Origin of the sequence: Methylophilus sp. 5, assembly GCF_000515275.1 — a bacterium.
Classification (GTDB): domain Bacteria; phylum Pseudomonadota; class Gammaproteobacteria; order Burkholderiales; family Methylophilaceae; genus Methylophilus.
This window is the reverse complement of the sequence record NZ_KI911560.1, coordinates 919,851-1,031,770: the sequence shown is the minus strand read 5'-3', so window position 1 is coordinate 1,031,770 and position 111,920 is coordinate 919,851. Positions and strand designations below refer to the sequence as shown.

The following is a 111,920-nucleotide window of genomic DNA, read 5'->3' as shown; positions in this document are numbered from 1 at the left end:
GCACCGCGGTGCGTCAGGTTGTCTAGCAGCTGCAGGCCTTTAGCGACGATATCATGGCTTTTCTGGCCTTTAATATGGGCAACAAAGCCCACGCCACAGCTATCCTTTTCGTGGCGTCTGTCGTATAAACCCTGAGATTGGGGAGCTAAACCAAACTGGTCGTCCAGAGCGGTTGCGGTATCTTGAGAAGCACTCATCACGTTGTTGTCAGACTGCATGTCCATTGCCAGATTCTTCACTTACAAAACATTTGGAGGAACCTTCAATGATACCGTTAAAGTTTAGCAATTTCAATTGTTTAGCCTGCGTTAAATAACGGATAAATCTATTTTTTTATCTTAATTGAGAATGGTTTTTATTTACCGATAAAAAATAGCAATTAAGGCTGTTTATCAGAGCATTATGCGGGGAACGGTGGCAACAAGTGTCTGTGATGGCGATGCTGTTTTGATTGGGGAAAATGCAGTTTTTGGATGCGCGCCTTGCAGGCTGCATACCATGGCTGTGTGGGGTGAAGAGATGCAATTTAGTGCGCAGTTTGCGCGGCAGGGTGAGGGCTGAGTTGTTGGCTTGGGCCAGTGCCCCTTGCGTCTTTTGTGTGATCAGGCGCAGGGGCGGTGAGTCAATTACAGGCTGGCAAATGCAGTGGCTGCCGCTTGTACGGTTTGTGCAATGTCTGCGTCAGTATGTGCTGCTGAGACAAACCCTGCTTCAAACGCTGATGGGCCAAGATAAATGCCGCTATCGAGCATACTGTGAAAGAATTTGTTAAAAGCGTTTTTGTCTGCCTGCATCATCTCTGCGTAGCTGCTTGGGTTGCTAGCGCTAAAGTAGAGGCCAAACATGCCGCCTACGTGTTGGGCACTAAAGGTGACGCCTGCGCTTTGAGCCGCTTGTGTCAGGCCGTGGGTGAGCTTGGCTGTTTGTGCAGTGAGTTTTTCATAAAAGCCAGGTGCTTGCACTAGCTTTAAGGTGGTGAGGCCCGCTGTGACTGCGACCGGGTTGCCAGAAAGCGTGCCTGCCTGGTAGACCGGGCCTAGTGGCGCCAATACGCTCATAATGTCTTTGCGGCCGCCAAATGCGCCCACCGGCAAACCGCCGCCAATGACTTTGCCCAATGTGGTCATGTCTGGCTTGATGCCATACAAGGCTTGTGCGCCGCCTAGTGCCACGCGAAAGCCAGTCATCACTTCATCAAAAATCAGCACAATGCCGTGCTGGGTACAGAGTTCGCGCAAGGTTTGTAAAAACTCCTGCTGCGGCACAATCAGGTTCATATTGCCAACGACCGGCTCCAGAATCACGCAGGCGATTTCATCGCCAATGCTGGCAAAGGTATCTTTGAGCATTTGTGTGTTGTTGTAGTCCAGCGTCAAGGTGTGTGCGGCCACTTCTGCGGGTACACCGGCAGAGCTTGGCTCGCCAAAGGTTAGTAAGCCTGAACCGGCTTTCACCAGTAAGGCGTCGGCGTGGCCATGGTAGCAACCTTCAAACTTGACGATTTTGCTGCGTTTGGTAAAGCCGCGCGCCACGCGAATGGCGCTCATGGTGGCTTCGGTGCCGCTACTGACCAGGCGTACTTGTTCCATGCTGGGCACCAGCGTGTTAATCAGTTCGGCCATTTCCAGCTCGAGGCCGGTAGGCGCACCAAAACTCAGGCTGTTAGCCGCTGCTTGCTGCACCGCTGCGATCACTTCAGGGTGTGCATGCCCCAGAATCATTGGCCCCCAGGAGTTGATATAGTCGATATATTCCTTGCCATCGACATCCCACAGTTTTGACCCCAGCCCTTTTTTGAAGAAGATAGGCGTGCCGCCCACGCTACGAAACGCGCGTACTGGCGAGTTGACGCCACCTGGGATCAGTTGCTGGGATTTTTCAAACAGTTGCTGGTTGCGAGAGGTCATAGGTATGCAATCGGGTAAACATCAAAAAAACGTATTCTATCAGAGCAGGCACGCTTGTTCATGCTAGTGCGCCTGGCCATCTAACTGCTGGATATGTTGCTCGGCGTTGTTGAGCAGCACCGACTGTTGCGTTTGTTGTGCCAAGGTGGCGAGCCCACGCCAGGCATCAATATGGGCGGGCTGTAACCTGACTGCGCGTTCATATGATTGTTGCGCGGGGCTAAGCTGCCCTTGGCCATGCAAGGCGCTGGCCAGGTAGAAGTTGGCCTCTGCCGAGTCGGGTTGTTGTAAAAGCCAGGCGCGTGCAATGCCTTCTAATGCTGACCAGTCGCCAGTTTGATAAGGCTGCACGACTTGCATCCAGGGCGGGCGCGCCTCTGGTGGCAAGTCCCAAAAAGCGGTGGTCGTTGGGTTGGTGCTGGTGGTGGCGTCGTGTTGCATTAAGGTGACTATCCACTCGACCGGCACACTGTAAAAATAAGCCTGCTTACCCGGACTTTTAAAGGTGCTGAGTGACACCAGCTCGCCCGATTGATTAAATGTCGGGCTGCCGCTGGCGCCCATGATAAAGGCTGCGTCTGTGCGCACAATCATGCTGCCATCATAAGCATATAAGGCGCGCACCTTGCCCGCGATGGTTTGTGGCTTGGGCGGCCCGCCAGGAAAGCCAATCGAAAACACTTCGTCGCCATAATGTAACGAGGCGGCTGAGGCTAGAGTGACGGCAGGAAGTTCCAGATACTTGAATTTAAGCAAACAAATATCGTGTTGCCAGTCTGCAATCATTTCAACTGGGCTGATGCTCTCACCAAACTTTGAAATGCTGATGCCGGCACTGTTTGCGACAACGTGGCAGTTGGTGGCGACCGTGTCTTTATCGACAACCACGCCACTGCCGACTCCATGACCACCGCTGGCGGTGATGGCATGCACTTTCACTACTGACGCTTTGAGGCGGTAAACCAGTTCACGGTCAGGTTCGGCCTGTGCGGCCTGCATGAATAGCCAGCATGCAGCGAAAATCAATAGATGAGGCAATAAGCGCATATCAACTCCCATTTAGGATTGCAGGCGTATGCGTGCAATCTGTTTTCGACTTAAAATGCAAAAAATTCTCATTTCGGCCTATAAACCCAGTGAAAAGCCGTGCAAACAGCGCTAGAATAGCCGATATTTTTGATTGTCTTAAGGATTTACCATGCTGATTACAAGCGAAATCGTCGATTTAAACACTCCAACCGGAGTGATGCGTACTTATGTGCATCGTCCAAAACACGATGGCAAGGTGCCTGCGGTTTTGTTTTACTCCGAAATCTTTCAGCAGACCGGCCCGATTGAGCGTGCTGCACGTCTGTTGGCAGGTTATGGCTACGCGGTGCTCGTGCCGGAAGTGTTTCATGAATTAAACCCGATTGGCACGGTATTAGGCTATGACGACGCTGGCCGTGACAAAGGTAACGCCGACAAAATGGCCAAAGACGTGCAGGCCTACGACACTGACAACCGCGCCATGATTGATTACCTGAATGCACAGCCTTGGTATGACGGTAACCTGGGCGCTGCAGGCTTCTGCATTGGCGGCCATCTGGCTTTTAGAGCCGCGTTGCAGCCAGAAGTGAAAGCGACCGCCTGTTTTTATGCCACCGATTTGCATACCAATATTATTCCAAACCAGCCAGGCCAGCACAGCATGGAGCGCGTCAATGAGATCAAAGGCGAGCTGCTGATGATCTGGGGCAAGCAAGACCCGCATATCCCAGCTGACAAGCGTGCCGAGCTCTATAACCGCTTTGCGGCTTTGCCCGGCTTGCACTACACCTGGCACGAATTTAATGGGCAGCATGCCTTTATGCGCGATGAAGGTGAACGTTACGATGCGCAGTTGGTCAACCTCGGGTATCAGTTGACCTTGCAAATGTTCGGTAACGTACTTAAGTAAACGTGTACAAAAACCGAGGATAGAAAACTATGGTGCTGAATGTGTTATGCCTGTTGAGATTTTTAAAACAACTTGCATGCCATGTTCAACACATACCTTAGTTCAAGCACAGGCCAAAAGCCTGTGCTTTTTTTTCAACTAAATTAACCATTTATTTAGAGATAACTATGACTACAAAAAATGCGGATATTGGATTGGTGGGATTGGCAGTGATGGGCCAAAACCTGGCGCTTAACATTGCGGATCACGGCTATACCATTGCGGTGTATAACCGTGACCCGAAAAAAATGCTGAACTTCATTGAAGAATGCAAAAAGAATGAGCCTTCGCACGAGCGCGTGGTTGGCCATGCCGATTTGGCTTCTTTTGTATTAAGCATCAAACGTCCTCGTAAAATCGTATTGCTGGTTAAAGCTGGTAGCGCAACCGATGTGACCATTAATGCCTTGCTACCGTTTTTGGAGCAAGGCGACATTATTATTGATGGCGGTAATGCATTGTGGACTGACACCATCCGCCGTGAAAAAGAGCTGGCTGCCAAAGGTATCGAGTTTATTGGCTCGGGTGTCTCTGGTGGTGAAACCGGTGCCCGTTTTGGTCCTTCATTAATGCCGTCTGGTACCCGTAAGGCTTGGTCTAGCCTGGAGCCGATCTGGCGCGATATTGCTGCTAAAGTTGACCCGGTGACCGGCACCCCGCTAGAGGGTGGCGCACCTGGCAAGCCGGTTGAGGGTGGCTTCTCTTGTGCCGAATACATTGGCCCTGACGGCGCTGGCCATTATGTAAAAATGGTGCACAACGGTATTGAGTACATTGATATGCAGTTGATCTGCGAAGCCTACTGGTTGATGAAAAACTTGCTGGGCATGCCTGCAGACGAAATCGGTAAAGTATTTGCAGAGTGGAACAAAGGCGAATTATCCAGCTTCCTGATTGAAATCACGGCGGATATCCTGCAACAAAAAGATCCCGCTGGTAAAGGCTTTTTGGTGGACCAGATTCTGGATACGGCTGGTCAAAAAGGCACGGGTCAATGGACCGCGGCCAATGCGCTGGAACTGGGCGCACCGGCTAACGCAATTGCAGCAGCAGTATATGCCCGCGCGTTGTCCAGCTTAAAAGAAGAGCGTGTAGAAGCGAGCAAAATTCTGAAAGGGCCGGTCATCGTTAAAGAGACCGACAAGGCTGCCATTATTGAAGCGATTAAAAACGCCTTGTATTGCTCTAAAATCTGCGCTTACGCACAAGGTTTCCAACTCATTGACAAAGCGCAAGTGGCTTACAACTGGAAGCTCAACTTTGGTGAAATTGCACAGATCTGGCGTGGCGGTTGTATCATCCGTGCGCGTTTCTTGCAGAAAATCACTGATGCGTACGCATTGAATTCACGCCTGAAAAACCTGATGCTGGATCCGTACTTTACCAACGCGATGAATGAAGGCCAGGCTGGCTGGCGCAAGGTGATTGCGCTGGCTGTGACCAACGGTATTCCGGCACAAGGCTTTGCTGCAGCGCTGGCGTATTACGATGGTTACCGCAGTGCCGATTTGCCAGCAAACTTGCTGCAAGGTCAGCGTGACTACTTTGGCGCGCATACTTATGAGCGTAAAGATCAGGCACGTGGTCAGTTCTTCCACCTGGATTGGCCTGAAGCAGGTCGTCCGCAATTGGCGATTGAGTAACTCCTTGCCTGCCTGGGTCCAGTCATGGTGCCTAGGTGTGAGCAAATAAAAAAAGATGGCGCTGGTCGCCATCTTTTTTGTTGATACTGCATCATTTAAGCCAAGGGCCCTGTTTTAGAGGAAACAAGAGCCACGACAGGCTGAATGGTGATCAGTAACTGCTTATCAACGCAGGTGCATGCGTTGATGAAAAATGTGACCCAATAGCGGGTCTTTTGCCAGCGAATGCCGCGTGGTTAAACGCAGTCGCAGCTAGATTCCAGAAAGCGGTGTAACTCGGTAATGGCTTTCGTGTGTTGCTGTGCTTCAATGGCTGCTTTTGCATCTGCCAGGTTGGCGGCAGAAGGATTCAAGCTTGGAGCATAAATTTCGTCCACTAAAAAAAGCTTGGACGGTGCTGCTTGGTGTGACTGTGCTATTTGCATTTCAATATTCCTTTTGGGATTTCCAATATTCGGGGTACAAAACGACGAATTGTGTTCGTCGTGCATGTGGCGCCAAAATTAACAAAAAGTTCCTTGTCCGGCAATGTGTTATCTGTCGTCATGACCAAACTTGTCAATTTCTTACGACATATTTGTATTGCTGCAACATATAAGCAAACATAGTGCCATATATTAAATACCATAACGCATGCCTATCGAGTGCGGATGACAAGCTAGCCAATTGCGCCTTAAAAAAGACCGCGCATGAAAAACTGAAAGCCAAATGCGCTGATTTTTCGTAAAATATCGGCTTGATTAATCAAAAATGAAGAGCAGTATGCAAATTTTCGTCAATGGTAAGGCGACGCCGCTACCGGCAGAAGCCATGAGTGTGCTGGCGCTGGTGGAGTTTATGCAGCTCAGCGGCAAACGCATTGCCATTGAGCGTAATGGTGATATTGTGCCGCGTAGCCAGTTTGCCGAAGTGCACTTGCAGGCGGACGATCAGCTGGAAATTGTCGGTGCTGTGGGCGGCGGTTAGTGACCGGGCGCTGATGTTAAAGATTGAGTTGAACGCATTGAATAGAGAGTTTTGAATATGAATGACGCTTTGGTAATCGCCGGGAAGAGTTATCAGTCCCGCTTGTTGGTGGGCACTGGAAAATACGCCGACTTTACGCAGACGCGCGCAGCGATTGACGCCAGTGGCGCTGAAATTATCACTGTTGCGATTCGCCGGACCAATATTGGCCAAAATGCTAACGAGCCCTCGTTGCTGGATTATTTGCCGCCGAGCGAGTTTACCTATTTGCCCAATACCGCCGGTTGTTATAGCGCAGAAGATGCCGTGCGTACATTGCGTTTGGCGCGTGAGCTGCTGGATGACCACAGGCTGGTCAAGCTGGAGGTGCTGGGCGACCCTAACACCTTGTATCCCAATGTGACGGAGACTATTGCGGCGGCCAAAACCTTGGTGAAAGAGGGCTTTGAGGTCATGGTGTATACCTCGGATGACCCGATTATTGCCAAACAGCTGGAAGACATCGGTTGTGTGGCCGTGATGCCGTTGGCCTCACTGATTGGCTCTGGTATGGGCATTTTAAACCCTTGGAACCTGCAAATCATCATTGAAAGCGCCAAAATTCCGGTGCTGGTCGATGCGGGTGTGGGCTGTGCTTCGGATGCTGCGATTGCCATGGAGTTAGGCTGTGCCGGGGTGCTGATGAATACCGCGATTGCCGCAGCGCGTGATCCGGTGTTGATGGCAAGTGCCATGAAAAAAGCGGTTGAGGCTGGTCGCGAATCATTCTTGGCCGGGCGGATGGCGAAAAAGCTCTATTCTGCCAGCCCTAGTTCACCAACCAGCGGGATGATCGGTTAATGGTGGCGGATAACGGCTTATATGCATGCGAAGTCTCGGTGGTCACCGAGTATTTGCAAGCGCAATCGTCACCTGAGGCTGGGCAGTATGTCTATGCCTATACCATTACTATCCGCAATACTGGCCAGACGCCGGTGCAACTGATTAGCCGCCATTGGGTCATTACTGATGCCATGCAACAAGTGCGCGAAGTGAAGGGCTTGGGGGTGGTGGGTGACCAGCCATTGCTGGCGCCGGATGCCGAGTACAGTTATACCAGCAGTGTCATGTTTAGCACGCCTAGCGGCGAAATGTATGGCACCTATCAAATGGTCGCCGTCGATGGCCACTGGTTCGAGGTGGATATTCCGACGTTTTGGCTGCACCAGGCCGCAGGCCTGCATTGAATATGTGCATAGATAAAATTGCTTTCAAGTTGAAATCACGTGGTCATTAAAACTCTCTTCAATGTTCGCCAATGTTTATTGCTGGCAGCGGCATGTTGGCTGGTAGGCTGTCAAAGCGTGCCGCCAACGCCGCAGCACCCTGCACCAGCCAAACCATTGCCGACCAAGCCGCCTGTGGCTGCGCCAGAAAAGCCATCAGCAACCACGACTACCCCTGCCCAGCCTTATGCCCTGCTTAAGCCAGCCAGTTGGGCTGAGTTGCCAGGCTTGGCAAAAGAAGATTGGGCGGCGAGCTGGCGTGCCTGGTTGCAAGGTTGTCAGGGGCTCAAAAACAAGCCTGACTGGCAAGCTGTGTGTGCGGTGGCTTTGCTGGTCAACGCCGATGACGCCGTGGCTATCCAGGCTTACTGGCGGCAATACTTCAATGTGTATCAAACACAGCAGGCAGAAGGCGCGCAGCAGGGTTTGATGACCGGCTATTACCAGCCGGTGTTAAAAGGCGCCCGCACTGCCAGCGCCCGGTTTCCGATACCTTTATACAAAATACCTGCCGACCTGATTACGGTTAATTTGTCCGGGCTGTTTCCTGAGCTTAAATACAAGCGCGTGCGTGGCCGCTTGCAGGGGCAGTCACTGGTGCCGTATTACACGCGTGCTGACATTGAACAAAACCAGTCACCATTGGCTGGCAGTGAGTTGTTATGGGTCAATGATGCGGTGGAGGCCTTTTTCTTACAGGTGCAAGGCTCAGGTATTGTTGAGCTGGAGAATGGTGAGCGGCTGCCAGTGGGCTACGCCGACCAAAATGGGCACCCTTACCAGTCGATAGGCAAGCTGTTGGTGGAGCGTGGTGAGATGGTGGCGAGTGAGGCGTCCATGCAGGGGATTAAAACCTGGGGTGTGCAACATCCTGATCAATTGCGCGCCTTGCTGGATGCGAACCCTAGCTATGTGTTTTTTAAATTATTACCCGCTGGCTTGTCGGGGCCGCTGGGCGCGTTGGGCGTACCGTTAACGGCCGCCCGCAGTATTGCGGTGGACCCGTTTTATATCCCCCTCGGCGCACCAGTCTACCTGGCTAGCACTTACCCAAACTCGGAGGCGCCTTTGCAGCAGTTAATGCAGGCGCAGGATACCGGTGGCGCGATTAAAGGCGGCGTGCGGGCCGATGTGTATTGGGGTGAGGGCGAGCCCGCCGGTAAGCTGGCCGGGGCGATGCGCCAGCAAGGTCAGCTGTGGGTGTGGTTGCCTAAAACGTTCCCATTGCCGCATTAGCTGGTATGCAGCGCATGCATGACAGGCAAGATTCTGGCTGGCAAGCCCACATTGTTGGTCATACCCCTTTGCGTCCATGGTTGCAGGAGCGTGGCTCGTTAACGGCGCGCTTAAAGCAGCAATATCCCGATTTTTCTGTGCAGGTACTTGCTCAGGGCTGGCACAAGCCTAATGTTGATGAGCAGGCGCTATTGCGATTGCCGCCGTCGACTCGTGCCTGGGTGCGCGAAGTGTTGTTGATGGGCGAGGGGCAGCCGCAAGTATTTGCGCACAGTGTCATTGCCCGCAACGATTTGCGAGGGACATGGTGCCATTTGCGCAAGATTGGCCGTGTGCCGCTGGGGGCGGCGCTGTTTGCCAATGCCAGCGTGCAGCGAGGACGCTTGCACTACCGAAAGTTGCCGTCTACACATCCTTTGCATCAAGCCTTTTGCCGTTATTTTCCTGAGCAGTCGCGGCAAGTGTTATGGGCCAGACGCTCATTGTTTTGCCTGCGGCATTATCGTTTACTGGTCACCGAGGTATTTTTACCTTCATGCGCCCAGCGGCCGGCTCGTTAGTCTTCTTCAGGAATCAATTTTATGCGATCACTGACTCACTGGCATGCCTATTACCGGCTGACGCGGCTGGATAAACCCATTGGCATCTGGCTGCTGTTATGGCCTACCCTGTGGGGGCTGCTGATTGCCGGACAAGGTCAGCCGCGGCCATGGGTGGTGCTGGTGTTTGTGCTGGGGACTATTTTGATGCGCTCGGCAGGCTGTGCACTCAATGATATTGCCGACCGGCATTGGGACGGCGCGGTTGCACGGACAAACAGGCGGCCGTTGGCAACGGGTGAAATCTCGGTCAAAGAAGCTTATCTGGTCGCGTTGGGGTTATCGCTGCTGGCATTTGCGCTGGTGTGCACACTGGGCTGGCCGGTGGTAGTGTGGTCTGTGCCAGCCTTGTTTCTGGCCGTGAGCTATCCTTACACCAAGCGTTTTTTCGCGATTCCGCAAGCCTATCTGGGCATTGCATTCGGCTTTGGCATCCCAATGACGTTTATTGCCTTGCAAGGGCAGGTGCCCGCTGTTGCCTGGTGGTTGTTGCTGGCTAATGTGTGCTGGTCAGTAGCCTATGACACGGCCTACGCCATGGTCGACAGAGCGGATGATCTTAAAATCGGTATTCGTTCTTCGGCGATTACCTTCGGTCGTTTTGATGTGCTGGCCATTATGGGCTGTTTTGCGGCCATGATGCTGATTCTGGCCTTGGTCGCGCAAACGCTAATGTTCACTTGGCCATTCTGGCTGGGCTGGGCGGTAGCCGCGATGCAAATGTGGCGGCAATATCAGTTAGTTCGTACCCGTCAGCCCGACGCATGTTTCAAGGCGTTTTTGGATAATATCTGGATAGGCGCCGCGTTGGCCGTGGGCATGGCGGCAAGCTACTGCTTAGGCGGACTTGCGTAAGGTTGAAGCTTCGTCCAGCTCAAAGGTAAAGTCTGTCCAATATTGAAATGGCACCTGGTCAATCGGGGCCAATATATAAATATCTTCAGACAACTGTTGCAGCTCACGCAGGTTGCCATGAATAGACGCCTCATGGTCACCGGTTTTTGGCGCAGGCGGCACCGCTGGCAGGTTTTGTGTCTGGCAGGCAATTTCCTTCAGTAGCATCAAGTCTTCAAACACGCTACGCTCAAAGCCCATGCGTGGCACCAGGCGCGTGTTGTAAACCAGGTCATCAATCAGCGCAATCACTTGCGGTGTCCCCCAGGCCTGCTGCAAAGCCTTCATCACCCGCGGGAACGACTCAATACCTTGCTGCTTTAAATCTGGTGTGTGCTCGACGTTTAAGTTGAAGTGTTTGCGGCATTCGCCGGCCACAATATCAAACTCTTGCTGCTTGCCTTCTTTTGACAATAGGTCCAGCAGATACAGCCACATCCACGGCGAGGATTTTGGGTGTTTGGCCAAATGTTGCTGCAAATGATCAATCGCCTGGTTGACCCGTCCGTGCGTAAATAGCCGTGACGCATCTTGCATCACCGCTTGCGTGCTTTGCTGTGAGCTGGTTTTCTGCGGCACGCCATGGGGCATCACCACATCATCATTGGCATGCATGGGCACCGACTTTAACCGGCTGCTGTTGGTTTGTGCAGGCAGTTGCGTCGGTGGATTCATGCCCGAACTGTCACTGGCCTGGCTGGCTGGATGCAAGGTGGCCGAAAAAAACTTGCCCGTGAGGGGGCGCGTTGCCGGGCCTGATGCCTCATCGGGTGGTGTGGCTGTCGTTTCATTTTGCCGGGATGAACGGCGTGGCTTCATCACTTTGGGCACGGCGGCGTGACGGCGCAGCCAGTCTGCAAAGAAAAAGCCGCTGGCAATCAGCGCAAGGCCGAGGGCAATCACCAGTGTCCGCAATAAATGATTTTCGTTTTGCAGCTGTGTGAGTTGGGTTTTCAGGGTGGCCAGTATGTCGGCCTGTGCCAGATTACTGGCATAAAGCACATCAGACTTTGTTTGCAGCTGTTTGAAGTTTTGCTGCAAGCCATCAATTTGTGTTTGCAGCGCGGTGTAAGCCTCTACAGGAATCTCTGGTGGCGCGACTGGCAGTGCTTCAACAGCGGCTGGTTGCGTCACAACAGGCTCTGGTGTGGGCTTGCTGGCGGGCGATGCGGCTGTAATGCTGATGGATACGGTATTGTCAGGCTGAATGGTCGCCGTCTGCTGTGTATGCTGGCAGTGGTCGAGCAAAGTCAGTGTCAGAGGGGTGGTAATGGCACTGTCTGACCATAGCATCAGCACGCCCTGCTGGCTGCCCAGCGTGGTGTACTCCAGATGCACAGCGCTTGAGCCTGGTGATTGACTCAGGCTGAAGCAGCTAATATCGGTGTTTGCCTGCACGTGTTTTAGCGGCAACTGGGCCATGAGTGGCTGGCCTGGCGCGGATTCAATGCTCAGCGCTCTGAATTCGGCCGCGTTGATAACGGGCAGGTAGGCAAACAAGCACAAAGCACACAGCCATAGCAGGCCGGTGGCGGCGTGAGAGCGTTGTTGTTTAACCTTGTATAGGCCTAAAAGCATCAAAAATTATTTTTAGTCGCGTGGCTGATGTTTAGTTAAAGTCGTCAGGGCAAGAGTAAATAGATGCGGAAAGTCGAAACTTGAGCTAATATAGCATCCGATTGCAATTATCCTTAAAAAAACAAGGATCATTTGTGATAAAAGCACGTTTTATGTCGGGTAATTTGCAAAATTGATGGCAAAAAAGCCACAAAACTGGTTGCCTCCGTCAGCAACATTATCCATCAAGCTGGTTCCGATTATTTTAGAATATTTCGTTGACAAGCTTTCTCATGCTGGCATATAATCCGCCCTCTTAATTTATACGCTATAACTTGGTAGTTATAAAATGAAAACTTTTTCAGCAAAATCGCATGAAGTACAACGTGACTGGTTCGTGATTGACGCCACCGACTTGGTATTAGGCCGTCTGGCCAGCGCAATCGCCCATCGTCTGCGTGGTAAGCATAAAGCTATTTACACACCACACGTAGACACCGGTGATTACATTGTTGTAGTCAATGCAGACAAGATTAAAGTCACAGGTAACAAGGCGGGTGGCAAGCTGTATCACCGTCACTCCGGTTACCCAGGCGGTATCACTACAACGACATTCTCAAAAATGCAAGACCGTTTCCCAGGTCGTGCGTTAGAGAAAGCTGTGAAAGGCATGTTGCCAAAAGGTCCTTTGGGCTATGCCATGATCAAAAAAATGAAAGTGTATGCGGGCGACAAGCACGAGCACATTGCGCAGCAACCGCAACCATTAACCATCTAATTTAAGACGATTAGGATAAAACATGATCGGTAAATATAACTACGGCACAGGCCGCCGCAAAAGTTCAGTGGCACGTGTGTTTCTGAAGTCCGGCAGTGGCAACATCGTGGTCAACGATAAGCCAGTTGACGTTTATTTTTCACGCGAAACTTCTCGCATGATTTTGCGTCAACCACTTGAATTGACAAGCAACACAGCGAGCTTTGACATTTTGGTCAATGTGCATGGTGGTGGTGAATCCGGTCAAGCGGGTGCAGTGCGTCATGGCATTACCCGTGCGTTGATTGATTACGATGCAGCGTTGAAGAGCGCATTGTCTCACGCAGGTTTCGTGACACGTGATGCACGTGAAGTTGAACGTAAGAAAGTCGGCCTGCGTAAAGCGCGTCGTCGGAAACAGTTCTCCAAACGTTAATTTCCAGCGTTTGTTACAAACCTGTTGTGCAAAAAGGTCGCATTGGCGGCCTTTTTCATTTATATTGTTTTACTTTTTATGCATCGGTCGTCATTGAACGCGCATCTGGTTTAAGGATATGGAAAAAATCAAAGTTGGCATTGTAGGTGGGACGGGTTATACCGGTGTTGAGCTGCTGCGTTTGTTAGCACTGCATCCCAATGTACAATTGCAAGTGATTACTTCCAGAGGCGAAGCCGGATTGCCGGTCGCTGACATGTTTCCTAGCTTGCGTGGCGTGATTGATCTCAGGTTTAGCGACCCGGCGACCGTAGATCTGACGCAATGTGACGTAGTCTTTTTTGCGACGCCGCATGGCGTTGCCATGGCGCAAACGCCCGCGTTGGTGGCGGCCGGGGTCAAAGTGATTGATTTGGCCGCTGACTTCCGTCTGCAAGACGCTGTTGAGTTTGAAAAGTGGTACAAATTGCCGCATAGCTGTACTGACGTGCTGAAAGATGCCGTTTATGGCTTGCCGGAGTTGTATGCTACAGATGTCCAGCAAGCTCAAGTGATCGGCAACCCGGGCTGTTATCCGACCACCGTCTTATTGGGCTTGGCACCGTTGCTAGAGCAAGGCTGGATTGATTTTTCTGTGCCCATTATCGCCGATGCCAAATCTGGCGTCTCCGGTGCCGGTAGAAAAGCCGAAGTGGGCACCTTGTTCTCAGAGTCCAGCGATAACCTGAAAGCCTATGGCGTGGCCGGGCACAGGCACCACCCTGAAATTCTGGCCCAATTGAAGAAACTGTCCGGCAGCGACGCGGTTAAACTCATATTCGTGCCGCACTTGATTCCCATGATCCGTGGCATGCTCAGCACCTTGCATGTCAAACTTAATGCCAAAGGCAAGCAACAATCTTTGCAGCAAGTGTATGAGCAGCGTTACCAGACCTCTACGTTTGTGGATGTCATGCCTGCCGGCTCGCTGCCGGAAACCCGTTCAGTGCGTGGTGCCAACGTTTTACGGATGGCGCTATACCCACAGGCCGATGATTATGTCACAATCATTGTAGTGCAGGATAATCTGGTCAAAGGCGCTTCTGGTCAAGCCGTACAGAACATGAACTTGATGTTTAACCTGGCGCCGGATGCCGGTTTGCAAGTGCTGCCGTTGTTGCCATAATGATCAGGCCGATACGCAGACGACTCAGAAACCATTTTGGCCTCACTGCCAAGCAAGTCGCAGTCCGCTCGCACCGGCCCTGGTATTTTCAAGGCATGCTGGCAGTCGTTTATGTGGTGGTTGGTTTTGCATTGGCCTACTGGGTCGTGCATGATGATGATGGCGAACATATCCGTCAACGCTTGCGCCAAGTCACTACCGAAAACATTGAATTACAAAAAAAACTGATTGCCTCGCAGCGTGAGCTACAGGTTGAATTAGCCACCAGTAACAATCTGGCTAAAACTTTAACCGCGCAGCAGGACGAAAACATCAAGCTGAAAGAAGAATTGGTGTTTTACAAGAATATGACCAAGCGTTAGCTGCATGCATGATATGGCTGATGACGAATCGGAATCGCCATTTAAGTTAATTCGGAACAGGAAGTAGCATGTTTTTCAAAAAAAGTGTTCAAATCGACAGTCACATTGATACCTTGATCGGCCATGAAACTCAAATCACTGGCAATATGCAATTTGCAGGCGGTTTAAGGGTTGATGGTATGATTGCTGGTAATGTGATTGAAAAACGCGAACATCCAAGCACGCTGATTATCAGCGAGAATGGTGCAGTGACCGGCGCCGTAGAAGCTTCTAAAATTGTATTGAATGGCATGATACGCGGCCCGGTAAGGTCCTCGGTGTTTATTGAGTTACAAAGTAAAGCGCGCATTGTGGGTGACTTGTACTATAAATCGCTAGAGATGCACACCGGTGCCGTGATTGAAGGAAAACTGATTTATCTGGGCGAGCAACCTGACGTTGCGCCGCCAGAAGCGACTTGAAATTAAAATTTTCGTCGCCATATTGTTATTGAGAATTTGACAGGAGTCTATGATGACCGCAGAAGCCACCCTTGAAATGCCTATTCCGTTGGTATTTACCGACAATGCCGCCAAAAAAGTGAAAGAGCTGATTGATGAAGAAGGTTCGCCAGACCTCAAGCTGCGTGTTTTTGTCAGCGGCGGCGGTTGTTCAGGCTTTCAGTACGGTTTTACCTTTGAAGAAGAGGTGAATGACGATGACACGCAAGTCGACAAAGACGGCGTGACTTTGCTGATTGACCCGATGAGCCTGCAATATCTGGCCGGTGCCGAGATTGATTACACCGACAGCCTGCAAGGCTCACAGTTCGTGATTCGTAACCCGAATGCAACGACGACTTGCGGTTGCGGTAGTTCGTTCTCGGTATAACGACTGCATTAAGTCATGCGTTTTATGATTGAAAAAAGCCAAGCGGGTGCTTGGCTTTTTTTATGCCGACTGCTGCTTGTCGTCTGCATAGCCGCCTGTAATTGGGGCTGTACCAAGCCTAAAGTAGAGGTACAAGCTATCCCTGCGGGTGTCACTGTGCTCGTGCTGGGGGATAGTATTAGTTATGGTGCAGGTGCTGAGCATGGGACGCAGGATTACCCGACGCTGCTGGCGAGTAAGACAGGCTGGGCGGTCGTCAATGCTGGTATTTCTGGGGATGTTTCCAGTGGCGGTTTATCTCGTTTACCGAGCTTATTAGCGCAGCATAGGCCGCGATTGGTCATTATTGAACTGGGCGGTAATGATTTCTTGCGGCAAATGGCTACAGCGCGTATTGAGGATAACCTGAGAAGCATGGTGCATCTAGTGCAGCAGGCGGATGCCGTTGCGATCTTGATTGCCATGCCAGAAGTGAGTCTGGCAGGGCGGCTGCATGATCACCCGCTCTATGCACGCGTGGCCGAGGAATCCGGCGCTTTGTTAGTGTCCAGCGCGGTGTCTGGAGTTTTGTCGGATGATCGCCTGCGTGCCGATCAAGTGCACCCAAATGCTGAGGGATACAGGCAATTAACTGATGCATTAGTCACACAACTCCGCGGCCTTGGCGTTTTGCGTTAGCGGCGTCGGGGGCATGAGGAACTCTTTGTAGAGATAACCGGGCATTGCCCGGTTTTAGTTTCATGTGATAACTTTGTTGGTTGTAGTCAGACGTCAATTACAATGTTACTCTTGATTTAGGGCTTCTAATTCGTTGAGTTTTTCACATAATTTCTTCATTGGAATTTCAGGATTAAACCACCAGTCTGTAGACCATATTCTATGGATTTTCCACCCTAAGCCCTCAAGAATTAGTTGTCTTAATCTATCTCTGTCTCTTGCGCTTGGCGCAGAGTGATATGTTGCTCCATCGCACTCAATACCTAGCAAAAAACTGCCGGGTTTCTTCTTGTTTTTTACCGCAATATCTATTCGATAACCTGATACGCCAACTTGAGGCACCACATCCCAACCTTTGCTTCTAAGTGCGTTAATTACCGCGACTTCAAAAGGGCTATCAGGCTCTCTTCCTGTAGGAGATGCTTGTTTTGCTAAAACTCTGGTACCGTTTAACGCAAAGTCCAAGTAAGCTTTTAGATCGTTAACCCCCCTAGCATTCGTCCTTGATAAATCAATATCATCAGGCATCAAGCTGCTGAAAACTTTAACTTTATGCCGAGCCCTTGTTGCTGCAACGTTTAACCTTCTATGACCACCTTCTTTGTTCATAGGGCCAAAGTTCATGGATATTTTCCCATTTGCATCTTTTCCAAATGTGATTGAGAAAAAGATAAAGTCTCTTTCATCACCCTGAACATTCTCCAGGTTTTTAATAAAGATTTCTTCTTGGTTACTTTCGCTAATTGCTAAATCAAGAGCACTATTTCTAAGTCTTTTTTCATCTAACAACTTCTCGATTAAGGTTTGTTGTGTTGAGTTAAATGTAATAACTCCGAGAGAGAATTGTTTACCAAGTCCACTAAGATAATGATTTGTTATTTCCTCGACTATCAAGTCTGCTTCATGTCGATTTGTTCTTGATTTACCCAGGTCGTATATACCTTTTGAGTAGACAAACTCAACCGAATTATCAACTTCAACAGGTGATGGAAATGTTGTTAGAGAGTTTTCGTAATATTGATAATTAGAGAAGGATATGAGCCCTTCGTTTCTTGAGCGATAATGCCAACTTAGACGTGATAACGGTAAGCCCACACCTAAGCACTCATCCAGAATACTCTCCATTTCCTGCACCACCTCTTCGTCAACAACCGCATCTGAGTCAGTGGCGCCAAAGAAGTTTGTAGGAGGTAGCTGCTTTGGGTCTCCAACACAAATTAATTGTTTACCCCTGGATATTGCACCAATTGCATCCCATGTCGGAATTTGAGATGCTTCATCAAAAATGACGATATCAAATAGCTGTGAACCTGCCTCTAAGTACTGAGCAACGGACTGAGGTGACATCAGCATGCATGGTTTTAAACGAGGGATTGATGTTGAGGTTGATTTAATCAGGTCGCGAATAGATTTATGCTGGCGTTGTTTCTGAGCTTCTCGGCGCAACAGTGTAATTTCAGCGAGGGTATAAATAATTTTGTGTAAACGGTCATTTTGCAGGAAACTGCGCACGTACTTTTGGAGTAGAAATGACCGTATCAAAACCCCTACCCAACGATCTGATTGATGGATTGTTGGCGAACTATAAAAAGCCCGAAGATTTAATTGGTGAGAATGGCCTGCTCAAGCAGTTAACCAAAGCACTGGTTGAACGTGCCCTTGAAGCAGAGATGGCCGAACACCTTGGCCACGATAAACATGCGCCAGTGAAGAATGCCACTGGCAACACCCGCAACGGTAAAAGCAGCAAGACCCTCAAAGGAGACTTTGGTGAGCTGCCGATTGAAATCCCCCGTGACCGCGCAGGCAGCTTCGAGCCACAACTGATCCCCAAGCATCAAACCCGCTGGTCGGGCTTTGATGAGAAGATTATCTCGCTATACGCCAGAGGCATGACAGTACGTGAGATTCAACAGCACTTGTCAGAGATGTACGGCACAGAGATTTCACCGACGCTGATTTCCAATGTCACTGATGCAGTGATTGATGAGGTTAAGCTGTGGCAATCTCGCCCTCTCGACAGCATTTACCCTATTGTCTATCTGGACTGCATCCATGTCAAAGTCAGAGATACTGGTAGTGTGCGTGCCAAGGCGGTGTATCTCGCCATAGGCGTCAACATGGACGGTCACAAGGAAGTGATGGGCTTATGGATTGCGCAGACTGAAGGCGCCAAGTTCTGGCTGGCGGTCGTGACTGAACTCAAGAACCGTGGCGTACAAGACATCTTCATTGCCTGCGTGGATGGCTTAAAAGGTTTCCCTGAAGCGATCGAGACAGTCTATCCGCAAGCCACGGTGCAGCTTTGCATTGTCCACATGGTGCGCAACAGCCTGAACTATGTGGGCTGGAACAAGCGCAAAGCGGTTGCAGCTGACCTGAAGACGATTTACAGCGCTGCCACACTGGCTGAGGCTGAAAGGGCGCTGATGGACTTTGAGCATCAGTGGAGTGAGGCTTACCCCTTAATTGCCAAATCCTGGCGCAGCAACTGGCAGCGCATCATTCCGTTCTTTGACTATCCGCCTGAAATCAGGCGCGTGATTTACACCACCAACGCCATTGAGTCTGTGAATATGAGTTTGCGGAAAGTCACCAAGAATCGTGGCTCGTTTCCGAATGATGAGTCGTTGATTAAATTGTTCTACCTAGCATTACAAAACGCTAGCAAAAAGTGGTCTATGCCACTGAGAGATTGGAAACCTGCGCTAAACAGGTTTACCATACAGTTCGAGGACAGAGTGCCTAGTCAGTAATCAACCGCCGTTTACACAAAATTCAGGACACCCTCGTATCTCACCTGCCGCAAACTTTTCAAATTTGAATCTTTGGCCCTCTATAAATCCCGGATTTGAACCGATAGATAACTCCAAGTGTTTTATATCTATATCAGAAGTATTTTCTAGCCTGATGTAATGAATAATTGGCACCTTGTTTTGAGTGCCCACATAGTTAACTATTTTGGCAACATCTACTGATAATTGAATAAAATCTAATGCGCTTGTATTGTTAGACATTTTTAAATTGCCAAAATTGGTTTTTATAAGTGGTAAGTTAAATTATCGCTGACAAACTCAACAAATCAAAACAGGTAATTAAATGTGATATTTTTTCTGACTCTTAATGGATATTGAACTCAACTTGTTGAGGAGTTGCTGTCATAAAAAGAAAAACGCCGGTATCTCCGGCGTTTTTTATTGGGTAATACAGTGCTGTTAGCGCTGATGCAGCGGTACAAATTCTCGGCGCTCTGAGCCAACATACAATTGGCGTGGGCGGCCAATTTTTTGCTCAGGGTCGGTGTTCATTTCGCTCCATTGTGAAATCCAGCCTGCAGTGCGTGCCAGTGCAAAAATGGCGGTAAACATCGAGTTGGGGATGCCCATTGCACGCATGACAATGCCGCTATAGAAGTCGACATTTGGATACAGTTTGCGTGAAACGAAATATTCATCTTCCAGTGCGATTTTTTCCAGCTCCATGGCCAGTTTAAACATCGGGTCATCATGCAGTCCGAGTTCGTTCAGCACTTCGTGGCAGGTTTTGCGCATGATGGAGGCGCGTGGGTCCATGTTGCGGTAAACGCGGTGGCCAAAACCCATCAGGCGGAAGCTGTCGGTTTTGTCTTTGGCGCGTTTGATAAATTCACCAATACGGCTGACATCGCCAATTTCTTCCAGCATATTGAGCGTTGCCTCATTGGCGCCGCCGTGGGATGGCCCCCATAACGATGCGATACCCGCTGCAATACAGGCAAACGGGTTGGCGCCGCTAGAGCCAACCAGGCGCACGGTAGAGGTGGAGGCGTTTTGCTCGTGATCTGCGTGCAGAAGCAAAATGCGCTCAAACGCGCGTGCCAAAATCGGGTTGGGCACGTATTCTTCACAGGGCGTTGCGAACATCATGTGCATAAAGTTTTCGGCGTAACCCAAGGTGTTTTTGGGGTACATGAATGGTTCACCTACATTGTACTTATAGCTCCAGGCGGCAATCGTCGGCACCTTGGCTAGCAGGCGTATGGCAGCTACTTTGCGTGACTCAGGGTCTGCGACGTTGTTGTTGTCAGGATAAAACGCAGCCATGGCCCCCACGACTGCGATCATGACCGCCATCGGGTGGGCGTCACGACGAAAGCCGCGAAACACGTTGCTCATTTGGTCATGTAGCATGGTGTGCTGGCGAATGGTGCCGACAAACTCTTCACGCTGTTGCAGGGTTGGCAGCTCGCCATTGAGCAGCAAATGTGAGACTTCCAGAAAGTCACAATTTTCAGCCAGTTGCTCAATCGGGTAACCGCGATAGTACAGCAGGCCTTGTTCGCCATCAATAAAGGTAATGCCTGAGGTACAGGCGGCGGTGGACATAAAGCCGGGGTCAAAGGTGAAGTAGCCATGTTTGCCCAGGTTGCGGATGTCGATGACATCCGTGCCTAAACTGCCCTTTAAAACTGGCAGGTCAATTGCCGTGCTGTCGTTGTCAAATGTAATGGTCGCTTTGGTAGCCATAACGTACTCTGTTTAAGTCAAGGTTGTATAAATTATACGCAAAGGTGTTTGAATATGGGGGCTTGTGCGGCAATGAGCCAGCAAAAGTTAAAAAATCGTGTTTAATCCTGCACCAGTTTAAATCAAACGTTCAGTGCATTCGCACCGCTTTAGTGTCTCTGTGTGTTAATGGGGATAAATCGCGCCTAACACACGCGGGCCTGCCGCGCCGGTGACCGCTGGCATGTTGCCCGGCAGGTGATCCACACAGCGTTGCGCCAGCCAGGCGAAGGCAACCGCCTCCACCCAGTCTACGCCTATGCCCAGGGCGTCTGTGCGTTGTACAGGCAACCCACATAGGGTTTGCAATCTGTCGATTAACGCCAGGTTATGCGCACCGCCACCACACACATACAGTTCTTGGGCACCGCGGCAGTGTTGCTGCAATGCTTGTGCAATGCTTACAGCGCTGAGCTCCAGTAGCGTGCGTGCGACATTTTGCGGTGTGTCAGTGTTAGCTTGCAGATGCAAGTTGAGCCAGGCCTGATTAAACAGGTCACGGCCAGTGCTTTTGGGTGTTGGCAGCGCAAAGTAAGGGGCAGCCAGCATTGCGTGAAGTAACGCCTGATTGACACTGCCACCCGCTGCCCACTGCCCGCCTGCATCATATGTGTTACCTGTGTGCTGCAGCGTCCAGGCGTCCATCAGCAGGTTGCCGGGGCCAGAGTCAAAACCAATCACCTGGCCATTAATGGGCAAATCACTCAGGTTGGCAATGCCGCCGATATTAATCATGACACGGTGTGTATCTGGCGCAGAAAAAACGGCCTGATGAAAGGCTGGCACCAGTGGCGCACCTTGGCCACCAGCGGCAATATCGCGACTACGAAAGTCGCCCACCACGGTGATGCCTGTGCGCTCGGCCAGGCGCGCGTGGTTGCCCAGTTGCAGGGTATATGCCTGTCCATTAGGGAGGTCAGGGCAGTGGCGTATGGTTTGCCCGTGGCAGCCAATGGCGCTTACTGCGCTGGCTGATAATCTGGCGTCTGTCAGCAAGCCTTGCACGGCCTCTGCATACAAGTCAGCGAGCCGGTTAGACACAATGGCGGCAGTATGTAATTCATGCTGTGCGGGGGTGTGTAAATCGAGCAACAATTGCCGGATATCAGCCGGGTAAGGCAGGAAGTATTGGCCTTGTTGTGCCAGGTGTTCACCTTGTTGTGTCACCACTACTGCATCTACGCCGTCTAGACTCGTGCCAGACATCAGGCCGATAAACAGGCGTGCTTGGGGGGGCGTAGCAGAAAAATTCATAAGGCATAAGTGTAACACTGCTCATGCTCGGCTTACAGAAATGCATGGGATTACGTTAAAATAGCGGTTTTACTTTGATGACAAAGTACGCCGCGGCGTAGCTTTAAAAAGAGCCTTTATGACAGACGTAACCCAACCTTCAACCGCTGCTGAAGCTTTGAACCCAGCCATTGCAAATGCACTGGCCATTATCAAGCGTGGTGCCGATGAGCTGTTGATCGAGCAAGAGCTGATTGAAAAGCTGAAAACCGGCAAACCGCTGCGCGTTAAAGCGGGCTTTGACCCAACTGCGCCAGACTTGCACCTGGGCCACACTGTGCTGATTAATAAATTGCGCCAGTTGCAGGATCTGGGTCACCAGATTTTGTTTCTGATTGGTGACTTTACCGGCATGATTGGTGATCCGACCGGTAAGAGTACGACGCGCCCGCCGTTAACGGTTGAGCAGGTGAAAGCCAATGCCGACACTTACTCCGAGCAGGTGTTTAAGATTTTAGACCCGGCCAAAACCGAGATTGTGTTTAACTCGGCATGGTTAAGTGACCTGGGGGCGGCCGGTATGATCAAGTTAGCTGCCAGCCATACAGTGGCGCGCATGCTGGAGCGTGATGACTTCTCCAAGCGCTTTAAAGGCAACCAGCCGATTGCAATTCACGAGTTCTTGTATCCCTTGTTGCAAGGCTATGATTCAGTGGCATTGCGGGCAGATTTGGAATTGGGCGGCACCGACCAGAAATTTAACCTGCTAATGGGCCGTGAGCTGCAAAAACAGGCTGGGCAGTCACAACAATGTGTGTTGATGATGCCGTTGCTGGAGGGCCTGGATGGCGTGAATAAAATGTCCAAGTCGCTGGGTAACTATATTGGTATTAGCGAGGCGCCCGAGACTATTTTTGCCAAAATCATGTCTATTTCTGATGCATTGATGTGGCGTTATATTGATTTGTTGTCGTTCGCTTCATTAGATACTGTTGCCCAGTGGAAAGCGCAAGTGGCGGGGGGTGAAAACCCGCGCGATATCAAAGTCGGGTTTGCGCAAGAAATCGTGGCCCGCTTTCACGGCCAGGCCGCGGCTGAAAAAGCCTGGCAAGATTTTCAAACCCGCGCCAAAGGCGGTATTCCTGATGATGTGCCACAGGTAGAGGTGACGATTGAGGGTGACAGTATTGGCATCAGCCAATTGCTGAAACAGGCTGGCTTGGTAGAAAGCACTAGTGAAGCCATGCGCGCTGTGCAGCAGGGCGGGGTAAAGCTGGATAGCGTGAAGGTGGATGATAAAAATCTGCCAGTGGCAAAAGGCGTGACCGTGGTCGCCCAGGTGGGTAAGCGCAAGTTTGCTAAAATCACAATTAAATAACAAACTCGTAACCAACAAAAAGGCCGCAGATGCGGCCTTTTTGTTTTACAGCGACTTGCGTAAATTTGCGGGCGGAATACTCAGCGACTCGCGATATTTTGCAATGGTGCGGCGGGCGACCACAATGCCTTGTTGCGCCAGCGTATCGGTAATTTGGTTATCCGATAATGGTTTTTTCTGATTTTCTTCGGCCACCATTTGCTTGATTAAGGCGCGAATAGCGGTCGCTGAGCAGGAGCCGCCAGCATCGGTTGCGACTGAGCTACCAAAAAAGTATTTAAGCTCCAGCACCCCGCGCGGTGTGAGCATATACTTATGCGTCGTCACGCGTGAAATGGTGCTTTCGTGCAAGTCTAGCTCTTCGGCAATTTCACGTAATACCAAGGGGCGCATGGCAATTTCGCCATGCTCAAAAAAGTTGCGTTGACGGTCTACAATCGCTTGCGATACACGCAAGATCGTAGAAAAACGCTGCTGGATATTTTTAATCATCCATTTGGCTTCTTGCATCTGGCTTTGCAGATATTGGCCGGAACTATCGCGGTTGCGCTTAAGGATGTCCGCATACAATTGATTGATCCGCAGCTTGGGGATCACGCCATCATTGAGTGACGCCATCCAGATGCCTTTGATTTTTTTGACTACCACATCGTGCTGGATAAAGTGGTCATGACTAAAGGTAGCGAATTCGTTGCCAGGCTTGGGGTTCTGCTGGCGGATGAGTTGTTGCGCACCTTTAAGGGCGGTTTCATCGCAACTGAGCAGTTTGCGCAGTTTGACAAAGTCTTTGTTGGCCAGCAGCGCTAAGTGATCTTTGGCAATCGCCATAGCGATGCGCAAATAAGGCGTGTCTGCTGGGAGCGCTTGTAATTGCAGGCGCAGGCATTCGCACAGGTCGCGCGCGCCAACCCCAATCGGATCCAGGTTCTGGATCAATTTAAGGGCGGTTTCCAGCTCTAACAACTCAACTTCCAGCTCTGGGGGCAGCAGGTCGACAATTTCTTGTAAGTCCTGTTCCAGGTAACCATTATCATTAATACCGTCGAGTAAAAACTTCACCAGGTCCATGTCACGTTTGGACAAATGCGCCAGTTGTATCTGGTTCATCAAGTGTTCGCGCAAGCTGGTATTGCTGGCATCCTGACGCGAAAAATCACCGTCTTCATCGTCCATATTGTTGCGACCGGCTTCGTCCCAATTGCTGGTGCTGCCAAACTCCTCGTAGTCGTCTTCAAACTCGGGCGGTGAAAATTCTTCATTCAGATTGGCTTGTTCGCCTTCGTTGCCGCCAAGTTGGTCGTGCAACTCTTCGCGCAAGGTTTCTGCGGGTGCGGTGATTTCCGCCTGTGTGGCAACATCAAACGAGCTTGCATCAGGTAGCTCTTGCTCGGCCGCGGCGGTCGCGGTAGGGCTATTGTCTTCAAACTCGCCTTCTTCACCGTCGGCCATTTCCAGCAGCGGATTTTCCTGCAGGATGGTTTCCAGCTCTTGGCTCAACTCAAGTGTTGAGAGCTGCAACAGGCGGATAGACTGTTGCAGCTGCGGGGTGAGCGCCAGGTTTTGCGAAATACGTAGTTGCAGATTTTGCTTCATAACGGGTTACAGCCTAAAATTCTTGCCCAGATACACTTCACGTACGCCTTCGTTTTGAATGATTTCGTCGGGCGTGCCCGCGGCAAACACGGCGCCTTCATTCACGATATAAGCCCGGTCACAAATATCCAGGGTTTCGCGTACGTTGTGGTCTGTAATTAAAATACCGATATTCTGGCTGCTCAGGTAGCGGATAATTTTTTGAATCTCAATCACCGCAATCGGGTCAATCCCGGCAAACGGCTCATCCAGCAAAATGAATTTTGGGTCGGTCGCCAGGCAACGGGCGATTTCGACGCGGCGACGTTCACCGCCGGACAAACTCACTGCCTGACTATTGCGAATATGCTGGATATGCAACTGATCCAGCAAGGACTCCAGCCGCGCTTCACGCTCTTCTTCTGTATGGGGGCGGGTTTCGAGAATGGACAAAATGTTGTCAGTGACCGTCATTTTGCGAAAAATAGAGGCTTCTTGTGGCAGATAGGCCAAGCCCATGCGTGCGCGCTCATGCATGGGTGCGTGGCTCACGTCTGCCCCGTTGAGCGTAATGCTGCCATCATCCAGCGCGACTAAGCCCACAATCATATAAAAGCTGGTGGTTTTGCCGGCGCCATTTGGGCCCAGTAAGCCAATCACTTCGCCGCTGCGCAGCTCAAGCGTGGTGTTTTTAACCACGGTGCGCCCCTGATAGGCTTTTTTCAGGTGGCTAACACGCAAATGGTTCTGATCTGGTGAAACGGATGTCTGCATAAGGCCGGTGTCTTTAAGGTTGCGCTTTCGCGGGCTCGCTGCTGGTGTCGTTAGGCGCCGGTTCTACTTTAATTTGCAGAGAACGGTTCATGCGCAGCCCTTGCTGTGTTGTTGGTTTGTTATCAATCACCGGCGGTGTGGTTTTATTTTTTGGCTGAATGGTCGCTTTTACACGACTGCCAGCGGTGCCGTTGGGATTGGCTTTGGTGCCGCCAATGACTTCGGCATATTCTGCATTGGCGTCATAGCTAATGTAGTCGCCAGTGACCAGATCTTCGCCACGTTTGACCCATGCGTTAGTATAGAGTTGTACTTTGTCCATGCGGGCATTGTATTCAATGCGCTGGCCACTGCCTTGCATCCATTCGTTTTTGCCGGTGCGTTTTTGCTTGAAGGTGGTCGGGTTGCCAGTACACGTACTGTGCTGAAAGCCATCCTGATCTTCACGCACAATCATTTTGTCTGCTTTAATTTGCAGTGAGCCTTGGTTGAGAATCACATTGCCGGTGTAAATGCTGATTTTTTTGGCATCGTTCACCGTCACCGTGTCTGCTTCCAGCTCTATTGGCTGGTCGCGGTCGGACTCTTCAGCCAGCGCGCTGCTTGACCACTGTAATAGCGCCAGTAAGGTCAAGCAGGTGGCATAAAATAATGGCTTGTGCGTGTTCAACTCATTTCTCCAGAATCAACGACCCTTGTGATTGCCTGCTTTGGCAGGCGCTGCCGGGCTTGCAGCTTTGGTGACGACAGGTGCGCGTACATAATGTACGTGTACCCGGTTAAATAATTGCATGGTGCCCGCCTTGTTATCAAAACGCATGCCGGTGCCGGTAATCACGGTGGCCGGTTGTTGGCGGATGGTGACCGGCAAGTCGGTATGGGCAACGTCTGTATCCGGCTCCAGCATCAAACGCTCGGTTTGTAACTGCATTTCACCCTTGACTGCCGTCGCCTGGCGGACCACTTTTACCTGTTTACTAAACTCGACCAGTTTACCATTGGCAGATACTTTGCCATGCTGGCCATAAATTTGTGTGTATGGTTTTCCCTGGCCAAACTGTGTGAAGCGCGGGCGTTGTAATTCGGTGTAGTCATTATCTGGAAAATGGCGCATTTCTGCCGCCGCCAGCACATATTTGGTATTGCCTGTGGCATCGGTACGCGTGCTGACAAAGTTGTATAGCATGTAGTCAGGGTCGTGACGATTCAGCCGGCCCAAGCTCAAGCCCTGCTCCTGTACCGTCTGGTTGATCCAAAACGTTAGCAGCGCTAAAAATAACATTAACGCAATCGGCAATAAAATCGGGTGTTTAAGCATGCGAGAGTTCCAGTGCACCGGCGAGCCTAAACCACTTTTGCCTTGAGTAAGTCATGCATATTAAATGCGCCCACCAATTGCTGTTGTTCGTTCACTGCCATAAACCCGTTAATTTTATATTGCTCCATCATGTTGACTGCTTCAACCGCCATTTGTTGCGTGCCCAACAAGCGCGGCTGTTTGTTCATGACAGTGTGAATAGCCGTTTGCGCGTTGGTGTCGCCTTGCATAAACAGGCGGCGCAAATCGCCATCAGTGAAAATGCCCACCGGATGTTGCTCATTATCGACGATCGCCGTAAAGCCCATGCCTTTACTTGAAATTTGTGCAATCGCTTCCTGCACGGTGGCCTGCTCGCCGATACATGGGATGGCATCCCCTGTGCGCATGACATCTTTAATTCTGACCAGCAATCGCCTACCCAGGTTGCCGCCCGGGTGAGACCGGGCAAAGTCTTCAGCGGTAAATTCACGCGAATCGAGTACGCACAATGCTAACGCATCCCCCAGCGCCAGTGCGGCGGTAGTGCTGGCGGTAGGCGCCAACCCCAGCGGGCAGGCTTCGTGGCTCACGGCCGCACTCAAATGCACTTCAGATTCGCGCGACAACGTAGAGTCGTCACTGCCGGTAATGCTTAAAATGCGCGCACCGATGCGGCGAATGGCCGGTAAAATATTGATGATTTCATCGCTCTCACCAGAGTTAGAGAGTGCAATGACGACATCTTCAGCGGTAATCATGCCCAGGTCACCATGGCTTGCTTCTGCTGGATGCATGAAAAAAGCCGGGGTGCCGGTACTGGCCAGCGTGGCGGCAATTTTGCCGCCGATATGGCCGGATTTACCCATGCCGGTGACGACGACACGGCCACGGCAAGCGAGAATCATGCTGACGGCGGCCTCAAACTGGCTGCCAATACGGTCTGCCAACTGGCGGATTTCATCTGCCTCGTGTAATAGGATGCCTCGTGCACGCGTCACGATGTCTGGACTTTTCACGAGGTGGACACCTGATTTTGCTGTGTTCATGGCGGGTTAGTATAGCAAGTGACGCCCCCGGCAAGAAAGTAAAACGCATCTTTTTTGCGGATTTTTTATTAACGGGCACATTTTTTGCATAAAAGAGTGTTTTGTGGCAGGATGCATCATCCTGAAACACAAGTGTTTTAGAATATATCACTGACTATTCGTCATAATAGATTGTTTGCTGGCCGACATGCATCTGTTCGGTCTGACATTAATGCTTTTAGAATTTTTGCATGTTTGATTCCCTGATCCATTTATTATTACTGTTAACCAGCTCGGTGTTTGCCGTCGGCTTATTCCGTATCCTGGGTTTGCCAGCCATGCTGGCTTACTTCATGATCGGCATTGTGCTCGGCCCGCACGCGCTAGGCTTGCTCGAAGATGAAGAAACTGGCCGCCAGGTGGCCGAGTTCGGCATTGTGTTTTTGATGTTTAGTATCGGGCTTGAATTCAGCCTGCCCAAGCTCTATGCCATGCGCAAAACCCTGTTTGGGTTAGGTGGTGGCCAGGTGGTGCTGACCTTGCTGGCCAGCTTGGTCCTCGGCAAAATGGCCGGGCTTAGCCTGACTTCAGCCTTTATTATTGGTGCCGCAATCACCATGTCGTCGACCGCCATTGTGTCCAAAATCCTTATGGAACGGGTCGATTTAAATTCCAGGCACGGCCGTTTGAGTATCGGTGTCTTGTTATTTCAAGACCTGGCGGTGATCCCTATTCTGGTGCTGATTCAAACACTGGGATCGCACAGCGATAACTGGATGGATGTGTTGGGCCTGACCTTGTTCAAGTCTTCAATTCTGCTGTTTTTACTGTTCAAATTTGGTAAGAATATCCTCAACTTCTGGTTTGAGCTGGTGGCCAAACAACGCTCGCGTGAACTGTTTGTGCTGAATGTATTAATGGTGACATTGCTGATGGCCGCTGCCACCAACTTTGTTGGCTTATCCTATGCCCTGGGCGCGTTTGTAGCGGGCATGCTGATTTCTGAAACCAAGTACCGCTACCAGGTAGAGTCTGATATTGCGCCTTTCCGCGATATTTTGCTGGGGCTGTTTTTTATCAGTGTCGGTATGTTGCTCAACGTGTCGGTGCTTGTTGAGCATATTGGGCTCATTATTTTGCTGCTGATTTTGTTCCTGGTTTTCAAGATCGGCCTGATCGCACTATTAACCAAGTTCTACGGCTTTGAAATGGGCGTCGGTGTGCGTACCGGCATTATTTTAGGGCAGGCCGGTGAGTTTAGCTTTGTGGTGCTGGCGCTCGGTTTGCAAACTAACCTGATTGATGGCGACTCCTTGCAACTGGTGTTGTCTGTTGCCGTATTATCCATGCTCGTTGCGCCGTTTATTATTCAAAAAAATGGGCGTATTGCGCGTGCACTGGTCAAAAGTTACAGCCGCAACAGCATCAAGGTGGTGGATACCATCCAAGAGCATAGCCAGGACCTGCGTGACCATGTGATTATTTGCGGCTATGGCCGTAGCGGCCAATATCTGGGGCGTTTTTTGCGCGAAGAAAATATCCCGTATGTCGCACTCGATATGGATGCCAGCCGCGTGCAAGAGGCGGCCTCTGCCGGTGAAAACGTGATTTACGGCGATGCCGGACGGCGCTCGGTGCTGGAAGCCGCTGGCTTGGCGAGGGCCAAAGCAGTCATCATCAGTTATGCTGAAACACGCGGCACCATGAAAGTGTTGCATGTGATTCAAGAGCTTAATCCTAGTTTGCCAGTGATTGTGCGTACGCATGATGACAGTGAAATGGATGCACTGAGAGACGCCGGTGCGGCCGAAGTGGTGCCAGAAATCCTGGAAGGGAGTCTGATGCTGGCGTCCCATGCATTGGTGACCTTGGGTGTTCCGCTTAACCGCGTGGTTAAGCGCATTCGTTTGTTCCGTGAAGAGCGTTACAAAATGTTCAAGGGTTACTTCCGCGGCGTGAGTGATGCTGATACCGCGACCGCCTCGTTACCGCAGTTGCACTCGGTCGAAGTGTATAAAAACTTTTATGCACACGGCTTGCGCATTGACCATATCCCGTTTGGTGATTTTGCGGTGGAGGTCAAGCAATTGCGTCGCCCGAATATGCCTGAGCCCATCGCGCCCCGCGATGACATCATGCTGAATGAGGGCGATATTCTGGTGTTGCTGGGCAGTAATGCCGCCCTGATTGCGATGGAAGTTTATTTGATTTCCGGACGCAAACCGTAAGACAATACCCTCTCATGACCTGACTGGCTAAGTATCAGCCGGTCAGGTTTTTCAGCGTCTTTCAAAAGAGTTTTATGGCTAACAGTTCAGTGGTGGTGGTCGGAGGCGGCATCGTCGGATGCCTGACTGCGATGCAATTGCGCAAGCAAGGCCATGCGGTCACGCTGGTTGAGCGCAACATCATTGCCGCACAAACCTCTGGCGAGTCATCTTGGGCGGGTGCGGGCATTGCGTTCCCTTTATTGCCATGGTTTTACCAGGATGTCGTCAATGAGTTGGCGCTGGCGGGTGCGCGTGCCTACCCAGCCGTGAGTGCCGAGCTATTTGCCGAAACCGGCATAGATCCAGAGTGCACCCGTAGCGGCATGCTGATTCAAGCGCCGTTTGACCAGCCACAAGCAGTCACATGGTGTACGCGTTTTGGCCTGGAGTATGCGTTGCAGGGCGACGACTTGTTGATTCCCGAAGTGGTGCAAGTCCGCAATCCGCGCTTGCTGCAATCACTCAAAGCCTGGTTGATTAAACATGGTGTCAGCTTGCGCGAGCAAACCCAACTTATACCGCTGCAAGAAAGCAGCGCGCCTATCACCAGCTGGCAAACCACTACTGGCGATACCTTGTCTGCCGATGCATTTGTAGTGACTTCGGGTGCCTGGAGTTTTGAGCTACTCAAGCAAACCACCTCAACGCTAGACATCAAGCCCATGCGTGGGCAAATGTTGCTCTATCAAATGACGCCTGGCCTGTTGCCGCATATTGTGTATCGGGATGGTTTTTACATGCTGCAACGGCGAGATGGCCATTTGCTGGCTGGTAGCAGCTTAGAGGATGTCGGTTTTGATACTGGTGTGACGGACAGCATGCGGCAGGAAATGCTACAAAAAGCGGAGGCTATTTTACCGGCCTTGCGCGGACAGCCGATTATCAAACACTGGAGTGGTTTGCGTCCAGGCACACCACATAATATCCCCACCATTGGGCGGCATGCTCAGATTGAGAATTTGTACTTGAATACCGGGCATTTTCGCTATGGCGTCACCATGGCGCCAGAGTGCGCGCGGCGGATTGCGGCGTTGTTGGATTAAGTTGGGAAGGTTATTCTTTTTGCTTCTCGGCCATATTCACTGCTGATGCGCCATTCCGGCGTAGGCCGGAATCTAGGCCTGGTGAGATTGCAATCAAAGGTTGCTCTTTAGTTGGGATGTTGTTTTTCGATTTTTCAGTCTTAGGGTGGGTATTGATGCCCACGCGGTTGAGATTTTTTGGGATGTTGCTTTTCGCCTTTTCGGCGAGTTACTTTTCTTTGCTTGCACAAAGAACAAGTAACCAAAAGAAATGCACCCCAGCTTCCGCTTGATTCCTGCGTTGCTCGCCAAAGTGGGCGTCCATCGAAACTCGCCCTAGCGGCTTGCACACTGCGCAAGCCACCGCGGAGCTCAAACAGCCGATGGCCGAAAACTCCCACTTCGCCTGCGCTACTCGGCGCGGCAGATGGGGACCCCGAAAACCCGTGAGCGCAACAGCTCGGTGGATTTAACAAAAAAATCTGGTTTTTCAACCGTCCAAACTGTGGTGGTGCTACTTAGATGAGAATAATCCCATCCCATCCCATCACGCTGAGTAGCGGAGACAAAATAAGAGTAGAGGGAGCGACTGTCTGAGCTCCGCAACAAGCCACGAAGTGTGTGGCTTGTCAGGGCGAGTTTCGTGACCGGCTTATTTTGTTGAGCAACGCAAGGGAGCCGCAGGCCGTGATGGCTGGGTGCCCTCTTCTTTGGTTACTTTTTTGGGGCAAGCAAAAAAAGTAACTCGCCATCAAGGCGAAAAAGAATGCCTCAGAAGACAATCGCTGTTTAAAAAGCTATCACTTCGTATTAGACAACTTTGCGTGGTTTAGTCAGCTACCCAATCCCCACTATTCCCACCATGCTTCTCCAGCACTCTAACGCCTTGTATCGTCATGCCTCTATCAATTGCCTTGCACATATCGTAAATCGTCAGCAAACCAACCTGCACCGCGGTGAGTGCTTCCATTTCAACGCCCGTCTGGCCTGTCGTCTCGCATTGCACTCGGCAACTGATGCTGTGCTGCGTTTCGTCTGCCATAAAACTGACATCGACCCGGCTTAGGCTGAGCGGATGGCAGAGTGGAATCAAATCACTGGTTTTTTTACTGGCCTGAATGGCGGCGATGCGGGCGATGCCGAGCACGTCACCTTTTTTGGCGTTGCCTTGCAGAATGGTCTGTAAAGTGGCCGCTTGCATCTGAATATGGCCTTCGGCAATGGCAATGCGTTTGCTATGCGCTTTGTCACCGATATCGACCATGTGCGCATGGCCTTGGGCATTAAAGTGAGTGAGTCCTGAGGTTTGTTTGGTCATGGCGTTGGCTAGGATGAAAAAGGGTGAACTCATGCGATGAAGTCGTTATCATAACAAGTTTGGGTGCTTGGCACAGGCTTCTGATCGGTGCCCTACCATTTCAAACGCTGGAATCATGGCTTTAAAACACATTACACATGCTTATCAACAGAGTAGCCGGCGCTGGGTGCGCGGCTTGCTGCTGTGCGGCTTGTTGTTGGTGCCGGGCGCGACGTTGCTGGCAAATTACTCTACCGGCGTGTTTTCTGGCAAGCCTTATGAGCCGGATGATCTTGACCTGCATTTGCCGTCAGATTCATCTAACCAATTACCTGAGCTGGGGGATGCATCACAAACGGTGTTGTCATTGCGCGATGAAGAAAAAATTGCGCACCAGATTCTCAAGCAGGTAGCGACCAGCGAGGATGTGCTCGATGACGCCGAAGTGACGGATTACTTGCAGGCGTTAGGCTCGCGCTTGGGTGAAAGCAGCCCGGACCGGCAACAAAAGTTTTATTTTTTTGTGGTGCAGGATAAAACCATAAACGCATTCGCCATGCCTGGCGGCGTGATTGGCGTGCATACCGGTTTGTTTATGGCGGCCAATAGTGAGTCGGAGCTGGCCAGTGTGCTGGGGCACGAAATCGGCCACGTTACTCAGCATCATTTGGCGCGTATGCTGGCGTCACAAAAGTACGATATGTTTAAAAATATCGCCGCGACTGCATTGGCGTTATTGATTGCGCGTTCTAACCCGCAAGTGGGGATGGGCGCCATGACGGCCGCGTCTGCAGCTGGTATTCAAAAGCAGCTTGATTACACCCGTGAGCACGAGCGCGAGGCAGACCGGGTTGGCCTGACCATTTTGCAGGACGCCGGGTTTGATGTGCGCGCCATGCCCGCTTTTTTTACCACCATGCAGCGGGCGACACGCTTTTCTGATGGTGGCAGCATGCCCAGCTATTTGCGTACGCACCCGCTCACCAGTGAACGCATCGCCGATATTGGTAACCGGGTGCAAAACCTGCCTTACAAGCAGGCAAGTGAAGGCCTGACTTTTTTTATGATGCGGGCAAAAATTCGTGCTTTTCAGGGCGCGCCGCAGCAAATGGTCGAGGAGTTTCAGAATAATATTAATGAAGGCCGCTACCAGAACGAACAAGCGGAGCACTATGGTTTGGCTTATGCCTGGCTGCGTGCGAATCAGGCTAAAAATGCGCAGCTTGAGGTAGATTGGCTGGTGCAACATGGCATGGCCAACCCTTATCTGGTGACCTTAAAAGCGGTGACCCTGGCCAAGCTGGGGCAAGTGGCGCAGGCACAGGCGCAATTTATGCAGGGCTTGCAGCAGTACCCCAAGCATAGAATGTTGGCACAAGGTGAGGCTGAGTCATTAATACGCGCTAATCAATGGCCGCAAGCGGTGACGTTTATCCAAAAGCAACTGGAAAACTTTCCTGACGACCCCAAGCTATATGACTGGCTGGCAGCGGCGTATCAGGGGCAGGGCAAGCAGATGTTGCGGCACCAGGCTTTGGGTGAGAGCTATGTGCGCAAATATGATTTGCCACGTGCGATTGACCAGCTTGAAATTGCCAGCAAAGCCAAAGATGGCGATTTTTATTTGCAATCGAAAGTCGAGGCACGGCTGAAAACGCTTAGGCAGCAACTCAAACTTGAGCAAGGCGATGATAAAAACGGATGACAGGGGCCATATGCAAACATCAGCAGCGTTGCAACGACGTGCGTGGTTAAAAGCTGGCTTGGCGTTAGCCGCCATGCCATTTTGGTTGTTGGCACGCAAAGTGGAAGCGGCTGCCTGGTTTGCGCAGGCATTTGAGGCCAAACAAACCACACAGGTGATGGCGGCACTGAAAGCCACGGCTGTGCCTGTGTCACCTGATTTGCAGATTGATGCGCCACAAAAAGCTGAAAATGGCGCGGTGGTGCAGGTTGAACTGACGAGTAAGCAGGCAGTGGGTAGTGTCAGCAGTTTGCGTTTGCTGGCAGATGCTAACCCGACGCCGTTGATTGCCAGTTTTGAGTTGGGCAAGCAAGTGCTGCCCAAGCTGGTGACGCGCATTAAACTGGCGCAGTCGGGTGAGGTGATTGCCCTGGCGCAGCAGGCGAGCGGGCAGTTTCAGCAACAGCGCCGCCAAGTGATTGTGCTGGAGGATGGCTGTGCTGGCAGTGAGCGTGAAGAGCCGTTTGCGAGCAGCATGAAGATGCGCGCGCGCTTATTGGACGATGAGCTGCTTGGTAAGCAGATTACCGAGCTCAAAATCATTATTCTGCACCCGATGCGCACGGGACGTAGCAAAAACGACGATGGCCAGTTACTGCCTGCGCATTTTATGCAGCTGATGCAGGTGGTGCTCAATGGGCAAGTGATTGTCGATGCGCAAACCGGCACCGGTATTTCGCGTAACCCTTACTTTACCTTTTATCTTAAAGAGGCCAAGGTGGGTGATGTGATTGCGGTAAACTGGCAGGATAACCTGGGCTTTGAAGGTCATGGCCAGGTCACTGTGTCGACCTGAATATTTTGTTGATAAATTAAATTTATCAACAAAATTAAAATAATCAATTTTACATATTGTATATGTATGCTTAGAATGCATCCATTGGCTGTTGATTAGCAGCAAATTTTTTAATAAACCCTGTTTAATGCAGCACTATTTTAAACATCATAAAGGAGAACTACATGTCATTGATTAACACGCAAGTACAACCATTCAAGGCGCAAGCATTCCACAACGGTAAATTTATCGAAGTGACTGAAGAGTCTTTAAAAGGCAAATGGTCTGTGTTGATTTTTATGCCAGCAGCGTTCACTTTCAACTGCCCAACAGAAGTTGAAGATGCGGCTGACAACTACGCAGAGTTCCAGAAGGCTGGTGCTGAAGTGTACATCGTGACCACCGATACCCACTTCTCCCACAAGGTTTGGCACGAGACTTCACCAGCGGTAGGTAAAGCAAAATTCCCACTGGTTGGCGACCCAACTCACCAATTGACACGTGCGTTTGACGTGCATATTGAAGAAGAAGGTTTGGCATTGCGCGGTACATTCGTGATTAACGCAGAAGGCGTGATCAAAACGGCTGAAGTACACAGCAACGAAATTGCCCGCGATGTGAAAGAAACCTTGCGTAAGCTGAAGGCAGCACAATACACCGCTGCTCACCCTGGTCAGGTTTGCCCAGCTAAATGGAACGACGGTGCTGCAACATTGACACCATCATTGGACTTGGTCGGTAAGATCTAAGTCTAGTGTTTTGAGCAAAGCCCTGCTTGCGCAGGGCGCTCAGGTAAACTCACTAGGTGTTTTTTACCTAAAGGTGGTTTTACCTGAGCGAGCTTCCCCCACTGTTTTTTGATTGCCATCCGTGATGGCCACGGCGGACTGTTGCCGCAAGCTTTAGTCAATGCGTGAATTTGGAGAATAAAAAATGTTAGACGATACCTTAAAGACACAACTGCAAACCTACCTGGGCATGCTGCGTCAGCCTATCCGTCTGATTGCGTCCCTCGATGACAGCGCTAATGCAAGCAATATGCGTGAGTTGCTGCAAGAAATTGCTGCTTTGTCAGACAAAGTGAGCCTGGATGAAGCTGGCAACGATGCGCGTAAACCTTCATTCGTGATCGCCAAAGAAGGCGAAACACACGGTGTGCGTTTTGCGGCGATTCCATTAGGCCATGAATTCACTTCGCTGGTGTTGGCTTTGTTGTGGACGGGCGGCCATCCACCAAAAGTAGAGCAGGATGTGCTCGACCAGATTAAAGCGCTGGACAGCGATTTGAACTTTGAAGTGTATATGAGCTTGTCTTGCCATAACTGCCCGGACGTGGTGCAGGCAACCACATTGATGACGGTGTTTAACCCACGCATCAATGTGACAGTGATTGATGGCGGCTTGTATCAGGACGAAGTCAATGCGCGCAATATTATGGCGGTGCCTGCGACCTTTTTAAATGGTGAAATGTTTGCGTCTGGCCGTATGCTGGTCGAGGAAATTCTGGCCAAGGTCGATACTGGCGCCGTGGCTAAAGACGCCGAAAAGCTTAATGCCAAAGAGGCGTTTGATGTGCTGGTGGTGGGCGGTGGCCCGGCGGGTGCATCGGCGGCGATTTATGCGGCGCGTAAAGGCATTCGTACCGGCATCGTGGCCGATCGTTTCGGTGGTCAGGTCAACGACACGCTGGCGATTGAAAACTTTATTTCTGTCAAAGAAACCGAAGGCCCAAAACTGGTGGCGGCACTCGAAGAGCATGTTAAGTCTTACGACGTGGATATTATGCCTCTGCAACGTGCAGTTGGTTTGAGCGAGCCACAAAAAGACAACAAGCATGCCGGTTTGATTGAAGTGAAGCTGGAAAGTGGTGCGATTTTGCGCAGCAAATCTGTGATTTTGGCCACTGGCGCGCGTTGGAGAAATTTAAACGTGCCTGGTGAAGAGCAATACAAAAACAAAGGCGTGGCTTACTGCCCACACTGCGATGGCCCGTTATTTAAAGGCAAGCACGTGGCGGTGATTGGCGGTGGCAACTCTGGCGTAGAAGCCGCGATTGACCTGGCGGGTGTGGTGGGTCATGTGACGCTGTTGCAGTTTGACACCGAGTTAAAAGCGGATGCCGTGCTGCAACGCAAGCTGCGCTCATTGCAAAATGTCACTATTTTAACCAGTGCACAAACCAGTGAAATCACTGGCGATGGCACACGCGTCAATGGCCTGACTTATATTGACCGCGTGAGTGGCGAGAGCAAGCATGTCGCGTTAGAAGGTGTATTTATCCAGATTGGCCTGGTGCCTAACAGTGACTGGTTGAAAGGCAGCTTAAACCTGAGCAAATATGGTGAAATTGAGATTAATAACCACAATGCCACCTCATTGCCAGGCGTGTTTGCGGCTGGGGATGTCACCACCATCCCTTACAAGCAAATTGTCATTGCGATGGGTGAAGGTTCAAATGCAGCGCTTGGTGCGTTTGATTACCTGATTCGTCAGTAGTTTTGTCGTCATTAAACAAGCGGCCACCAGCAGGTGGCCGTTTTTTCTTGTGATCATCAAACTTGCGTGAAATGAATTTTTATGTAATATTTATAACATAATTTGTGTGAATTGATATTTTTTTGGAGGTGAATATGACTGCTTTGCGCGCTACCATACCCCAGCAAGCGCTTGAGGTTGACCGCAGCAAGATTACGCCCATGTTGTTAACCCTGTTCGATTTGTGGCAATTGAACAGTGAGGAAAAGTTGGCTGCCTTGGGTTTGTCGCTTGAAAACCGTGCAGCGCTGACACGCTATAAAAAAGGCGAGGCAATCTCGGCCAGCCGCGACATGTTAGATAGGGCCGGTAATTTGTTGGCCATACACAAGGCGTTACGCTTACTTTTTCCACAAAATCCTGAACTCGCTTATGGCTGGATGAAAACCAGAAATAAGGCTTTTCATGGGCAAACGCCGATTGAAACCATCGTTGAGTTGGGTTTTCCTGGCTTGCTTTACGTGCGCAGCTATCTTGACCGGGCGCGTGGGCAGTAATGCAAGATCTGTTTAGTGCACTCACATTGGCTGATATACATCAGCCCCTGATCAGAAATATCGTGTCGTTACGGGTCTCACAAGATTTATTTGATGATCTGAGTGATGACCCCGAGGCATGGCGTTCAGCACAAGCCTTAGAAATGCACACTAAACCTGGCCTGTACCAGTCTACACAGCCGGTGATTGACCGCCCTTTTGAGCAGGCGGAGTGGGAGAATGCCATTGCTTACCCATTTAAGCATACCTCGGTCAGCCGTTATTCTGATGGTGGCTTCGGTGTTTGGTACGGTGCGGATACGATAGAAACCAGCGTTTACGAAACGGTGCATCACTGGAAGAACCGCTTGCTAGATGATGCCGGATATACGCAGGCAGGGATTGTGATGGAACGTAAAGTCTATCAGGTGCAGTGCGATGGATTATTAATAGATTTGCGGCCCATGATCGCAAATCACCCAGCCATTACACATGCATCAGACTATACGCTGACCCATCAAATTGGGAGCAAATTGTATAGAGAGGGTCATCCAGGATTAGTCACTGCTTCTGCGCGGGTAGCAAACGGAGAGGTGTATGCGTTATTCAATGCCAAAGTATTAAGTCATCCTGCGATGGTTTGTCATTTGACGTATACCACGACAGAAGCTGGTGTTGATGTGGAACGTGAGGTCGGTGTTAACTTTATGCAACTGTAAGGCAAACAATGATGTGTTTCTCTATTTATCAAGCAAGGTTGTAAAAAAGCATAACCCAGTTTAGGTACTAAAGTCAGGACACCCTCCAGGACACCCTCATTTATCAATGTACTCTGATCAAGTAACTTTTCGCCCAATCAACTTAAGGTTTGCAGAAGGCGTTTTCCGCGGCATAGAAAAATACCCAATAAACAATATTGGGTATTTTTAGTGAGCTTAACTTACAGGGCTTAATAAGGCTGGAGCCCCGAAGTCCATCAGTTTGGCTTTTGAGCGATCAAACCACTCTTCCCAAAAATTTTTCAATGAACCCATGACTTGAGGTGAACGGTATACCTTCGCAGATTGAACATCTTCGGAAAGCAAACCGGCGCCAATGACAAATACATCTGCCCCACCAAAGTCACCAAACGCGCCATTTTTCGTGACTATTTCAAGCTCCTTTTTAGGATCAATCAAACGGACAGCCTGCTTGGCGTAGAAACTTGATAATGAAGAGTTTTCAAGCATGTCTGATGCGAGCAGTACAATCTTACGATCAGCAGTAGATTTCTTTACTCGAGCGGAGATATCTTTCAAACTGGTTAAGACATCTGATTTGTCTATCGTGTTGGTACTATCCCCGAAAGCGGCTTTCAAACCACCTCCGATTGCTTGCCCGGCTAACTTGAGCTGACTTTTACTACACTGATCAAACTTAGCAAGCACGGGTTTTGAAACGTCATTTCGTTCGGCTTGACTCAACTCAGCATCTAACACAATATTGACCACAACATCAGTGTAATGCCCTTTTGTGAAGGCCGAAAACTTGGTCACTGAAAGAGCGTTACCAGGCTGCAGAAATGGTTTTATGTTGTTTGCGATAGATTGTTTCAATTCGCTATCAAAAACAGTTGTTTGATCAATGATAATGAACAACTCCGTACCCACTTTAGCGCCATTCGGCGCTTTTAGTTTGTCAGAATAACAACTCTGAACAGCATTCTGAGTACCCGCAAAAGTTGTTACCGACATGCTTATCAGTAAAAACGCAAACAAATTTCTCATCATAACAAACCATCCAACTCTTCATTCATCTTTGCTGCCTTTGCTTGCTGAGCGTCTTTCGCTTGCTTCAGCGCATGCATTACCTCAGCTTTGAGGGATTCTGGCAACGTGTTTATGTAGGCCTTTTTATCCTCTTTGGACTCCAGAGCATTGATCTGCGACATAGCCGAATCTAAACTCAATGGCTGATCATCACCTTCAACCTTAGACTCAACTCTCGGTGATGGGGCAGGCTGTCGGGATGAGTGTTTCTGGCTTAATTGATGCTCGCGATCTTTCGCTTGAGCTTCTCTTTCATCCTGCATGAACTGCCTGAAAGTATGCTTGCCAGCTTGAATATTGCTCGTACCCTCACGTGAGATGTATTCCATCACTCTTTGCTGAAGCTCTTCGAGTTTGGATTGAGCAACATCAGCAACATGGTTGTAATAATGCAAAATTTCTTCATATGACCCAAACTTGCCACTACCGATAGCACGATAAGCCTGATTACTATTTTGGCCAGCAAACCCCCATTTAAAGCCAAAGAATACGCCTAATGCCTGCAATCCAGCGAAGATGAAAGCCAAAATAATAAATGTACCCCAGCCCCCTTTCAGATCATTACTAGCATTATCGTTTACAGCTTTAAATTGAGCTTGATTATCAGAAGCTTGGTCTGCAGCAGGCAGCTGGATATCAGACATATCCAAACCATCAGAACCACCCGCGTTAGATTCGATACTAGACTTTTGAGCGACCGTCTCTTCTGCGACCATTTTTTCGAGAACTTGACCACGAACATATGTTGCACCAATCGCAATCACAGCGACAAAAATGGCCGTACCAATAGACATCTTATAGCTAGCGATACTGCTGCCGATACGATTGATCCTACGGGTATAGTCTGGGTAGTCTTGGTCAACATTCTGAGGTTTAGACAGCGGCACCGTTGCGGACTTAAGCTCACGCTCGCGACCTGCTTGTTGCCACTCTGAACGGGCTTCATTAATCTTTGAGTTTCTATAAAGCTCTTGACCCGCATAGTGGGTCAGGAAAATCAATAAACCAGAGATAAGGAAGGCAATACCATATGCACCGTATTGTTGTACGTTCTCGCTGGCACCGGGAATGGTGAAGCCAGCCAATACATAACTGAAACCCATCGCCTCAACGAATACCATCAGTATGATTAAAGGCCAAAGACTACCAGGCATCAAGCCTCTACCGTTATCGCCAGCTAAAACCAGATACTCAACCTTTTCATTGTAATCATGCTCGCTAATCACTCTGACGAACTGCTTGTATTCCATACAGAGCGCGCGCTCTGATTTCAACCAGTTCTCGTGGCCGTATGCTCTATTGGTATCTTTGCTATACCTAGCGATTTTCCCGATGAGGGGGAAGCTCATCCATGTGTTCATCCACCACCACTTTACTTTCTCCCACATGGTAGCAATGACAACAAGCGCGGCTAATACGCCGACAATCGACCACGCCAACACAGGCGCAGTTTCGAATAATGATTTGATTGCGTCTAACATTCCCTCTCCTTAACTCTTTATTTTTGGTTTGAAATCTGAAACGAACTCGGCTGCGCCATTTCCGTAAATTAATTTACCGTCTTTGGCAACCGTCGCATTTGATACCGGCATCAAAATATCCATACACTGAATCCCATGATCCCCATTTGCAAACACTCTGTACAACAGGCCATTGGTTGTTTGATAGGTGTTTACATCCGGATTAATGAACACATCTGGCGTTTGATCGCGATGGCTAGATTTATAGTTTGAATATACTTTCAATTCGGGTTTATTGCCTGGCACTAAACCCTCCCTTAAAACAGAGACCTTATTGAGCACCACAAGATTCTTTCCAACCATATCTGCCCAGGTTCTTCCATACATGCCCGGCATGTATTCAGCCGTTTTATATGCCAAACCATCTTTTAGTGACTTTACAGCCCCAGAACTCCGAGGGCGATCAACATTACATGTGCTAATAGATTGCATATCGCTCGCACGAGCTTCGCTAATCAATGAAAAAGATGAAGATTTTTTTGTTTCAACCATGCCGGTAGATACAAGAGCCAGACTCTCCGAGAAAGGCTTCCCTTCAAAATCAATAAACCGTTCACCTGAAGCCACTTTCTGCTTAGGCTGGGCACTCGCTTGCACTGTAGGAGATTTTGATGTCTTTTTATTAGTCGTGACGGCGGTTTTAGTCTTCTTAGATGTATTTGAAACAGCCACCGACAGCGGAGCCTCGACGTTCATTGCAGTCTCTACCGCTGCAGATGTCGAGCTCGGACTATTCCCCTTGGCTGCAGATCTATAGTAAGCCGTATTGGGTCGTCTATTGACGAGGTACATATCAAATACCTGTTCATTCGAGAGATCTAGAATTTCAACGCGTCTATTTTTCGCTCTGCCCTCAGGCGTGTCATTATCGGCAACAGGCATCGTTTCCCCAGCGCCCTGATAAAACACTTTATCTTCAGGAACGCCTGCCTCTTTGAAAAGCTTTGCGATTACTTTTGCACGACGCTCTGAAAGTTCCGCATTATGAAGAGTGCTTCCAGTATCATCGGTATGTCCGACCAGCAGGATACGGCGGTCATTAAATGCCTTTTCTATGTCTTTCTTTTCTTTGTCCGCCTTAGCCTCAAACATCTTTTCAGGATTTGTGTAGGTTTTTGCAATCTCAAGGAACATCTCACGCGCTTTGGGTTGCAGTACATCAGAGTCGCTTTCAAATTGCGTACCCCCCGCTTTGTCTACGACAGCAACAGACAATCCAATCTCTTGTGTCTTATTGTTTGCAAGCATTTGCGGGTTGCTACCGTTTGAAGTCGTTTGTGTAGAACCAGACGTTTTATTGCTCTCGACGGGTAGAGCCAGCGGAGTCATTTGAATCTCAGCATCGTACTTTTTTTGGATTTTAGAAATCTCACATTGACGGTTTCCGATCTCATGTCCAATAAGTCCGCCCAGGCCGGCACCAATGATGCCGCCGACGACAGCTCGACCCAGTGAGTTTTTATCTCCTGTAAGTACAGCGACCAACACACCTCCCGCAGCGCCTAAGGCGATTCCAACATTCCGCTTGCTATTTGAACAAGGATCGTCACTGTTGAATGTTTCTTTAAACGTTTCTTTGAACGACCTACTCTCGCCGTTAGGTCCTTTGGTTGCGCACCCCTGGAAAGACAGCGCAGTGATTAACATGATGGGAAGAGGCTTCAGTTTTAAGTTCATAGTTTTTTATTTTCGTTATTGAATATTTAGGCGGATTCAAGTTTGAAATGCAACGCGTGAACAGAAGAATACCTGAGCGGGCGGCTGGAATCCAAGCCTTTTTCTAGGTCTGTTGTTTCATCAGCACATGGCGGTGACTATTTCCTGTTCTGTCACAGTGGTGAAGTCTCGCTTTTTTCGGAAGGTGCTGCCTGATCAGCCCGTTCATGTTTTTATTTGCTCCTCGCGCCCATGAAGCGTACGGATGTGCGAAATAAAAGTCAGCCTTAAGCTGAGGGCTGATTTGCTGAGGACTCCATCACTCTGGCAGCCGAGATTGTGCAAATTGCCAAGTGATATTATCAATCAGACGGGCGTTATGCGAGCGGCGCGCATCGGCTAAACGCTGTGCTTGTTTGGGGCGATAAACGCGCTGCCCCTGATTGCGCGAGAGAACTTTCTGCTGATCTAAGGCTTTGCTCGTCCTAGAACACAGCAATTTCGTTTAATTTAAGTCCTGCTTTCTTCAAAGCGTCAATCTGGTATCGTTCTTCTAGGGTAAGGTGTGTGTAGTTCATCTTTGCAATTGTGACTGGCGGTCAAAAAGGCTTGGATACTATCGCAACTCGCCCATGTAAAGCGCATTATTCAAAATTGCACTGCATTCTTGAGATCGCTTCAATAAAAAATATCGATAACTGTTTTTTCTGTTGATGGTTGCTGGTTGTGTTGATTGGTTAAATGGGTGATGCACCAATCTATATCTTTCTTCTTACCGTCGCAATCGTGTGCAAGCCTGAAATTAGGGCTGTTTAGGCTAATTTCTTGGGCATGAAAGCAACCTTGACCAACGCCATATTGATAGCGATTGACGCGTATTTATGACATAACAATCCTAACTGGCTGCCATGCTCAAACTTACCGCCTCCGCCACTTTAATGCCATCCACCGCGGCCGACAAAATGCCACCCGCGTAACCGGCGCCTTCGCCGCAAGGGAATAAGCCTTTGGTGTTGATGCTTTGCAAGGTATCGTCGTCGCGCTTGATGCGAATCGGGCTGGAGGTGCGCGTTTCGACGCCGGTGAGGACGCCGTCAGCCAAATCAAAATTGGGGATTTGTTTGGCAAATGCCGGGATGGCTTCACGGATAGCGGTAATTGCGAACTCGGGTAAAGCGGAATCCAGGTTGGTGAGATGTACGCCGGGCGTATAAGAGGGCGTGACTTCACCAAACTCGGTAGAAGGCTTGTTTGCCAGAAAGTCACCAATCAGTTGGCCTGGGGCTGAATAGTCGCTGCCGCCTAATATAAATGCATGGCTTTCTAACTGGCGCTGTAATTCAACACCGGCCAATGGGTGGTCGGGGTAATCTACTTCTGGTGTAATGCCGACCACAATCCCTGCGTTGGCATTGCGCTCGTTGCGGCTATATTGGCTCATGCCATTGGTCACTACACGGTTTGGCTCTGAGGCGGCTGCCACCACGGTGCCGCCAGGACACATACAGAAACTGTACACACTGCGGCCATTTTGCGCGTGATGCACCAGGCGGTAATCTGCTGCGCCCAGTTTCTTCAGGATGTCTTCGCTATAGCTTTTGCCATAGCGTGCACGGTCAATCAGGTTTTGTGGGTGTTCAATACGAAAGCCGATTGAGAATGGTTTGGCTTCGATATAAACCCCTTTGTTGTAGACCATTTCAAAGGTGTCGCGCGCACTGTGGCCAACAGCCAAGACCAGATGTTGCGTGGCGAGATATTCGCCTGTTTGCAAGGTCACGCCTTGTACCTGCTGATCCTGGATATCAATTTTAGTCACGCGGCTATCAAAGCGGATTTCGCCACCCAAGTTGATGATGGTGTTGCGCATTTCTTCCACCATGCTCACCAGTTTGAAGGTGCCAATATGCGGATGGCTGACGTATAAGATTTCTTCCGGCGCGCCAGCTTTGACAAACTCTTGCAGCACTTTGCGCCCCAGATGTTTGGGGTCTTTGATCTGGCTATACAGCTTGCCATCCGAAAACGTGCCAGCGCCGCCTTCACCAAACTGCACGTTAGATTCCGGGTTGAGTTTACGTTTGCGCCATAAGCCCCAGGTGTCCTGGGTACGCTCACGCACCTGCTTGCCGCGCTCAAGCACAATCGGTTTGAATCCTGCCTGAGCCAAAATCAGGGCGGCAAAAATACCGGCAGGGCCAAAGCCAACCACAATCGGGCGTTGTGTTTGCGCATTATTCTGGGTTGCCACAAACTGGTAGCTGGTATCAGGCGCGGGTTTTACGTGCGGGTCTTTTTTAAATTTGGCCAGCAGTTTGGCTTCATTTTTAACTTCGGCATCGATGTTATACACGTATAAAATCGCATGCGATTTTCTGGCGTCCACACCGCGTTTGAATATTTCAAAACGGATCAATTCAGTTTCAGGGATTTGCAGTTTGGTCAGCAGCGCGTCCTTGATCTGCGCGTCCTGATGTTTGATATTCTCCGCCTCGATAAGCGGTAATTTGATTTCGGTGATACGCAGCATAAATTGTCTCGTGGATAGTGGTTATCTATCAAAAGTGTATTTTATTATAATCAGACTAGTCGTATGATGGATTTTATTCGGCTTTGATTTAATCTGCGCAAAAAAATGACGATATAACTATCGTATGTTTAACTACAAGCGACGAATTATTATCCCGTTAATCATTGCTACTGCACTTTTGTGCGTTTCAATGGTATGGCTGTTTATTGCCATGTATCAGCTTGTCTATTATTCCGAACAAAAAGACCTGGTCGACAGGCAGCGCTATGACATCGTCGCTCTGGGTAAGGCGATTACCAATGCCGAAAGCGGCCAGCGTGGCTACTTGCTCACCGGCCATACCTTATTTCTGGATACCTTGGAGCATGGGCGCACGGAGACCCGGCAAGTGCTAGCGAGGCTGGATAAGCAAACATCTGATCAGCCCGACGTGCGCATCGGCTTGGACAGAATCAAACAGTTGGTGCATCTGAAGTTTGATGTGATGGACAAAACTATACAGGTGCAACTGCATGCGGGTGACTTTTCGCCACACTTGTCGCTGAATAAAGACAAAGGGCGCGAGGTGATGAAGCTGATTAATGATCAGCTCGACGAGATAGGCAGCAAGCTGCAGCAACTGCGGGAGGGCTTTGAGCAAGAGATCCGCAAACGCATGTTTGCCTCTGTGATCGGCGCTATTTTGCTGGGCGTGGTGATTATTGGCGTGTTGCTGTTTTCTTATCGTAGCACCACAGAATTGCTGGAACAGGTGCTGGAAAACCAGGCGGTCGCTAAGCAAGCGAGTCATCAGGCGGATCACGACCTGCTCACCGGTTTGCCTAACCGGCGCAGTGTCGACATGCATCTGGCCAACACCTATCAATTGGCAAAACATACTTCCAAGCAGTTTGCGGTGCTGTTTATGGATCTAGATGGCTTTAAACTGGTCAATGATAAATATGGCCATGGCGTGGGCGATGCGCTGCTGATAGAGGTCGCTGAAATGTTTAAAAAAGTGCTCAGGCAATCGGACTTTCTGGCGCGCCAAGGCGGTGATGAGTTTGTGCTGGTGGTTGGCAGCTATTTATATCGCCAGGAGTTAACTCAGTTGGCGGAGCGGCTGATTAAGCTATTTACCCAGCCGGTGATGACGCGCGGGATTCCGCTGGAGATTGGTGTCAGTATTGGTATTGCCGAATATCCGCACCATGGCAAACATGTCAAGCAACTGCTGCATGTGGCAGATAAAGCCATGTATGACTCGAAGAAAAACGGCAAAAACCGTTATAGCTTTGGCTCGGAATAAAATGGGCTGATTAGCTGTCTTGCAGCATTTTTTTTAATGACTGCACAGTAACGGCTTTCTTGGTGGTGAGTGACCACTCATCCAAAGCCTCGACCACAGCCATCAAGGTGGGTAAATCGCGGCGCAAATAGCGCAGGCAGTAAGCAATCACTTCGTCTGGCAGCTTCATGCTGCGATCACGCGCATGCGCACGCAGCGCATCGGCTTTTTCATCATCACTGAGTGGGTGCAATTGATACACCAGCCCCCAGGCCAGACGGGTGGCCAGGTCGCGACGCAAACCCATTTGTGTGGGCGCATGGCTGCCCGCGGTGACTAATACGCCGCCTTCGGCTTTAATCTGGTTGTAGGTATCAAATAATACAATTTGCGACTCTTCATCCAACGTGTGCACATCGTCGGCAATGTGCGCGCCCAGGCCTTGAGCCGCCAGCAGCAAATGGCTTTTGCCGCTGCCCGATTCGCCCCACAAGTAAATAAAATGCGTGGTTGCTTCGCCTGCCAGCACAGCGTGCACACTGGCAAGTGCCTCCTGGTTTTGGCCAACAATAAAGTTATCAAAACTTGGCGCAGCCGGTGGTTGAATATTGAGCAACAGTTGTTTCACAGCAGTCGTTTCAGGTGTCTGGAAATTAATCGTCCAGGGTTTGAATAATTTGCGGTTGGCTGCTTAAGTAAGCTTCGCTACGCAAATAACTTTGTTTGGTATGGCGCACGCCCACGGCAATGGCGGCGCTGACTGGCAATGCAAGCAGCACACCGGCAAAGCCAAATAACTGGCCGCCTGCCATCAAGGCTAAAATCACAATCACCGGGTGCAGGCCGATGCGGTCACCCACCAATATTGGGGTAAGAATAAAACTTTCTACCAGTTGCCCGACACCAAACACCAGTAATACGGGCACCACTTCGGGCAGCGAGGCAAATTGCAGCAAGGCCAGCACCACCGCCAACACAAACGCCAGGGCAAAGCCAAGGTAGGGCACAAAGCTGAGTAGGCCCGCAATCATGCCAATTGAGAGCGCCATGTCGAGGCCAGCCAGCCATAAGCTGACGCTATAAAACACACATAATGAAAACATCACTGACAACTGGCCGCGCAAAAATTCGGCGACAACGCGGTCAATTTCAACCGACATGCTGCGCGCACGTCCGACCCAGTCGCGTGGAATCAGTTCGCCAATCTCGGCCACCATGTCATCCCAGTCGCGCAAAAAGTAAAACAACACCACCGGTAATAAGCAGATATTGGCAAAGATGCCAATCAGGCTCAGGCTTTTTTGGCCCGCGCTAAGCAAGAATGACCCTATCATGCTGCCAGCGGTTTGCCAGTGCTCGGTGATCAGTTTCTGTACGTCGGCGTGGTTTACGTCGAGGTGAATGCCAAACTGGTGTAATAACCAGGGCTCGACCTGCTGGTGAAAGTGATCGAGCAGCAAGGGCAGCCGTTGCGCAATCAGCATCGACTGCTGTTGCAGCAAGGGAATGATAATAAGCAGCAGGCCGGTGAGGGCCAAAATCACGCCCAGCATCACCAGCAAGGTGGCCAGGGTGCGGCCAATTTGCCAGCCGTTCACACCGGTTTCACTCAGCCGGTCTACCAATGGGTCCAGCATGTAGGCAATCACGGCGGCTGCCAAAAACGGCGTCAGGATAGGTTCTAGCAGATAAAACAGGTAGATAAAGACCGCCGTGACAATCCACCAGCGGTGATCGCTGACAAACTGGGTGGCGACAGATTTCTGATGATCCTGGTCTGACATGGCTATGTGTGACACATCTGCACAATCCGGCATAGGTCGAAGCGGCAAGATGCGTTAAAATAATGATTATTTTAAAATTATACTGAATTTCAACGCTGTATCACGCTTTGTTGCAAACATCTGCGCTGGCTGGCGTTGTTCACCTGATTAATTGCACTAAAAGAAACGAGAGTATCTTGACGACTTCTTCTGAAAAAACTTCACTTACCTACCGTGATGCTGGTGTTGATATGGAGGCAGGTGATGCCTTGGTTGAGCAAATCAAGCCGTTTGCCAAACGCACCATGCGCCCTGAAGTGATGGGCGGTATTGGCGGTTTTGGTTCGCTGTTTGCCATGCCTAAAAAATTCAAGGAGCCTGTGCTGGTGTCTGGCACCGATGGCGTGGGCACCAAGCTAAAGCTGGCGTTTCAACTGGACAAGCATGATACCGTGGGTATCGACCTGGTGGCCATGAGTGTGAACGATATTTTGGTGCAGGGCGCTGAGCCGCTGTTTTTCCTCGACTATTTTGCCTGTGGCAAACTTGAGGTGGGCACTGCTGCGGCCGTGATTAAAGGCATTGCCCAAGGCTGTGAAGAGTCTGGTTGTGCGCTGGTGGGCGGTGAAACCGCCGAAATGCCGGGCATGTATCCTGCCGGTGAATATGACCTGGCCGGGTTTGCAGTTGGCTGCGTTGATAAAGCCAATATCATTGATGGCTCTACTATTAAAGCTGGCGATATGGTGTTGGGCCTGGCTTCAAGCGGTGCGCATTCCAATGGTTATTCACTGATTCGCAAGCTGATTGAAAAGTCAGGTATCGATATGGAATCAGACTTCCACGGCCGCCGTTTTAAAGATGTGGTGATGGCGCCGACCAAACTGTATGTGAAATCTATCCTCAAATTACTGGACACCTTGCCAGTGAAGGGCATGGCCCATATTACCGGTGGCGGCATCACTGAAAACATTCCACGCGTGTTGCCCGCAGGCTTCACTGCAGAAGTGCAGAAGTCGAGCTGGACCTTGCCGCCATTGTTTCAATGGTTGCAGGCACAAGGCAATATTGAGCCGATTGAAATGTACCGCACATTTAACTGCGGTATCGGCATGGCGGTGATTGTGGCAGCTGAGCATGCAGAGCAGGCGCAAGCCGTGCTGGCTGGCGCAGGTGAGACGGTTTACCGCATTGGCCAGATTCGCGCGCAACAGGCAGGTGAAGCGCCAACCGTGGTGGTGTAATGCTGCTTTTAAAGCGTGGTTTGAGCCATTATCGCCAGCGTGTGGTCAGTGTGCTGACGGCAATGGCACTGCTGGCATCGCCCTTGCTCTATGCGGCACCCAAACAATTGACGCTCAAATATGACTTGTTGCAACAAGGGATCAGCATTGGCACAGTGAAGGATCAATTGAGTGTCACCGGCAACCGCTATCAGATTGCCTCTTTGGCTGAAGGTAAAGGTATTTATAAGCTTATGGGTGAGCGCACACTTTCTAGTCAGGGCCAGGTGATTGCAAGTGCGTTACGGCCATCCCGTTTTGAGTCACGTCAATCCAAGCACCCTGGCAAAGCCTTGATCAGTGAGTTTGACTGGGCAAAAAAAGTGCTCAACATGCAGATTAAAGATGAGCAGGCCACAGACACTCTGACTAAAGGTACGCAGGATTTATTAAGTGTCATGTATTGCTGGATGTGGCAACCACCCAAGGAAAAACAGGTTAATCTTTTGGTGGCCAATGGTAAAAAGCTTGCCCTGCACAGTTTTGTGGTGACTGAGGAAGCCACACCGCTGAAAACAGAGGCGGGCACGTTTAACGTGATTAAACTAAGCGATGCTGACGGTGAGAAAACACTGTATCTGGCGAAGGATAAAGGCTATTTACCGGTCAAACTGGTGATACAGGATGACGGCAAGCGTATGGAGCAGGTGATCACCAGTATCACCGGTCAGTAACGGGTTCTGCCGCTCGGGAAAGCACGTGATGCAAGCATCAGGTCTGCGACACTGGATTCAACAGCATGTTTCCTGGCCATTGGTGCTAGCGCTGGGTTTGTCTCTGTTGTTGCATCTGATGGTGTTGACTGAGGTCAATTGGCGTAACTGGTTGGTGGAAGAGGCGCCACAGCAGACTGTGCTGCAAGCGCGACTGTCACCGCCACCCATCGCTCAAGCAGTGACTGCCACCCCGATGAGCAAGCCACGCCCGACACGGATGAAACCGTCATCACCGTTGCCCAAAGCGCCTGTGGTACAACCCGAGTCCCCAGTCGAGTCTGCGGACATTATCGCAGAACATGCCTCTGAGTTGCCCGCTGTGGCGGAGCAAGTAGTGCCCACTGAAGAAGAGGCGCAAGCTAAGTTGGCAGAAATCAATGCCTGGCACGAAATGGATCAACCTGCGGCTGTGGCAGACGATGCAAAGCCGCCGCCTTACCAGCGCGTAAGTACTGCGTTTGTGGTGTATGTGAATGGCGAAGAACGGCCTGCCGGCAGCGCAAGTATTGACTATGTACAAGATAGCCCAGGCCATTACACGCTGCGTTGGCTGGTTGAGGGGCGTGGTCTGTTAAAATTGTTGTACCCATCGCTTGAGCAGCAAAGCACGGGTGAAGTGGGCCCTGGCGGTTTAAAACCACACTTTTACCGCTATGCGTTTGGTAGCCGTGCCAGTAAAACCTATGCAGCCACGTTTGACTGGGAAACCAATGTGATTAGCCTGCAAACCAGCAAAGGCGAGCAGCGACGGGATTTGCGCGTGAACACGCAAGATATCCTCAGTTTTATGTACCAGTTTATGTTTGTGCCACCCTTGCAGGAAATGCATGTGACACTCACCAACGGCCGCCGGGTTGGTGAGTATGAGTATACGTTTGAGGGGGAAGACAGCCTGGTGGTTGCTGATCAAACCATACAAACCGTGCATATTGTGCATACGCGTGGTGACACCGATGAAAAAGTAGAACTATGGCTGGCCAGCGATTACCGCTATGTGCCGGTCAAAATTAAAAAGCTGGAGAAAAACGGCATGGTGATTGAACAAGTCGCCACGCGGTTAGTCACCGAATAACGTAAGTATTTGAAAGAACCTGATGAATCAATCCCTTATGCGCCAGACGGCGGTGTTGTTAAATGACCTGCTTAAATTTGAGAGCCCGGCCGACGCCAGACTCAGCGAGTTTTTTCGCCAGCATCGTGAATTAGGGACTAAAGACCGCGCCTGGGTGGCTGAAACCGCTTATGGCGTGTTGCGCCGCTACCGTTATTTGCGTGAAGTCAGCATGATTGAAGCCGATGAGCAGGAAGACACGCGTAAGCTGATCATCGCCTGGATGCTCAAGATTGAAGGCAAAAGCATCCGTGATCTTGATGACATGCTGGATGAGCGCCAGAAAGAGTGGGCGGTCACCATCAAAGCCAAAAATAGTGAGGGCTTTGCACCTGCCGTGCTAGCCGATGTGCGCGATTGGTTCTGGAACAAGCTTGTGGAGCAATATGGCGAAGCCGAAGCCATGACCATTTGCCGCAGCATGTTTGAGCAAGCCAGCCTCGATTTGCGCGTCAATACCATTAAGTCTAACCGTGAAGAAGTGCTGTCACGCATGCTGGCCGAAAATACCGTTAAAGATAACGTCATTGCCCCCACGCCATATTCCCCGCTCGGTGTGCGCATGGCAGCACGGTTAAATATCGGCAAACATATTTTGTTTACCGAAGGCAAAATCGAAGTGCAGGACGAAGGCAGCCAGTTACTGAGCTACCTGGTTGCCCCTAAACGCGGCCAAATGGTGGCCGACCTGTGTGCGGGTGCCGGTGGCAAAACATTGGCACTGGGCGCCCTCATGAAAAACACTGGTCGCTTATATGCGTTTGATGTGTCTGAAAAACGCCTGAATAACCTGGGCCAACGCCTGAAACGCAGCGGCTTATCTAACCTGCAAGCGCAGTTGATTAATAACGAAAACGACTTAAAGCTCAAGCGCCTCAACGGTAAGTTTGACCGCGTGCTGGTCGATGCGCCCTGCAGCGGCTTGGGCACCTTGCGCCGTAACCCGGATCTCAAATGGCGTCAGGACCAGGAAGATGTCGCCGAGTTGAACGTCAAGCAAACCAATATCCTCGCCCGCGCCGCCAAACTGTGTAAGGCTGGTGGCCGTGTGGTGTATGCCACTTGCAGTTTATTACGTGACGAAAACGAAACCATTGCCGAAGCCTTTTTACAAGCGCATCCAGAGTTTAAATTAGTGCCTGCAAACGAAGTGTTGGCGCAACAGAATATCGTGCTGGATACCGGCGATTACTTGAAGTTATTGCCACACTTGCATGGCACGGATGGATTCTTTGCCGCGGTGTTTGAAAAAGCAGCATAAGATTAGATTGAGGCAGCTTAGGCTGCCTCTTTTTCATTCGATGGTTTCGGCCGTTTAGCGAAATGGACTATCTTAAAGGGTTGTTATAGACATGAAAAAGCTCGGACTCAACGGACAAATCTTTCTAGCCGCGGCAGCCGCTGTGGCGCTAGGCTTGTTTGCGCATGGCAAAAATGTTGATCACGCTTTATACGCCTCCAACCTGGTCGGCACCCTGTTTATTGACCTGCTCAAAATGGTGATGATTCCGCTGGTGTTTTTTGCGATCACCACCGGTATTGCCAACCTGCGCCAGCATAGCCAAATGCATGTGGTGTGGAAAACCACTTTGCTGTTTTTTGCAACGACGACACTGATTGCAGTGGTGATCGGTCTCGGCGCCAGTCATGTGTTCCAACCCGGTGCAGGCTTGCATCTGGATATGTTTGCCGATGCCATGCAGCAATTTGAGACCAAGCAGCTGACCTTGCCAGAGTTCTTTACGCAGTTTTTGCATGGCGTATTTATGAACCCGTTTAAGGCGTTGGCCGAAGGGAATATCCTGGCGATTGTGTCGTTTGCGCTACTGCTAGGCATTGCGCTGGTGATGTCCGCCGAGCGCTATCCACATTTGCTGGCCGTATTTGAAGAGGGCATGGCGCTTAGCATGCAGATGATCAACTGGATCATGCGTTTGGCACCGTTTGGTATCGCAGCGTTATTGTTCAAACTGGTCGCCACGCAAGACGTGAGTTTGTTCGCCAGTTTGACCAAATTTATGTTGCTGGTAACAGGGACGACTTTGCTGCATGGCTTGGTTGTGTTGCCCGCCCTGCTGTTTCTGCTCACCGGCAAACGTCCGTGGTGGTTTTTACGCCAAGCCAAAGAAGCGTTACTCACCGCGTTTGCCACGAGTTCGAGCAATGCCACCATGCCGGTGACCATGCGTTGTGCTACGCAAAACATGCAGGTAAAACCTGAAATTGCTGGCTTTGTGGTGCCATTAGGCGCAACGGTGAATATGGACGGGACGGCGCTGTATGAGGCTGCCGCCGCCTTGTTTGTAGCGCAACTGGCAGGCATTGAGTTGTCGCTCGGCCAACAGTTAGTGGTATGTTTTACCACCATGATTGCCGCCATGGGCGCGCCTGGCATTCCAAGTGCGGGCATGGTCACCATGGTCATGGTCTTGCAAAGTGTTGGTTTGCCCGCCGAGGCGATTGCGATTTTGTTACCGATAGACCGCTTGTTAGATACCGTGCGTACTGCGGTCAATGTTGAAGGCGATATGATAGGTAGCCTGGTCGTACAGCATAGAGTTGAAAAATTAGCGCAATAAACGTCATGACAGAATTAATCATCAGACCTGCCCGGGCGCAGGATGCCGATGCAATTTCGGTACTGGTCAATCGCGCTTATCGTGGTGACAGTAGCCGGTCCGGCTGGACCACCGAGGCAGATTTGCTGGATGGTAAACGTACGACGACCAGTGATGTGCAAGCATTGTTAAATCGTCATGATGTCGTGATTCTCACAGGCTGGGTGGCGGAAACGCTGCTGGTCACGCTGTGTGCCGAATGGCATGCAGAAGAGCAGGTCGCACATCTGGGCATGATTGCGGTAGAGCCCACGGCACAAAATCGCGGTTATGGTAAAAAGATGATTTTGGCGGCCGAGCAATGGGCTGTGGCACACTGGGGCGCACGGGCGAGTCAAATGGCTGTGGTGAGTGTGAGGCAAACGTTGATTGCGTTTTACCAACGCTTGGGATATCAGGCAACGGGTGAGTTGAAGCCCTTTCCGCACCTGCCGGAGATGTGGCAGGCGAAGGTCGACAATATGCAATTGATGACATTGCAAAAAGCTTTGTGATTTAACCCGCCCCGAATTGCTGGATTAGGTTGGGAAGGTCATTCTTTGAATGCTTGATCATATTAATCATCGTCATTCCGGCGTAGGCCGGAATCTAGGCCTGGTGAGATTGCAATCAAAGGTTGCTCTTTAGTTGGGATGTTGTTTTTCGATTTTTCAGTCTTAGGGTGGGCATTGATGCCCACGCGGTTGAGATTTTTTGTGATATTGCTTTTCGCCTTGTTGGCGAGTTACTTTTCTTTGCTTGCACAAAGAACAAGTAACCAAAAGAAAGTGCACCCCAGCTTCCGCTTGTATCCTGTGCTACTCGGCTTGCCGGGCGGCCATCGAAACTCAACCTGGCAGCTCACATAAACCGTGAGCTGCTGCGGGATTCGAACAGCCGATGGCCGACAACTCCCGTCAACCCTGCGTTGCTCGGCGCGGCAGATGGGGGCCCCGAACACCATGCGACCGCAATCGTTCGTTAAGTGAATAAAAAGAATTTGGTTTTTGAATCGTCCAAACCTCGTCAATGTAAGTTTGGCGAGAATAATCCCATTCCATCACGCTGAGTAGCGGAGACGAAGTGGGGGTATTCGGCCATCGGCTGTTCGAGTTCCGCGGTGGCTTGCGTTTTTTGCAAGCCGCTAGGGCGAGTTTCGATGGACGCCCACTTTGTTGAGCAACGGAAGGGAGCCGCAGGCCGTGATGGCTGGGTGCCCTCTTTTTGGTTACTTTTTTGGGGCAAGCAAAAAAAGTAACTCGCCAACAAGGCGAAAAAGAATGCTTTATTTTCCAAATCCACAAAATTAAAGCATGAAGCTCTCTTGACCACTCCCCCAAACCCACGTAAATTCCATAACCTTATGAACAAGCAATCCTTCCCATCTACTATTGTGGTGATGAACCGAAAGGCATTGTGGCTAGTCGCCACATCATGCTGCGGTTGCTGCTTGTCGTAAGTTTTTATGCAACCGCGGGCTCTCCGCGGTTGGTCTTGTAATCCCTCTCCCGGCGAGCTCCATTGATTCAGGGCTCTTATGAAACAATCTACACATCCGTATTACGGCGCCATGCTGGTGCTGTTATCGTCCGTGGCCTTTTCGTCGAAAGCGATTATGGTCAAGCTGGCTTACGTTTATCACATTGATGCAGAAACCTTGATTGCCTTGCGGATGGCGTTCGCGATTCCGTTTTTTGCGGGGCTGGGCTGGTGGGCGATGCGACAAGGCGTGCCGATGGCGATGACAGGTAAAGACTGGGTAACGCTGTTGTTGCTGGCGGTGGTGGGTGGTTATGGCTCAATGTGGCTGAACTTTGAAGGGTTGCGTTATGTGTCGGCTGGGTTGGAACGGGTGATTCTGTTTCTGTACCCGACGCTGGTGGTAGCCATGAGCGCAGTATTTCTCAAGCACCAGATTAGCCGTCGCGAATGGTTTGCCATGGTGACCAGTTATGCGGGCGTGGTGTTGGTGGTGTGGCACGATGTGGCGTTTGCCGGGTTGGGTTCGGGCGACACTTTGTATGGGGCATGGTTGGTCTTGCTGAGTGCCATTGTGTACGCGGCTTATTTGCTGGTGAGTGGGCAGTTGATTCCCAAGCTGGGGGCCAGCCGGTTTACCGCTTTTACCATGAGCCTCGCGGCGCTGGCCAGTGCTTGCCATTTTGGTAGCAGCCGCTCATTTGATGGCATGACAACGTTGCCAAACGCCGTGTATGTACTGGCTTTTTTGATGGCCGTGATTGCGACTGTGCTGCCTTCGGTATTAATGAATATGGGCATACATCAACTGGGTAGCCGTAAGGCGGCCTTGATCAGTGCGATTGGGCCAATTGCTACGATTGTGCTGGCTTATCTGTTTTTGGGTGAGTCACTCTCCTGGATACAGGGAATGGGCACTGCGCTGGTGCTGGCCGGGGTGATGGCGGTGAGTCTGGAAAACAAACCGCGCATTTCTACAACAATCAAAGTTTGATTTGTGGTGGTAACGTTGTGAGGGGTGGCGGTTTGGCTGAGTCCTGGCTGGCCGTCGGTGCCAATCCCATGTAGCAGCGGTTATTTGGCCTCAGGGTGGAAATCAGCTAATGCGTTGCCAATCAAAAAATGGGCCTGGGTCAGTTTTTCGACCCGGTGCAATGTCTGAATGCCCGACAATATGTTGGATGGCATAGCGTTGCTGCAAGGCATGGATCAGCGCCTGTAAGGTGACGTATTGCACATCTTCAAACGCTTCTATGTCACTACCCTCTAACTCAATGCCGACTGAAAAATCATTGCAACGCTCGCGGCCCTGCCATTGTGATAAACCGGCATGCCAGGCGCGCTGGTTGCAACTGACAAATTGTACTAACTCGCCTGTACGGCGAATCAAAAAATGTGACGACACCTTAAGGTGTGCAATCTCGGCATAATAAGGGTGCTCTTGCGGGTCTAACTGGTTGGTAAATAACTGCATAATGCCCTGGCCACCATACTGGTTGGGGGGGAGGCTGATATTGTGGATGACGATCATCTCCACCTCTGCAGGCGGTGGCCGCGTATCCTGGTTGGGCGACAACAAACACTGGGCGGGGCTGGCTAAACCAGCGGTATCAATATGGATAGCAGAGGCAGGGGTGTACGACATGCGAACATTGTAGGTGAATTTGGGCGAATTGCGTTATGATTCCGCCCGCGTGCACACGTTTGTCACGCACATGCGCGCCAGGCGGTGGACGCATGCAAAAGTGATTGCCGCCAGACAGGAACAGTCATGGTTTTTTTACAGTTATTGTTAATGTTGCTGCTGATTTTAGTGGCGGCTGAAGTCTTCACCAATGCACTGGAGCATTTAGGTGAACGGTTAGGCATTTCTGAAGGGGTGACCGGCTCTATTTTTGCGGCGGTAGGCACCGCGTTGCCAGAGACACTGGTGCCGTTGTTGGCGATCTTTTCTTATACCTCATCGACGGGTGACAGTCATGCCGGGCACGATATCGGGGTCGGGGCCATTTTGGGTGCGCCCTTGATGCTGGCGACGTTGTCTATCAGCTTGATGGCCTTTTCAGTGTTGAAACGCCGTGGTGCGCATGGCCATATTCGTCCTGAACGCACTGGCCTGATTCGCGACCTCAACTTTTTTATTCTGGCATTTATCTTCGCTACCGTTGCCATGTTTATCCCGCACACTGAGGCTTTGGTGCGTTACGGCATCAGCATTCTGATGATTCTGACCTACTTTGTGTATGTGCTGATGACGATTAAAGCCTCTAAGGGTTTGGTCGAAGAAGGGCATGCGACGGAGGCTGAAGATGTCATGATGTTATCTAGACTCGGTCTGCCGACCAATATGGTGACCATTGCGCTGCAATTGCTCCTCGGCTTAGGCTTGCTGATTGCTGGTGCTAAAGGCTTTATTAATGAAGTGGAAACCGCGGCGGCGATTTTAGGCGTGTCTGCCTTGCTGTTGTCTCTGCTGATTATCCCGATCGCCACCGAACTGCCAGAAAAAGTGAACAGCATTTTGTGGATACGCAAGGGTAAGGACACCTTGGCGTTTGGCAATATCACCGGCGCCATGGTGTTTCAGGGTACCTTATTACCGGCCATCGGCATTATGCTGACTGATTGGGCGCCAAGAAAAGAAGTGGCGTTAGGCATATTAATCACCTTGCTGGCGGCGATTTGGGTACGTTACCGGATTGCCAAAGGCGGCTTGCTGGTGTGGCATTTGCTAGTCAATGGCTTGTTCTACCTGGCTTATCTGGCCATCGTATTGAGCTAATTTGGCAGTGAATAAAAAAAGGGCGACTAAGCAGTCGCCCTTTTTTTATTCACCGGCTTTTACTCTTCATCGCCTTCAGCATCTTCCAGGTCTGGATCCTGCTCTTTGGAAAGCCCCAGTTTAGATAAGCGGTAACGCAAGGTGCGGAAGCTGATGCCCAGCAATTTGGCAGCAGCCGTTTTGTTGTTGTTGGTTTTTTCCAATGCCTGCAAAATGGTGCGCTTCTCAATGTCTTCCAGGTAGTCAGACAAACTAATATCCATCGGCAGCATGGTACTGCCGGGGGCCAAGCTGCTGGTAGCTGGGTTGTGCTCAGCGGCTGCAGGGTTAAGCAAGGTGGTCGGGCTCTGGCTCATTGCGGTTTCAATCGCAGGCGGGTTCCAGGGTAGCACTGGTTTGTCGCTCAGGCTGGCGGGTATTTCCTCCAGCGAGAGGTCAGCAATCGTGATGCTGAGCCCATCACATAATGCCAGCGCGCGCTCCAGCATGTTCTCAAGTTCACGCACATTGCCATGAAAAGGCAGTTGCTGAATATACACTTTGGCTTCATCTGCAATGCCAGGGATTGCTATACCCTGCATCAGGCATAATTTAGCCAGCAAGCGTTCAGTCAGCTCAGGGATATCTTCGGGCCGCTCACGCAAAGATGGCATTTTGAGTTGAATCACATTCAGGCGGTAATATAAATCCTGGCGAAACTCACCTTTTTCCATCATCGCATTCAGGTTTTTATGCGTTGCAGAAATAATCCGTACGTCCACCGCCTCTTCACTGGTGTTACCCACCACGCGTACTTTCTTCTCCTGAATTGCGCGCAGCAGTTTCACCTGCATCGCCAGGGGTAAATCGGCGACTTCATCCAGAAACAGCGTGCCGCCGTTGGCCGCTTGAAACAAGCCTTGAGTGTCTTGAATCGCACCGGTAAACGCGCCTTTTTTATAGCCAAAAAACTCGCTTTCCATCAGGTTTTCGGGGATAGCGCCACAGTTCACTGCAATAAAAGACTGGTCTTTACGCGAGCTGTTAAGGTGAATCAGCCTCGCTGCCAGCTCTTTACCGCTGCCAGACTCGCCGCTGATATACACCGGTGCCTGGCTGCGTGCCAGTTTGGCGATCATGGTCCGCACATAGCCCATGGCGGATGACGCACCTATCAGGTCAACCGTATTGGCGCCTTGCGATTCTTTTTGCGAAGACAGTTTGAGCGCAGACTCTACCAGTGGCCGTAATTGTTTGAGCGAAATCGGCTTGGTGATGTAGTCGTAAGCGCCTGCTTTTAAAGCCGAGACGGCATTTTCTGCGCTGCCAAAAGCGGTAATCACGGCCACTGGCAAGCCAGGGAATTGCGCATTGATATGTTGCACCAGCTCTAACCCCAAGCCATCCGGCAGGCGCATATCGGTTAGGCAAAGGTCATAGCTAAACGAGTTCAGCATATATTTTGCGTCAGTCACCGAGCTGGCACTTTCTGCCTGTATGCCCATGCGCTCCAAGGTCAGCACCACGAGTTCTCGAATATCGGTCTCGTCATCGACCACCAGACAACGATAAGAATTTGCCATTTAAACGATTGCCTTTTTAACTGTCAGTGAAAATTGTGTGCCATTGGCACTGCTGGTGTAATTTAATTTTGCGCCATTGGCTTCGGCCAGTTCACGGGCGATAAATAAACCCAATCCGGTGCCGGTTTTTTCGGTGGTCATAAAAGGCTCAAACAAGTGCGGCTGAATTTTTGGATCCAATCCGCTGCCGTCGTCTTTGACCAGCAAGTGAATAAATTGACCGCTTTTATCGCCCACCACCTTCAGTTGCAAACTTTGGGCATGCTGCTGGCTATGTCGCCAGCCATTCTTACATAAATTCCACAAAATCTGGTTGATATGCCGGCGGTCAAAAACAATGACACTCTCTTTGGCGGGCAGGTCCAGCGTAAAGTGGCTCAGGTCAATTTTTTCTACCGCACAAAACTGCTGGTAAAACTCTTGTACAAAATGGTTGATATTGAGCTGTTCCTGATTGGTCCGGTCGCGCCGGTTAAGCTCCAGCACGTCCTTGATAATCTGATCGAGCCGCTGCACATTGTCAGAAATAATTTGCAGCATGCGCTGCGTGCCAGGTTGCTGCGTATCTTCTTGCATGAGCTGGGTTGCGTGGCTGATGGCGCTGAGCGGATTACGGATTTCATGTGCGATATTGGCGGTGAGTCGCCCCAGCGCGGCCAGTTTGACCTGGTGCGCTTGTGTTTGAATTTGTGACCAGTCTTCAATAAAAATCACCACGCCGTTATCAATACTCTCGGAGATAGGGTGAAAGCGGATGCCTAAATCGCGATTATTGATGCTGAGTTTGATGGCGTCGGCCGCGGCGAGTGTGCTGGCGGGGGATGACTGCAGCAGTTGCATCACTGCAGGCATCAGCTCTATCAGTGGTGTTTGTAATTGGATGGCCGCTTGCAGCGTCATCTCTTCCTGCCCCAGCAGGTTGCAGGCTTGCTGGTTGTAATGCTTGAGTCGCTGATGTTGATCAATCACCAGCACGCCGTTGGGCATTTCTTGTGTAATCAGCGCATTGGTTTTTGCCAGATACTCAATATCCTGGCCGCGCTGGGTGGCCAGATTTTCGCTGCTTTGCATGCGTGTGGTCAAGGTTTGCGCCAGCCAGGCGGTCGCAAAACAGCTTAATGACAACAGTACGGCATTGCTGTAATCGTTAAGTGGCAGATTGCGGTGTATGACCTGAAATGTGTTTTCGATCAAAATGCCGATGGTGGCAATCGCGGCATAAAACAGAGCAAAGCGGCCATCACTGATCAAGCCTGCAAAAATGATGTTGATAATCAGCAGCAGCCCGATGCCGCTTTGGTTGCCCGGCAAAAAGTGCATCATCAGCGCCAAAAATACGATGTCCAGGCTGGTTTGGATTTTTAATGCCAGGCCACGTTTGCACTGCAATGATTCAAAGCTGACGCTGATGGCAATGGCATATAAAAAGAAGATCAGCAGTAACCAGAACGAGGATGCAGGCTCTGAGGGTGCATTTTTAAAGTAAGGCCACAGCTGGCTGCCAAACAGCATGCCAGAAGCGCCCAGGCGAAACAGGCTGTAAAGCCGCAAATGCTGGCTGTCTGGTGTTTTTTCTGACGAGGCGGTGCTGGCAGACGTAATCATGCCATTGACCTCATGGGCGCATGCTGAGCAACAGCGGCATGCGCAGTGTGCGACTGGTTGAGCAGGGGGATAGGATTTATTATTTTAGTCGTCATAAAGAGTGGCCGAACTTTCGCTGCTATCGGGCTTATTCTAACAGTAAATAAATTTAAAACTGATATACTCGCAGGCGACAGGGAGATAAAACGGTGCATATTTATTGGATGACACCTCATAAGTCACAACAATGTCGCGAAAAAAGCACGTGCGTCAGTGCCAAACACTGATGATCTCGGGGAAGAGGATTTGTAGTGGCAAGTGCGCAAGAATTATCGGATTTTTTACGTCAGGTTGAAAAACGGGCGTTTAGGCAAACCGCGTATGCCGTGCGTGATGACCATGCTGCGCTAGATATTGTGCAGGACGCCATGCTGAAGCTGGCTGATAAATACGCCAGCAAACCGGCTGAAGAATATCCCATGCTGTTCCAGCGTATTTTGCAAAATACCATGCGCGATTACTGGCGTCGGCAAAAAGTACGTAACCTGTGGACCACGCTGTTTTCGTCTTTCGGCCAGTCCGAAGACGAAGATTATGATCCACTGGAAACCATAGAGGTAGAAAGTGCAGACAGTGACCCCGCCGATCAGTTGGCGCGGTCGCAAATCATGGCCCTGATCGAAAAAGCATTGGCAAAATTACCTTTACGTCAACGCGAAGCGTTTGTGCTGCGTTATTGGGAAGAGTTGGATGTTGCTGAAACGGCATCGGTCATGGGTTGTTCAGAAGGCAGTGTTAAAACGCATTGTTCGCGAGCAGTGAGTGCGTTATCTACATCGCTAGAGCACACCGGGATCGGAACCCGCAAGTTACAAAAGAAGGAGTGAAGCCATGAGGAAACAACGTCATCCTGAAGACGACTTGCCTACCCCTCTGCGCGAAGGTGTTGAGTGGCTTAAGCAAGATGACCGGCCATTACCTGCCGGGGTGGAGGCGCGTCTGGCTGATGCGCGACAAGCTGCATTGGCGCGGTTTGCTGAATCAAGCCAAGCTGGCCACGGTTGGGCAGATGCGCTGTCCTGGGCTTCGTTTGGTCATCCTCGTATGGCCGGTATGGCAGCCTTGTCTGTCTTTTTTGCGGTTGGGCTGTTTGTTTTGACTGCCAGCCATAATGATGATGCCATGTTGTTGAGTGATGATTTACCTGTCGAAGCATTTGTCGATAGCGGCTTCGACGCCTGGCAATATTCAGAAAATATTTGAGCGATTTAGCTGGGTTAAAAGCAAATGCTTGTCGTGATGAAGAGAATAATGAGTCATTGGAACAATGAGAAATGATGCAAAATCATTCTGTTTTATTAGGGTGGGTAGTGTGGGCGGTATGTGCAAGCAGCTGTTTGCCAGTCAATGCCAACGCAGCTGACAGTGAGCCAGGCCAGCGCTGGCTTGCCATGGCAGATATTGGTGCGATCAAAAATGATTTGTCGCCTGATGATCCTGCGGCTAATGTGACATGGTCACACCTGACCGATCAGCAGCGCGCAGTGTTATCACCGTTGGGCGGCGAATGGGATACCTTGCGCCCATGGCAGCGTGAAAAAATGCTGGATATTGCCAAAGAGTATCCGAAAATGGATGCGCAAAAACAGCAGCGCATTCAGCATCAATTGGTTAAGTGGAGCCGCATGACGCCCTATGAGCGCGAAAATGCGCGCAAGCGTTATCAGCAATTTCAAAGCCTAAGCCCTGAAAAGAAAGATGTGTTGCGTAAGCAGTGGAAAGAGCGCAAGCAAAAAGCAGCTATCACTGAGGGTTATGATCCCGAGTTTGATGGGGCAGAACATTAGTTAGCATGTTGGTCAGATAATAAAAAACCCGCGAATATCGCGGGTTTTTTGTTTGAACTGTTCAGTGGTTAATAAGTTGCTTTAACCCTGCGATTGAGTTTGCCTGTTAATTGGCTTCGTCGCCCAATGTTCTGCTCATGGAGAGCCCGGTCAATACAATGCCGCCATCGTTGTGTGACGTCAGTGTGCTGTAGTTATGCTCCATCCACTTTTTAATGCGTCTGGCATCACCGATACGGGTCAGTTTGCCAACTGAATCCAGTAACACCAAAATCAGCGGTTCGCCCGCAATGGTGGCTTGCATCACCAGGCAGCGACCTGCTTCACTGATGTAGCCGGTTTTTGAGAGGCCGATTTCCCAGCTACTGTTGGTGCTTTCACGTACCAGCGCATTAGTGTTGTGAAAATGTATCGGTTGGCGTCTGCTGCCGACATTCAAGTCGTAGTCAGAAGTGGTGGTTATTTGACGAATCAACGGGTATTGGTAGGCAGCATGTACCATTTTTGCCAGGTCCATCGCGGTAGACACATTGTTGCTGGTCAGGCCGGTTGAGTCTTCAAAGTGGGTGTTCATCATGCCGAGGCTGGCTGCTTTGGCGTTCATGTCTTGAATAAAACGCGCTTTGCCGCCCGGGTAGTTGGTTGCCAGTGCAGAGGCGGCACGGTTTTCTGAAGCGATCAAGGCCAGATTCAGCATGTCTTCGCGCGTCATTGTGGTGCCAACCGGCAGGCGTGAAGAAGTCCCTTTCAGGTAATCTACGTCCATGTCGGTGATCGAAACCTGGTCATTCAGGTTTAGTTTTGCATCCAACACCACCATGGCAGTCATCAGTTTTGTGACCGAGGCAATGGGTGTGGGTGTATCCAGATTTTTAGAGTAGATGATTTCGTGCGTGTTCTGGTTCATCACCAAGGCTTTGGTAGAGGCGATGGAGAGATTGCCACTGCTAGCTGATGATTTACCTTCAAAAGAATCAAACATTTCTGCATCAATGGCAGGCCTGGCTGATTTTCTGGCATGCGCGTGCAGTTTGACCGGGCGCATGGATTTGGTTTTTTCGGGGTTAACACGGTATTGCGACGAAGCTCTGCTGCTGTATTTTTTGCTTTTGGCGACAGAAACACTGTGTTTTTTAGAAGGTGACTTTGCTGTGGCTTGACCCGCAGGTGCAAAAGCGATGGAACACATTAGCAAAACTTTAAGACAATGCTTATAAAAACTCATAATCAACCTTCCTGAAACCCATTTCATTATTGCCCAGTTCTTATTCAGCGTCAATCACTTATCGCAATTTTCTATTGTAAAAAGTTAAACCAATTGACGGCCTGCCTGAATAAGTTTTGGCGCGTTTCCCAGACTATGGCACAATAATTATCCACTAAACTTCTGATTTTTAAATCCTATGTCAGCAGGCTTGAAATACTTCTTTTCTAAAGACCACACTTGGGCAGCGCAGTCTGAAGATGGCTTATGGTTGGTTGGTATCACCGATTACGCGCAGAATATGTTGGGCGATGTGGTGTTTGTGGATCCGCCAAAAGTTGGTCAGTCGGTGCAGCAGTTCAGTGTGTGCGGCTTGATTGAGTCGGTGAAAACGGGCTCGGATATTTATGCGCCCCTCACTGGCGTGGTGCAGGCCATTAATGAAGATGCGCTATCAGCACCAGAAAAGATCAATGATCATCCTTATACGACCTGGTTGTTTAAGCTGGCGCCGGATGCCAGTGGTGCCGAAGCCTTACTGGGCCAGTCCGCTTACGACGAGCAACTGTCAGGCTAGGCATTTATTTCAGTTTTCTGATTTTGAGCGTAGGTTCGGTGTAGAGTATGTCGGCCAGATGTAGCCTAGCCATTTTGCCGGGCGCGGCCTGATGACTCATGAGTAGTAACGCATGGTGCGTATTTAAGTCGCGGCTGACTAATCCCAAAAAAAACAGCATGGACACCATAAAAGGCATTTTGAGTGAAAGTTGTGGCATGGCCTGTTCCTTAAAGTCTTTTTAATTCAAATACATCGCAGTGCTTTTAGTGATTTGTAACCCGAATCAGGTATAATTGATGTTGGTGAAATTTTTCAGCAAGTTGCCCTTCAGGTTGTGTTAATAAATGCCTATCTACGATTTTCAATGTACAGCGTGTGGTTACCAGCAGGAGCTGATGCGCAAGGTGTCTGCGCCCTCTGTTGATGCGTGTCCAAAATGTGCGCAGCAAACGTTTAGCAAGCAGGTGTCTGCGCCTAATTTTCAACTAACCGGCAGTGGCTGGTATGCCACTGACTTTAAAAACAGTCAGGCAAAAACAAGTACTCAATCAACTGAATCTGCCCCGGCGGCTGAGGCTGCCAAGTGCAACCCAGGCTGTGCCTGCCATTAAAAAACAAGACGCATGAAAAAATATTTCATTACAGGTTTGCTGGTGCTGGTCCCACTGTTTATTACGGTGTGGGTGCTTAAAACTTTAGTGCAAACGCTGGATCAAAGTTTGCTGTTATTGCCAGCTGCCTGGCGCCCGGAGGTTTGGTTGGGTGTCGATATTCCTGGCTTTGGTGTGATTTTGACCGTGGGCATTGTGCTGGCGACGGGTCTGGTGGCAACCAATATTTTTGGCCAGCAATTGATTGAACTCTGGGAGGGCTTGCTGATTCGCGTGCCGGTGGTTAAATCCATTTATTCCAGCGTCAAGCAAGTGTCTGATACCCTGTTTTCTGATTCCGGTAATGCTTTTCGTCAGGCACTGCTGATTGAGTACCCGCGCCAGGGCGTATGGACGATAGCCTTTTTAACCGGCACACCAGGCGGCGATGTCGCCAATCACTTGCAAGGGGAGTATGTGAGTGTTTATGTGCCGACCACGCCTAACCCGACCTCAGGTTTCTTTCTGATGCTGCCCAAGGCGGATGTGGTTGCACTTGATATGAGCGTGGATCAGGCCTTGAAATACATCATTAGCATGGGTACAGTGGCGCCCTTGCCTAAACACCATTAACCGCAACACCCCTTTAAACTTTATAAAATTATTATGATGCGTACACATTATTGCGGCCATTTGAACCGCGAACACATTGGACAAACCGTGACACTGTGTGGCTGGGCCCACCGTCGTCGCGACCACGGCGGCGTGATTTTCATTGATTTGCGTGATCGCGAAGGTCTGGCACAAATCGTGATTGACCCGGACACCAAAGGTGCATTCGCCATTGCTGAAACCGTACGTAGCGAGTTTGTCTTGCGCGTGGTCTGTAAAGTGCGTGCGCGTCCTGAAGGTACTGTGAACGCCAATTTGCCAACCGGCGAAGTCGAGATGCTGGCAACCGAAATTGAAGTGTTAAATGCTTCATTGACACCTCCTTTCATGCTGGATGATGACAACCTGACCGAGACTGTGCGTCTTGAGCATAGATACATCGACTTGCGCCGTCCGGCCATGCAAAAAAACATGATGCTGCGCTACAAAGTGGCAAAAAATCTGCGTGATTACCTGGATGACAACGGTTTTATTGAAGTTGAAACGCCAATGCTGACGCGTTCGACGCCAGAAGGCGCGCGTGATTACCTGGTGCCATCGCGGGTACACCACGGTATGTTCTTTGCCTTGCCGCAATCACCGCAGTTGTTTAAACAATTGTTGATGGTGTCCGGTTTTGACCGTTACTTCCAGATCACCAAATGTTTCCGCGACGAAGATTTACGTGCAGACCGCCAGCCAGAATTCACCCAGGTCGATATCGAGACCTCGTTCCTGGAAGAAAATGAAATCATGGACATCGTCGAAGAGATGATCCGTCGCATGCTTAAAAAGGTGCAGGATGTTGATCTGCCAGCCAAGTTTCCACGCATGCCGTTTAGCGAGGCCATGAACCGTTACGGTTCTGACAAGCCCGACATGCGCGTGACGCTCGAAATCACTGAGCTGAGCGATGTGATGAAAGATGTGGATTTTAAAGTATTTGCTGGTGCCGCCAATATGGCGGGTGGCCGCGTGGCTGCGATTCGTGTGCCTAATGGCGCTGCGATCAGCCGCTCTGAAATTGACGCATACACTGAGTTTGTCAAAATCTACGGTGCTAAAGGTCTTGCTTATATCAAGATCAACGACATCACCAAGCTCAACGAGGAAGGCCTGCAAAGCCCGATTGTAAAAAACATTCACGTCAATGCCTTGCAAGCCATTATTGAGCGCACTGGTGCGCAAAACGGTGACATCGTCTTTTTTGGCGCAGATAAAGCCAAAGTTGTTAACGAGGCTTTGGGCGCGTTGCGTACCAAAGTTGGCCACGAAAAAGGCCATGTTGATGGCCGTGCCTGGGCACCATTATGGGTGGTCGATTTCCCGATGTTTGAGCATGATGAAGAGAATGACCGTTGGGTTGCGCTGCATCATCCGTTCACGGCGCCTAAAGATGGCCATGAAGACTTGCTGGTCAGCAATCCAGGCGCTTGCTTGTCCAAAGCCTATGACATGGTGCTCAATGGTTGGGAAGTGGGCGGCGGTTCTGTGCGTATCCACAAACAAGACGTGCAATCTAAAGTGTTTGATGCACTGAAAATCAGCCGTGAAGAAGCACAAGAAAAATTTGGCTTCTTGCTTGACGCGTTGCAATACGGTGCGCCGCCGCATGGTGGCCTCGCCTTCGGCTTGGATCGTCTGGTGACGCTGATGGCCGGTGCCGAGTCTATCCGTGACGTGATTGCTTTCCCGAAAACCCAGCGCGCGCAATGTCTGATGACCAATGCGCCAAACGAGGTAGACGAGAAACAGTTGCGCGAATTGCATATTCGCGTGCGTCAGCAAAACGCAGCTGGGCAATAAGCCAGCCAGGCTTGTGTGGCAGGCCAATGCAGACAATCAAAGCGCGTCTACCAGAGGGTGGGCGCGTTTTTTATTGGGACTAAGCTTTTTTAGATGAAGGCTGATTTTTGGGCGAAGGCATGATAGATCTGACCGCTTACATACGAACCGTTGCAGACTACCCTAAAGCGGGGATCCAGTTTCGCGACATCACGACTTTGCTCAAGGATGCGACAGCCTTTAATGCGGCAATTGATGCACTCGCTTTGCATTATGCCGATGTTGCACTTGATAAAGTGGTGGCGATTGAGGCGCGTGGCTTTATCATTGGCGCGGCGCTAGCCAGCAAGCTGAGTTTAGGCTTTGTGCCCGTGCGTAAGCCTGGCAAACTGCCTGCGGCCAGCATTTCACAGACCTACATGCTTGAATATGGTGACGATGCGCTGCAGTTGCATACCGATGCCATTACCGCAGGCGAGCAGATATTGCTGGTGGATGACCTGATTGCAACGGGCGGTACCGCCCTGGCCGCTGTGGCTTTGATTCGCCAGCTTGGCGGGGTGGTTGCGCATGCTGGTTTCGTCATTGATTTGCCAGACTTGGGCGGCTTGCAACAATTGCAGGCCAGTGGCGTCCAACCATTTGTCCTGTGTCAATTTGAAGGGCATTAGTTTTTGTACTATATTGCGCAGATTATTCGCTCACATTTTTTACACGGCACTCATTAGATTGGAAAATCATGCCATTGACAGGAATTGATCACGTCAACTTTCGCACTGACCGCGACACCATGCATCAGTTACGCGATTTTTATTGCGACGTATTGGGGTTAACGGTGGGTAAGCGTGTGGCCAGCACCACCTACGGCTACTGGTTGTATATCGGCAAGCAGGCTGTGGTGCATTTGGCTGAGTATAAAACGGCTGAGCCGCCCCAGCTACACGTGCATGGCACCTATGATCATGTTTCGTTTAATGCCCATGATATGCCTGCCATGGAGTTGCATTTGCAGGCGGTTGGCGTGGCTTACACTACACGTATTTTGGCCAACGGTATTCGCCAGATGAATATGCGTGACCCGGCGGGCAATGGGGTTGAGCTCAATTTTACCGAATATGCCGACCCAAACTATGAGATGCGACCCTCGGGCGACCCGAGTAAACTTTGATCATTGTGATATGCATCACATATTGTGGTAGCGTATCCATAAGAAAATCCGTGACATACAAATGAAATGATTTGTTTGAACAGGGGAATAAAATGAAAAAAATGTGGATGTTGGTATTAGGGTTGTCTGCGGTGTGTTTGAGTGGTGTGGCGCAGGCAGAGGCAGACCCTAAATTATGGACGGTGGTGAAGGAAGCATTTTTCCCCAAGCGGGATATTCAGGAGGTCGAGTTTCTCAAAGTTGAGGGTCCGCGACGTGCTGAAAGTGGCGCACAAGTGCCGGTGACGTTTATCTACGACAAAGCGGCTGCTAATGGTGTGGTGCTCAAAAAACTGTATGTGATTGTCGATGCCAACCCGATTCAACTCGCTTCAACCTATCATTTAACCGATATGCTAAATGGTTTTCAAATGGCCACCCGCATCCGTCAGGAAACTGACTCTTTTGTGCGGCTGATTGGCGAAACCGCCGATGGCAAGTTGTATATGGGTAAGCGTGAGATTCGTGCAGCGGGCGGCTGTGGCGGCACTGTCGATAACAACGAAAGCGAAGTGCGCGCAGCGGCCGGTAAAATCAAACTAAACGTCGATGCGCCCAAGTTTGGTGAGCCAGCAACCGCCACGTTTAATATCCGTCATGTCATGCGTACTGGCTTGCAGCGCGACCTGGTATCACAAGGTTATGTGCCTGCGTTTTATATCAACAAGGCAACCTTTACCTACAACGGTAAAGAGGTGATGACGGTAGATGTGGGCGTGGGCACCAGTGAGGATCCTTACATGAAATTTAGTTTTGTGCCAGATGCGCCGGGCAAGCTGGAAGTGACGGCAACAGATAATGAAGGTAAAACTTTCACGCACACGCTGGATGTGCACAGCTAGCAAAAAAGCAATACGGAAAGGCCTCTTCGGAGGCCTTTCTTGTTTTATGACAAATGACTTTTTAGTCACGGTGCTAAAATATCCGCTTTGGGGAAAGGGACAACATGAAGAGTTTTCGTAAAGAGCTGTGGTTTAACATTTCAGCGCGTATGGACTTTAAGAACATTACGCAGGATGTGGTGGCGTGTGTACGCGAAAGCGGTGTGAGAGAAGGCCTGGTATTGATTAATGCCATGCATATTTCGGCCAGCGTGTTTATCAATGACGACGAGCGTGGCCTGCACCACGACTATAAAGTGTGGCTGGAAAAACTGGCCCCGCATGAGCCAGTGAGCGGTTATCGCCACAATGATACCGGCGAAGACAATGCCGATGCGCACATCAAGCGTCAAATTATGGGTCGCGAAGTGGTGGTGGCGATTACCGAAGGCCAATTAGATTTTGGTCCTTGGGAACAGATTTTTTACGGTGAGTTTGATGGCCGCCGCAATAAACGGGTGCTGGTGAAAATCATCGGCGACTAAATGCGTATGAAGTCTCCCGAGTTATTAGCGCCTGCCGGTGATCTTGACCGCATGCGTACCGCGTTTGATTATGGCGCAGATGCGGTTTATGCGGGGCAGCCCCGCTACAGCTTGCGTGTGCGTGAGAATGATTTTTCGCTACAGAATCTGGCGATTGGTATTGAGGAGGCGCATGCGCGTGGCAAACAATTTTTTGTTGCCAGCAATATTTCGCCGCACAACGCCAAGGTGAAAACCTATCTGCGCGACATGGCACCGGTGATCGCCATGCAGCCGGATGCGCTGATCATGGCTGACCCCGGCCTGATTATGATGGTGCGCGAGCAGTGGCCAGAAATGCCGATTCATTTATCGGTACAGGCCAATGCGGTCAATTATGCTTCGGTCAAGTTCTGGCAGCGCATGGGGCTGACACGGGTGATTTTGTCACGTGAATTGTCACTCGATGAGATCGCTGAAATCCGCCAGGAGTGCCCGGACATGGAGCTGGAAGTATTTGTGCACGGTGCCTTGTGCATTGCGTACTCAGGCCGCTGCCTGTTATCTGGTTATTTCAACTCGCGTGACCCGAATCAGGGTACGTGTACCAACAGTTGCCGCTGGGATTATAAGGTGCATGATGCGCAACCCGATGCGGCAGGGGTCGTCCGTTTGAAAGAGTTTGATTTTCAGGCAGAAATGGAGAAATCCAGCCTGTCGTCGTGTGGTTCTTTGCCACGCCATCCGGCGGCCGATCAGGTCTATTTGATTGAAGAAAAAGGCCGCCCAGGCGAATTGCTGCCGATCATGGAGGACGAGCACGGTACCTATATCATGAACAGCAAAGACTTGCGCGCGATTGAGCATGTCGAAAAGCTGATTGCGCTCGGTGTAGATTCGCTCAAAATCGAAGGCCGTACCAAGTCGCGTTATTACGTGGCACGCACCTGCCAGAATTACCGGCAGGCGATTGATGATGCGGTGGCCGGACGGCCATTTGACTGGCGCTTGCTGGGTGAGCTGGAGAACCTGGCTAATCGCGGTTACACCGATGGTTTCTATCAGCGCCACCATACCGCCGAGCATCAGAATTACGTGCAAGGGCACTCTAGCGCCAACCGCAGTTTATATGTGGGTGATGTGGTGGCATATGATGCCGAGCGCGGGCTGGCTTCAATTGAGGCACGCAATAAATTTGCCGTGGGCGACAAGTTGCAATTGATACACCCTAGCGGAAACCGAGACCTGGTGGTTGAACAGTTGTTTGATAAACATGGTGCGGCCGTACAGCAAGCGGCAGGCAGTGGTCACTTTGTCAAACTGCCAGTGACGGCTGGTCGCTTGAATAACGCAATGGTGGCCAGGTATTTGTAAGTGAGTATTGATAGGTAAACCTGTGTTGAGTTCGTTAAAAAGGGGAGCATGGCTCCCCTTTTTTGCAATTGTGGTGCTTGGTGAAGCTGGTCTAGCTATGAATATAACTTTCCAGCTGTTTGATAAGCTCTTGTTGGTAGCTGATGGTTTCTTTCAAAATGTCGCCAATCGACAGCATGCCCAGCATTTTGCCGTTATCAACCACCGGCAAGTGGCGGATGCGTTTGTCCAGCATGGTGCTCATGGCCGACTCTACCAGTTCTGCCGGTTTACCAGTAATGACCTTTTCGGTCATCACTTCGCTAATCTGCGTTGTTTTGGATGAGCGGCCCTTGAGGATAATTTCACGCGCGTAGTCACGCTCAGAGAAAATACCCACCAGTTCGCCATCCTTGATCACCGCCAGCGCACCAATCTGATATTCCGCCAGAATAACCAGTGCATCGTACACTGGCCGGTTAGGCGCAATACTGATAATGCCCTGGTGTGTTTTATGAGAGAGTACTTGTTGAAGCGTCTTCATCACTTCCTCCTTTCATAGGCACAAGCAACTAATATACACCCATGCTTAAATAAGCAACACCATAGATTTTTCTTGACATAGTTAGCTAGCTAATTATAATGAGGCTAATTATGTTGCAACTTAGAGATCTTCCTACCCAAGAAATCCTGCAGCGGTTTGCCCAACGGTATCCCGCGGCCGATGTCACGGCTATTGCCAGTTTTTTGATGTTGTTGCGGGTGGCGACAGATTTGTCGATTGCGCTCGATGCTTGTCTCAGCAAGCACGATTTGCTGCAAGGCCGCTGGTGGGTGTTAATTTTGCTCATGCGCGAAGCTGACCTGACCTCAACACCTTCGGTGCTGGCAGAAAAGCTGGGCGTAACGCGTGCAACCATGACCGGCCTGCTGGATGGCCTGGAGCAGGGTGGGTTGGTACAGCGCGTATCAGTGCCGGAAGACCGGCGCAGCGTAAAAATACAGCTGACTGCAGCGGGCCAGACCAAGCTGGATGCTGTGATGCCAGATTATTACACGCGCTTGCGGCAATGCATGCAGGGCTTGGGTGAGCAGCAGCGCAGTGATTTGCAAGCCATTTTAGGCGTGATAGACCACGGGATGTCTGCCTGGGATTTTAATCAGTCAATTTAGTTTTTTAATGAAGGAGTTTCACCATGGCAACTGTTGTCGATACTTTAATCACATTGAACCAGCAATTTGACGCTGCCTTTAACAGCAAAAACGCGCAAGCGATTGCGGCCTTGTATGCCGCTGATGCGATTGTAATGCCAGCCCCTGCCGGTACGGTTGTTAAAGGCCGCCAAGGCGTGGCAGACTTTTTTGGTGGCTTGATTCAAGCCGGTGTGATTGAACATGCCTTAACCATGAAAGAAGCCATTGTGACTGACACACTGGCGACGCAAACAGGCAGCTGGGCGGCAGCGATGGTTGGCGAAGATGGCGTTAAACAGCAGTTTGGCGGCAATGTGCAAGTGGTGTTCCAGAAACAGGCTGATGGCCAGTGGCTGGCTGTGACGCATATCTGGAACTAATCAACGAAAAGACGCATGGATCGCAGATATGGATCAACTGATTAAACAACGCTCGCAAGCGCTGACGGCACTGCTGGTGCTCACCATTATCTGGGGTTATAACTGGGTAGTGATGAAGAGTGCGCTGCAATATGCCGGGCCGTTTCAGTTTGCGGCCATGCGTACGTTTTTTGGGGCGCTGGTGCTGTTTTTGGTGCTGTATGTGACGCGCCGCCCGATGGGCTTGACTGAGTTTCCGACCATGTTGCTGCTGGGGATTCTACAAAACGTCGGTTTTACCGGCGTGCTGATGTGGGCGCTGGTAGAAGGTGGTGCGGGCAAAACTGCGGTGTTGACCTATACCATGCCGTTTTGGACGCTGTTATTCGCCTGGCCCATGCTGGGTGAGCGCGTGCACGGCTGGCAATGGCTGGCCGTGATTGCCGCCGTGTTGGGCATGTTGTTTATTTTTGACCCGCTGCACATCCGTGCCGATAGCTTCAGTATGTTATTGGCGGTGTTGTCCGGCGTGTCGTGGGCATTGTCTGCCATCATGACCAAGCAATTACACCGGCGTCATCCTGATTTAGACTTAATCAATCTAACGGCGTGGCCGATGTTTTTGGGATCGCTACCGATGGTGTTGATTGCCTGGCTGGTGCCAGCGCCACCGATTCAGTGGGCGCCTTATTTGGTGGGTGCCGTGTTGTTTAACGTGGTGTTGTGCGGTGCCCTGGCCTGGTTGTTGTGGTTGTTTGCCTTGCAGCGGCTGCCTGCCGGGGTGGCGAGTATGGCGTCTATGCTGGCGCCGGTGATCGGCGTGATTGCGGCCTGGATCCAGTTAAATGAAGTGCCGGATGGCATGGAGCTCACTGGCATGGCGCTGATTATCTTTTCGCTGACACTGATTTCTATTTTGATGATGTGGCCGGGCTATACCAAAAGCCAGCAATAACCCCCTGTTTGCCAGTCGTACTTTTAAGGCCTGACATTGTCAGGCCTTTTTTGTTGTGCGCGCGGCACATGCGGCACGCTAAAGGCAGCCAATGGCTGTGGTAAAATCGCCGGGTTAAATTACCTCAACAGCATTGTTCAAAAATACAAGGAAGCAAAATGGCTGGACATAGTAAATGGGCCAATATTCAGCACCGTAAAGGCCGTCAGGATGCCAAACGCGGCAAAATCTTCACCAAGCTGATTAAAGAAATCACCGTGTCTGCGCGCATGGGGGGCGGTGATACTGCCATGAACCCACGTTTGCGGGCAGCGGTTGCGGCAGCCAAAGAAGAAAACATGCCTTCTGACAATATCACGCGTGCCATTAAAAAAGGCACTGGCGAGCTCGAAGGCGTGAGCTACGAAGAGATTCGTTATGAAGGCTATGGCATCAATGGCGCCTCTATTATTATTGATTGCCTGACTGATAACCGTCAGCGCGCGGTGATGGATGTGCGCCATGCACTGACCAAGCATGGCGGCAATTTAGGCACAGATGGCAGCGTGGCATTTATGTTTAAGCACTGTGGCCAATTGGTCTTTGCGCCGGGCGTGTCAGAAGATGCAGTAATGGAAGCGGCGCTCGAAGCTGGGGCAGAAGACGTGATTACTGACGAAGATGGCAGTATTGAAGTGATTACAGCCCCGGGCGATTTTGTCACGGTAAAAGAGGCGCTGGAAGCGGCTGGCCTTAAAGCGGTGATGGCGCAAGTGACCATGAAATCACTCAATGAAGTGGTCTTCACCGGCGATGATGCCGTTAAAATGCAGAAAATCCTCGATATGCTGGAAGACCTGGATGACGTGCAGGATGTGTACACCTCTGCTGTGATCGAAGAAGATTAAACCATGCTATTTGCCGTTGGCTTGTGCTGGGTAAGTGATTTTTAAATGGCGGTACAGCGCATATTAGGCATAGATCCTGGCTTGCGAATCACCGGTTTTGGTGTGATCGAAGCCGTCGATGGCAAGTTGGCTTATGTGACCAGTGGCGTGATTAAAACAGCTTCGGCTAAAAAAAGTGCGCAGGGTGAGCCAGAAAAAGAAGCCTTGCCTGAGCGTTTGAAAGTCATACTCGATGGTTTGTTTGAAGTGATTGCTACTTATCAGCCGACGCAGGTAGCGATTGAAAAAGTGTTTGTGAACGTGAACCCGCAATCTACTTTGTTGCTGGGGCAGGCGCGCGGTGCTGCTATTTCAGCGGCGGTGATCCGGCAATTGCCAGTAGCCGAATACACGGCGTTACAAGTCAAGCAGTCGGTGGTGGGCAATGGTCATGCACAAAAAGAGCAGGTGCAAGAGATGGTCAAGCGCTTACTCAAGCTGCCCGCGACGCCCAGCCCAGACTCGGCAGATGCGCTGGCTTGCGCCATTTGTCATGCGCATGGCGGCCAGGGCTTGGGTGCATTTGCCACCGCCGGATTTAGAGTTAGAAATGGAAGATTGATATGATTGCGCGTTTGCAGGGCCGTTTGCTGGAAAAATCGCCACCGTTGATTGTGATTGACTGCAATGGCGTCGGTTATGAGGTCGAGGTGCCCATGAGCACTTTTTACAACCTGCCTGAGCTGGGTCAGCCAGTGCAGATTTTAACGCACATGGTAGTGCGTGAAGATGCGCAGTTGCTATATGGCTTTGGCAGTGAGCAAGAAAAAAACACCTTTAAACAACTACTTAAGGTGAACGGCATTGGCGCCAAATCTGCGTTGTCTATCCTCAGTGGTGTCAGCGTGAATGACCTGATGCTGGCCGTTAACCAGCAAGAAGTGTCATTGCTGACACGTATTCCGGGCATCGGCAAAAAAACGGCCGAGCGCTTGCTGCTTGAGCTCAAAGACAAATTTGTCGTCACTGGCTCTACCTCTGCACAGCCTGCTGCTAAAGCGGCCACGGACGATATCCTCAATGCGCTGGTGGCGCTGGGTTACCACGAGCGAGAAGCATCAGCGACTATCAAGTTGCTGGAGCCGGGTGTGGGTGTGAGCGATGGCATTCGCCAGGCCTTGAAGTATCTGGCCAAGTGATGTGCAAATGGCGCGGGGGTTGGTCTGTAATAGTCAAACGCCGCATGGTATGATGGCGAAAAAATAACTTCTTCAGTGACCGGCAATGAGGCTTTGTGTTGACTAAATTTGCTTTGCACTTCATTACCGACCACCCATGATTGAAACTGATAGACTCGTCGCTCCTGCCACTGCCAGCGCCCAAGAAGAAGCGCTGGAGCGCGCATTACGCCCCAAATTGCTGGATGAGTATGTGGGGCAGGAAAAAGCACGCGGTCAACTCGAAATCTTCATCAATGCTGCCCGTGGTCGCCAGGAAGCACTAGACCATGTGTTGCTGTTCGGGCCGCCCGGCCTCGGTAAAACCACGCTTGCTCATATTATTGCCAAAGAAATGGGCGTCAATCTGCGCCTGACCTCTGGCCCGGTGCTAGAGCGCGCGGGAGATCTGGCCGCGTTGCTGACCAATCTTGAACCCAATGATGTGTTGTTTATTGATGAGATTCACCGTTTAAGCCCGGTGGTTGAAGAGATTTTGTATCCAGCCATGGAAGATTACCGGCTGGATATCATGATAGGCGAGGGCCCGGCTGCGCGTAGTGTGCGCCTCGATTTGCCACCGTTTACGCTGGTTGGTGCCACGACGCGGGCAGGCATGCTGACTAATCCCTTGCGTGACCGTTTTGGCATTGTGGCGCGCCTGGAGTTTTACAGCCATGATGAGCTGGCTAAAATTGTCAGCCGCTCGGCCAACTTGCTTGAAGTAGATATGCAGCCGGCTGGTGCCTTTGAAATCGCCCGCCGTGCGCGCGGTACGCCACGTATTGCTAACCGGTTATTGCGCCGCGTGCGCGATTACGCGCAGGTGAAAGCTGACGGTGTGGTGACCGATATGGTGGCCGATGCCGCCCTTAAAATGCTGGATGTCGATCAGCAAGGGCTGGACGTGATGGACCGCAAGTTGTTGCAGGCGGTGATCGAAAAGTTTGGTGGTGGGCCGGTGGGGCTGGATAATTTGGCCGCAGCCATTGGCGAAGAGCGCGATACGATAGAAGATGTGCTGGAACCTTATTTGATTCAGCAAGGCTATATCATGCGCACGCCACGCGGACGCGTGGCTACCATGATGACGTACCAGCATTTTGGCCTCAAAGCGCCTGCCAGTATGGCGTCTGGCGAGTCTTGGCCGGGCGCCGGGCAATAGCATGTTTGTGTTTCCGGTGCGTGTTTATTATGAAGATACCGATGCAGGCGGTGTGGTCTACCACAGCCGCTATCTGAACTTTATGGAGCGCGCGCGGACAGAATGGTTGCGTGCCGCCGGCTTTGCCCAGGCCACTTTAAAGCAAGATGAGCAGGTGTTGTTTGTGGTACACAGCATGCAACTGCAGTTTAAAAAGCCAGCCAGGCTGGATGATGCGTTACAGGTAACCTCACAGTTGACTGAGATGGGGCGTGGCAGTTTTAGCTGCCAGCAGCAGATCAAACATGGTGAGACGATTTTATTAGCGGCACAGGTCAAAGTGGCCTGTGTGAATGCGGATTCATTTAAACCAACGGGTATTCCGGCCCGTATCAAAATTGCACTGGAGTCTTCATGAATGTAGCAAACGATATGTCGATTTTTACCCTGGTGAGTGGGGCCAGTTTGCCAGTTCAACTGGTCATGCTGATCTTGCTGCTGACCTCGCTGGTCTCCTGGTGGTATATCTTCATTAAAGTATTTTCATTAAAGGCAGCCAATGAAAATGTTGACCAGTTTGAAGCACAGTTCTGGTCAGGGGGTGACTTGAACGAGTTGTATGAGCGCATTACCTCGGGCAGAAAAACGCCACAAGGCATGGCCAGCATTTTTCAGGCCGGCCTGAAAGAGTTTATTCGCTACAAACAGCAAAAAGATACCGAGGTGAGTGACGTGATGGAAGCGACACGCCGTGCCATGCGCGCCTCTTATAACCGTGAGCTGGATGCGCTGGATTCACATCTGCCATTTTTGGCCTCGGTTGGTTCAGTCAGCCCGTACATTGGCTTGTTTGGCACTGTATGGGGCATTATGAATGCGTTTCGTGGTTTATCTAACGTGGCGCAGGCCACGTTAAGCCAGGTGGCACCTGGTATTGCCGAAGCCTTGGTGGCCACGGCGATTGGCCTGTTTGCGGCGATTCCGGCGGTGATTGCCTATAACCGTTTTGCCGCAGGCGTTGACCGCTTGTCTGTGCGCTACGAAAGCTTTATCGAAGAATTTACCAACATTTTGCAACGTAGAGCCTGATTGGAGCCGCTATGAGCAGAACGCGTAAACGGCGCATGATGAACCAGATTAACGTCGTGCCTTACATTGACGTGACCCTGGTGTTGCTGGTGATTTTTATGGTGACGGCACCCATGACCAACCCGGGCATGGTGGAGTTGCCAAAAGTTGGTCAGGCGCTCAAGCAAAGTGGTGACCCGATTGTGGTCACCGTGCAAAAAGAGGGCACTATCCTTATGGATGGCAAGGAAATGCAGCGTGACGATATGCTGGCATTGATTCGCCAGCGTTTGGCTGAGGCACAAAAGCCAGTGGTGGTTTCTGCCGACAAAAATACGCCTTATGGTGAGGTGGTGTCGGTGATGGACTTGCTAAAACAGGCGCAGGTGAACCAGGTTGGTTTGTTGTTTCAAAACGAAAAGTAAGCGGTCAGTGATTTAAAACAGATGAAAATCGTATTGTCCCCACAAGATCAGATCATACGCAAACGCGCAGCCATATTGTCTGTGCTCATGCATGTGCTGCTATTTCTTGGCATGATTTTCATGGTCGACTGGAAAGCTGTGCACGTGAGCCCCAGCGTGATGGAGGCGACATTGTGGGACAGTTTGCCCAGCAAACAGCCCACAAAAGCGGTGGTCAAACCAGTAGAACCGCCGCCACCGCCACCTGAACCAACCCCCAAACCGCCCGAGCCAAAACCGCCCGAGCCAAAACCGCCCGAGCCAAAACCGCCCGAGCCAAAACCGCCCGAGCCAAAACCGCCCGAGCCAAAACCGCCGGAAAAGGTCGCGCCGCCAGAGCCGCAAGTAAAACAAGCGGAACAAGAAGCAGAAATTGCACTCAAAAAACGGGAAGATGAAAAAAAACGCCTGTTAGAAGAAGAAAAAAAGAAAGAACTTGAGCAGAAAAAACAAGAAGAAAAGCTAAAGAAAATTCAGGAAGCCCTTCGCAAGCAAGAGGAAGAAGATAAGCTGAAAAAGATTCAGGACGCCATGCGCCAGCAAGATCTGGATTCGCAACAATCTGCTGCTGCAGGTGCCGTAGACCCATCAGTGCTGGGTTATTACATGGGCTTGATGAGCCGAAAAATTAAGGCGACTGTGAATTCTGGCTTGTGCCCGGTCTCTAACCCGGAATTGCTGGTTGACATACAAATGACCAATTCGGGTGATATATCTGGCATGCCCAAGCTGATTAAAGGCTCAGGCGATGCGGTGTGTGATGATGCGGTGATCCGTGCCATTTTAGCGGCCAAGCCGTTTGATTTACCGGATGACCCGGCGACGCGCAAAAAGATGGTGGATCAGATACGGTTGAAGTTTAGGCCACGCAGCTAATGCAGCAATGACGCTGAGCGGGCTTTTCGTTATAATTCTTGTCTATAAGCAAACTAAAATGCATAAAACTGTGACCATGAAAAACTTAATAAATGGTGTGATCCATGTGGCCACACACACACTCGGCGCCAGTGTGCTGTTGTGGATGTTTGCGTTGCCAGCACACGCTGCGCTCGAAATCGAGATTAGTGGCGGTAGTGCAATTCAGATCCCGATTGCGATCTTGCCGATGGCCGAATCCGGCAATGCGCCATCTACAAGTCGTTTACATGACATTATCAGTAACGACCTGCGTGGTAGCGGCATGTTTCGCATCATTAATACCAGTGGCCTACCAGCGTTGCCAACCAGTGCCTCACAAATTAAATATACCGACTGGACCGCGCTCAAGGCGCAAGGCCTGAGCCTGGGTGAGGTGCAGCAAGTGGGTGGCAATTTAAAGGTGTCGGTGCAAGTGATGGACGTACTGCGCCAGACCGCCTTGTTGCAATTGACCTATACGGTTTCGCCCAGCCAGTACCGCCATGTCGCACATTTAATTGCTGACCAGATTTATGAAAAATTTACCGGTCAGCCAGGTGCCTTTGCGACACGTATCGCCTATGTGACCAAGGTCGGCAAGCGCTTTACGCTGCAGATTGCAGATTATGATGGCTTTAATGCGCAAACATTGGTGTCTTCAAACGAGCCGATTATTTCGCCTTCCTGGTCGCCTGACGGCAGCAAAATGGCTTATGTTTCGTTTGAGAAAAAGAAACCGATTGTGTTTGTGCAATCGCTCTATACCGGCGAGCGTAAAATGGTGGCCAATTTTAAAGGCAATAACAGTGCACCAGCTTGGGCGCCAGATGGCAGCAAGCTGGCGGTGGTATTAACTTATGGCGCTAATTCACAAATTTATACGATCTCTGCCGACGGTTCTAATTTGCAGCAGGTGACTAAAAGCAGCGCGATTGATACAGAGCCAGCCTTTTCACCAGATGGTCAGTCAATTTACTTCAGCTCAGACCGGGGCGGTCGTCCGCAAATTTACAAAGTGGCTGCGTCAGGTGGTCAGGCTTCACGCGTGACATTTGAAGGCAGTTATAATGTGAGCCCGCGCTTTTCGCCAGATGGCAAATACCTGACCTATATTCGTAATGATGGCGGCGCATTTAAGGTGGCTGTACAAGACCTGGGCACCGGCGATGTCAAAGTGCTTAGTACCGGCTCGCAAGATGAATCCCCCAGTTTTGCCCCTAATGCGCGTACTATTATGTATGCAACGCGCGTGGGCGGCAAAGGCACCCTGGCAACCGTCACTGTCGACGGCTTGGTCAGGCAGCGTTTGTCCGAAGCGGGCGGCGATATTCGTGAACCTGCATGGGGACCTGCTCAAGCAGCGCCCAAGTAGTCTATCCGTGGTCAATTTATTTAGTCACTCATTTTAAGGAGAAAGTATGAACAAGAGTATTTGGACAGTTGCAGCACTTGCATTGGTGTTGACCGCTTGTAAAAGCACCCCGATGAACCCGGCAAAAGTGGAAGATTCCAGCGTGACTCGCCCGATGACGAATTCACAAGGCAAAGCAGGGTCTGACAGTTCAGCTAGCACTGACAAAATCAACATTAAAACAGTCGATGTTGATACCAGCAAAGATGAGTTGAGCGCTGCTGAGTTGGCAAAACGTCAAGTGTTCTTTGACTATGACAGCGATGCCATTCGTGAAGAGTACAAAGGCTTGGTGGCTAACCACGCTAAATACCTGGCTGCGCATCCACAAACTAAAGTGGTACTGCAAGGTAACACCGATGAGCGCGGTACGCACGAGTACAACCTGGCATTGGGTCAACGCCGTTCTGTTGCAGTTAAAAATGCACTCAACGTGTTGGGCGTGAGCGATAGCCAGATCGAAACAGTAAGCTACGGTGAAGAGCGTTCTAAGCAAAATTGTGCTGATGACGGTTGCTTTCAGCAAGACCGTCGCGTAGACATCGTCTATGCCGGTCAGTAATTTGCGGCTCTCTGCTGCTTTGATCGCCTTGGGCCTGACAGTTTCGACTGTCAGCCAGGCGGCCTTGTTTGACGATACCGAGGCCAGAAAGCGGATTCTCGAGCTGGAAAACAAGCAAACGTCTGAGCATGACGCGCAACAAAAAGCCGTCACTGACCTGACCCGCACCCAGCAGTCGCTGGATAAACGTGTGCAAAGCCTGGAGGCCCTTATTAATGGTAAGGGCTTGCTGGATATGCAAAACCAGCTGGAGCAGATCAGGCAGGATGTGGCACAGGTGAAGGGCGATCTTGAAGTGGTGACCCATCAGCTGGAGGATATGCGTACCAAGCAAAGTGCTTCGTATACTGACCTCGACACACGTGTACGCAAACTGGAAACACTGGCGCAATCAGTCACCAGTGGGCAAATGCCGTTGTCTTCTGCAGGCGGTAGTGGCGTTGCTGATGCTAAAGCAGATGTTTCTCAGCAGGAATCGAGTGCATTTGCTGAGGCTGAGTCGTTGAATCAGGCCGGCAAGTACAAAGATGCATTTAATGCTTATGATGCATTTTTAAAGAGTTATTCCGGTAGCAAGCTGGCACCAGATGCGCTGTATGGCATGGGTTACACGCAGTTTGCGTTGAAAAGCTACAAGTCTTCTGCGGCCACGCAGCAGAAGTTTTTGGATAGCTATGCTTCGCACGCGTTGGCGCCTAACGCCATGCTGAACCTGGCTAATAGCCAGATTCAGTTGGGGCAGATCCCGGCGGCCAAAAAAACCTTGAAAGATCTGATTGCAGCTTATCCGTCGGCAGAAGTAACGCCCGGCGCGCAAAAACGGTTGAAAGTGCTGGAAAGTATCAAATAGCAGATTTTCGCGAGTTCGGCGATAATAGCGGGCAGATAGTAATATCTGCCCGTTTACTTTTTATATCCCCATGACCACACTCAGAATTTTCGAGATTTTTTACTCATTGCAGGGCGAAAGCTCACGCGTTGGCCTGCCTACTATTTTTATCCGCCTCACTGGTTGCCCACTGCGTTGTGGTTATTGTGATACCGAATACGCGTTTAAAGGTGGCAGCAATATGACGCTGGATGACATCATGCAGCAGATTTCGGCCTACGACACGCCATATGTCTGTGTGACGGGTGGCGAGCCATTGGCACAAAAGCCATGCATCGAATTGTTGACCAGATTGAGCGATGGCGGGTATCAGGTCTCGCTCGAGACCAGTGGTGCCATGGACATTGCGGCGGTAGATGCACGCGTTAAGGTGATCATGGACATTAAAACCCCCGGTTCTGGTGAGGTTGAAAAAAACCGCTGGGAAAACTTGCCGTTGCTAAAAGCAGGCGATGAGGTCAAATGGGTGATTTGCAGCCGTGAAGATTACGACTGGGCAAAGCAGATGTTGCAAACCCGGCCATTTATTGGTGATTGTGACCAGCTGTTTTCACCGAGTTTTCATGACGTGAGTGGCGACACATTAGCCAGCTGGATTTTGCAGGATCACCTCAAGGTGCGCATGCAATTGCAATTGCACAAAATCCTCTGGGGCGAGAAGCAAGGAGTATAAGTTTGGCCGTATCAAACAAACCAAAAGCAGTTATTTTATTGTCTGGCGGGCTGGATTCCAGCACGGTGCTGGCGATTGCCAAATCACAGGGTTACGACTGTTATTGCCTAAGCCTGGATTATCACCAGCGCCACAATGTCGAGCTGGTGGCGGCACAACGCGTGGCCGCCGCATTAGGCGCCACTGAGCATAAAACCGTGCAGCTTGATTTGTCACTGTTTGGCGGCTCGGCTTTAACTGACAGCAGTATCGCCGTACCAGAACAAGAAACCCAAGGTATTCCGGTGACTTATGTGCCTGCGCGCAATACCATTATGCTGTCATTGGCGTTGGCCTGGGCTGAGGTATTGCAGGCACGTGATATTTTTATTGGTGTGAATGCACTCGACTATTCGGGTTACCCGGATTGCCGTGGCGAATATGTGCAGGCTTTTCAGCAAATGGCCAACCTGGCCACTAAAGCCGCCGTAGAAGGCCAGACCATTACGGTGCATGCACCATTGATTGAGATGACCAAGGCAGATATTATCCGTAGCGGTCATGCGCTGGGGTTGGATTACGGCTTGACCGTCTCTTGTTACCAGGCCAATCAGCAAGGGGCTGCTTGCGGGGTGTGCGACTCCTGCCGTTTTCGCAAGGTGGGTTTTGCGCAAGCAGGAGTGGCTGACCCAACGCCATACCTAGAGACTTCTTCTGGCACGTGAAAAACACTTGCCATGCTTTCTAAATATCAAGTATAATCCGCGCCTTTCTGCAAAGAAATTCAATTTTAAGAGAACAAGATTATGGTCGTTATTCGTTTATCACGTGGTGGCTCCAAAAAGAACCCGTTTTACAGCCTGGTTGTGGCAGATTCCCGCAACCGTCGTGACGGTCGTTTTATCGAGCGCGTTGGTTTCTACAATCCATCTGCACGCGCTGGCGCTGAAGGCTTGCGTATCGATGAAGCACGTACACAATACTGGGTGGACAACGGTGCACAACTGTCTGAGACCGTGGCACGTTTGGTAAAATTTCACGCTAAAGGCGCCGAAGGCATGGCTGCTGTTAAGGCGAAAGAAGTTGCCAAAGCCGAAGCTGCTAAAGAAAAAGCAATCGCTGAAGCCGCTGCCAAGTTGAAAGCTGAAGCTGATGCCGCCGCCGCAGAAGCTGCCGCTAAGGCCAAAGCAGATGCTGAAGCTGCTGCCGCTGCGGAAGCCGCCGCTGCTGCTGCTGAAACACCAGCTGCTGAGTAATTGTTTTAGCGCCTGAATTCATATGGCGTCTGAAAACATGGTCGTAATGGGGCGCATCGTCGCCCCATATGGCGTTTATGGCTGGGTGAAAGTCGTGCCGGATACCGAGCATCTGGACGGCCTGCTTGATTATGACGCCTGGTGGGTAGGTAAAGCACCCAATTGGCGTGAAGTGACGGTAGAAGAAGCCAAGCTTCACAATGATGTGTTGGTGATCAAGCTGGCTGGCGTGGCTGATCGCGATGCCGCATTTAGCCTCAAAGGGCAGCAGATTGCAGTGCCGCGTGAGTCGCTGCCTACGCCTGAAGAAGGTGAGTATTACTGGTCAGACTTGATTGGATTGAGTGTGACCAATAAGCAGGGTGTGGCTTTTGGTAAAATTACGCAGGTGCTTGAAACGGGCGCCAACGATGTACTCGTGGTGCGTGAAGAGCAGTCAAGCAGTATTGAAGGTAAAGATGGCAAGCTGCGTCAGGAGTACCGCGAGCGTCTGGTGCCATTTACCAATGACGCGGTGCCAGAAGTAAATGTGCAAGCAGGTACGGTGCTGGTTGATTGGGATGCCGATTTTTAAAAGAAGGCCGTTTACATGCAAACCAAAGTCTCATGATGCAGATTGAAGTCATCAGTTTGTTTCCTGAGATGTTTTTAGCGCTGACTGAGTATGGAATTACCAGCCGTGCCAGGCAGCGAGGGTTGTATCAGTTAACGCTGACTAATCCGCGCCAATATACGCAGGACGTGCATCATACGGTGGATGATAGACCTTATGGTGGTGGCCCTGGCATGGTGATGCTGGCCGAACCGCTGGCTGCTGCGATTGGTGATGCGCGCGCGCGATTGCAGGCGCAAGGATTGATGGCGAGGGTGGTGCATTTATCACCGCGTGGTCAACCGCTGACACACGAAAAAGTGATGCAGCTAAAAAAATGTCAGGGGCTGGTGTTGTTGGCCAGCCGCTATGAAGGGGTAGACCAGCGTGTGCTGGATACACTGGTGGATGAGGAAATCTCTATTGGTGACTATGTGTTAAGTGGCGGTGAGTTGCCCGCCATGGTGTTGCTGGATGCGATTATCCGGCAATTGCCAGGTGCGTTGGGTGATGCCGATTCGGCGCAGGAAGATTCGTTTGTGAACGGTCTGCTTGATTATCCGCACTACACGCGCCCGGAAGAATTTGCAGGATTGAAGGTGCCCGAGGTATTACTTTCCGGGCATCACGAAAAGATTAGACAATGGCGATTACAGCAATCGCTACTGCTAACCAGGGAAAAACGCCCTGATTTATTGGCCGCAAGGCCGTTGACGAAAGAAGAGGCTAGGCTACTCAAAGATAGCCAAGGCAATTGAGTCAAGAACGAGCGTGATGGGATACAAGGCGCGCGGCGCGCAAACACCGGAATGTACTGGAGTACATGAGGATGTTGAGCACCGTGCAACGCAGTAGACGGCACGTGTAGTCTTGAATAAATGGTCTTGGGAGTAGGAACGAGCTCTTTACAATTAAAAGGAACCAAAATGGCAGACATTATTAAAATGTTAGAGCAAGAAGAAATTGCTCGTTTAAACAAAACAATCCCTAGCTTTGCACCAGGCGACACAGTGATTGTTGGTGTAAACGTGGTTGAAGGTACACGTAAACGTGTGCAGGCTTACGAAGGTGTTGTCATCGCCAAGCGTAACCGTGGCCTGAACTCATCATTCATCGTGCGTAAAATCTCTTCAGGTGAAGGCGTTGAGCGTACATTCCAGACTTACTCTCCACAAATCGCTTCTATCGAAGTGAAGCGCCGTGGTGACGTTCGCCGCGCTAAACTGTACTACTTGCGTGAGCGTTCAGGTAAATCTGCACGTATTAAAGAAAAATTGGTTGCTCGCGAAAAAGACATCGCTGCAAACAACGGTTAATTTAAACGTTGCACAAAAAAGCCCTTCATCAGAAGGGCTTTTTTATTGCCAGTGCACCGCATCGTGAGTTGCAGCCAGAGCGAGATTACAGTTTAATACGTGTCATGAACAACCTTGATGATGCACTCGATGCCTTGGTGCCGGCGCCTTTTGGCTTCGTTGGTGTGCGCTGTGATGGCACCGGCGAAACGCTGCAGTTTTTACTGCATGCCTTGCCCGTAAAAACAAACCCAAACCCGCGTGCGCAAATAGTGGCTGATCAGGTCGCTGCTTATCTGGATAACCCGGCATATCATTGGCAGCCGATTGCCGCCAGTCGTGGCACGCCATTTCAACAGCGTGTCTGGCAGGCCATGCGCGAGATTCCCGTCGGTGAAACACGCACTTATGGCGAGTTGGCAGCCGCTGTGCAATCTGGCCCGCGTGCGGTGGCCAATGCGTGCGGGGCTAATCCGTTGCCTTTGTTTAACCCTTGTCACCGTATTGTGGCCAGCAACGGCCTGGGTGGGTTTATGCAAGGCATCGCTGGCGGCTTGGACATCAAGCGCTGGCTGCTGGCACATGAGCAAGGCAGTAAATAAAACGGATGCAGCAAAAAAAGAATTCTTTAGCGGCCACAGCCAGTGCGCCTGAAATTGATGCCTTTATTGATCAGCTCTGGCTGGAAGATGGCTTGTCGGCCAATACCTTATCCAGCTACCGTAATGATTTAAAAGGCTTTGCCGAGTGGTGCAGCAAGCATCAACTGCCATTGTGGCAAGTGCAGTCGCCGCATGTGCAAGAGTACATTGCTTATCGCTTTCCCTTGGTCAAGGTCAGGAGCATTAATCGCCTGATTGCGACCCTGCGTCGTTTTTATCGTTATGCCTTATTGGCAAATCTGATCAAGCAAGACCCGACGCTGCATATTGAAGCGCCCAAAATGCCGAAGTCACTGCCTAAAACCTTGAGTGAGTCACAGGTAGAAGACTTGTTGCACGCGCCAGATGTCAACGTGCCCTTGGGCTTACGCGACCGCGCCATGCTTGAGTTACTCTATGCCAGTGGTTTGCGCGTTTCTGAGCTGGTGAATGTGAGTATTGCCGAAGTCAGCACGCAAGATGGCGTGGTGCGCGTCACTGGCAAAGGCAGTAAAACCCGGCTGGTACCGATGGGGCAAGAAGCTGCCGAGTGGATAGACCGCTACCTGGCGATTGCGCGGCCGGAGATATTGAAAGGTGGCTTGAGTGATGCCGTGTTTGTTACCACACGTGGTGGAGCCATGACCAGGCATGCTTTTTGGCATATTATTCAGCGTTACGCCTTGCAGGCAGGTATTTCGCAGCATATTAGCCCGCATGTGTTGCGGCATGCGTTTGCGACGCATTTGCTCAATCATGGCGCGGATTTGCGGGTGGTGCAGATGCTGTTGGGGCATGCGGATATTTCGACGACGCAGATTTATACGCATGTGGCGAGGGAGAGGTTACAGCAGTTGCATAAGGTGCATCATCCTAGGGGGTGATTTTCTCTGAGTCGTCATTCCGGCGTCGGCCGGAATCCAGGCATGGTGAGATTGCAATAAAAGGTTGTTCTTTGATTGGACGGTTTCTTTTCGCCTTTAGAGTCGCAGGGTGGGCATTGATGCGCATGCGTTTGAGATTTTTTGTGATATTGCTTTTCGCCTTGTTGGCGAGTTACTTTTCTTTGCTTGCCCAAAGAACAAGTAACCAAAAGAAATGCACCCCAGCTTCCGCTTGATTCCTGCGTTGCTCGTCAAAGTGGGCGTCCATCGAAACTCGTCCTGACAAGCCACACACTTCGTGGCTTGTTGCGGAGCTCAAACAGCCGATGGCCGAAAACTCCCACTTCGCCTGCGCTACTCGGCGCGGCAGATGGGGGCCCCGAACACCATGCGACTGCAACGCTAGCGAATTGAAGAGGAAATAATCTGGTTTTTGAACCATCTGTATTTATGTGATGTGAGTTTGGCGAGAATAATCCCATTCCATCACGCTGAGTAGCGGAGACAAAATAAGAGTAGAGGGAGCGACTGTCTGAGCTCCGCGGCAGCTTGCGGGTTGTGCAAGCTGCTAGGGCGAGTTTCGTGACCGCTTATTTTGTTGAGCAACGCAAGGGAGCCGAAGGCCGTGATGGCTGGGTGCCCTCTTTTTGGTTACTTTTTTGGGGCAAGCAAAAAAAGTAACTCGCCAATAAGGCGAAAGAAACTTTAAGTTTAAGCCGTACGGTAAATCTGAATGCCCAAAGCCTTCAGTCCCGGCAATATCCCCGGTTTACTCACTTTCAATTTCACATTCTGCGCTTTAAATTCCTGCAAAATCAGCTGGCACACATGCTCGCCTAGCGCTTCTACGAGTTTAAAGCTGTTTTCTGCCAAGGTCTCGCGTATACGGTTCGCTACCTGGCCATAATCAATGGTGTCTTCAATCGCATCTGTCTGGCAGGCTTTGCTAAAGTCATAACCGATTTCAATATCCAGAATCACGGTTTGTGCCACTGCACGCTCCCACTCCGGCACGCCGAGTTTGGTTTGCACTTTTACTTGTTCGAGAAAGATAATATCCATCAACGCTGATCCTTGTTGTTATTTCCGCACAGGCCGGAATCCAGTATGATTCGGCATCATACAACATCGTGCAGTGGCTGGCATAAGCGGCTGTATTACATTGGGATTAAGCATGAACGAAATTGGGTTTGATATTGAGGCGCTGGTATGGATAGTGGCGGCTTATTTGATTGGGTCGATTGCCTTTGGCATCATCGTGAGCAAGCTGTATCGCTTGCCTGACCCGCGCACGGTAGGTAGCGGCAATATTGGCGCGACTAATGTGGCACGCAGTGGTAAAAAATCAGCCGCCATTTTGACCTTGCTGGGCGATGTGTTTAAAGGCTGGTTGCCAGCTTGGTTGGCATTGCAGGCGGGGATGTTGATGGACGTGGTGGCGCTGGTTGGTTTGGCGGTGTTTTTGGGTCATTTGTACCCCATTTACCATAAGTTTAAGGGCGGTAAAGGTGTGGCGACGGCGCTAGGTGTCATGATTGCCTTCTCCGGCTGGCTGGCGTTGAGTGTGGTAGCCGTTTGGTTGGCAGTATTCTTGATTAGCCGGATTTCTTCGTTATCAGCATTGGTGGCAGCGGCGCTATCGCCTATTATCGCCTGGCAGTTTTTATCGCCGTATCCAGTGTATGTCGCGGTGGTGGTTGTGATGGCGGCGTTTCTGATTATTCGCCATCAATCCAATATTGAAAAACTGCTGGCAGGCACTGAGGCGCGCTTCGGTAAAAAGTGACTGCTGCGGCTAGGCTGGCGCAGTCAGTTCGGATAAATCCCAGCGCGGGCGGATGCTAAAGCTGTAATCCTGTTTCACTGCCTGCATGGCGTGCAACCGCATGGCACCGGCAAAGGCAATCATGGCGCCGTTGTCGGTGCAAAATTCTAGCCTCGGATAACTGACGCTGATGCCGCGCTTGCTGGCTGCTTCATTGAGTCTGATGCGTAAACGCTTGTTGGCGCCGACACCACCAGAAACGACCAGGCGTTTCAGTTTGGTCTGCTTGAGTGCTTTCATGCATTTGTGTACCAATATCTCGGTGACTGACTCCTGAAATTCCCAGGCAATATCTTTGACGGTTTCATCATCCAGTTGTGGCTGGTTGTTGACCAAGGTGAGCACAGCGGTTTTGAGGCCACTAAAGCTAAAGTTTAAATCCGGGCTATGGAGCATGGGGCGAGGCAGCTGAAAGCGCGGTTTACCCTGGTCAGCCAGCTTGGAGACGGCCGGACCACCCGGGTAACCCAGGCCCAATAATTTGGCGGTTTTATCAAACGCTTCGCCTGCGGCGTCGTCTAGGGTGTCGCCCAGTAGTTCATATTGGCCGATACCGTCTACGCGCATCAACTGGCTGTGGCCGCCTGATACCAATAAGGCGACAAACGGGAACGCAGGTGGGTTTTCTTCCAGCATGGCTGCCAATAAGTGGCCTTCGAGGTGGTGCACGCCAATAGAGGGCACATTCAGTGCCATGGCCAGTGATTGTGCAATGCTGGTGCCAACGAGCAGGGCGCCAGCCAGGCCAGGGCCTTGGGTGTAAGCAATGCCTTCAATGTCTTGCAGGGTTTTATCGGCCTCTGCCAGCACTTGTTGTGTGAGGGGTAACGCGCGGCGAATATGGTCACGCGAGGCTAGTTCAGGGACGACACCACCATAGGCGGCATGCATGTCAATTTGTGAGTGCAGCGCGTGCGCAAGTAGCCCGCGGCGTGTGTCATACAGCGCTACACCTGTCTCATCACAGGAAGATTCAATCCCCAACACCAACATAAGATCTTTCTCGCATACAATATTTTGCGGAAATGATTGATAAATCCAAATAAGCGCGATAGAATACGCGGTTTTCAGTGCTGCATCAATCCGCAAGCACTAAATCGACTAACAAGTTACTAACCATTTTTGAAGGATAGGGATTTACATGACCGCTATTCGTGTGAAAGAGAACGAACCGTTTGATGTTGCAATGCGCCGCTTCAAGCGTTTGATTGAAAAAACCGGTTTGTTGAACGACTTGCGTGCACGCGAGTTCTACGAAAAACCAACTTGGGAACGTAAACGTAAAGCGGCTGCTGCAGTTAAGCGTCAGTACCGCCGTCTGCGCAACCAACAGTTGCCGACAAAACTCTACTAATTTTAGTGGATGTGTCATCACGGTTAACCGTTTTCAGGTTAACCGGCAATGCGAAGGTTGTGGGTTTCCGCAACCTTTAGCTTTTTTAAAGCCTTAATTTTTAGCCGCGGTTTACGCAGATAAAGAGCATTCTATGAGCCTGAAAGCACAGATCACCGAAGACATGAAAACCGCTATGCGGGCCAAGGACATGCCTAAGCTGGGTGTGATTCGTTTGCTGCAAGCTGCCATCAAGCAGCGCGAAGTGGATGAGCGTATTGAGCTGGATGATGATGCTGTGATTGCGGCCATTGAAAAAATGCTCAAGCAGCGCCGTGACTCGATTACCGCTTTTGAAGGTGCTAATCGGCATGACCTGGCTGATCAGGAAAAGTTTGAAGTCACTGTGTTGCAAGGCTATCTGCCTGCGCAGTTGAGTGAAGATGAAATTAACACCATCATCGCTAAAGTGGTGGCTGACACTGGTGCTGCGGGTGCCAAAGACATGGGTAAAGTGGTTGGTGCGGTGAAGCCGCTAGTGGCAGGCAAGGCAGATATGGCGAAAGTCTCTGGTTTGATTAAGGCTGCGTTAGGTTGATTGCACGATGACTGCACAAACAATGGGGCGCATTTTGCGCCCTTTGTTTTTTAGTGCGCATAGGCGATACTTGCATTTATGATCCCCGAAAGTTTTATTCAAGAACTGCTTAATCGCGTAGATATTGTCGAAGTGATCGACAAGGCAGTGCCACTGAAAAAAGCCGGGGCCAATTACTCGGCCTGTTGTCCGTTTCATAACGAAAAATCCCCCAGTTTTACCGTCAGCCCAACCAAGCAGTTCTATCATTGCTTTGGCTGTGGTGCGCATGGCTCTGCCCTGAGCTTTTTAATGGAGTACAACGGCCTCAGTTTTGTCGAGGCGATTCACGACCTGGCCAAGCAGATCGGTATGATCGTGCCACAAGAGCAGCGTGACCCTAGCCAGCCCGCGCCACCTTCAAAAGCCGTGCTCTTAAGTTTGCAAGAGACACTGCAGCAAGCTGCTAATTATTACAAGGCAGAGCTCAAAAAATCGCCGCGTGCGATTGATTACCTGAAAACGCGCGGGTTAAGCGGGCAAGTTGCGGCCAAGTTTCAGGTGGGTTATGCCCCGGCCGGTTGGCAAAACTTGCAGACGGTGTTTCCGCAATATGAGGCTGAGGCGTTGGAAACCGCCGGGCTGGTGGTGCAAAACGAGCAGGGGCGCCGTTATGACCGGTTTCGTGACCGTATTATTTTCCCTATTCATAACCAAAAAGGCGAAGTGATTGGGTTTGGCGGACGCGTGATTAACCCGGAAGATAGCCCCAAATATTACAACTCGCCAGAAACGCCGGTGTTTCAAAAAGGCCATGAGTTGTATGGCCTGTTTATGGCGCGGCGCGCCATCCGCGATGCGGGCCGGGTGCTAGTGGTTGAAGGCTATATGGATGTGGTGGCGCTCGCGCAATATGGCATTGAGTATGCGGTAGCCGCGTTGGGCACAGCAACCACGCCGTTTCACATTGCCAAGTTGATGCGGCAAACAGACGAAATTGTATTTAGTTTTGATGGCGACAAAGCCGGGCGCACCGCCGCCTGGCGCGCAGTGATGAATGCCTTGCCAGCGATTAAAGATGGCCTTAAGTTGCGTTTTTTATTTTTGCCTGCCGAGCATGACCCTGACAGTTTTGTACGCGAGTTTGGCAAAGAGGCGTTTGAGGCCGAGATGGATAAAGCCATGCCGTTGTCGCAATACATCATTCAGCATTTAAGTGAGCACAACCCCATGGCTTCGCAAGAGGATAAAGTGCAGTTTTTAAATGATGCGGAGCCTATCCTCAAGCAGATTCAGGCGCCGCGTTATGCCATGCTGCTACGCAAAAAGGTCGCTGAGATGACCGGGCTTGCATCGGGTGAAATGCAGCGCATGCTCAAATTGCCCGACCCGGTTAAAACCAAGCAAAAGGCCGTGCGCCAGCGCTCTCGTACTCCGTTATCGCTGTATATCCGCTTAGGGTTGATATTGCTGATGCGTCCGCAATGGGCTAAGCCTGAGCTGATGGCAGAAATTGTTGGCGAGGGTGATGAGGAGCACATGTTGCGGGTGGTGGTGAGGGCCGCCATAGCCAAGCCTGAGTCGCGGCCGGTGGTTTTGCTGCAAATGATCGCTCCCTATATTTCTGAGGTGTTGCAACACCAATTGCAGCGCGAGTTGTCTTTATTAGACGAAACCTTAGACTTTACGCTTGAATTTGAAGGGGCGTGTACCCAATTATCAGACATGGCGCTCATTGCGCGTGAAAAGTCCCTGTTGGGGCGGCTGACTGAAAAGCCATTTTCTACGCTGTCGGATGCTGAGCGCGAGGCCTTGCGACAGTTAACCAGCAAGCGCTAGTCGGCACTATTCCCTAAAAACCGTATGGACATGCTTAAAAAACATGCAAAAATCTGGTAAAATAAAGGGTTTCCCGTAATGCTAAATCGAGTGATGTGCCTGTAGCAGAAGCCAACACTCGGCATCAATCATTTTAGAGGTGGAATCGGCCATGGCCAGACCCAAAGCAGATAAAAGTTTAGACAAAGAACTCGGAATCAACGAAGTCGAAACACACAAAGACCCCGCTACCCAGGCAATGGATGCCGAGGCACGTCGTACCCGCCTGAAAACCCTGATTGTTCTGGGTAAAGAGCGCGGTTATTTGACCTACGCCGAAATTAATGACCACCTGCCCGATGACGTGCAAGACTCCGAGCAGATCGAGAGCATTATCGGCATGATCAATGACATGGGTATCCAGGTGTATGAAGAAGCGCCGGATGCCGAAGTCTTGTTGATGTCTGATGCACCACCTGCTGTGACTGACGAAGATGCCGCAGAAGAAGCTGAGCAGGCGTTGGCAACGGTAGACTCCGAGTTTGGCCGCACCACTGACCCGGTACGTATGTACATGCGCGAAATGGGTACGGTAGACCTGTTAACGCGTGAGGGTGAAATTGAGATCGCCAAGCGTATCGAAGATGGCCTCAAACACATGGTGCAGGCCATTGCCGCCTGTCCAACCACCATTGCCCAGTTGCTGGACATGGTGGATAAAGTCGAAAAAGACGAAATGAGTGTCGATGATCTGGTCGACGGTTTGATTGATAGCGATCTAGGCTTGGATGATGCATTGGCCGTGGCCGACGCAGAAGAAGAGGACGCCGCTGACGAAGAAGAGGACGAAGACGACGAAGATGGTGATGCAAAAGCATCCGCTTTGTCCGCCGAAGCACTGGCCAGACTCAAGGTTGAAGTTTTGGCGCGCTTTGCCGTGATTCGTGCTGCCAACACCACCATGAACAGCATCCGCGCAGCCAAAGGCACCAATGATGCTGAGTACAAAGCCCTGCATCAGCAAGTGCTGGACGAACTGACCGCTTTCCGTTTTTCTGCCAAACAAGTAGAAGCCCTGTGTGACCAGGTGCGCCACATGGTAGAAGAAGTGCGCACGCATGAACGCAAGATCATGGATTTCTGCGTGGAAAAAGCAGGCATGCCGCGTCAGCAATTTATTAAAAGCTTTGTTGGCAACGAAATTAACCTGACCTGGTTAGATGGTGAGTTGGCTGGAAACCCTGCCTACGCAGAACGGTTGAGCCGCTTTAGACACTCGATTCTTGACCAGCAAGAGCGCCTGCAAAACTTGCAGATTCGCGTAGGCTTGCCAATTAAAGAGCTGCGCGAAATCAACAAACAAATGACCACTGGCGAAGCCCGTGCCCGTCGCGCCAAACGCGAAATGATCGAGGCCAACCTGCGTCTGGTGATTTCAATTGCTAAAAAATACACCAACCGTGGCCTGCAATTCTTGGATCTGATTCAAGAAGGCAACATCGGCCTGATGAAAGCCGTGGATAAGTTTGAATACCGCCGTGGTTACAAGTTTTCAACTTACGCCACCTGGTGGATTCGCCAGGCCATCACGCGTTCAATCGCTGACCAGGCACGCACCATCCGTATCCCGGTGCACATGATCGAAACCATCAACAAGATGAACCGTATCAGCCGCCAGATTCTGCAAGAAACCGGCCTCGAACCTGATCCGGCCACCTTGGCTGAAAAAATGGAAATGCCGGAAGAAAAAATCCGCAAAATCCTTAAAATCAGCAAAGAGCCAATTTCGATGGAAACGCCGATTGGTGACGACGAAGACTCCCATTTGGGCGACTTTATCGAAGACAACACCACCCTGGCGCCTATGGACGCAGCGGTATATGCCAGCCTGCGCGACGCCACCAGTGAAGTGCTGGAGTCACTGACCCCGCGCGAAGCAAAAGTACTGCGTATGCGCTTTGGTATCGAAATGAACACCGACCACACGCTAGAAGAAGTGGGCAAACAGTTTGATGTCACCCGTGAACGTATCCGCCAGATTGAAGCCAAAGCACTGCGTAAACTGCGCCACCCAACGCGCTCTGAGCGCCTGCGTAGCTTCTTAGAAAACGGACAAGATTAGTTTATAATCGAACGCTTTTCGGCCCCTTAGCTCATGCTTGGTTAGAGCAGCGGACTCATAATCCGTTGGTGCTGTGTTCGACTCACAGAGGGGCCACCAATAAAATCAAAGGGTTACGGTAATTCGTAACCCTTTAGTTTTTTATAGTAGCCGTATAGTAGCCAGTATCTGGCTCATTTATTTATGATTGTCATTAACTATTATTCAAGTTCATGAATTTATTTCGTACAATAACTTAATAAAATTCAGAGGGGATAATTAAGAATGAATCAGCTAATAATCACTGACTTAACAAGGTTCAGAGAAGGCAATAATGATGTTTGTATAGCTGGTGTAGATATTCAAACAGGGGAATGTATAAGACCGCTTTTTTTGCGCGGGGATGGCTCAAATAAGACAAGGTACATTAATCAGACGGAATGTAAGAAATACAATATATTGGCGGGGAGTATCATTTCTGGTGACTTTAGCACTACCCCGCCTATATCAATGCCTCACAGAGAAGATCGTATATGGAGTGCACCCAAACTTGAAGGACCTTGTACTTCAGATCAGTTTTTAAATGTTCTCAAGCTAACTAATCAACAATCTGTGATACAAGGCTTTGGTGTTCCACTAGCATCACCTAAGCATATTGATGTAAGCCAAGCGAAAAGTATTAAATCATCTATCATTACAGTTAAAGTGCCCGTCGCACATTTAGAAATTGTCAGAAATACTTTTGAAGATCGAAAAATTCAAATTCATTTTACCGACTATGCTGGACAAGATTTTAGATATTTAGCTATAACTGATTTTGGTTTTTTTAATTACATTATTGAAAAATCCAGAGATATAAATGCCTCAGTAGCAGAAGTGAATCATTTTATACAGCAACAATCTGATGTTTATCTCAGAGTTGGTTTAAGCAGAGCATTTCAGCAAGGTGATCGTATGGGATTTTGGCTTCAAGTTAATGGTATTTATACTTTTCCACATTACCTACAAGAAATTCGAAGTTATAAATGACAAAAATTTTGACTATTGGGTTTACACAAACAACAGCAAAAAGCTTCTTTTCAAGTTTAAGAAATGCTGGCGTTCAGAAGTTAATTGATGTCCGATTAAATAATGTTTCTCAGTTAGCTGGGTATGCCAAAAAAGAAGATCTGAAATTTTTTCTTAATGAGATTTGTAAGGCTGAATATATACATCTGCCAGAGTTGGCGCCGACTAAAGAGATATTAGACCCTTACAAAAAAGGTAATGGTGCATGGTCTGTCTATGAAGAAAAGTTTATTAACTTGATGGAAAAACGAAGAGTAGAGAGTCTGTTTGAAGCTACATATTTTGATAATGCTTGCTTATTGTGCAGTGAAAAGCAACCACATCATTGTCATCGAAGATTGGTTGTTGAATATCTGAATAGCAAATGGGGCGGATCTTTAGAGGTAAAGCATCTTGTTTAGTGAAGATTTATTTTCTGTTCATGACAATATTGTTCTCATAGCTTATCCAAGTCGTTTCGCAGAAAAAGATTTTTTTCTTAGTAAGATTGCTAATGTTTTGGATGGCTTTAATGATTTCATCATCATAGCAATCGATGATAATAATCGGCTTATAGAAAAGAATTTTTCTTTACATGTTTTGCAGGTAATTGGCTCAGGAGACATCACTGATAAGGAGGTCAATTCTATCCTTGATAAAGTCACACATAGCATTATTTTCTGGGATGGCGAAGAACTTAATAAATTTGTGCATGCCGTACTTTGCGCTAAAAAACCCTACAAAATTATCCCAGTTAGAACAACAAAAGTTGCTAATAAAGATAGGGGGGATGAATTCGATGTATATATTGGGCGTAAAGGCCCTTGGGGTAATCCGTACATAATAGGGCGAGATGGTGAACGCGCTGAAGTAATTGAAAAATATAGAGATTTCTTTTATAAAAAGATATTAACTGATCCAGCAAAGAAAAAGGCCTTACATAAACTTAAGGGAATGAGGCTTGGGTGCCATTGCAAACCAGCCGCATGCCATGGTGATGTAATCGCTGAGTATTTGAATACAATTGAAAGTGAATAAGATTATTTAACCAATGTTAAAGTTGGCTTGTTATGAACAGTAGTTGTCACTGGATTATCTGACGCAGCTAAACCAGAAATCATTAAACCAAAGGTTAAATTGTCGATTTCGTCTGATTCAATATTGAGAGTATTCGCAATATTGAGCTTTGTAATACCGTCCTCTTTTAGAAGCTCAAATACCTTCGACAATGTCTGAGACATTTCTCTTCTTATTGGATTGGGTTCATTCGTGCGATAGCCTTTTTTGGCAATCTGAATACATAAGTTGCGATAATTCCACTCGCTGAACAACGACAGCTGATTCATTCTATATGCTAAAGCTGCAAGTGATACTCCCCAAATGTCCTTTAGGTTTATTAATTTATCGATTGTAGGTACATTTGGGGCGTGGGCAATAACACTTGTTCTGGGCATTAAAAAAGATGAAGCAAATAAATTAGCTTCTCTTTCCATTTGCGGACTATGAGAGTTCCCATGCAACATATTGTGCCTGTCTCTTAATAGGTGCCCTAATTCATGAGCGGCATCGAATCGACTATGTTCTGCGGATTTGTACGTATTTAAAAAGATAAAAGGTTTGTTGTTGTGCCAAACGCTGAATGCATCGACCTCTCTAGCATTAATAGCTAATGAGTAAACTCTAATGCCGCGTGATTCAAGTAAATGAATCAAATTACCTATCGGTGCCTCCCCTAATCCCCAGATGCGTCGAATTGATGATGCGGCATCTTCAGGACTCAAATCTCCTAAGTCTGGCAAATCTGCTTCTGGCAGTTTAAATTTAGATTCAATGAATTCATTAAGAAGAAAAGCTAAAGTCCCAGCACTTAATGCACTATTTTTTATGGTTGCACTCATTTTAGACATTGATCTAAACGATGCTGTTGTTTCATTAATTAGGGGTAGGTCAGGGCCGAGGAAAAAGTTTTTTGGGAAATTCAAAGCTAACGCAATAGCTTCTAGTCTCTGTTCTTCAGGACAGTATTCCCCTAACTCATACCCCTGAATAGAGCGCACCTCAATACCAAGTTCTTTTGCAAGTTTTGCTTTAGACCACGCTCGCCTAATTCTTGCAAATTGTAGTCTATTGGGATTAATCATTTCTTCTCATTACAATCTTCGTTCAATTGGTATGTCTATCGGCGGCGTAGGTTTGGGTTTTTCGATTAAAACACCCGGATCTAATATAATTGGTTTGAAGATTAATCGAGTTGCCCAATCCATAATTTTCTTATTTTTGAATTTCGATGGCAATGATAATTCTGCTCTTATCTCTTTATCACCGCTTTTAGATTTCTCAACGTGGTATAGAAGCACCCAAAGCTGAGTGCCGGAGATCCCTTTTTTTAATTTTGATAAGGCTGCATTTTCAAATAGTTCGTACTGTTGATTAATTGCAACTGCATTATCAACGACAGCACCTTTACTGGCTTGATTTGACGGATCCCCAAATTCCTTACCTGTATCTATATTTCCTGTCATAACTATGATCATGATGTCTTTGGATGGAGAAACAATCATAGGGCAGTTTTTGAAGTCTTTTTTGTGCCACCCTTTAACTATTAATGAGGTTCTTAAGGCTGGAATAAAAGCGTGCCAATGATAAGTACCAGCTGCCGTTGGTGCATGAGCAGGAGTTGCTTCTTGCCGAGCCTCGTAACCTCTTAAATTTGCTTCACGGAAAATACTTTCGTTTAGGTTTGGCTCTAGCTCATTTAGATAGGCTTCAACCTCTACTGGATCAGTTATAACTTTACAGTTTGATGCATGTGGATTCGTTAACATTTTAAGGACCTTAGGTGACTTCCGATTAATCTACCACAATTGTAGGTAATAAAACCGGAAGTTTGAAATTTTATTTAAAAATAAGATCCAGTACAGTTATTGACAGTACTCCAAGTAAACCTAAGGGCCGTTGGCCCTTATTTTTTCAAAGACCCCTTGCTCTAGATTCGATTTCTCGGTATCGCTTACCGACTTAACAGTCCATTTATGTAATCTAGTGAGTACACTTACGTTTTCAGCTTCAACACCTGTGATTTTGTAGCCTTTAGGCTCTTGATAACGATTAGGCTCATCACTCCAAGTGCGTAAGACCTGAATAGGGCGTTCTTTGCGTTTAGCGAATGGGCCACCCATGGCTTCAATGAAGTCTCCCCATTTTTTATTATCGGCAGCGGTATGGGCTTGTTTTATAACCCCAGTAAGACCTTCCCCTGAAATTCGTCTTAACTCTCGCCATACGGTCACAGGAGGGCCTCCAACTGTCTGAAATTGACGGATCTTCCATACGGAAGCCCAAGCTACGATTCGTTCAGCAGCAGTATTTGCTTCAGTTCCATAAAGATCCTCTTCTAATCCATAACCATCTATGGATTTACTGATGTACTTAGCGATATAACCTGTTGCCCGCCCGATGGAAAAATCAATCTTCACATCTTCAAAACGATGTTTGTCCGCACCAGCTTCGTCAGGGCTGTCACGTAAAGCATATTCGCGTAAAACTGAAGTAAGTTTTTCGGCATGCTCAGGACATACGAATAACAACAAATGCCAATGCGGGGTTGCATCATGATGTGGTTCGGCCACTCTGATCCCATAGTAAAGAATACCCATACGAGCAAGTTTTGCTCGTATTAGCGACCATAGTTTGACGAGGTATTTTTGAGCTTGACGTGGAGTTGTACCATCATATTTTGGATTAGCATCTCCAGATGCAGATAAGCGTGCATGCATTCTTGATGGGCAAGTGATCGTGTAAAACATACCTGAAAAACCATACCGTTTTGCAATTTCTTCCATGCCAGCAACGCGCGTCATGATCTCGTGACGGCGATTTTTTGGATTTGCCAATGAGTGTTCGGCAAGGTCGAGAAGGCTAAATTCTTCTCCCTCTTCGTTTACAAGAAATGTATTTTCGAGCTTTCGTTTGTTACGGCGCTTTTGTTGTTTGATGCGCTCGAACGATTCGTTACTAACGTATATGTTGGCATGTTTATGGACCATTCCTAAATCGATACCGTATTTCTCTACGGTACGTATCGTTATGTTACGTAACGTAGTACGCCACCACTTGTCATCGCAAAGCCTGTTTAGAATGCCTGTTACCTTACGTTGATAATCCTTTGAAACCTCTGTAACGGTAACCGTATCCGTTACAGCGGCAGTTCCCGTTACCGTAACGGGAATATTGGGGTCTCTAATGGTGAGGCTATCAATGAGTGGGGTATCAATACGAGGGTCACCAATGTGAGCGTATCCTGCTAAGGAGTCGGTGCTAAATATTTTATTGAAGCGTGAGGCAATGTTGATTTTATGGCGACGCTTAATATAAGCAGTTACAGCAATTAAAGCTTTCTTGGGCGTCTGAAATTGCGAGCGATAATAACGGCACTCAGAAGCAAGCTGTTTTGCGAAGTCGATTAACTCATCGTCACTTGCAGATAATTTAAGCGACCGTTGGTCTAGGTCATCTTTGACATCTAGCAAAAATAAGTTAGCTTCTCGGCGGCCTTTTGATTCGTGAATGGCGTTGTATCGAAGGGCTACAGGAATAGCAAATTGAAGTGGCAATCCTTCAAGAATATTTCGACGAAATACCCAGTCGCTAACATCCGGCTCATCATGTTTGTGAGCGATGATCTCAGCTTGAGAAGCGTTTTCAGGGAACGGCCTAAATCCGAATGCATCACGCATTGCAGAGCCTTATCGTTTGCCTGTGTCGCTTGTAGATTTACGAGTGCGAGACTCGATATATGCATTGAGATCTTCAAGGCGATAGCGCACCGCACGATCACCAATTTTGATGAAAGGCACTTTAGCGCCCGCCCAGCGATCCCGTTCTAGAAACGCCTTGCTCAGGCCAAGAATAAGTGCTGCATCTTTAGTTTTTAAGAGTTGAGTTGTCATAACCATGTCTTTGTTTGTTGAACATGGTCGAGAATTTAAGGTTTTGGAATGTATACGTGAATGATTGACTGAGGAGAGGTATATCAACCTGAGCAAAAGTATACTTTTGCTCAGTGAAGTACACTTTTGATAAGAGATTAAGATTATTAAATGTAGTTTCTCTTTATGGAGGATTACACCAGTCTGATTTAACTCTATATTTATGCGTAAACATCACTGTAAGGAAATGGGAGTCCAAATTTAGGCAGTCTCGGCAGAGGTGGCAAAGGAGGCAGTGGTGGTAAGGGAGGTAAGGGTGGCATCAATGGCAGCCGTGGTGGTTCGTTGGCTTTCCGAACAACTCTGTCGTCTTCTAATATGTAGCCGATAAATTGGCCTTGGGGCGAATAGAATTCGTTTCCTTTAACTACGAAGCCAAGCCATTTTGAATTTGGACTGAACACATTGTCGTCTCTGACAAAAGCAACATATTGTCCGCGAGTATTAAAAAGATAACGTGCCTGTGACATGTACATAAATTAGCGCTTAAAAGTGATGTATATGCCAGCTGCGGTGAGCGTAGTGCCGACAATCAATGAGGCTAGACCAGGCCATGATGTTCCATTGGTCAGTAAATTGACTCCAAAACCAATACTTACGTTGCTTACTGCTAAAAGAATAGCGCCTACAGTTGAGTTGTTACGCTGCTTATCATAAGCATCAACATATGTTTTTAGTGTGTTGTTATCATTTTTTAGAGCATTGTTTTCATCGACTAGTTGTCGGTAATAGTGAAGAAGCATTTTAATTGCAACAGCATTTCCTGTAAGCTCGTCAGGAGTTAAGCCAGCTAACTCAATTGTAGATAGCCCAAGAATGGAATTCTGCTTTCCTTCTTTCTGATCACTCATTGATGCTCCTTTTCGCTGGCTGCCTACTATGGCTCTTATTCAAGCAGGTTTACTAAACCGTTGCTATAAGCGACACTCTAATGGGACGTTTTAGCTAGAAATCTTCATTCCGCACCAGCCAATTATCATTCGGCTCCAGTCCTGCGTTAATTGCTCCAACAAGAAATGTTGTCGTAGTCTGGATTGCTGCGTCAATAGCCTCCTCTTCAGAGGCGAAATTAACACGGGATGGATGGTAAGGAGTTGCTTGCGTTGGAGTGTGGACGTGGTGGCTAACATCAAACAAATAAGGAAATTCAGCTAAACCATAACCAAGCCAAATGCGAATATTTATTTTGGGATGATAATGATCATGCCCAACATCAAGATAAACTTTGGCTTCGCGAACAAGTACGTATGCCTCGATAACCCCATTATTGTTTGAGATTCGTTCTAGTGCCTGATCAATCGTCATGAAAATACTCCGTGAATTGATTGGTTGTAGACATGAGTTATATGTTGATGTCTTTAAGTGGATAATAATGCATTCATGCGCGGCCTAACAACTTCTTTTGGTATGTGGAGGGCTTATTGCACATAGGCTTGCTTGCTCATTTAGTAGACCTTTTGAATGCTGCGATCCACTTCTCAAATTGTTTGATTGGATCATCGTTTTGAAGGACATTCTTGCCTTCAAAAGTTAACCTATTTGTGCTTTCATCAAACAGGACTAATTCTTCCCTCACTAACCTATTAAAAATTTTGTGTGCTGCTGAACGCATGCTGTGGTTTTGATAGTCGCAAAGATAAAGTGACTCAATCTTTTTTCGAAGTGGGCTGTACTTTTGTGCATACTTTTGTATTGAGGCTTTTCGCGCTTTTTCAGTTTTCAAAACCTCATATAAGTGTTTTTGGTCGCTTAAAACTTCTGCATAAGCTAAAGCTTGATAGGCCTCTGGTAGATTCTCTTTTGCTTTCTTAAATAAGTTTTCAATGGTTGGTTTTGGGAATAAGGGAGGAGCCTCCGTACTGTTGGTTTTGTGTATAGATCCCGCAATTAGCTCCGCATAAAAGAGAGTCATCATTGCGAAGATCTGAGACCAGCTAAATTGACACAGCGTATTGAAATTGGCGAGGGATACATTGTTAATATTCGAGTAAAAGGCTTGAACGGTATTGTCAGTTGGGATGATCTCTAAACTCTGCCCCCTATCGGTTACGGGAATCGAAGTAGATAGATCTAAATTTCTATATGGATTCTTGAAGTCTGGATGGCGGACGAATTGATTTAGCTCTTCAATTGCGACTTTTAATTGCTCAGATGTAAAACCTGTAAGAAGCTTTCTGGCTCGATGGATAAGCTCGATATATTCGATCTCGAATGGGTCAGGTAGTCGGTCATTCAAGGGATCAAAATATTTAAACTGATATGCATAGTTCTGCATGGTTTAAGCCTCGGTTTTTATTGTTTTTAAAAGGTAGTCAGTAATTCTTTGCATGGGGCTACGTAAGCGTTCTACATCACCAATAATATAACCTGCCGTAACATCGTTGCTCATTTTGTGGTTCGCTAATCTTTTGAGAGCATATGCAGATATATCTAAGCTCTCCGCAATTGTAATGAACGTTCTTCTTAAATCATGGGGTGTAAATTTGACTCCGCACTTTTCCGTGACTTTATTCATTTGTGGGCGAGGATCGTTCATATAGCCCTTGATGCCAGTACTCGGGAAAACAAACTCACTGTTGCCTGCGTTTTCATTGAACCGTTTTTGTAAGAGATCCTGTAAAAATGGCGTTAAGGGCAAAGTATGGGGCTGTCTATTTTTGGGATCTGGAAGGGTGAAAGTTTTGTTCTTAAGATCAACATTTTTCCATTCAAGGCTCAAGGCTTCCTCTCTTCGTAATCCAGTGAAAAGCAGTAACAACAAGTAATCTTTGACCGCTAAACTATTTAAGCTGGGCGAATAATTGGGAAGCTCCATCACAGCATTCAAGAATGTAGGTAAATCACTCGCTTTGATTACAGTTTGTCGGCGCTCTATTTTGTACCATGAGCGAGTTTGTGAGAGTCGCTTGATAGGGTTGTCAGCTATGATTGAGTTGCCTTCTGAATCTTCATATTTGCCATTAGCAAAATTGAATAGTGCGCGCATAAACCGCATTGCCAAATTTGCTTGGGCAGGGCTTCTCTCGCCTATAGAGCGATGCTTCTTTTCTATGAGGTCTTTGGATATATCGATAAGGGGTTTATTTTCCCACTCTTTGAAGTAGGTTTTCATAAACCGTTGGTAATCGTAAATGGTGCGAGCCTTAAGATCACTACGCGCTTTTAGGTATTGTTCAAAGGCTTGATTTACAGTTACAGATTTGGCTTTTTCTGCCTTGCTAATGTCGTTTGGATTGATGCCTCTGGCAATCATGCCTAATACATTTTTAGCTTCGTTTTTGGCCTGCTCAGCAGTGAAAATGCCATGATGACCGATAGTGACTCTGACAGTCTTATTGTTGATCTTGCTTTCAGCAAAATAGACTTTACTATTTGAGCCTACGCGCACTCCAAAACCTTTTAACTCTGAATCGCGGTAAAACATTTGCCCACTATCTGGAAAGGGTATGGAGTCGACTAAGGTTTTAGTAATTTTGTATGCCATAGCTACTGTTTGAAAATTAGTAGCCGTATAGTAGCCGAAATATTTAATGCTGTGTCAGATTTATAAAATCAATTTAAAACATAAATACACTAAAAAACAGTAAGTTATAAGTGTTATTCAAATTTACTAAAATTCATTAAAACATTAATTTTAGAACTCATAATCCGTTGGTGCTGTGTTCGACTCACAGAGGGGCCACCATTTATAAAGAGACTCAAGGTTAACGCCTTGGGTCTTTTTTTGTTTTGGGGTGAGGTAAACTAGATTATTGTCAGCCCGCGCCCTCAGTCTTTAACTTTGGAAATTTATGCAAATTAGAAATTACTGGTTTGGTTCTTTATCTGTAATTCTGGCAGTAGCATATGCTGTAATGGCATTTAATATGGGGCCCAAAGATACCCACATGGATAATTTTCTCTGGGCAAGTATGTTTTACATTCCGTTTTTTATTAGCTCATTTCAGACTTTTAAATACTCCAAAATGCTAGTAATCAAGAAAGGTTCTTGGGCATGCCTCTTTTTACTTATTGTCAGTACTGCCTCAATGATGAGTATTGGTCAAAATATGGCTGGGGCTATATTGGGGTTAATTAATCTAATTCTTTGCTATGTTCTACTTAGTCATATAAATTCTGAAAGAAAACGAGCAACCCAACTCTAAACCTCTTATGTCCCTGCTTCCAACCGTACCCATAGCCGCACGCCTTGAGCCATAGCCCAACAAACAGGGGCAGGCTGCGACGCTAATCCCAGCTGAGATTGTTGGTCGTTATGTTGGCTTAGCGGGGGGGGGGGCAGGTGGGAGCTAGTTAGCGTTAATATCAGACTCGAATGTTAGGTGGGCAGTAACTACGGGAGACTCAAGGGCTAGTTTATTTAGAGACTTCTGTGCTTTCTGGAAGAATTGGATTTCCAGCTTGATCAATTGGCCTCATGAAAGGGATTGATTCTCGGGTATCTTTATTGATCAATAATGAATGTTTCTCTTTTGGGTTGTATAAGTTTCTTTCGCCCCACTGGCGAAGAGCCACTATTACTGGAAACAAGCTCTTACCTTTTACAGTTAAAACATACTCTAGATACGCTGTTCCATCGGTGGCATCTTGTGTTTTGAGTATTTCTGCTTCAACCAATTTTCGAAGTCGATCAGAGAGAATGTTTTTAGCAACTCCAAGACTGCCCTGAAACTCTCCAAAACGTTTTAATCCATCAAACGCATCTCTAACAATCAATAGAGACCATCTATCGCCCACAAGCTCAGTAGACCTTGCTACAGGACAGTTATCCTCACTGAATGACTTACGTGTTGCCATTAAGATGCCTAAAGTTAAACTTTATTGGTTGCATTTTAAAACTACATTCTTTAGTATGCAAATGGTTTTATTTTGAAACTAGATAGTCGGTTGGATATTATTTCGGAAATCTTCAATGACACAATTGTCCAAGAATCAGATTTTTCTGTTAGCAATAGCTAGTGGAGCAAGTGTGGCAAATGTTTATTATGCGCAGCCACTTTTGGATACTTTGGCTGAAGGTTTTAAGATCAGCCATGCAGCTATTGGCGGGGTAGTGACTTTCAGCCAGATTGGAAGTGCTATGGCATTGCTCTTTCTTGTTCCAATCGGTGATTTGTTAAATCGCCGCAACCTTATATTGAGACTAATCTTAGCGTTAGTTGTTGCTCTGATCCTTTTAAGTTTATCCAAGACTGAAACCCATTTGTACCTTGGAATGCTCGCAGTAGGGCTTCTTGGTACTGCAATGACTCAAGGCATCATTGCTTATGCGGCTAGTGCAGCAAATTCAGAAGCACAAGGGTATGTTGTAGGGGTTGTTCAGAGTGGTGTGTTCATTGGACTGTTATTAGCTCGTGTAGTATCGGGCGGTATAAATGATTTAGTTGGATGGAGAGGTGTTTATTTGTTTTCCGCAGCTATGATGCTGGTAATTTTCATATTACTTTTTAATAGCCTTACGAACCAGCGCAAGCCAAGCCTGCAGACTACTTATCCTCAATTGATAATTTCAATGATCACCCTCTTAAAGCGGGACAAGGTACTACAGTTTAGAGGAATGCTGGCATTGCTAATGTTTGCCGCATTGAATGTATTTTGGAATGCTTTGGTGCTCTTACTTACTTCAAAGCCATATGAATTTTCGCATACAACTATCGGCGCTTTTGGCTTTTTTGGCCTGCTTGGAGCATTAATGGCTGGGAAAATTGGAAAGCTCTCGGATAAAGGGTATGGCAAAAGTATCACTTTCTATTCATTGCTGCTTTTGCTGGTATCGTGGGGGGCTTTAGCATTTGCAGATAAATCACTTGTCGCTCTGATTCTGGGCATCATTCTTTTAGATATGGGAGGTCAGTCTCTTCATGTAATCAATCAAAGTTTTATCTTTAGAGGTAGCGCTGAGGAGCATAGTAGGAAGGTAAGTCTGTATATGCTTTATTACTGTGTTGGTAGCGGCATAGGTGCAATATCTACAACCTATGTTTATGCGGGCTACGGATGGATTGGTACATGCGTACTAGGTAGTACTATCTGCTGGCTTGGAATATTGGTATGCAAGTTATCCACTAACCAAACAAACAGGGACTGAATGGTACGGCGGTAATCCCAGTGGGAATTGTTTGCCGTTATGTTGGCTTGGCGTGGGGGTTTGGGTTGATGCAGGTACTATGACTATAGTTGAGTGAATGCTTTATAGATAAAAGCCCTTACCATAAAACATAGTAAGGGCTTGCAGAGGGTATAGATCAATTATTCTTTGATGCGGCGACGCGTCATAAAACTCATTAATCCCAAGCCTGCTAATAGCATTCCTAAGCTATTCGCTTCTGGTACAGCAGTGATCGTTGATGAGAGTACGATTAGTTTGGAGCGTGCATCCTCAAGAGAAACACTCCCATCTTGCTCTTGCTCGGCCACTAGGTAAATCGTTCCATTTTCATCGATAGTGACACCTTCAATCGCGTTATGTGGAACCACAGATGAAAGATCAAAAGAGCTGATTAACTGGCCTTGACGGTTCACTTCAACCAACATTTTTGAACCAAGGCTCAATAAAAGTAAGTTGTCCATACCAGACGTGCCGGAAAGCGAAGTGACTGAAGAAAGCGTTTGTACGTCTGAAAGCGTAGACAAGCCCAATGTTGACGGATCAAATAATTGAGACATCGTTGCTACGCCGCTGCCATTCGTTCCAAAGGTTAATGTACCTCCAAGAATGTCTTCAGGCGCTTCTTGCTTGATGGTGACAAAACTACCGCCATTACGCGCATCGTAGCTAATCCCTTCCATGCCACTATTGCCAACGTTCGCATTACTGATTGATACGGAGTTATTAGCAAGATTTGCCGTACCGCCAGCACTATAGTTGAAGCGATAAGCGTCGTATAAACGCTCCTCACCTACGACTAAAGTGCCATTGCCTAAATAAGTCAGTCCTTCTGTGTCATGTTTAGTGCTGCCTGTATTGGTCCAATCAAAGTTCATATAGCCCAATGTCTGGCCAGTCAATGACATTTCGATCACACCAGTGCCTTCATCCCCTACAAAAAATAGTGATCCGCGATCTTGAGCGTAGGTAACCGCAGATGCTTCAAGACCAGAGATACCACCACTGGTGCCATTCAGAACATCTAAAGAGTAAGTAGCACTGACAGCGTAGTTTGCCAGATTCAGGGAACTCGCTGCATTTGCCACGGGTGCCGTACTAATCACAGCGAGTGCTGCGATAATCAATGTTGAAAGTTTCATGATGATTTAGCCTCGGCTCAATTTAAGATTTACGCTTGCGGCTGATGGCACCAATCATGGCAATACCAGCTAACAACATTGAGAGATTTTCTGGTTCGGGCACTGGTGTGGTCACCATATTAGTGATTGAACCAGGAGAGCCGATCTCTGTAGCGCTATTAGCCGCTTTAAATGCGCCGTTTACGCCAACAGTGCTCAATTGAGAAATCGCAGTGTTATTTAAACCGGCTGCATTATCAAATGTTTGGAACGGAGAGGTTGAGTCAGATGCACCGAATGTAACGTTGGCTTGTAAAGCACCTGCTGCATTGTAAATATTTACCGCATCGCCACTGGTACTTAGACCAATGCCTGAGCCACTATAGTAACCAATAGAAAAATTTGTTGGCACGTTGCTGCCGAACCAAACATTAACAAATTTGGCGGCAGTCGTAGCATTGCCTTCGACAAAGACAACTGACTGGCCAGCATTAATGCTGGTGATGCCAAGCAATGCCAAGGCTGATGAGAATGAGTTGGAGTTGTCATCTACTTTCCAACCAGTGATGTTCACTGCAGCGTTGCCTGTATTTGTTAGCTCAAACCAGTCTGCAGCTACAGCAGAGTCGCCACTACTCCAGGGAGCAACCTCGGAAATGATGATAGCTGCCTGAGCCTGGCTCACGACAGTCGACAAAATTAAAGCTACTAGGCCTGCTAAAGTTTTTTTCATAATCTTCTCCATCGTTAGAATTTTGAAATACGTGAAATTAAAAAGTCTTGGAGACTGATTCTTTACGATCACTAATCCCTAATATCTAAGCCAAGACCTGCAGAATCGTAACGAGAAAATATGAATCAATTATTAAGGGCGGAGGATGTCTTGCTTGATTTTTTATAGCTGTGATGACTAAAACTAAAAGACTCTTTCTCAAAACGGGACGCGAAAGACGAAGAGTAGGCTGAAGGTTGGTGAGTAAACTGAGCAATGTCATGCTCTTTAGGCTGTCAATGCGCTGAAGCTTAGGTAGTTATGTTGGCTTGGCGTGGGCGTTGGGATTTATCCAGACCGGAGTCACTAGCCGTATTTAGTTTTTAAATTTCTCAACAGAGTCTTTTTTTGTTCTGGTAGATAAAAGTGCGTCCTTATTCCAGGTCTTGCCGTCGACTCAGTTGTTTGGGCTTTTTATATGTTGCGACTGCTCATTGCCATTTGTCGTGAATGCGCTCGTGACAATGCATGGCAACAACCATACCGCTTAAATAGAAACCTGATGCAGTACTCCATCTTGTCTGCTGTCGCTGCTAACAGCGCGAATAAAGTTATTTGGGGCTACTAGACGCTTCAAATACATATTGTCCAAGTGACCAACCAATTCGAAAGTTATAGACTCTTTCCGATTTAGCATCAATTTCAATTGAGCGAATAAGGTCATTGGGTTGTTTAGGAAAATCTTTTTCTCCAGCCATGTTGACTGAAATGGTATGTATTCCGGGCTCTAACCAGATGGTGAGCAATTCACCATGGTCAAGTTCAGCAAATCTTTCACCATCTACAAATAGTGACGAATAAACAGCGCTGCCAACAATACCTGAATCTCTTAAGAATGAAATTTGCGCATAATTTGCTTGAGGTACTAAGAGCGCTCGTTTGGCTACGCGTTCAAGTGGAATGCCTCGGGCACTTTCTTTTGTCATTGGTGTGGTGGAGCAACTAGTAATGAAAAAGGTTGAGAGTGTGAGTAAAGTAAGGACCTTCAGAAGACTTTTCATAATAAAAGACATTATTTATGTGAATGAATATATTTATTTAAATAATATCAGTTTTCAGTCGTTGAACTGCTTGCAAGCATATCCACTCATGGAAATAAAGATGCCATAGCCAGCCATAGGGTGTTAGCTCATCAGGCAGATAGAAATTCATGTAATGAGTGATTTAAAACTTAAAGCCCAGTGTCGTATTGATAATGTGGTTTTCGAGGTGATGGGTGGCTTTATTGACGAACTGATTCAAATAACCGGTTTCCAGGTTGCAGCGCTCAGTGATTTTCCAGTTGAGCCCGACAAAAAAACGATTCTGATCGAAACCGCGTCTTGCGCCCCAGTCCGTTTTATCAACATTAATAAATAGTTCATTAGAGACGACAAAAGACAGTTTGGAG

Annotated in this window: 122 protein-coding genes and 1 tRNA gene (2 of these 123 cut by a window edge); 79 read left to right on the top strand and 44 right to left on the bottom strand. The window is 49.3% G+C overall.

The window, feature by feature from the left end; genetic code table 11:
* The 3 genes from METH5_RS0104915 to METH5_RS0104900 all read right to left on the bottom strand — a co-directional run.
* On the bottom strand, positions 1 to 197 hold the 5' end (the start) of the coding sequence (locus METH5_RS0104915) for a glutamate synthase-related protein (RefSeq protein ID WP_369758915.1). Its footprint begins 4,453 nt before the window's first position; 197 of the gene's 4,650 nt are visible here — the first part of the coding sequence; it begins with the start codon at positions 195 to 197; its stop codon lies beyond the left edge, outside the window.
* Between the two features lie 429 nt (positions 198 to 626).
* Entirely contained in the window at positions 627 to 1,907 is a 1,281-nt protein-coding gene (gene hemL / locus METH5_RS0104905; RefSeq protein ID WP_029147463.1) for a glutamate-1-semialdehyde 2,1-aminomutase, read from the bottom strand.
* A gap of 63 nt (positions 1,908 to 1,970) precedes the next feature.
* Positions 1,971 to 2,954 (bottom strand): serine protease, encoded by a 984-nt coding sequence (locus tag METH5_RS0104900; RefSeq protein WP_051412861.1) that lies wholly within the window; start codon positions 2,952 to 2,954, stop codon positions 1,971 to 1,973.
* A gap of 151 nt (positions 2,955 to 3,105) precedes the next feature.
* On the opposite strand from METH5_RS0104900, the gene METH5_RS0104895 reads away from it, so the two are divergent.
* Together METH5_RS0104895 and gndA are read left to right on the top strand one after the other, a co-directional pair.
* The gene (locus METH5_RS0104895; protein ID WP_029147461.1) at positions 3,106 to 3,846 is read left to right on the top strand and encodes a dienelactone hydrolase family protein; all 741 of its coding nucleotides are present in this window, start codon (positions 3,106 to 3,108) and stop codon (positions 3,844 to 3,846) included.
* A 167-nt stretch (positions 3,847 to 4,013) separates the two neighbouring features.
* Positions 4,014 to 5,528: an NADP-dependent phosphogluconate dehydrogenase gene (gene gndA, locus METH5_RS0104890; RefSeq protein ID WP_029147460.1), complete on the top strand. Its 1,515-nt coding sequence runs from the start codon at positions 4,014 to 4,016 to the stop codon at positions 5,526 to 5,528.
* A 236-nt stretch (positions 5,529 to 5,764) separates the two neighbouring features.
* On the opposite strand, the gene METH5_RS0104885 is transcribed toward gndA, so the two are convergent.
* On the bottom strand, positions 5,765 to 5,953 hold the full coding sequence (locus METH5_RS0104885) for a hypothetical protein (protein ID WP_029147459.1): 189 nt from the start codon (positions 5,951 to 5,953) through the stop codon (positions 5,765 to 5,767).
* Between the two features lie 337 nt (positions 5,954 to 6,290).
* Between METH5_RS0104885 and thiS the strand changes: the two genes are divergently transcribed.
* From thiS to ubiA, 6 genes are read left to right on the top strand one after another with little or no spacing between them, the layout of a single operon-like run.
* A complete protein-coding gene (gene thiS / locus METH5_RS0104880) occupies positions 6,291 to 6,494 on the top strand; it encodes a sulfur carrier protein ThiS (RefSeq protein WP_029147458.1) in 204 nt (67 codons plus the stop codon).
* Positions 6,495 to 6,551: 57 nt separating this feature from the next.
* Entirely contained in the window at positions 6,552 to 7,334 is a 783-nt protein-coding gene (locus METH5_RS0104875) for a thiazole synthase (RefSeq protein ID WP_029147457.1), read from the top strand.
* A 2-nt stretch (positions 7,335 to 7,336) separates the two neighbouring features.
* Entirely contained in the window at positions 7,337 to 7,720 is a 384-nt protein-coding gene (gene apaG, locus METH5_RS0104870) for a Co2+/Mg2+ efflux protein ApaG (RefSeq protein WP_029147456.1), read from the top strand.
* 45 nt (positions 7,721 to 7,765) lie between these two features.
* On the top strand, positions 7,766 to 8,995 hold the full coding sequence (locus tag METH5_RS0104865) for a murein transglycosylase A (RefSeq protein ID WP_029147455.1): 1,230 nt from the start codon (positions 7,766 to 7,768) through the stop codon (positions 8,993 to 8,995).
* Between the two features lie 14 nt (positions 8,996 to 9,009).
* Positions 9,010 to 9,555 carry a chorismate lyase gene (locus tag METH5_RS0104860; protein WP_029147454.1) on the top strand — a complete coding sequence of 182 codons (546 nt, stop codon included), beginning with the start codon at positions 9,010 to 9,012 and terminating at the stop codon, positions 9,553 to 9,555.
* Between the two features lie 21 nt (positions 9,556 to 9,576).
* On the top strand, positions 9,577 to 10,449 hold the full coding sequence (gene ubiA / locus METH5_RS0104855) for a 4-hydroxybenzoate octaprenyltransferase (protein ID WP_029147453.1): 873 nt from the start codon (positions 9,577 to 9,579) through the stop codon (positions 10,447 to 10,449).
* On the opposite strand, the gene METH5_RS0104850 is transcribed toward ubiA, so the two are convergent.
* On the bottom strand, positions 10,432 to 12,066 hold the full coding sequence (locus METH5_RS0104850) for a FimV family protein (RefSeq protein ID WP_232410951.1): 1,635 nt from the start codon (positions 12,064 to 12,066) through the stop codon (positions 10,432 to 10,434). The two genes, ubiA and METH5_RS0104850, sit on opposite strands and share 18 nt — an antisense overlap.
* 328 nt (positions 12,067 to 12,394) lie before the next feature.
* Here METH5_RS0104850 and rplM point away from each other — a divergent pair, with 328 nt between their 5' ends.
* From rplM to METH5_RS0104815, 7 genes are all read left to right on the top strand, one after another.
* Positions 12,395 to 12,823, top strand: a complete 429-nt coding sequence (rplM, locus tag METH5_RS0104845; protein WP_029147451.1) for a 50S ribosomal protein L13 — start codon at positions 12,395 to 12,397, stop codon at positions 12,821 to 12,823.
* A gap of 22 nt (positions 12,824 to 12,845) precedes the next feature.
* Positions 12,846 to 13,238, top strand: a complete 393-nt coding sequence (gene rpsI, locus METH5_RS0104840; RefSeq protein ID WP_029147450.1) for a 30S ribosomal protein S9 — start codon at positions 12,846 to 12,848, stop codon at positions 13,236 to 13,238.
* A 118-nt stretch (positions 13,239 to 13,356) separates the two neighbouring features.
* Complete coding sequence (gene argC / locus METH5_RS0104835; protein WP_036307606.1) at positions 13,357 to 14,403, top strand: N-acetyl-gamma-glutamyl-phosphate reductase; 1,047 nt, start codon at positions 13,357 to 13,359, stop codon at positions 14,401 to 14,403.
* Positions 14,403 to 14,765, top strand: a complete 363-nt coding sequence (locus METH5_RS0104830; RefSeq protein WP_036307602.1) for a hypothetical protein — start codon at positions 14,403 to 14,405, stop codon at positions 14,763 to 14,765. The genes argC and METH5_RS0104830 overlap by 1 nt, the downstream gene beginning before the upstream one ends.
* Positions 14,766 to 14,833: 68 nt before the next feature.
* Positions 14,834 to 15,226, top strand: coding sequence for a polymer-forming cytoskeletal protein (locus METH5_RS0104825; RefSeq protein WP_029147447.1), 393 nt, complete (start codon positions 14,834 to 14,836; stop codon positions 15,224 to 15,226).
* Between the two features lie 52 nt (positions 15,227 to 15,278).
* Positions 15,279 to 15,635, top strand: coding sequence for an iron-sulfur cluster insertion protein ErpA (erpA, locus tag METH5_RS0104820; RefSeq protein WP_029147446.1), 357 nt, complete (start codon positions 15,279 to 15,281; stop codon positions 15,633 to 15,635).
* Between the two features lie 15 nt (positions 15,636 to 15,650).
* Positions 15,651 to 16,313 carry a GDSL-type esterase/lipase family protein gene (locus tag METH5_RS0104815; RefSeq protein ID WP_232410950.1) on the top strand — a complete coding sequence of 221 codons (663 nt, stop codon included), beginning with the start codon at positions 15,651 to 15,653 and terminating at the stop codon, positions 16,311 to 16,313.
* A 105-nt stretch (positions 16,314 to 16,418) separates the two neighbouring features.
* Here METH5_RS0104815 and METH5_RS0104810 read toward each other — a convergent pair whose 3' ends face one another.
* Entirely contained in the window at positions 16,419 to 17,864 is a 1,446-nt protein-coding gene (locus METH5_RS0104810) for an AAA domain-containing protein (RefSeq protein WP_198290680.1), read from the bottom strand.
* A 17-nt stretch (positions 17,865 to 17,881) separates the two neighbouring features.
* On the opposite strand from METH5_RS0104810, the gene METH5_RS0104805 reads away from it, so the two are divergent.
* Entirely contained in the window at positions 17,882 to 19,108 is a 1,227-nt protein-coding gene (locus METH5_RS0104805) for an IS256 family transposase (RefSeq protein ID WP_029147443.1), read from the top strand.
* Here the strand turns inward: METH5_RS0104805 and METH5_RS0104800 are convergent, their stop codons facing one another.
* The 3 genes from METH5_RS0104800 to METH5_RS0104790 form a co-directional block, all read right to left on the bottom strand.
* Positions 19,109 to 19,369, bottom strand: coding sequence for a hypothetical protein (locus tag METH5_RS0104800; RefSeq protein WP_029147442.1), 261 nt, complete (start codon positions 19,367 to 19,369; stop codon positions 19,109 to 19,111).
* 198 nt (positions 19,370 to 19,567) lie between these two features.
* Entirely contained in the window at positions 19,568 to 20,857 is a 1,290-nt protein-coding gene (gene gltA, locus METH5_RS0104795) for a citrate synthase (RefSeq protein WP_029147441.1), read from the bottom strand.
* A 165-nt stretch (positions 20,858 to 21,022) separates the two neighbouring features.
* Positions 21,023 to 22,150 carry an anhydro-N-acetylmuramic acid kinase gene (locus tag METH5_RS0104790; RefSeq protein WP_029147440.1) on the bottom strand — a complete coding sequence of 376 codons (1,128 nt, stop codon included), beginning with the start codon at positions 22,148 to 22,150 and terminating at the stop codon, positions 21,023 to 21,025.
* Positions 22,151 to 22,268: 118 nt separating this feature from the next.
* On the opposite strand from METH5_RS0104790, the gene tyrS reads away from it, so the two are divergent.
* Positions 22,269 to 23,507, top strand: a complete 1,239-nt coding sequence (tyrS, locus tag METH5_RS0104785; RefSeq protein ID WP_029147439.1) for a tyrosine--tRNA ligase — start codon at positions 22,269 to 22,271, stop codon at positions 23,505 to 23,507.
* 45 nt (positions 23,508 to 23,552) lie between these two features.
* Here the strand turns inward: tyrS and METH5_RS0104780 are convergent, their stop codons facing one another.
* Genes METH5_RS0104780 through METH5_RS0104760 form a run of 5 tightly spaced genes read right to left on the bottom strand, consistent with a single transcriptional unit; the run spans position 23,553 to position 28,199 of the window.
* Positions 23,553 to 25,100, bottom strand: coding sequence for an RNA polymerase factor sigma-54 (locus METH5_RS0104780; protein WP_029147438.1), 1,548 nt, complete (start codon positions 25,098 to 25,100; stop codon positions 23,553 to 23,555).
* A gap of 6 nt (positions 25,101 to 25,106) precedes the next feature.
* A complete protein-coding gene (gene lptB / locus METH5_RS0104775; RefSeq protein WP_029147437.1) occupies positions 25,107 to 25,853 on the bottom strand; it encodes an LPS export ABC transporter ATP-binding protein in 747 nt (248 codons plus the stop codon).
* A 13-nt stretch (positions 25,854 to 25,866) separates the two neighbouring features.
* Entirely contained in the window at positions 25,867 to 26,523 is a 657-nt protein-coding gene (gene lptA / locus METH5_RS0104770; protein ID WP_029147436.1) for a lipopolysaccharide transport periplasmic protein LptA, read from the bottom strand.
* Positions 26,524 to 26,538: 15 nt separating this feature from the next.
* A complete protein-coding gene (gene lptC, locus METH5_RS0104765; RefSeq protein ID WP_029147435.1) occupies positions 26,539 to 27,171 on the bottom strand; it encodes an LPS export ABC transporter periplasmic protein LptC in 633 nt (210 codons plus the stop codon).
* 26 nt (positions 27,172 to 27,197) lie between these two features.
* Positions 27,198 to 28,199, bottom strand: coding sequence for an SIS domain-containing protein (locus tag METH5_RS0104760; protein WP_029147434.1), 1,002 nt, complete (start codon positions 28,197 to 28,199; stop codon positions 27,198 to 27,200).
* Positions 28,200 to 28,429: 230 nt separating this feature from the next.
* Between METH5_RS0104760 and METH5_RS0104755 the strand changes: the two genes are divergently transcribed.
* Together METH5_RS0104755 and METH5_RS0104750 are read left to right on the top strand one after the other, a co-directional pair.
* Entirely contained in the window at positions 28,430 to 30,406 is a 1,977-nt protein-coding gene (locus tag METH5_RS0104755; RefSeq protein ID WP_029147433.1) for a cation:proton antiporter, read from the top strand.
* A gap of 74 nt (positions 30,407 to 30,480) precedes the next feature.
* Positions 30,481 to 31,491 (top strand): FAD-binding oxidoreductase, encoded by a 1,011-nt coding sequence (locus METH5_RS0104750; RefSeq protein WP_029147432.1) that lies wholly within the window; start codon positions 30,481 to 30,483, stop codon positions 31,489 to 31,491.
* An 808-nt stretch (positions 31,492 to 32,299) separates the two neighbouring features.
* Here the strand turns inward: METH5_RS0104750 and moaC are convergent.
* Complete coding sequence (gene moaC, locus METH5_RS0104745; RefSeq protein ID WP_029147431.1) at positions 32,300 to 32,788, bottom strand: cyclic pyranopterin monophosphate synthase MoaC; 489 nt, start codon at positions 32,786 to 32,788, stop codon at positions 32,300 to 32,302.
* Positions 32,789 to 32,903: 115 nt separating this feature from the next.
* Between moaC and METH5_RS0104740 the strand changes: the two genes are divergently transcribed.
* The 6 genes from METH5_RS0104740 (at position 32,904) to METH5_RS0104715 (ending at position 39,016) form a co-directional block, all read left to right on the top strand.
* Positions 32,904 to 34,472, top strand: a complete 1,569-nt coding sequence (locus METH5_RS0104740; protein ID WP_088177780.1) for a M48 family metalloprotease — start codon at positions 32,904 to 32,906, stop codon at positions 34,470 to 34,472.
* A gap of 10 nt (positions 34,473 to 34,482) precedes the next feature.
* On the top strand, positions 34,483 to 35,307 hold the full coding sequence (gene soxZ, locus METH5_RS15415) for a thiosulfate oxidation carrier complex protein SoxZ (RefSeq protein WP_081726759.1): 825 nt from the start codon (positions 34,483 to 34,485) through the stop codon (positions 35,305 to 35,307).
* Positions 35,308 to 35,471: 164 nt separating this feature from the next.
* Positions 35,472 to 36,035, top strand: a complete 564-nt coding sequence (gene ahpC / locus METH5_RS0104730) for an alkyl hydroperoxide reductase subunit C (RefSeq protein WP_029147428.1) — start codon at positions 35,472 to 35,474, stop codon at positions 36,033 to 36,035.
* A 184-nt stretch (positions 36,036 to 36,219) separates the two neighbouring features.
* Positions 36,220 to 37,782 (top strand): alkyl hydroperoxide reductase subunit F, encoded by a 1,563-nt coding sequence (gene ahpF, locus METH5_RS0104725; RefSeq protein ID WP_029147427.1) that lies wholly within the window; start codon positions 36,220 to 36,222, stop codon positions 37,780 to 37,782.
* 134 nt (positions 37,783 to 37,916) lie between these two features.
* Positions 37,917 to 38,318 carry an MbcA/ParS/Xre antitoxin family protein gene (locus METH5_RS0104720; RefSeq protein ID WP_051412859.1) on the top strand — a complete coding sequence of 134 codons (402 nt, stop codon included), beginning with the start codon at positions 37,917 to 37,919 and terminating at the stop codon, positions 38,316 to 38,318.
* On the top strand, positions 38,318 to 39,016 hold the full coding sequence (locus METH5_RS0104715; protein WP_029147425.1) for an RES family NAD+ phosphorylase: 699 nt from the start codon (positions 38,318 to 38,320) through the stop codon (positions 39,014 to 39,016). Before METH5_RS0104720 ends, METH5_RS0104715 begins: the two co-directional genes overlap by 1 nt.
* A gap of 216 nt (positions 39,017 to 39,232) precedes the next feature.
* Here METH5_RS0104715 and METH5_RS0104710 read toward each other — a convergent pair whose 3' ends face one another.
* The 5 genes from METH5_RS0104710 to METH5_RS0104690 all read right to left on the bottom strand — a co-directional run bounded on the left by METH5_RS0104710 (position 39,233) and on the right by METH5_RS0104690 (position 45,811).
* A complete protein-coding gene (locus tag METH5_RS0104710; RefSeq protein ID WP_051412857.1) occupies positions 39,233 to 40,066 on the bottom strand; it encodes a hypothetical protein in 834 nt (277 codons plus the stop codon).
* On the bottom strand, positions 40,063 to 41,586 hold the full coding sequence (locus tag METH5_RS0104705; RefSeq protein WP_029147423.1) for a hypothetical protein: 1,524 nt from the start codon (positions 41,584 to 41,586) through the stop codon (positions 40,063 to 40,065). The genes METH5_RS0104710 and METH5_RS0104705 overlap by 4 nt, the downstream gene beginning before the upstream one ends.
* A 9-nt stretch (positions 41,587 to 41,595) precedes the next feature.
* The gene (locus METH5_RS0104700) at positions 41,596 to 43,302 is read right to left on the bottom strand and encodes an OmpA family protein (protein WP_029147422.1); all 1,707 of its coding nucleotides are present in this window, start codon (positions 43,300 to 43,302) and stop codon (positions 41,596 to 41,598) included.
* A 464-nt stretch (positions 43,303 to 43,766) separates the two neighbouring features.
* Positions 43,767 to 43,859 (bottom strand): helix-turn-helix domain-containing protein, encoded by a 93-nt coding sequence (locus METH5_RS16005; RefSeq protein WP_157381500.1) that lies wholly within the window; start codon positions 43,857 to 43,859, stop codon positions 43,767 to 43,769.
* 317 nt (positions 43,860 to 44,176) lie between these two features.
* Positions 44,177 to 45,811 carry an NAD(P)/FAD-dependent oxidoreductase gene (locus METH5_RS0104690; RefSeq protein WP_029147420.1) on the bottom strand — a complete coding sequence of 545 codons (1,635 nt, stop codon included), beginning with the start codon at positions 45,809 to 45,811 and terminating at the stop codon, positions 44,177 to 44,179.
* 190 nt (positions 45,812 to 46,001) lie between these two features.
* Between METH5_RS0104690 and METH5_RS0104685 the strand changes: the two genes are divergently transcribed.
* On the top strand, positions 46,002 to 47,099 hold the full coding sequence (locus METH5_RS0104685; protein WP_029147419.1) for a diguanylate cyclase domain-containing protein: 1,098 nt from the start codon (positions 46,002 to 46,004) through the stop codon (positions 47,097 to 47,099).
* Positions 47,100 to 47,109: 10 nt separating this feature from the next.
* On the opposite strand, the gene METH5_RS0104680 is transcribed toward METH5_RS0104685, so the two are convergent.
* The gene (locus METH5_RS0104680) at positions 47,110 to 47,706 is read right to left on the bottom strand and encodes a DnaA ATPase domain-containing protein (protein ID WP_029147418.1); all 597 of its coding nucleotides are present in this window, start codon (positions 47,704 to 47,706) and stop codon (positions 47,110 to 47,112) included.
* 25 nt (positions 47,707 to 47,731) lie between these two features.
* Positions 47,732 to 48,862: an AI-2E family transporter gene (locus METH5_RS0104675; protein ID WP_029147417.1), complete on the bottom strand. Its 1,131-nt coding sequence runs from the start codon at positions 48,860 to 48,862 to the stop codon at positions 47,732 to 47,734.
* Positions 48,863 to 49,038: 176 nt separating this feature from the next.
* Here METH5_RS0104675 and purM point away from each other — a divergent pair, with 176 nt between their 5' ends.
* From purM to METH5_RS0104630, 7 genes are all read left to right on the top strand, one after another.
* The gene (gene purM, locus METH5_RS0104670; RefSeq protein ID WP_036308162.1) at positions 49,039 to 50,085 is read left to right on the top strand and encodes a phosphoribosylformylglycinamidine cyclo-ligase; all 1,047 of its coding nucleotides are present in this window, start codon (positions 49,039 to 49,041) and stop codon (positions 50,083 to 50,085) included.
* Complete coding sequence (locus METH5_RS0104665; RefSeq protein WP_029147415.1) at positions 50,085 to 50,798, top strand: DUF3108 domain-containing protein; 714 nt, start codon at positions 50,085 to 50,087, stop codon at positions 50,796 to 50,798. The genes purM and METH5_RS0104665 overlap by 1 nt, the downstream gene beginning before the upstream one ends.
* A gap of 28 nt (positions 50,799 to 50,826) precedes the next feature.
* Positions 50,827 to 51,912 (top strand): DUF3108 domain-containing protein, encoded by a 1,086-nt coding sequence (locus tag METH5_RS0104660; protein WP_029147414.1) that lies wholly within the window; start codon positions 50,827 to 50,829, stop codon positions 51,910 to 51,912.
* 22 nt (positions 51,913 to 51,934) lie between these two features.
* Positions 51,935 to 53,212 (top strand): RsmB/NOP family class I SAM-dependent RNA methyltransferase, encoded by a 1,278-nt coding sequence (locus METH5_RS0104655; protein ID WP_029147413.1) that lies wholly within the window; start codon positions 51,935 to 51,937, stop codon positions 53,210 to 53,212.
* A 91-nt stretch (positions 53,213 to 53,303) separates the two neighbouring features.
* Entirely contained in the window at positions 53,304 to 54,530 is a 1,227-nt protein-coding gene (locus tag METH5_RS0104650) for a dicarboxylate/amino acid:cation symporter (protein ID WP_029147412.1), read from the top strand.
* 5 nt (positions 54,531 to 54,535) lie between these two features.
* On the top strand, positions 54,536 to 55,063 hold the full coding sequence (locus METH5_RS0104645; RefSeq protein WP_029147411.1) for a GNAT family N-acetyltransferase: 528 nt from the start codon (positions 54,536 to 54,538) through the stop codon (positions 55,061 to 55,063).
* A 1,022-nt stretch (positions 55,064 to 56,085) separates the two neighbouring features.
* Positions 56,086 to 57,021: a DMT family transporter gene (locus METH5_RS0104630; protein ID WP_029147410.1), complete on the top strand. Its 936-nt coding sequence runs from the start codon at positions 56,086 to 56,088 to the stop codon at positions 57,019 to 57,021.
* A 102-nt stretch (positions 57,022 to 57,123) separates the two neighbouring features.
* On the opposite strand, the gene ampD is transcribed toward METH5_RS0104630, so the two are convergent.
* The gene (ampD, locus tag METH5_RS0104625) at positions 57,124 to 57,672 is read right to left on the bottom strand and encodes a 1,6-anhydro-N-acetylmuramyl-L-alanine amidase AmpD (protein WP_029147409.1); all 549 of its coding nucleotides are present in this window, start codon (positions 57,670 to 57,672) and stop codon (positions 57,124 to 57,126) included.
* A 126-nt stretch (positions 57,673 to 57,798) separates the two neighbouring features.
* Between ampD and METH5_RS0104620 the strand changes: the two genes are divergently transcribed.
* Positions 57,799 to 58,809 (top strand): sodium:calcium antiporter, encoded by a 1,011-nt coding sequence (locus tag METH5_RS0104620; RefSeq protein ID WP_029147408.1) that lies wholly within the window; start codon positions 57,799 to 57,801, stop codon positions 58,807 to 58,809.
* A gap of 59 nt (positions 58,810 to 58,868) precedes the next feature.
* Here METH5_RS0104620 and METH5_RS0104615 read toward each other — a convergent pair whose 3' ends face one another.
* On the bottom strand, positions 58,869 to 60,371 hold the full coding sequence (locus tag METH5_RS0104615; RefSeq protein ID WP_029147407.1) for a sigma-54 dependent transcriptional regulator: 1,503 nt from the start codon (positions 60,369 to 60,371) through the stop codon (positions 58,869 to 58,871).
* Positions 60,372 to 61,976, bottom strand: coding sequence for a nitrogen regulation protein NR(II) (locus METH5_RS0104610; protein WP_232410949.1), 1,605 nt, complete (start codon positions 61,974 to 61,976; stop codon positions 60,372 to 60,374).
* A gap of 290 nt (positions 61,977 to 62,266) precedes the next feature.
* On the opposite strand from METH5_RS0104610, the gene METH5_RS0104605 reads away from it, so the two are divergent.
* The 3 genes from METH5_RS0104605 (at position 62,267) to METH5_RS0104595 (ending at position 63,802) form a co-directional block, all read left to right on the top strand.
* Complete coding sequence (locus METH5_RS0104605) at positions 62,267 to 62,842, top strand: RNA polymerase sigma factor (RefSeq protein WP_029147405.1); 576 nt, start codon at positions 62,267 to 62,269, stop codon at positions 62,840 to 62,842.
* Between the two features lie 4 nt (positions 62,843 to 62,846).
* Positions 62,847 to 63,218 carry a DUF3619 family protein gene (locus METH5_RS0104600; protein WP_029147404.1) on the top strand — a complete coding sequence of 124 codons (372 nt, stop codon included), beginning with the start codon at positions 62,847 to 62,849 and terminating at the stop codon, positions 63,216 to 63,218.
* Positions 63,219 to 63,406: 188 nt separating this feature from the next.
* Complete coding sequence (locus METH5_RS0104595) at positions 63,407 to 63,802, top strand: DUF3106 domain-containing protein (RefSeq protein WP_051412992.1); 396 nt, start codon at positions 63,407 to 63,409, stop codon at positions 63,800 to 63,802.
* A 106-nt stretch (positions 63,803 to 63,908) separates the two neighbouring features.
* Here the strand turns inward: METH5_RS0104595 and pbpG are convergent, their stop codons facing one another.
* On the bottom strand, positions 63,909 to 64,991 hold the full coding sequence (pbpG, locus tag METH5_RS0104590) for a D-alanyl-D-alanine endopeptidase (protein ID WP_029147402.1): 1,083 nt from the start codon (positions 64,989 to 64,991) through the stop codon (positions 63,909 to 63,911).
* Positions 64,992 to 65,205: 214 nt separating this feature from the next.
* On the opposite strand from pbpG, the gene METH5_RS0104585 reads away from it, so the two are divergent.
* Positions 65,206 to 65,583, top strand: a complete 378-nt coding sequence (locus METH5_RS0104585) for a glycine cleavage system protein H (protein ID WP_029147401.1) — start codon at positions 65,206 to 65,208, stop codon at positions 65,581 to 65,583.
* Between the two features lie 4 nt (positions 65,584 to 65,587).
* On the opposite strand, the gene METH5_RS0104580 is transcribed toward METH5_RS0104585, so the two are convergent.
* A complete protein-coding gene (locus METH5_RS0104580) occupies positions 65,588 to 65,782 on the bottom strand; it encodes a hypothetical protein (protein ID WP_029147400.1) in 195 nt (64 codons plus the stop codon).
* 127 nt (positions 65,783 to 65,909) lie between these two features.
* On the opposite strand from METH5_RS0104580, the gene METH5_RS0104575 reads away from it, so the two are divergent.
* The 8 genes from METH5_RS0104575 to yegQ all read left to right on the top strand — a co-directional run bounded on the left by METH5_RS0104575 (position 65,910) and on the right by yegQ (position 72,517).
* Positions 65,910 to 66,176, top strand: coding sequence for an FmdB family zinc ribbon protein (locus METH5_RS0104575; RefSeq protein WP_029147399.1), 267 nt, complete (start codon positions 65,910 to 65,912; stop codon positions 66,174 to 66,176).
* A gap of 12 nt (positions 66,177 to 66,188) precedes the next feature.
* Entirely contained in the window at positions 66,189 to 66,788 is a 600-nt protein-coding gene (locus tag METH5_RS0104570) for a DUF502 domain-containing protein (protein ID WP_029147398.1), read from the top strand.
* A gap of 33 nt (positions 66,789 to 66,821) precedes the next feature.
* Positions 66,822 to 68,612 (top strand): aspartate--tRNA ligase, encoded by a 1,791-nt coding sequence (gene aspS / locus METH5_RS0104565; RefSeq protein WP_029147397.1) that lies wholly within the window; start codon positions 66,822 to 66,824, stop codon positions 68,610 to 68,612.
* 119 nt (positions 68,613 to 68,731) lie between these two features.
* Positions 68,732 to 69,262 (top strand): adenine phosphoribosyltransferase, encoded by a 531-nt coding sequence (locus tag METH5_RS0104560; protein WP_029147396.1) that lies wholly within the window; start codon positions 68,732 to 68,734, stop codon positions 69,260 to 69,262.
* A gap of 68 nt (positions 69,263 to 69,330) precedes the next feature.
* Positions 69,331 to 69,759, top strand: a complete 429-nt coding sequence (locus METH5_RS0104555; RefSeq protein WP_029147395.1) for a VOC family protein — start codon at positions 69,331 to 69,333, stop codon at positions 69,757 to 69,759.
* A 92-nt stretch (positions 69,760 to 69,851) separates the two neighbouring features.
* Positions 69,852 to 70,640, top strand: a complete 789-nt coding sequence (locus tag METH5_RS0104550) for a quinoprotein dehydrogenase-associated SoxYZ-like carrier (protein ID WP_029147394.1) — start codon at positions 69,852 to 69,854, stop codon at positions 70,638 to 70,640.
* 104 nt (positions 70,641 to 70,744) lie between these two features.
* Positions 70,745 to 71,164, top strand: coding sequence for a secondary thiamine-phosphate synthase enzyme YjbQ (locus METH5_RS0104545; RefSeq protein WP_029147393.1), 420 nt, complete (start codon positions 70,745 to 70,747; stop codon positions 71,162 to 71,164).
* A 6-nt stretch (positions 71,165 to 71,170) separates the two neighbouring features.
* Positions 71,171 to 72,517 (top strand): tRNA 5-hydroxyuridine modification protein YegQ, encoded by a 1,347-nt coding sequence (gene yegQ, locus METH5_RS0104540; protein WP_029147392.1) that lies wholly within the window; start codon positions 71,171 to 71,173, stop codon positions 72,515 to 72,517.
* Positions 72,518 to 72,608: 91 nt separating this feature from the next.
* Here the strand turns inward: yegQ and METH5_RS0104535 are convergent, their stop codons facing one another.
* Positions 72,609 to 73,040: a CBS domain-containing protein gene (locus METH5_RS0104535; protein ID WP_029147391.1), complete on the bottom strand. Its 432-nt coding sequence runs from the start codon at positions 73,038 to 73,040 to the stop codon at positions 72,609 to 72,611.
* Between the two features lie 110 nt (positions 73,041 to 73,150).
* Here METH5_RS0104535 and METH5_RS0104530 point away from each other — a divergent pair, with 110 nt between their 5' ends.
* The 22 genes from METH5_RS0104530 to xerD all read left to right on the top strand — a co-directional run bounded on the left by METH5_RS0104530 (position 73,151) and on the right by xerD (position 88,842).
* Positions 73,151 to 73,669 (top strand): MarR family winged helix-turn-helix transcriptional regulator, encoded by a 519-nt coding sequence (locus METH5_RS0104530; RefSeq protein WP_029147390.1) that lies wholly within the window; start codon positions 73,151 to 73,153, stop codon positions 73,667 to 73,669.
* 23 nt (positions 73,670 to 73,692) lie between these two features.
* The gene (locus METH5_RS0104525) at positions 73,693 to 74,070 is read left to right on the top strand and encodes a nuclear transport factor 2 family protein (RefSeq protein ID WP_029147389.1); all 378 of its coding nucleotides are present in this window, start codon (positions 73,693 to 73,695) and stop codon (positions 74,068 to 74,070) included.
* A 28-nt stretch (positions 74,071 to 74,098) separates the two neighbouring features.
* Positions 74,099 to 75,004, top strand: a complete 906-nt coding sequence (locus tag METH5_RS0104520; protein ID WP_029147388.1) for a DMT family transporter — start codon at positions 74,099 to 74,101, stop codon at positions 75,002 to 75,004.
* 158 nt (positions 75,005 to 75,162) lie between these two features.
* Positions 75,163 to 75,891 carry a YebC/PmpR family DNA-binding transcriptional regulator gene (locus tag METH5_RS0104515; RefSeq protein ID WP_029147387.1) on the top strand — a complete coding sequence of 243 codons (729 nt, stop codon included), beginning with the start codon at positions 75,163 to 75,165 and terminating at the stop codon, positions 75,889 to 75,891.
* Between the two features lie 45 nt (positions 75,892 to 75,936).
* Positions 75,937 to 76,497 carry a crossover junction endodeoxyribonuclease RuvC gene (gene ruvC / locus METH5_RS0104510; protein WP_029147386.1) on the top strand — a complete coding sequence of 187 codons (561 nt, stop codon included), beginning with the start codon at positions 75,937 to 75,939 and terminating at the stop codon, positions 76,495 to 76,497.
* Positions 76,494 to 77,069, top strand: coding sequence for a Holliday junction branch migration protein RuvA (ruvA, locus tag METH5_RS0104505; RefSeq protein WP_029147385.1), 576 nt, complete (start codon positions 76,494 to 76,496; stop codon positions 77,067 to 77,069). Before ruvC ends, ruvA begins: the two co-directional genes overlap by 4 nt.
* 136 nt (positions 77,070 to 77,205) lie before the next feature.
* Positions 77,206 to 78,252, top strand: a complete 1,047-nt coding sequence (gene ruvB / locus METH5_RS0104500; RefSeq protein WP_029147384.1) for a Holliday junction branch migration DNA helicase RuvB — start codon at positions 77,206 to 77,208, stop codon at positions 78,250 to 78,252.
* Between the two features lies 1 nt (position 78,253).
* Positions 78,254 to 78,649 carry a tol-pal system-associated acyl-CoA thioesterase gene (gene ybgC / locus METH5_RS0104495; protein WP_029147383.1) on the top strand — a complete coding sequence of 132 codons (396 nt, stop codon included), beginning with the start codon at positions 78,254 to 78,256 and terminating at the stop codon, positions 78,647 to 78,649.
* Positions 78,646 to 79,320 carry a protein TolQ gene (gene tolQ, locus METH5_RS0104490; protein ID WP_029147382.1) on the top strand — a complete coding sequence of 225 codons (675 nt, stop codon included), beginning with the start codon at positions 78,646 to 78,648 and terminating at the stop codon, positions 79,318 to 79,320. Before ybgC ends, tolQ begins: the two co-directional genes overlap by 4 nt.
* Before the next feature lie 11 nt (positions 79,321 to 79,331).
* Positions 79,332 to 79,724: an ExbD/TolR family protein gene (locus METH5_RS0104485; protein WP_029147381.1), complete on the top strand. Its 393-nt coding sequence runs from the start codon at positions 79,332 to 79,334 to the stop codon at positions 79,722 to 79,724.
* Between the two features lie 21 nt (positions 79,725 to 79,745).
* A complete protein-coding gene (locus tag METH5_RS0104480) occupies positions 79,746 to 80,639 on the top strand; it encodes a TonB C-terminal domain-containing protein (RefSeq protein ID WP_029147380.1) in 894 nt (297 codons plus the stop codon).
* Between the two features lie 58 nt (positions 80,640 to 80,697).
* Positions 80,698 to 82,032 carry a Tol-Pal system beta propeller repeat protein TolB gene (tolB, locus tag METH5_RS0104475; protein WP_029147379.1) on the top strand — a complete coding sequence of 445 codons (1,335 nt, stop codon included), beginning with the start codon at positions 80,698 to 80,700 and terminating at the stop codon, positions 82,030 to 82,032.
* Positions 82,033 to 82,078: 46 nt separating this feature from the next.
* Positions 82,079 to 82,633, top strand: a complete 555-nt coding sequence (pal, locus tag METH5_RS0104470; RefSeq protein WP_029147378.1) for a peptidoglycan-associated lipoprotein Pal — start codon at positions 82,079 to 82,081, stop codon at positions 82,631 to 82,633.
* A complete protein-coding gene (locus METH5_RS0104465; RefSeq protein ID WP_029147377.1) occupies positions 82,620 to 83,483 on the top strand; it encodes a YbgF trimerization domain-containing protein in 864 nt (287 codons plus the stop codon). Before pal ends, METH5_RS0104465 begins: the two co-directional genes overlap by 14 nt.
* A 70-nt stretch (positions 83,484 to 83,553) precedes the next feature.
* Positions 83,554 to 84,195, top strand: coding sequence for a 7-carboxy-7-deazaguanine synthase QueE (gene queE, locus METH5_RS0104460; RefSeq protein ID WP_029147376.1), 642 nt, complete (start codon positions 83,554 to 83,556; stop codon positions 84,193 to 84,195).
* 2 nt (positions 84,196 to 84,197) lie between these two features.
* Positions 84,198 to 84,899 (top strand): 7-cyano-7-deazaguanine synthase QueC, encoded by a 702-nt coding sequence (gene queC / locus METH5_RS0104455; RefSeq protein WP_029147375.1) that lies wholly within the window; start codon positions 84,198 to 84,200, stop codon positions 84,897 to 84,899.
* 81 nt (positions 84,900 to 84,980) lie between these two features.
* Positions 84,981 to 85,430, top strand: a complete 450-nt coding sequence (gene rpsP / locus METH5_RS0104450) for a 30S ribosomal protein S16 (RefSeq protein ID WP_029147374.1) — start codon at positions 84,981 to 84,983, stop codon at positions 85,428 to 85,430.
* A 22-nt stretch (positions 85,431 to 85,452) separates the two neighbouring features.
* Positions 85,453 to 86,004: a ribosome maturation factor RimM gene (rimM, locus tag METH5_RS0104445; RefSeq protein ID WP_029147373.1), complete on the top strand. Its 552-nt coding sequence runs from the start codon at positions 85,453 to 85,455 to the stop codon at positions 86,002 to 86,004.
* 35 nt (positions 86,005 to 86,039) lie between these two features.
* The gene (gene trmD, locus METH5_RS0104440) at positions 86,040 to 86,780 is read left to right on the top strand and encodes a tRNA (guanosine(37)-N1)-methyltransferase TrmD (protein WP_198290710.1); all 741 of its coding nucleotides are present in this window, start codon (positions 86,040 to 86,042) and stop codon (positions 86,778 to 86,780) included.
* 168 nt (positions 86,781 to 86,948) lie between these two features.
* Entirely contained in the window at positions 86,949 to 87,338 is a 390-nt protein-coding gene (gene rplS, locus METH5_RS0104435) for a 50S ribosomal protein L19 (protein ID WP_019883633.1), read from the top strand.
* A gap of 104 nt (positions 87,339 to 87,442) precedes the next feature.
* Entirely contained in the window at positions 87,443 to 87,919 is a 477-nt protein-coding gene (locus tag METH5_RS0104430; RefSeq protein ID WP_029147371.1) for a methylated-DNA--[protein]-cysteine S-methyltransferase, read from the top strand.
* A 5-nt stretch (positions 87,920 to 87,924) separates the two neighbouring features.
* On the top strand, positions 87,925 to 88,842 hold the full coding sequence (gene xerD / locus METH5_RS0104425) for a site-specific tyrosine recombinase XerD (RefSeq protein ID WP_029147370.1): 918 nt from the start codon (positions 87,925 to 87,927) through the stop codon (positions 88,840 to 88,842).
* A gap of 711 nt (positions 88,843 to 89,553) precedes the next feature.
* Here the strand turns inward: xerD and folB are convergent.
* Positions 89,554 to 89,904 carry a dihydroneopterin aldolase gene (gene folB / locus METH5_RS0104420; RefSeq protein WP_029147369.1) on the bottom strand — a complete coding sequence of 117 codons (351 nt, stop codon included), beginning with the start codon at positions 89,902 to 89,904 and terminating at the stop codon, positions 89,554 to 89,556.
* A gap of 112 nt (positions 89,905 to 90,016) precedes the next feature.
* Between folB and plsY the strand changes: the two genes are divergently transcribed.
* Complete coding sequence (plsY, locus tag METH5_RS0104415) at positions 90,017 to 90,628, top strand: glycerol-3-phosphate 1-O-acyltransferase PlsY (protein WP_029147368.1); 612 nt, start codon at positions 90,017 to 90,019, stop codon at positions 90,626 to 90,628.
* Positions 90,629 to 90,637: 9 nt separating this feature from the next.
* Here plsY and tsaD read toward each other — a convergent pair whose 3' ends face one another.
* Complete coding sequence (gene tsaD / locus METH5_RS0104410) at positions 90,638 to 91,660, bottom strand: tRNA (adenosine(37)-N6)-threonylcarbamoyltransferase complex transferase subunit TsaD (protein WP_029147367.1); 1,023 nt, start codon at positions 91,658 to 91,660, stop codon at positions 90,638 to 90,640.
* 148 nt (positions 91,661 to 91,808) lie between these two features.
* On the opposite strand from tsaD, the gene rpsU reads away from it, so the two are divergent.
* The 8 genes from rpsU (at position 91,809) to METH5_RS15740 (ending at position 98,581) form a co-directional block, all read left to right on the top strand.
* On the top strand, positions 91,809 to 92,021 hold the full coding sequence (gene rpsU / locus METH5_RS0104405) for a 30S ribosomal protein S21 (RefSeq protein WP_018987466.1): 213 nt from the start codon (positions 91,809 to 91,811) through the stop codon (positions 92,019 to 92,021).
* 133 nt (positions 92,022 to 92,154) lie between these two features.
* Complete coding sequence (locus tag METH5_RS0104400; protein ID WP_029147366.1) at positions 92,155 to 92,598, top strand: GatB/YqeY domain-containing protein; 444 nt, start codon at positions 92,155 to 92,157, stop codon at positions 92,596 to 92,598.
* Between the two features lie 78 nt (positions 92,599 to 92,676).
* Positions 92,677 to 94,416: a DNA primase gene (gene dnaG / locus METH5_RS0104395; protein ID WP_029147365.1), complete on the top strand. Its 1,740-nt coding sequence runs from the start codon at positions 92,677 to 92,679 to the stop codon at positions 94,414 to 94,416.
* A 151-nt stretch (positions 94,417 to 94,567) separates the two neighbouring features.
* A complete protein-coding gene (gene rpoD, locus METH5_RS0104390) occupies positions 94,568 to 96,517 on the top strand; it encodes an RNA polymerase sigma factor RpoD (RefSeq protein WP_029147364.1) in 1,950 nt (649 codons plus the stop codon).
* Positions 96,518 to 96,537: 20 nt separating this feature from the next.
* Positions 96,538 to 96,616 (top strand) — tRNA-Ile (locus METH5_RS0104385).
* 165 nt (positions 96,617 to 96,781) lie between these two features.
* Complete coding sequence (locus METH5_RS0104380) at positions 96,782 to 97,525, top strand: hypothetical protein (protein WP_029147363.1); 744 nt, start codon at positions 96,782 to 96,784, stop codon at positions 97,523 to 97,525.
* Positions 97,522 to 97,965 (top strand): DUF488 family protein, encoded by a 444-nt coding sequence (locus tag METH5_RS0104375; protein ID WP_029147362.1) that lies wholly within the window; start codon positions 97,522 to 97,524, stop codon positions 97,963 to 97,965. The genes METH5_RS0104380 and METH5_RS0104375 overlap by 4 nt, the downstream gene beginning before the upstream one ends.
* Positions 97,958 to 98,581, top strand: a complete 624-nt coding sequence (locus METH5_RS15740) for a DUF4326 domain-containing protein (RefSeq protein ID WP_198290679.1) — start codon at positions 97,958 to 97,960, stop codon at positions 98,579 to 98,581. The genes METH5_RS0104375 and METH5_RS15740 overlap by 8 nt, the downstream gene beginning before the upstream one ends.
* A gap of 2 nt (positions 98,582 to 98,583) precedes the next feature.
* Here the strand turns inward: METH5_RS15740 and METH5_RS0104365 are convergent, their stop codons facing one another.
* The 9 genes from METH5_RS0104365 to METH5_RS14740 form a co-directional block, all read right to left on the bottom strand.
* Entirely contained in the window at positions 98,584 to 99,684 is a 1,101-nt protein-coding gene (locus tag METH5_RS0104365) for an XRE family transcriptional regulator (RefSeq protein WP_029147360.1), read from the bottom strand.
* Positions 99,685 to 99,693: 9 nt separating this feature from the next.
* Positions 99,694 to 100,368 (bottom strand): hypothetical protein, encoded by a 675-nt coding sequence (locus METH5_RS14755; protein ID WP_051412854.1) that lies wholly within the window; start codon positions 100,366 to 100,368, stop codon positions 99,694 to 99,696.
* Between the two features lie 120 nt (positions 100,369 to 100,488).
* Positions 100,489 to 102,279: a replication endonuclease gene (locus METH5_RS15185; RefSeq protein WP_051412852.1), complete on the bottom strand. Its 1,791-nt coding sequence runs from the start codon at positions 102,277 to 102,279 to the stop codon at positions 100,489 to 100,491.
* A 9-nt stretch (positions 102,280 to 102,288) separates the two neighbouring features.
* The gene (locus METH5_RS0104350) at positions 102,289 to 102,492 is read right to left on the bottom strand and encodes an AlpA family transcriptional regulator (RefSeq protein ID WP_029147359.1); all 204 of its coding nucleotides are present in this window, start codon (positions 102,490 to 102,492) and stop codon (positions 102,289 to 102,291) included.
* A 200-nt stretch (positions 102,493 to 102,692) separates the two neighbouring features.
* Positions 102,693 to 103,001, bottom strand: coding sequence for a 4-fold beta flower protein (locus METH5_RS16000; RefSeq protein WP_369758914.1), 309 nt, complete (start codon positions 102,999 to 103,001; stop codon positions 102,693 to 102,695).
* A gap of 9 nt (positions 103,002 to 103,010) precedes the next feature.
* Positions 103,011 to 103,382 (bottom strand): hypothetical protein, encoded by a 372-nt coding sequence (locus METH5_RS0104345; RefSeq protein WP_029147358.1) that lies wholly within the window; start codon positions 103,380 to 103,382, stop codon positions 103,011 to 103,013.
* 94 nt (positions 103,383 to 103,476) lie between these two features.
* Positions 103,477 to 103,836, bottom strand: coding sequence for a hypothetical protein (locus METH5_RS15180; protein WP_051412850.1), 360 nt, complete (start codon positions 103,834 to 103,836; stop codon positions 103,477 to 103,479).
* 136 nt (positions 103,837 to 103,972) lie between these two features.
* Positions 103,973 to 104,806, bottom strand: a complete 834-nt coding sequence (locus tag METH5_RS0104335) for a hypothetical protein (RefSeq protein WP_029147357.1) — start codon at positions 104,804 to 104,806, stop codon at positions 103,973 to 103,975.
* Positions 104,807 to 104,809: 3 nt separating this feature from the next.
* Positions 104,810 to 106,015 (bottom strand): integrase family protein, encoded by a 1,206-nt coding sequence (locus METH5_RS14740; RefSeq protein ID WP_036307594.1) that lies wholly within the window; start codon positions 106,013 to 106,015, stop codon positions 104,810 to 104,812.
* 307 nt (positions 106,016 to 106,322) lie between these two features.
* On the opposite strand from METH5_RS14740, the gene METH5_RS0104325 reads away from it, so the two are divergent.
* A complete protein-coding gene (locus METH5_RS0104325; RefSeq protein ID WP_029147356.1) occupies positions 106,323 to 106,676 on the top strand; it encodes a hypothetical protein in 354 nt (117 codons plus the stop codon).
* Positions 106,677 to 106,887: 211 nt separating this feature from the next.
* On the opposite strand, the gene METH5_RS0104320 is transcribed toward METH5_RS0104325, so the two are convergent.
* A complete protein-coding gene (locus tag METH5_RS0104320) occupies positions 106,888 to 107,328 on the bottom strand; it encodes a helix-turn-helix domain-containing protein (protein WP_029147355.1) in 441 nt (146 codons plus the stop codon).
* Between the two features lie 115 nt (positions 107,329 to 107,443).
* Between METH5_RS0104320 and METH5_RS0104315 the strand changes: the two genes are divergently transcribed.
* Entirely contained in the window at positions 107,444 to 108,619 is a 1,176-nt protein-coding gene (locus METH5_RS0104315) for an MFS transporter (protein ID WP_051412849.1), read from the top strand.
* 161 nt (positions 108,620 to 108,780) lie between these two features.
* Here the strand turns inward: METH5_RS0104315 and METH5_RS0104310 are convergent, their stop codons facing one another.
* The 4 genes from METH5_RS0104310 to METH5_RS0104290 form a co-directional block, all read right to left on the bottom strand.
* Positions 108,781 to 109,779 (bottom strand): PEP-CTERM domain protein, encoded by a 999-nt coding sequence (locus METH5_RS0104310; protein ID WP_029147353.1) that lies wholly within the window; start codon positions 109,777 to 109,779, stop codon positions 108,781 to 108,783.
* A 22-nt stretch (positions 109,780 to 109,801) separates the two neighbouring features.
* The gene (locus METH5_RS0104305) at positions 109,802 to 110,491 is read right to left on the bottom strand and encodes a lamin tail domain-containing protein (protein WP_029147352.1); all 690 of its coding nucleotides are present in this window, start codon (positions 110,489 to 110,491) and stop codon (positions 109,802 to 109,804) included.
* A 590-nt stretch (positions 110,492 to 111,081) separates the two neighbouring features.
* Complete coding sequence (locus METH5_RS15645) at positions 111,082 to 111,531, bottom strand: hypothetical protein (protein ID WP_157381499.1); 450 nt, start codon at positions 111,529 to 111,531, stop codon at positions 111,082 to 111,084.
* A 163-nt stretch (positions 111,532 to 111,694) separates the two neighbouring features.
* Positions 111,695 to 111,920: the 3' portion of a DUF2490 domain-containing protein gene (locus METH5_RS0104290; RefSeq protein WP_198290678.1), read on the bottom strand. The gene runs 467 nt beyond the window's last position; the window shows 226 of its 693 coding nt (coding positions 468–693); the start codon falls outside the window, past its right edge; its stop codon occupies positions 111,695 to 111,697.

Bases quoted from the DNA above. Each gene is read 5' to 3' on its own strand.
- METH5_RS0104760 (WP_029147434.1), bottom strand. From the start codon at position 28,199: ATGAACACAGCAAAATCAGGTGTCCACCTCGTGAAAAGTCCAGACATC.
- METH5_RS0104715 (WP_029147425.1), top strand. From the start codon at position 38,318: ATGCAAGATCTGTTTAGTGCACTCACATTGGCTGATATACATCAGCCC.
- METH5_RS0104755 (WP_029147433.1), top strand. From the start codon at position 28,430: ATGTTTGATTCCCTGATCCATTTATTATTACTGTTAACCAGCTCGGTG.
- tsaD (WP_029147367.1), bottom strand. From the start codon at position 91,660: ATGTTGGTGTTGGGGATTGAATCTTCCTGTGATGAGACAGGTGTAGCG.
- ruvB (WP_029147384.1), top strand. From the start codon at position 77,206: ATGATTGAAACTGATAGACTCGTCGCTCCTGCCACTGCCAGCGCCCAA.
- METH5_RS0104675 (WP_029147417.1), bottom strand. From the start codon at position 48,862: ATGTCAGACCAGGATCATCAGAAATCTGTCGCCACCCAGTTTGTCAGC.
- lptB (WP_029147437.1), bottom strand. From the start codon at position 25,853: ATGCAGACATCCGTTTCACCAGATCAGAACCATTTGCGTGTTAGCCAC.
- METH5_RS0104710 (WP_051412857.1), bottom strand. From the start codon at position 40,066: ATGATGAGAAATTTGTTTGCGTTTTTACTGATAAGCATGTCGGTAACA.
- lptC (WP_029147435.1), bottom strand. From the start codon at position 27,171: ATGCTTAAACACCCGATTTTATTGCCGATTGCGTTAATGTTATTTTTA.
- METH5_RS0104400 (WP_029147366.1), top strand. From the start codon at position 92,155: ATGAGCCTGAAAGCACAGATCACCGAAGACATGAAAACCGCTATGCGG.
- thiS (WP_029147458.1), top strand. From the start codon at position 6,291: ATGCAAATTTTCGTCAATGGTAAGGCGACGCCGCTACCGGCAGAAGCC.
- METH5_RS0104800 (WP_029147442.1), bottom strand. From the start codon at position 19,369: ATGTCTAACAATACAAGCGCATTAGATTTTATTCAATTATCAGTAGAT.
- METH5_RS0104875 (WP_029147457.1), top strand. From the start codon at position 6,552: ATGAATGACGCTTTGGTAATCGCCGGGAAGAGTTATCAGTCCCGCTTG.
- METH5_RS0104585 (WP_029147401.1), top strand. From the start codon at position 65,206: ATGTCAGCAGGCTTGAAATACTTCTTTTCTAAAGACCACACTTGGGCA.
- erpA (WP_029147446.1), top strand. From the start codon at position 15,279: ATGACCGCAGAAGCCACCCTTGAAATGCCTATTCCGTTGGTATTTACC.
- METH5_RS16005 (WP_157381500.1), bottom strand. From the start codon at position 43,859: ATGAACTACACACACCTTACCCTAGAAGAACGATACCAGATTGACGCT.
- METH5_RS0104700 (WP_029147422.1), bottom strand. From the start codon at position 43,302: ATGAACTTAAAACTGAAGCCTCTTCCCATCATGTTAATCACTGCGCTG.
- METH5_RS0104900 (WP_051412861.1), bottom strand. From the start codon at position 2,954: ATGCGCTTATTGCCTCATCTATTGATTTTCGCTGCATGCTGGCTATTC.
- METH5_RS0104595 (WP_051412992.1), top strand. From the start codon at position 63,407: ATGGCAGATATTGGTGCGATCAAAAATGATTTGTCGCCTGATGATCCT.
- gltA (WP_029147441.1), bottom strand. From the start codon at position 20,857: ATGGCTACCAAAGCGACCATTACATTTGACAACGACAGCACGGCAATT.
- rimM (WP_029147373.1), top strand. From the start codon at position 85,453: ATGGCGTCTGAAAACATGGTCGTAATGGGGCGCATCGTCGCCCCATAT.
- METH5_RS0104830 (WP_036307602.1), top strand. From the start codon at position 14,403: ATGATCAGGCCGATACGCAGACGACTCAGAAACCATTTTGGCCTCACT.
- ahpF (WP_029147427.1), top strand. From the start codon at position 36,220: ATGTTAGACGATACCTTAAAGACACAACTGCAAACCTACCTGGGCATG.
- METH5_RS0104570 (WP_029147398.1), top strand. From the start codon at position 66,189: ATGAAAAAATATTTCATTACAGGTTTGCTGGTGCTGGTCCCACTGTTT.
- METH5_RS0104345 (WP_029147358.1), bottom strand. From the start codon at position 103,382: ATGAGTGATCAGAAAGAAGGAAAGCAGAATTCCATTCTTGGGCTATCT.
- METH5_RS0104310 (WP_029147353.1), bottom strand. From the start codon at position 109,779: ATGAAACTTTCAACATTGATTATCGCAGCACTCGCTGTGATTAGTACG.
- METH5_RS0104685 (WP_029147419.1), top strand. From the start codon at position 46,002: ATGGTATGGCTGTTTATTGCCATGTATCAGCTTGTCTATTATTCCGAA.
- METH5_RS0104525 (WP_029147389.1), top strand. From the start codon at position 73,693: ATGGCAACTGTTGTCGATACTTTAATCACATTGAACCAGCAATTTGAC.
- METH5_RS0104895 (WP_029147461.1), top strand. From the start codon at position 3,106: ATGCTGATTACAAGCGAAATCGTCGATTTAAACACTCCAACCGGAGTG.
- METH5_RS0104350 (WP_029147359.1), bottom strand. From the start codon at position 102,492: ATGACAACTCAACTCTTAAAAACTAAAGATGCAGCACTTATTCTTGGC.
- METH5_RS0104580 (WP_029147400.1), bottom strand. From the start codon at position 65,782: ATGCCACAACTTTCACTCAAAATGCCTTTTATGGTGTCCATGCTGTTT.
- METH5_RS0104655 (WP_029147413.1), top strand. From the start codon at position 51,935: ATGAATCAATCCCTTATGCGCCAGACGGCGGTGTTGTTAAATGACCTG.
- argC (WP_036307606.1), top strand. From the start codon at position 13,357: ATGGAAAAAATCAAAGTTGGCATTGTAGGTGGGACGGGTTATACCGGT.
- METH5_RS0104690 (WP_029147420.1), bottom strand. From the start codon at position 45,811: ATGCTGCGTATCACCGAAATCAAATTACCGCTTATCGAGGCGGAGAAT.
- pal (WP_029147378.1), top strand. From the start codon at position 82,079: ATGAACAAGAGTATTTGGACAGTTGCAGCACTTGCATTGGTGTTGACC.
- ahpC (WP_029147428.1), top strand. From the start codon at position 35,472: ATGTCATTGATTAACACGCAAGTACAACCATTCAAGGCGCAAGCATTC.
- METH5_RS0104620 (WP_029147408.1), top strand. From the start codon at position 57,799: ATGGTTTTTTTACAGTTATTGTTAATGTTGCTGCTGATTTTAGTGGCG.
- METH5_RS0104610 (WP_232410949.1), bottom strand. From the start codon at position 61,976: ATGATTACGTCTGCCAGCACCGCCTCGTCAGAAAAAACACCAGACAGC.
- rplM (WP_029147451.1), top strand. From the start codon at position 12,395: ATGAAAACTTTTTCAGCAAAATCGCATGAAGTACAACGTGACTGGTTC.
- METH5_RS14740 (WP_036307594.1), bottom strand. From the start codon at position 106,015: ATGGCATACAAAATTACTAAAACCTTAGTCGACTCCATACCCTTTCCA.
- gndA (WP_029147460.1), top strand. From the start codon at position 4,014: ATGACTACAAAAAATGCGGATATTGGATTGGTGGGATTGGCAGTGATG.
- METH5_RS0104885 (WP_029147459.1), bottom strand. From the start codon at position 5,953: ATGCAAATAGCACAGTCACACCAAGCAGCACCGTCCAAGCTTTTTTTA.
- METH5_RS0104380 (WP_029147363.1), top strand. From the start codon at position 96,782: ATGAATCAGCTAATAATCACTGACTTAACAAGGTTCAGAGAAGGCAAT.
- METH5_RS0104535 (WP_029147391.1), bottom strand. From the start codon at position 73,040: ATGAAGACGCTTCAACAAGTACTCTCTCATAAAACACACCAGGGCATT.
- METH5_RS0104720 (WP_051412859.1), top strand. From the start codon at position 37,917: ATGACTGCTTTGCGCGCTACCATACCCCAGCAAGCGCTTGAGGTTGAC.
- ubiA (WP_029147453.1), top strand. From the start codon at position 9,577: ATGCGATCACTGACTCACTGGCATGCCTATTACCGGCTGACGCGGCTG.
- METH5_RS16000 (WP_369758914.1), bottom strand. From the start codon at position 103,001: ATGTCACAGGCACGTTATCTTTTTAATACTCGCGGACAATATGTTGCT.
- ruvC (WP_029147386.1), top strand. From the start codon at position 75,937: ATGGCGGTACAGCGCATATTAGGCATAGATCCTGGCTTGCGAATCACC.
- METH5_RS0104365 (WP_029147360.1), bottom strand. From the start codon at position 99,684: ATGATTAATCCCAATAGACTACAATTTGCAAGAATTAGGCGAGCGTGG.
- METH5_RS0104660 (WP_029147414.1), top strand. From the start codon at position 50,827: ATGCAAGCATCAGGTCTGCGACACTGGATTCAACAGCATGTTTCCTGG.
- METH5_RS0104325 (WP_029147356.1), top strand. From the start codon at position 106,323: ATGCAAATTAGAAATTACTGGTTTGGTTCTTTATCTGTAATTCTGGCA.
- METH5_RS0104790 (WP_029147440.1), bottom strand. From the start codon at position 22,150: ATGAATTTTTCTGCTACGCCCCCCCAAGCACGCCTGTTTATCGGCCTG.
- METH5_RS0104630 (WP_029147410.1), top strand. From the start codon at position 56,086: ATGAAACAATCTACACATCCGTATTACGGCGCCATGCTGGTGCTGTTA.
- trmD (WP_198290710.1), top strand. From the start codon at position 86,040: ATGCAGATTGAAGTCATCAGTTTGTTTCCTGAGATGTTTTTAGCGCTG.
- METH5_RS0104555 (WP_029147395.1), top strand. From the start codon at position 69,331: ATGCCATTGACAGGAATTGATCACGTCAACTTTCGCACTGACCGCGAC.
- METH5_RS0104305 (WP_029147352.1), bottom strand. From the start codon at position 110,491: ATGAAAAAAACTTTAGCAGGCCTAGTAGCTTTAATTTTGTCGACTGTC.
- METH5_RS0104315 (WP_051412849.1), top strand. From the start codon at position 107,444: ATGACACAATTGTCCAAGAATCAGATTTTTCTGTTAGCAATAGCTAGT.
- tolB (WP_029147379.1), top strand. From the start codon at position 80,698: ATGCATAAAACTGTGACCATGAAAAACTTAATAAATGGTGTGATCCAT.
- yegQ (WP_029147392.1), top strand. From the start codon at position 71,171: ATGAAGTCTCCCGAGTTATTAGCGCCTGCCGGTGATCTTGACCGCATG.
- rpsU (WP_018987466.1), top strand. From the start codon at position 91,809: ATGACCGCTATTCGTGTGAAAGAGAACGAACCGTTTGATGTTGCAATG.
- rpsI (WP_029147450.1), top strand. From the start codon at position 12,846: ATGATCGGTAAATATAACTACGGCACAGGCCGCCGCAAAAGTTCAGTG.
- METH5_RS0104520 (WP_029147388.1), top strand. From the start codon at position 74,099: ATGGATCAACTGATTAAACAACGCTCGCAAGCGCTGACGGCACTGCTG.
- aspS (WP_029147397.1), top strand. From the start codon at position 66,822: ATGATGCGTACACATTATTGCGGCCATTTGAACCGCGAACACATTGGA.
- METH5_RS0104550 (WP_029147394.1), top strand. From the start codon at position 69,852: ATGAAAAAAATGTGGATGTTGGTATTAGGGTTGTCTGCGGTGTGTTTG.
- METH5_RS15645 (WP_157381499.1), bottom strand. From the start codon at position 111,531: ATGAAAAGTCTTCTGAAGGTCCTTACTTTACTCACACTCTCAACCTTT.
- folB (WP_029147369.1), bottom strand. From the start codon at position 89,904: ATGGATATTATCTTTCTCGAACAAGTAAAAGTGCAAACCAAACTCGGC.
- METH5_RS0104560 (WP_029147396.1), top strand. From the start codon at position 68,732: ATGATAGATCTGACCGCTTACATACGAACCGTTGCAGACTACCCTAAA.
- hemL (WP_029147463.1), bottom strand. From the start codon at position 1,907: ATGACCTCTCGCAACCAGCAACTGTTTGAAAAATCCCAGCAACTGATC.
- METH5_RS0104860 (WP_029147454.1), top strand. From the start codon at position 9,010: ATGCATGACAGGCAAGATTCTGGCTGGCAAGCCCACATTGTTGGTCAT.
- pbpG (WP_029147402.1), bottom strand. From the start codon at position 64,991: ATGTGTTCCATCGCTTTTGCACCTGCGGGTCAAGCCACAGCAAAGTCA.
- METH5_RS15185 (WP_051412852.1), bottom strand. From the start codon at position 102,279: ATGCGTGATGCATTCGGATTTAGGCCGTTCCCTGAAAACGCTTCTCAA.
- METH5_RS0104545 (WP_029147393.1), top strand. From the start codon at position 70,745: ATGAAGAGTTTTCGTAAAGAGCTGTGGTTTAACATTTCAGCGCGTATG.
- moaC (WP_029147431.1), bottom strand. From the start codon at position 32,788: ATGACCAAACAAACCTCAGGACTCACTCACTTTAATGCCCAAGGCCAT.
- METH5_RS0104485 (WP_029147381.1), top strand. From the start codon at position 79,332: ATGAGCAGAACGCGTAAACGGCGCATGATGAACCAGATTAACGTCGTG.
- METH5_RS0104430 (WP_029147371.1), top strand. From the start codon at position 87,443: ATGAACAACCTTGATGATGCACTCGATGCCTTGGTGCCGGCGCCTTTT.
- METH5_RS0104335 (WP_029147357.1), bottom strand. From the start codon at position 104,806: ATGCAGAACTATGCATATCAGTTTAAATATTTTGATCCCTTGAATGAC.
- METH5_RS0104825 (WP_029147447.1), top strand. From the start codon at position 14,834: ATGTTTTTCAAAAAAAGTGTTCAAATCGACAGTCACATTGATACCTTG.
- rpoD (WP_029147364.1), top strand. From the start codon at position 94,568: ATGGCCAGACCCAAAGCAGATAAAAGTTTAGACAAAGAACTCGGAATC.
- ybgC (WP_029147383.1), top strand. From the start codon at position 78,254: ATGTTTGTGTTTCCGGTGCGTGTTTATTATGAAGATACCGATGCAGGC.
- METH5_RS0104805 (WP_029147443.1), top strand. From the start codon at position 17,882: ATGACCGTATCAAAACCCCTACCCAACGATCTGATTGATGGATTGTTG.
- METH5_RS15180 (WP_051412850.1), bottom strand. From the start codon at position 103,836: ATGACGATTGATCAGGCACTAGAACGAATCTCAAACAATAATGGGGTT.
- rplS (WP_019883633.1), top strand. From the start codon at position 86,949: ATGGCAGACATTATTAAAATGTTAGAGCAAGAAGAAATTGCTCGTTTA.
- METH5_RS0104615 (WP_029147407.1), bottom strand. From the start codon at position 60,371: ATGGCAAATTCTTATCGTTGTCTGGTGGTCGATGACGAGACCGATATT.
- ruvA (WP_029147385.1), top strand. From the start codon at position 76,494: ATGATTGCGCGTTTGCAGGGCCGTTTGCTGGAAAAATCGCCACCGTTG.
- METH5_RS14755 (WP_051412854.1), bottom strand. From the start codon at position 100,368: ATGTTAACGAATCCACATGCATCAAACTGTAAAGTTATAACTGATCCA.
- tolQ (WP_029147382.1), top strand. From the start codon at position 78,646: ATGAATGTAGCAAACGATATGTCGATTTTTACCCTGGTGAGTGGGGCC.
- dnaG (WP_029147365.1), top strand. From the start codon at position 92,677: ATGATCCCCGAAAGTTTTATTCAAGAACTGCTTAATCGCGTAGATATT.
- ampD (WP_029147409.1), bottom strand. From the start codon at position 57,672: ATGTCGTACACCCCTGCCTCTGCTATCCATATTGATACCGCTGGTTTA.
- tyrS (WP_029147439.1), top strand. From the start codon at position 22,269: ATGACAGACGTAACCCAACCTTCAACCGCTGCTGAAGCTTTGAACCCA.
- METH5_RS0104480 (WP_029147380.1), top strand. From the start codon at position 79,746: ATGAAAATCGTATTGTCCCCACAAGATCAGATCATACGCAAACGCGCA.
- METH5_RS0104645 (WP_029147411.1), top strand. From the start codon at position 54,536: ATGACAGAATTAATCATCAGACCTGCCCGGGCGCAGGATGCCGATGCA.
- METH5_RS0104850 (WP_232410951.1), bottom strand. From the start codon at position 12,066: ATGCTTTTAGGCCTATACAAGGTTAAACAACAACGCTCTCACGCCGCC.
- METH5_RS0104320 (WP_029147355.1), bottom strand. From the start codon at position 107,328: ATGGCAACACGTAAGTCATTCAGTGAGGATAACTGTCCTGTAGCAAGG.
- METH5_RS0104600 (WP_029147404.1), top strand. From the start codon at position 62,847: ATGAGGAAACAACGTCATCCTGAAGACGACTTGCCTACCCCTCTGCGC.
- METH5_RS0104575 (WP_029147399.1), top strand. From the start codon at position 65,910: ATGCCTATCTACGATTTTCAATGTACAGCGTGTGGTTACCAGCAGGAG.
- METH5_RS0104530 (WP_029147390.1), top strand. From the start codon at position 73,151: ATGTTGCAACTTAGAGATCTTCCTACCCAAGAAATCCTGCAGCGGTTT.
- METH5_RS0104740 (WP_088177780.1), top strand. From the start codon at position 32,904: ATGGCTTTAAAACACATTACACATGCTTATCAACAGAGTAGCCGGCGC.
- xerD (WP_029147370.1), top strand. From the start codon at position 87,925: ATGCAGCAAAAAAAGAATTCTTTAGCGGCCACAGCCAGTGCGCCTGAA.
- plsY (WP_029147368.1), top strand. From the start codon at position 90,017: ATGAACGAAATTGGGTTTGATATTGAGGCGCTGGTATGGATAGTGGCG.
- soxZ (WP_081726759.1), top strand. From the start codon at position 34,483: ATGCAAACATCAGCAGCGTTGCAACGACGTGCGTGGTTAAAAGCTGGC.
- rpsP (WP_029147374.1), top strand. From the start codon at position 84,981: ATGGTCGTTATTCGTTTATCACGTGGTGGCTCCAAAAAGAACCCGTTT.
- METH5_RS0104750 (WP_029147432.1), top strand. From the start codon at position 30,481: ATGGCTAACAGTTCAGTGGTGGTGGTCGGAGGCGGCATCGTCGGATGC.
- METH5_RS0104375 (WP_029147362.1), top strand. From the start codon at position 97,522: ATGACAAAAATTTTGACTATTGGGTTTACACAAACAACAGCAAAAAGC.
- METH5_RS0104515 (WP_029147387.1), top strand. From the start codon at position 75,163: ATGGCTGGACATAGTAAATGGGCCAATATTCAGCACCGTAAAGGCCGT.
- queE (WP_029147376.1), top strand. From the start codon at position 83,554: ATGACCACACTCAGAATTTTCGAGATTTTTTACTCATTGCAGGGCGAA.
- METH5_RS0104815 (WP_232410950.1), top strand. From the start codon at position 15,651: ATGCGTTTTATGATTGAAAAAAGCCAAGCGGGTGCTTGGCTTTTTTTA.
- METH5_RS0104465 (WP_029147377.1), top strand. From the start codon at position 82,620: ATGCCGGTCAGTAATTTGCGGCTCTCTGCTGCTTTGATCGCCTTGGGC.
- METH5_RS0104650 (WP_029147412.1), top strand. From the start codon at position 53,304: ATGAAAAAGCTCGGACTCAACGGACAAATCTTTCTAGCCGCGGCAGCC.
- METH5_RS0104705 (WP_029147423.1), bottom strand. From the start codon at position 41,586: ATGTTAGACGCAATCAAATCATTATTCGAAACTGCGCCTGTGTTGGCG.
- METH5_RS0104780 (WP_029147438.1), bottom strand. From the start codon at position 25,100: ATGAAGCAAAATCTGCAACTACGTATTTCGCAAAACCTGGCGCTCACC.
- METH5_RS0104665 (WP_029147415.1), top strand. From the start codon at position 50,085: ATGCTGCTTTTAAAGCGTGGTTTGAGCCATTATCGCCAGCGTGTGGTC.